The following is a 115,343-nucleotide window of genomic DNA, read 5'->3' as shown; positions in this document are numbered from 1 at the left end:
AACAGGGTTAACCTGGGTATAAAAGTTATCAGATAAAAAACAAAAGAGAGGGGCTGAACAACCCCTCTCTTTTTATAACTGTTTCATTTTTAATTCAACTAAACCATCGGATACTTTTTAAATACATCTTCCGACTTCATCAAAATATCTACATACTGTCCGCGCTGGTATACAAACGGATCTTTCATACTCTTCCGCGAAAGCATACCCCTGAAGTCATTCAGCGATTTAAATTCATGCTCATCCATCCACTTGTTCAGATCAATCAATATATCAGAAATTACTTCCGGTTTATTTTTGTAAACGGTACTTACCACCTGAACGGCATCAGCCCCCGCCATAATCATTTTAATTACATCTTTGGCATTATAAATTCCGCGAGAAGCGCAGATACTTCCATCAAGGTTTCCATGGAGTAATCCTGCAAAACGGAGCGCCAGCAAATGATCTTTCCGGTTACTCAAATTCCATGGAAAATAAAATTCTTTGTCTTCCACATCAACATCGGGTTGGAAAAACCGGTTGAAAAGTACATATGCATCGGCACCTGCTTCATCTACTTGCTTGATAAAATTCAATGGGTTCGTATAAAACAATCCAATCTTCACACTCACAGGAATATTTACAGCCCGCTTAACCGCTTCCACTATCTGCACCTGCTTTTCTTCTATTGACTGGCCGGATACTTCAAAATAGCCCGGTACAGAATATAGATTGAGCTCCAGGCCGTCTACTCCTGTTTTTTCCAATTCCTTGGCATATTCAATCCAGGTAGGTTCATAAATAGCATTCAGGCTGGCAATAACCGGAACATTGACGCTCTTTTTAAGCTTCTCCAGATTAAAAAGATGCTCTTTTGGTCCGGCATGCTCGATACTGGGAAACAAATGTTCCATCTCCGCATTCCGGTATTCATACTCGGCTAAAAATTCCGACATTTCCAGATTCTCCAGTTGAATCTGTTCCTCAAACAACGATTTGTAAACAATGGCTCCTATTCCGGCCTCCTCCAGTTGCGCCGCCATTCCAGGCTTCATTACCAGATTACATGAACCAAGGATAAGAGGATTTTTTAATTTTATACCCATATAGGTAGTTGAAAGATCTGCCATAGTGTTGATTTTTTAGTTATTAATCTGAATTAAATAACTAAATATAAAAAGATTTTGTTCATGAACCAGTTTTAATGAGGTTGATTTTTATCAAAAAATAAAGCCACCTGCTAAATTAACAGATGGCTTTAAGTATTTTAGAAATAAAATCTTATAATAAACTCAAGGTAACGGTTAAACCTGCCATTACCACTGAAACCATTGTCATCAGTTTTATCAGGATATTCAGTGAAGGCCCGGAGGTATCCTTAAACGGGTCACCAACAGTATCTCCTACTACACTGGCTTTGTGCGCTTCACCGCCTTTTCCTCCGTAATTTCCTTTTTCGATGAACTTTTTAGCATTGTCCCAGGCACCACCGGCATTGTTCATAAAAACAGCCAGGGTAAAACCAGAAGTCAAACCGCCTGCAAGCAGTCCGACAACACCTGCAACTCCCATGGTTGCTCCAACAATTACAGGAACGGCAATCGCTACCAACGAAGGCAACAGCATTTCTTTCTGGGCTCCTTTGGTTGAAATCTCAACACATTTGGCATATTCAGGAACAGCTTTCCCTTCCAGGATTCCTTTAATTTCACGAAATTGCCGGCGTACTTCATCAACCATTGCACCAGCGGCACGCCCAACAGCTTTCATTGTCATTGCGCTAAATACAAATGCCATCATTGCTCCCAGGAAAATACCTCCCAGGAATAACGGGTTAAACAATGTTATATCGTAAGCTGCAGAAAAATCTTTCACAGAAGCAGTCGATATTTTGACCACTTTTACACCTTCTTCCACAGCGGGTACCACGTCATTATAAAAAACATAACCACCTTTTGTAACGAATCCTTCACCTGCCTTGGCAATTTTATCAAACCACAGGCGCACTTCTTCCATATAAGCGGAAATAAGGGCCATGGCAGTCAGCGCAGCCGAACCAATGGCAAAACCTTTACCTGTAGCAGCCGTAGTGTTACCCAGCATATCCAGCGCATCGGTACGTTCACGTACTTTAGGATCAAGCTCAGCCATTTCAGCATTACCTCCGGCGTTGTCAGCAATCGGTCCAAAAGCATCTGTAGCAAGCGTAATTCCTAAAGTGGAAAGCATCCCCACAGCGGCAAAACCGATACCATAAACTCCCATTGCAAAATGTTGTCCGCCTCCGGCAGCCCAGAAGGCACCCATGATACCCAACACAATGGTTACCACCGGAATCCAGGTAGAATACATTCCCACTGCAAGTCCGTCAATAATAGTAGTTGCGGGTCCTTGTTGTGCCTGCCCGGCAATACCTTTTGTTGGTTTGTATTCGTCCGAAGTAAAATATTCAGTAGCCTGGCCGATAATAACACCGGCAGCCAAACCGATAACTACAGCCCAGAACACACCCCAGGTTACCCAACCAAGGAAAACAAGTCCAATCATAGCAATCAGGATAAGCAGAGAACTACCGCCTGTTCCCAAGAGTAATGCATTGAGCAGGTTTTTCTGTGTAGCCGTTTCTTTGGTACGTACCATAAAAATACCGAGAATAGAAAGGATAATACCAATGGCAGCCACCATCATCGGGGCAAGTACAGCCTGGTATGCCGTCAGTCCGGCATCCTTCATCACCAGGGCAGGCAATGAAGCTCCCAAAGCGGCCGTTGCCAGAATAGAACCGGCGTACGATTCATAGAGGTCGGCACCCATACCGGCTACATCTCCCACATTATCACCTACGTTGTCAGCAATGGTTGCAGGGTTACGCGGGTCATCTTCCGGAATACCAGCTTCCACTTTTCCCACCAGGTCAGCTCCCACATCGGCAGCTTTGGTGTAAATACCACCCCCCACACGTGCAAATAATGCCTGAGTGGATGCTCCCATACCGAAAGTAAGCATAGTAACGGTAATTTCTACCAGTTTGGTTCGTGTACCAGCCTCGGTTAACTCACCATTCAATACATATTCCGGATGAGCATGAACAAAATCAAGCCCTAAAAAATGAAGGCCGTTTGCCATATTTTCCGGGGTGTAAACCAGGTTGTCCAAAGCGAGGAACCAGGCTGCAATGTCGAGCAGGGCAAAACCTACCACAACCAACCCCATTACCGCGCCGCTCCGGAAAGCAACCTGCAATCCTTTGTTAAGCGATTGAGAGGCACCGTGTGCGGTACGTGCAGAGGCAAAAGTAGCCGTTTTCATCCCCAGGAAACCACAAAGCCCGGAGAAAAATCCGCCGGTAAGGAATGCCACAGGAACAAACGGGTTCTGAACCTTAAAATAGGCCATAACAGTTAACAGTATGACCAAAACAATAAATACGAGTGCTACGACTTTGTACTGCCTGCGTAAATAAGCCATTGCACCTTCCCGAACGTACTGCGCAATTTCCTTCATGCGATCTGTACCTTCCGAATTCTTCATCATCGATTTGAAGAATATCCATGCAAAAACCAAAGCTAAAATGGAGGCTAATGGAACTAATAAGAAAATGTTACTCATACGACAAATTTTTTATGTAACACATTGTTACGGTTTAGATTACATACAATTATGCTATTACAAGAGATTTTTTTCTACTCAGCTTGATTTTGGTTCCTTGGAAAAACTTTTTTCCAGCAAGCAAAGATAATTTTAAAAATGAAATGATAAAGGTTTGGTGACCTGTTAAACAATAGGTTGAAAAAAAATTAACAATACTGACTAATAATGAATCAATGCCCGCCGTTCTTTTCCGTTCATCAAAACAGTCAGGGGTTTTTCGAATTCAACATGTTTAATAAACTCCGTTTCATTCACCAACTTCTGACTACTCAAAACTTCCATATTCAGTTTTGCACTGTTCGACTGATGGGGTACTGAAAAGTACCCTACATTCATTGAGGTAACGTTGTGAAAAAAGTGTGAACCAAGCGAGGCATCCAGCGGAAAGCCCGGCAGGCCCATTTCTACAATAACCCGCGCTTTTGAGATATGCGCCCACAAAACGGGAATTCCGGTAAATGGATCGCGCGACCCCCAGCGGCCCGGGCCAATCAGAATATATTCTTTCTGTTTCCGCTCAAAATACTGATTGAGCTTACCAATTTCGGCAGCCATTTGGCGGGTTTTCATTCTATCAAACTTTTCGGTATCTACATACACGACATCTTTAATGGTTTTAACCTTACCATTCCCCATTCCCCGCTCGGCATATAAAAAAACATTGGTATCGTCCTTTTGTCCCAAATCGATATTTACCTGCTGTTCAACCCTGATCAGGGGCTTTATTTGCAAAAGATAAAATGTAGGTAACCCATTTTCCGCCGGTTCAAGATCAAGAGCATACTCGATCTCTACAGGCGATCCCATGGCCTCTTTGAAAAGCTTCAGTAATAACTGAAGGGTTTCTGCCAGGGGCAGATAATTATACTTTAAAATATTGGCAAAATTGATCACTTTTGGCCCGTGTCCCTGGATACCAGGTACCAAATCATCGTTTTCCATTAAATACGAAGAAGCGGAATGCTCCAGGGTTCCATCCTTCTCAGCCTCCCGTATCCTGTACTTTTTAATGGCGGCATCTTCTCCACCGGTGACCAGGTCAATATCTGACATGGAAAGATCGATGGCATAAAAGCTTTTTTGGGAGTCACGCATTAAATCCCCTACAGTTGTATGGTTAATAGACGGATATTTGGGACAAAACCGGAAGGAATTCTCCCCACCTACCACATACATCCCCAACCCAACAGCAGCCACAGAAAAGCCATCTTCCGGCTGCATGTAAGAAATAGGATAATAGTTGTATGACTGTGCTACCCCTGATATGGTCGGGTAAAATTTGTTGTTATAATTTTGTCCGACTACCTCCTGAATTACAACGGCCATTTTTTCTTCTTCAATTTTATAATGAACGGCATCGAAATAAGCCTGGGCCGACTCAGTAAAAATACTGGAATAAACCAATTTAACGGCTGTCTCCAACTGATTGTAACGCACCTGGATATCCGGATGATTATTGGGAATAAGATACGTGGCATAAACCCCGGAAAAAGGCTGAAGAAGAGAATCCTCAAACAATCCGGAAGAGCGAACGGCAAGCGGTTTGTCAACACATTTCACATATTCCATTAGCCGCTCCCTGATTTTCTCATCCAATTCCGACTCCAAAATATGTTGCCGGATGGACTTATAGTCATTCAGGGAATAAATATCCTCGTATAAATTATTGCCTTCCACGAATCTATCAAACTCCAGGGCTCCAATTACCGCTGTGCCCGGAATACGAATGTTCATTTCCGGGATCAAAGTATGAAAATCGATGTTTTCCATAAAATTGCACATGAAGGCAATTCCACGTCCCTTCCCACCAAGCGAGCCTTTGGCCAAACGAACAATCAGCCGGTTGGAGTTAAGCAAAAAAGAGTCGAAGTTTACAATTGTCCCTTTCAGCCTTTCAAACCGTACTGTTTTAAAAACATCCAGGCAAAACCGGCGCAGCTCTTCAGTCGATTCAAAATCTTCTGTTTTTACAGAGCGTAACTGCTCTGCCATGTTTATTTCCCCCCGCGCCATCAGCCAGGTGGAGAAGGAATTCCGCCTGCCGTGATAGGACAATACTTCACCGGGCACATCTTTAAACTTATCCTGAAACTCCAGCAGGTTACGGGCTTCTGCAATGGGTTTTCCGTCCTTGCCTTTAAAAATAAAATTTCCAAACCCCAGTTTCCGGTACAAAAAGTTCAGGATATCCATCGAGAGGCTTTCCGAGTTCTTATTGATAAAATCGGCCTGAATGGCTTTTGCCCTGCTGGCATTGGCAATATCCTGTGACTGAAGTAACACCGGGATAGGATATTTTAATGTGTTTTTGGCATATTTTAAAAGCTCAATGCCTGCATCCCCATCTTCTTTTCCCTCTTTTTCGAATTTTACATCGGAAATAACGCAAAGCATATACCGGCGGTAACTGTTAATAATCCTAACAGCGTCTTCATAACTATCAACCAAAATTACTTTTGGCCGCGCCCTCATTTTTAATATTTTGTGCAGCTCATCTTTCGCATCTTCCTGAACCAAAATCTGGGTTTGGGTCATAATGGTTGTGTAAAGCATCGGCAGGTAACGCGAATAATACTGGATACTGTCTTCCACCAGCAAAATTACCCGCACATTTCCGTTTTGCGTGTCCCGCTCCACATTCTTCTTGTCTTCGATGTATTTTATCATGGCAAGAAAAACATTGGAGTTACCATTCCAGACAAAAATACGATCGATAAAATCCAGCTTTCGACCTTCCGCCTGAAAGTATCGCAAATCGGAATTATTATTCGCCAGCAACAACAGCGGGACCCGGGGACGCAGTTTTCCAATGGCACGGGCGGTTTTCACCGCCGTATTCTTGTCGAGACCGGCCATTACAATTATCAGGTCGAAATCGCGATGTTCGAGCGCCAGCAGAGCATCATCCGTAGAGTTTACACTGGTAAAACGCGGGGCAGCATACAGGTTAAGTTGCAGGTATTCTCCAAAAATTTTATCGCTGAACTGTCCTTCCCTTACAATAGTATAAGAGTCGTACAACGTAGCAACCAGCAATACCTCCTTTATTTTGGTAGGCATTAGCTCCTGGAAAATATCACGGTCGTTTTTGGTTCGTTTGTATATGCTGGCCAGCGTTATTTTATCAATGTCCATTTTATCCAAGCTTATGAATTAAGAGCCCGGAACGAAGTTTCGGTTCGAACCACGTAGTTTTAGGTGGCATGATATTTCCACTGTCGGCAATATTAATAAGTTGCTGCATCGAAACAGGGTACAACGCAAAGGCAGCTTTCATTTCACCGGAATCCACACGTTTTTTCAACTCGCCCAAGCCACGGATACCGCCCACAAAATCGATACGCTTTGAGGTACGCAAATCGGTAATATCCAAAAGGGGCCCCAATACCTGCTCCGACAAAATAGTAACATCGAGCACACCGATAGGATCCTCATCATTAAAAGTACCCTGGCGCGCAGTAAGTTTATACCAGCTTCCGGAAAGATAAAGGCTGAATTCATGCAATCGGCCCGGTTTGTAAATTTCAGTCCCCATATTCTCCACCTCAAAAGCTTTATTGAGTTCTGCCAGAAATGCATTATCTGAAAGGCCGTTCAGATCGGTAACCAACCGGTTGTAATCTATAATCTGCAACTGGTTGTCAGGGAAATGAACTGCCATAAAAAAGTTGTATTCTTCTTCCCCTGTATGATTTGGGTTCTGAGCTGTTTTTTCAATGCCTATTCTCGCAGCAGCGGCAGTCCGGTGATGCCCGTCAGCCACATATGTACAGGGTACTTTTTCTTCAAAAAGTGTTTCAATGGCCTTATTTTTATCCGCATCGTACACTACCCAAAAATGATGACCGAAGCCATCCTCCGCAGTAAAATCATAGTCGGGAGTATTATTGGTTACTACCTCCTCCACAATGGCATCGATTTCAGGTACTGCTTTGTAAGAAAAAAATACGGGTTCGATATTGGCATCCAGGTAACGTGTTAGCACCATCCGGTCTTCTTCTTTTTCAGGCCGGGTGAGTTCATGTTTTTTTATCAACCCTTCTTCATAATCGGAACATGCTGCTCCACCCACAATTCCATATTGTGTGCGCCCGTTCATGGTTTGGGCATAAATATAATAACGGGGGGTATCGTCCTGAACAAGCCATCCTTTTTCCTGAAACATTCTGAAATTCTCCAGCGCTTTATTGTACACTGCTTCAGAATGAATGTCATCCACACCGGGACATTCAATTTCCGCGCGTGTAATACGCAACAACGATGTTTCTTTACCCTTTGCCATTTGCGCTGCCTCTTCCGAATTCATTACATCGTAAGGAAGGCACGCCAGTTCTTTTGCTATTTCCTGCGGAGGTCTCAGCCCCCTGAATGGTTTTACTTTTGCCATATTATTATTTATTCACCTGGAACGTACGATCACCTTTTTCAAAAAAGGCTACAATCTGTTCGGCTGCTGCCACCCCGGCGTTAATGTTTGCCTCGGCAGTTTGAGCGCCGGCCTTTTTCGGCGTAAAAAAGTAACGTCCCTCAAATTTTTCTTTAAAAATGTTTTCACAGTCGGGTGTAATATCCGACATATACTTAAAATTCGGCTTTTCTTCCATAATCCGCACCAGGTCAGGTTCATTTACCACTTCCTTCCGGGCGGTATTAACCAGAACAGCTCCATCCTTCAGCTCATTTAATATTTCGTAGCTTACTGACTTAATATGCTCGCCACGGGCCGGCACATGAATGGAAACCACATCGCTTTTCGCGTAAAGCTGTTCAAGCGAATGGGTAACTTTCAGTCCGATAGCTGCTGCGGCGCCTTTACTGTAGCGGGTATAAACAATTACTTTCATCCCGAATGCGCGGGCAATGCGAAAAACATTCCGGGCTACATAACCAAACCCGTGCAGGCCGAGTGTACGGCCACGCAATTCGCCCCCTGGTTTTCCACTAAATAATTCGCGTAATCCGAAAATAGCCAGTCCAATCGCCAACTCTGCCACAGCATTGGAGTTTTGTCCGGGTGTATTCATCACCACCACTCCCCTAGCAGTTGCTGCTTCCAAATCCACATTATCATACCCGGCTCCTGCCCTGATCACAACCTGAAGGTTAGAAGCAGCCTCAAACACTTCTGCGTCCACTTTATCGCTTCTAACGATTAGTGCCTGCGCATCAGCAACAGCCTGAAGCAATTCTTTCCGCTCTTTATAACTTTCGAGCAAAACGAGTTGATAGTTTTTCCCTGCTTTGTCAAAAACCTTTTCTATTTTTTTCAGAGCAACAGGGGCAAATGGTTTTTCGGTTGCGATCAGTATTTTTTTCATTACCCGTTATTTTAAAAAAAATGCAGGGTCCCTGCCCTGCATTTTTTTCTATTTATTCTTTTCAAAATCCTGCATGGCCTCTACCAGCGCTTTTACACTCTCAGCGGGCATGGCATTATAAATGGATGCCCTGAATCCTCCGACCGATCGGTGTCCTTTAATCCCCACCATTCCTTTTGCAGTGGCAAAGTCGAGAAAATCTTTTTCAAGTTCTGTATATTCAGGTGCCATCACAAACGTAACATTCATGCGCGAACGGTCATTAGGATCAGTTACTGTTGGCACGAACAGTTTATTCCGGTCAAGTTCATTATAAAGCAGAGCTGCCTTTTCGATATTTGTTTTTTCCATGGCTTCCACCCCACCGTTTTCCTTCAGCCAACGCAATGTTTGCAGGCATGCAAATATGGGCAGAGTAGCCGGTGTATTGAACATGGATTCTTTGTCAATATGCGTTTTGTAGTTAAGCATTGTCGGAATGGGTCTGTCAACTTTACCCAGTGCCTCATCTTTAACAATAACTACCGTAGCGCCCGATGGCCCCAGATTTTTTTGCGCCCCGGCATAAATTAAATTGTATTTGGCAACATCAATGGGGCGGCTGAGAATGTCCGACGACATGTCGGCAACCAGCGGTATACCTACGTCAGGGTCGCTCAGCAATTCGGTTCCGTAAATCGTATTGTTGGAAGTGATATGAAAATAATCGGCATCGGCAGGAACTACATAATCTTTGGGAATATAATTAAAGTTTGCGTCTTTTGAAGAGGCTACCTCCACCACATCACCAAAAAGTTTAGCTTCTTTAATGGCCTTCGAAGCCCAGGATCCGGTATTCAGATAAGCTGATTTTTTACCCATCAAATTGTAAGGTACCATTAAAAACTGGGTACTGGCGCCTCCCTGCAGGAAAAGTACCGAATATCCGTCGGGAACCTGGAGCAATTCCTTAATCAAAGCCTGCGCTTCAGACATAACGGCAACAAACTCTTTGCTCCGGTGCGAAACTTCCATTACCGAAAGGCCGGTACCAGCAAAATTTGTAACAGCTTCGGCTGTCTTTCCTTTAGTAAATTCGGGCAAAATAGAAGGCCCTGCATAAAAATTGTGCTTTTTCATTCCTGTAACTTTTTAGGTGAACTTTATAAAATCAATTGGTCATCAGGGCTACAAATTTATTCGATTCTGAAAAAGAAAGCTATTTTTTGAAAAGAAAAAAATGAAACGACAGTTATTTAAAGAATATTTAAATAAAAGGCAGTTTTACAATCTCAGCCGGAATGGTTTTATTTCTGATTTTCACAAATATTCCTGTTCCGAAAGCGGAATATTCACGCGCTACATATCCCATTCCAATTCCTTTTCCAAGAACAGGCGACTGTGTTCCCGAAGTTACTTTTCCTATCACTAATCCACTGGAATCAACCAATTCATACCCTTGACGAGGAATCCCTCTTTCGAGCATTACAAACCCTCTAAGCCGGCGGGAAATCCCTTCGGTTTTTTGCATCATCAGAAAATCTCGATCAATAAACCGGCGGTCATTGTTAAACTTTGTTATCCAACCCAACCCGGCTTCAATGGGTGAAGTTGTATCGTCAATATCATTTCCGTAAAGACAATACCCCATTTCGAGGCGGAGGGTATCCCGGGCTCCCAGACCTACCGGCTTGATTCCAAATTCTTCTCCCGCATCAAAAACGGCAGTCCATAATTTGACTGTATCTTCATTTTTGCAATAAAGTTCAAATCCGCCGGCTCCGGTATAACCTGTGGCAGAAATTATAATATCGTCCAGACCGGCCATTTTTCCGACGACAAAACTGTAAAACCGAATCTCGTTCAAATTTACATCCGTAAGTTTTTGCAATGTACTGAGGGCATTGGGCCCCTGCACAGCCAACTGGCTTATACTGTCAGATACATTTTCCAGTTCGGCCCCACAATCGTTCTGACTGTTCACCCACTCCCAATCTTTTTCAATGTTAGCAGCATTCACTACCATTAAATATTTTTCGGGTTCGAAAAAATATACCAGAAAATCGTCTACAATACCTCCCTTGCCATTAGGAAAACAAGTGTATTGTGCCTGCCCGGGCCTGAGAATGGTAGGGTCATTTGACGAAATTTTTTTTACCAGTTCAAGCGCCTGGGGGCCTTTCACCCAAAATTCGCCCATATGGGAAACATCAAAAACCCCTACCTTATCGCGTACAGTAAAATGCTCGTCTTTTATTCCACTGTACTCAACGGGCATTTCATACCCGGCAAACTCAACCATTTTGGCACCTGCTTTTTTGTGTACCTCGTTTAATGCAGTTAATTTCATGTTTTATAATTGTTAGTTTTCAAAGGTAAATCATGCCTGGTTATGCAAGCCAGACAGATAACTCACCTATATGAAAATCCGGCAGTGTGTAAATATCATACTCACGGCTCGTTTCAAGTTCTATAATTGCTAAAAAATGACTAAAATATGCAAAACTATGGATTACGCTTTCCCTAAGACATGAATTTTATCATCGTTTTTATAAATTGAATGTTCAATTATTTCCTTAAATTGCAGCGCTATTTTTATGGAATGGAGGATGAATGAACAATTTGATTACGTTGACCTAAGCTATCTGGAGGAAATATCTGGCGGAGACGTCAGTTTTAAAAAGGAATTAATTGGAATTTTCCTTACCCAGATTCCGGAGTTTGTTACGAATATGCACCGGTTTTTAACTAAAAATGAAATTGGGGATCTGGCAAAGGAAGCCCACACGGCTAAATCTTCGGTGTTAATTTTTATGATGGAAAAGACGGGAAAAATGCTAAAACAAATCCAACTTTTGGCAGAAAAGAACAGCACAGAGCAAATTCCATCTTTGATTAACGAAGTGGAAACAGATTTGGCAAATGCTTCAAAGGAATTATCCGGTTACCTGAAAAAACTTTAGGATAGCTAATCTCTCGGCCAATCCCCGCGGTTAGTTTACAACCACAAATTCCGTTTTGAGTTACTTCGACTCGTGCAACCCACACTCTTTTCCTGTGTTTTGCTCCCACCACCAGCGTCCTGCACGAAAATCTTCGCCTGGCTTTATTGCACGCGTACAGGGCTCGCAGCCAATACTAACAAATCCTTTGTCGTGCAATATATTATACGGAACATGATTTTCTTTGACATACTGTTTAACTTCATCCAGGCTCCAGTCTAATAATGGGTTGTATTTTACAATATGGTTGCCCTCGTCCCATTCGAATTCGGCCAGGTTACTACGGTTGGCCGATTGGGCAGCACGAATCCCTGTAATCCAAACCTGGTTCCCTTCCAACGCCCGTTTCAACGGAATTACTTTTCGAATATAACAGCACTCTTTGCGATTTTCCACCGACTCATAAAAACTGAAAGTTCCCTTTTCCCGCAATAATTTCTCTACTTTATCGGTCGGCGGGAAATATGCATGAATGGGTTTGCCATACTTTTCAAGGGTAGTGCGGTACACCTTATAGGTTTCTTCAAACATTCGGCCCGTATCAAGCGTAATAACCCGGACAGGTATTTCGTTTTTGAAAATCAGGTCAGTTATTACCTGGTCTTCGTAACCAAAACTGGTAGTAAATATGACCTTCCCTTCGTACCTTTCAGCAAGGTATTTCAATTTTTCTACAATCGACTTCCCTTCTAAACTATCACTTATATTTTGAGCTGCTTTCAATCCTTCCATCCAAATTATCCTTGATTTTTAAACGTATTTTTCTCTATCTTTCTTCCAAAATCATATACTCAGCAAATATAAAAAATCAATTTCCTCAACGCCAAGTTTACTGAAAGATTATTCCACATACAAAACCAGTCCTTTCAGGTATTCTCCTTCAGGATGATAAATATTCACAGGATGATCTTCGGGCTGTGAAAGCTGGTGCAGGATGCGCACCGAGCGGCCGGCAATGGCCGCAGCCGAAAAAACGGTTTCGCGGAAACGGTCTTTTGAAACTACCTGCGAACAGGAAAAAGTAAACAAAATGCCGCCACTCCGGATCTGCTCAAAAGCACGGGTATTGATTCGTTTGTAGCCCTTTAAAGCCTGGGGCAGTGTGTTGCGGCGTTTGGCAAATGCAGGGGGGTCTAAAATAATCAGGTCGTATTTATCCTGAATGGTTTTCAGAAACTCAAATCCATCTGCAACAAATGCCTCGTGCCTTCCATCACCGGGAAAATTCAGATGAACATTTTCATTGGTCAGGTCAATGGCCCTTGCAGAAGCATCAACTGAATGCACCAACCGGGCGCCTCCTTGCAGGGCATAAACAGAAAACCCGCCAGTGTATCCAAACATATTAAGCACCTCGCAACCCGAGGCATATTTTTGAACCAGCAACCGGTTTTCCCGCTGATCGATAAAGAAGCCGGTTTTTTGGCCATTTTCCCAATCGATATTAAAACGGAGACCATGCTCCAGCACCTCATTACTTTCAGGTTCTCCAAAAATCAACTCATCAGTTGGCTGAATATCCGCTTTAAAAGGAAGTGTTTTTTCACTTTTATCATACACGGCTTTCAACTTGTCTCCGAGCACTTCCTGTAGCGCTTTTACCAGTTCATCCCGCATGAAGTACATTCCAATCGAATGCATTTGCATTACGGCCGTGCCATTGTAAAAATCCACAATCAGACCGGGCAAACCATCTCCTTCGGCATGAATGAGCCGGAATACATTGGTGGAAGCACTTTCGCCAAATCCCAACTTATTCCGGTAATCCCACGCTTTTTGAACTTTACTTTTCCAAAAGGCAAAATCAGGTTTTATCTCTTCAAAAGAGATAATGCGAATGGCGATGGAACCTATTTGATAATGGCCGATTCCCAGGAACTCATCTTTATTGGAGAAGACGGCCACCAAATCACCTTCGGCAACCTGTCCGTATATTTTTTTTATGGCGCCTGAAAACACCCAGGGATGAAACCGTTTCAGCGACTGATCTTTCCCTGATTTTAAAACAATTTTAATGTAGTCTTCTGCCATAATCAATTATCGGAAAAATTTTGATAAATATGCAGGGCTGTCCAGGCGTCGGTAGCCGCATATATTTGCTGGGCCTCTGTGAGATCGGGCGCCTCCCAATTGGAAAGCTGCTGCGATTTTGAAATACGAAATCCCAATACAATGGCCGCAAGTTTTTTTAGGCTGAAATTCTGAATACCAATCTCTTTTGCAGTATCCTGCAATTCAATAAACCCATGTGGGTTAAATGGGGAAATCTCCTGCAGGCCTTTAATATCGTCCCGAATAGCCACACCGGGCTTAATGATACCCGGATCAGACAATATATTTCGAATTTCCTGGGGAAGCCCCAGTTTGTTGACCCTGATTAAAAAAGCTTCGTTGGGTGTGGAGAGCTGTAAAAGCGCCACTTTATTAATAACTCCTTTTTTAAAAGACGGCCTTGTTTCGGTGTCAAAACCAATCAATGATTGCGTTGAAAGGAATTCGGCCACATCGTTCACCTGCTCTGGCTTGTCAATCACATAAATTTCCCCTTCGAACCACCGCAACGGCAAATCGGTCAATTCTTCTTTGGATATACTTTCTTTAAACATCTTTTCACTCTTCATCGGACTGGGTTCCCCAAAACTTATCAAGCCATTCCGGATTGCCCGTTCCCGGTTTTATTTCATCATCTTCTCTCCCAGTCCCGCCATCGCCCGGAAATTCAACGGCATCCGTTATCAGCTTATGGACAGCTCTCAGCACATTGACCAGCCTCTGACCCCAAAAATCTTCAAAATGAAAAACGCTGTCATACAAAGCATCATTCATTATTTCTTCATTTCCAAGGCTGTAAGCTGTTATAAAGTCCTTTAAGTCCTGGTAAATATCCATCAGGCTTTCCGAAATGCTGGCTGTCACCATCTCTTCCCCAAACTGAATGTCGGGATCAAATACTTCGTAGTAGCTGTCGTATTCTCCCAACGCTTCAAGCCAACGTTGCTGCCACACATTGTAATCCAACTCGGATACATATTTTTCCAACTCCTCCTCCAACATCTTTTCCGTTTTGGGGAGTAAGGCGGCCTTCAGATAAAGCAACGGCAATACCTTTTGCAGGCTCTTTAGATTCTGCTCAACCGGAATACGGTGAACTTTTTCAATCAACCCGCAAAACTCACTGGCTACCGTAACAAACTCAACCACATTTTTGGAGTAAACCAACGGATGTAAATTCGCTTCACTCATTATTTACTGAAACTGAGAAACGCTGCAAAAGTAATAAAGATTTTTTAGGGAGCCATCTTTTTAAAACATACCAGAGGGTGCTACTTTTTCTACAAAAGGATCTCTCTACTCTTACTCTTTCCACTCCAGCTTCCTGTCAACCCGAGAAACAATATTTTTATTGTCGATAAGCCATTTGGCTACTTCCATCATTTTTTCACGATCTCCTTTCAATTTAAGCAGAAGGTTTTCATAGGTACAGGGTGTTGCAAGAATTTTTTTTACCTGCTTGCTGATTTCATTGAATTCAAAAGTACTCAATCCCATTGTTCTGAAGGACTGGCATACATCACAAACGCCACACTCAGACGAGTCAGTCTCTCCAAAATACTGCAAAAGTAACTGGCTGCGGCAAACGGAAGTATCGGTCGCATAATGAATGACGGCCTGTACCCGTTCCAGAAAATCTTTTTTCCTGAAATCGTAATTTTCCTTTGAAATTTTTAACCTGTCCAAACCAATTCTCTCTTTGCTGAAATAGATGAATGGGGTATTATTTTGAGGAATATAATCGATTACTTTCGACTTTCGCAGGTGTTTCAGAAAATTATAGACCGCCTCCTGATCGATGCCTGCCCGCCTTGCCAACAGCGCTTCGTCAATGTTTACATACCCGTTAAAAAGCCCGGTATAGGAACGCAGGATAAGTTTAATAAAAGCATCAAATGCAGCATTGGCTACCTGAAACTTGTACAAATCATCGCGCGAAACAACAAAAAATAAACGCGAAGGGCTATCCACTTCTTCAGTAAATTCGAGATAACCTTCAATCTGTAAAATTTTCAGGCTGTTGTATACCATCGCCTGCTGAAATTTAAACGCCTGTGCAAACTGCTGAAGACTGAACTCATAAACCTGTCCTTTTCCAAACCCTTCGGCCACCTGCAGGTAATTGCACAATGCCTGGTAAATACGTTTAATATTTTCAACTTCGGGAAAAGCGACAGTTACGTGCTTTTTCAGTTTTGTTTTATCGGCATTGCTGAACAAAAGCACAGCGGCCGCCTTTTTCCCGTCGCGGCCTCCCCTTCCGGCTTCCTGAAAATAAGCTTCCAGCGAGTCGGGCGGGTCAACATGCACCACAAACCGCACATCGGGCTTATCAATCCCCATTCCAAAGGCATTGGTCGCCACAATCACCCTGGTTTTTCCCGAAATCCATTCGTCCTGTTTTTCATGGCGCACGCCCGTACTTAACCCGGCATGGTAAAAATCAGCGGAAATCCCGTTCTTACGCAACTCCGAAGCAATCTCCCGGGTGCCTTTCCGGCTACGCACATAAACAATTCCGGAGCCTTTTACCCGCCGCAATGTTTCCAGCAGGTAACCCATTTTTTCTTCGCGGTGCCGAACAAGGTAAGCCAGGTTTTCGCGTTGAAATGACATTTGCAAAACATGCGGCGTTTCAAATCCCAGTTTATCCTGAATATCTTCGGCAACTTTTGGGGTAGCGGTGGCTGTAAGGGCAAGAAACCGGACTCCGGGCAACAGTTCCCGCAACTGGACAATATTCATATAGCTGGGCCGAAAATCGTATCCCCACTGTGAAATACAATGTGCTTCGTCCACTGTCACCAGGTTCACCTTCATTTTAGCCAGCCGTTCTTTAAAATATTGTGAATTCAGGCGTTCCGGTGAAATGTAAAGAAATTTATAATCGCCCCATACCGCATTGTCCAGCGTTATTTTTATCTCGTTTTGCGACATGCCGCTGTGTATTTTTAAGGCTTTCACTCCTTTGCGGTGCAGGTTTTCCACCTGGTCTTTCATCAGGGCAATCAACGGCGTAATAACAATACAAATCCCTTCCCGCGAAAGCGAATAAACCTGGAAAGTGACAGATTTTCCTCCACCGGTAGGCATCAGTCCCAGCGTATCTTTTCCCGAGGCTACTGACTCGATAATCTCCAGTTGTAGCGGGCGAAATTCGGAAAATCCCCAGTAGCGGTTAAGTATTTGACTAAAATCTTCCATTATACCCTAATTAAACTTATCTCAATGGCTTCGCATTTCCCGGTAAAAATAATATTATCTCCTGATTTGCAGGTTTAACAATTTTTATCAGACCGAATGCGGGCAATAACTGTTTTAGATAATGAGCAATAACCTATTTTTTTGTAGTTTTGCGCCATAATTTAAATAAAAAAACAGAAGCCCATGTCATTTCTCTCCGACAAAGTCATTTTTGAAGGATTAACATTCGACGATGTTCTTTTAGTTCCTTCATACTCAGAAGTTTTACCACGAGAAGTAGATCTAACCTCCCGTTTCTCACGTTCTATCACCATCAATGCCCCCGTTGTTTCGGCGGCGATGGATACGGTAACAGAACACAAAATGGCCATTGCCATCGCCCGTGAAGGGGGCATCGGGGTCATTCATAAAAACATGGATATTGAAGAGCAGGCCCACCAGGTAACCACTGTAAAAAGGGCTGAAAACGGAATGATCTATGATCCGATAACCATTACGCAGAATAAAAACGTGGCCGATGCACTTGCCATTATGGCCAAATATAAAATAGGCGGTATTCCGGTGGTGGATAAGGAAGGGCATTTGCTTGGAATCGTTACAAACCGCGATTTACGGTTCGAAAAAGATATGGGACGACCGATACGCGAGGTAATGACAAGTGAAAACCTGGTTTCAACAACGGAATCCACCGATTTGGAAAAGGCTGCGGAAATATTACAGCGATATAAAATTGAAAAACTTCCGGTAGTTGATAAAAACAACAAATTAATCGGGCTGGTTACATACAAAGACATTACAAAAGCCAAAGACAAACCCCTGGCCTGTAAAGATGAAAAAGGCCGTTTGCGGGTTGCTGCCGGTATCGGTATTGCAGAAAACACGATGGATCGCGTGGATGAGTTAATTAAAGCGCAGATTGATGCCCTTGTGATTGACACCGCACACGGACACTCCATTGCGGTGATAGAGATGCTAAAAAAAATCAAGGCCAAATACCCGGAGAAAGATATTGTTGCGGGAAATATTGGTACTGCGGAGGCAGCCGTTGCACTGGTAAAAGCAGGGGCAGATGCCGTAAAAGTAGGAATTGGTCCGGGTTCTATCTGTACAACTAGGGTTATTGCCGGCGTGGGTATTCCGCAACTTTCAGCGATATACAGTGTGGCAAAAGCGATTAAGGGCAGTGGAGTGCCGGTAATTGCCGACGGCGGCATACGCTATTCCGGAGACATTGTAAAAGCCATTGCAGCCGGAGCCAACTCAGTGATGGCAGGTGGATTGTTTGCCGGAGTGGAAGAATCGCCCGGTGAGACCATCCTCTACCAGGGACGCAAATTCAAATCGTACCGGGGAATGGGATCCATTGAGGCCATGCAGAAAGGCTCTAAAGACCGCTACTTCCAGGATATGGAAGAGGACATAAAAAAACTGGTACCCGAAGGAATTGCCGCGCGTGTCCCGTATAAAGGAACATTATATGAGGTGCTTTACCAGCTTATCGGAGGGCTGCGGGCCGGAATGGGCTATTGTGGTTCAAAAGACATTGAGATGCTGCAACAGGCCCAGTTCACCAAAATAACCAATGCCGGGGTATTGGAAAGCCATCCGCACGATGTTTCCATTACACGTGAAGCGCCAAATTACAGCAGCCGTTAAAAAGGGAAACCGGTATGGGAAAAATAATTCCGTTATTTATTCTGTTTTTAATTTGTGTTGGTTCTCTTTCGGCCCAAAAAAATGAAGTGCTTCTTACAATTGACGACGCCGAAATTTCCAAAGCGGAGTTTGAAAGGATTTACCGGAAAAATAACCAAAACCTGTCAGAAGAAGCGGATATCAAATCGCCCGAAGAATACCTCGAATTATTTATCAATTTCAAACTAAAGGTGATGGAAGCCATGAACCAAAAAATGGACACGGTAAGTACCTTTAGAAATGAATTGGCCGGTTACAGAAAGGAGTTGGCTGCTCCCTACCTTACCGATATGAAATATGATGAGGCATTACTGCAGGAGATGTACCGGAGAATGAAAATGGAGGTAAATGCCAGCCATATTCTGTTCCTGATTGAAAAAAATGCCGACCGGGAACGGGAAAAAGCGGTTCTCGAAAAAATCAGTAAGGTGAAGGAAGAAATACTCGCCGGTATGGACTTTAATGCAGCAGCACTTCAATACAGTGAAGATCCTTCGGCAAAAACCAACAAAGGGAACCTGGGATATTTTACAGCGTTTCAAATGGTAACCCCTTTTGAAAATGCCGTATTCAATACCCGGGAAGGCGAAATATCGGAACCGGTGCGCACCTCATTTGGCTACCACCTGATCAAGGTGCATGGTGTGCGGGAAAACAGAGGGGAGATAAAAGTAGCCCACATCATGAAGATGTTTCCAAAGGGAGACGAAAATTTCGATAAATCCAAACTGAAAGCGGAAATAGATTCTGTTTACGAAAAACTTCTTAACGGGGCGGATTTTGCCGAAATGGCCCATAAATATTCTGAGGATAAACGTTCTGCCGCAAAGGGAGGCGAAATGCCGTGGTTTTCGGCAAGCCGCATGGTTCCTGAATTTTCGCAGGCTGCATTTGCATTAAAAAACAACGGAGATTTATCGCCGCCTGTTGAAACAGATTTCGGTTATCATATCATCAAAAAGATTGAGCACCGACCCGTACCATCATTTGAGGAAGCCCGTGCCAACATTGTGGAAAGGATAAAAAAAGATCCGCAGCGCAGCAGCAGCACAAGAAAAGCCCTGGTTGAAAAGCTAAAAAAGGAATACGGGTTTGAAGAAAACCGGGAGAATTTGGAAAAAATAGCCTCGCTGACAACAGATGTGAATTTTTCGGGAAACCCGGAACTTTTTTCCATCGACAACCGGCATTTTTCCCTGGAAGATTTCAAAAAACACATTGACGAAAAAAAAATTAACAGGGGTACACTTTCTTCCCTTTATGAAGACTGGACTACGGCTGAAATTATTGACCTGGAGGATTCTAAGCTTGAAAAGAAGTACCCTGAATTCAGGTATCTGATGCAGGAATACCATGACGGATTATTGCTATTCAATATCATGGAAAAGAAAATCTGGAATTTTGCTCCTGAAGACAGCCTGGGGCTTAATGAATTTTACAAAAAAAATAAAGGGCAATATTCCTGGGAAGAACGTTTTAAAGGGTTGGTAGTCGTTTGTAAAAATGAGAAAACCCGTACTGAAGCAGAAAAATATTTTGCGACAGAAATGCCCGCCAGTGAAGTGGAAGACCTTCTGAACAAGGAGGAGAAAATGATTGAGATAACGGAAGGTGCATGGGAAAAAGGAGCGAACCCCATTGTGGATTATTACGTTTGGAACAGTCAGGCGCCGGATGGATTCGATTCTGAGCTGACTTTCATTCGCGGGGAAAAAATTCAACCCCAATCCAAAACGCTGGAGGAAGCCCGTGGAATGTATATTTCTGACTATCAAAATTATTTGGAAAAACGCTGGATTAAGGATTTACGAAAAAAATACAAAATCAGGGTGAATAAAAAATTGCTGAAAACAATACCGCATGTTTCAAAAACTCTTTAAATACTGTCTGTTTATTTGGGCTGCCTTCGCTTTTGCAGGGTGTGAAAACACGACCCAAACCAACGGGAAAGTAGTGGCAGAGGTGGGGACACGAAAGTTATACCTCTCTGATGTTTCTGCCGTTATTCCCAATAACCTGGGACAAGCAGACAGTACTGTAATGGCTGACGATTATATACGAAAATGGGTGAGGCATGAGTTGGTGTTGCAAAAAGCAGAAGACAACCTTTCGGGTTCGTTAAAAGATGTATCGCGCGAATTGGAGGAATACCGGAATTCTCTCATCATCTTCAGGTATAAAAATGAACTGATGGCCCAGCGCATGGATACCACAGTAAGCGATGAAGAAATATTGCAGTATTATACGCAAAACACAGAAAACTTTAAATTGAACAAACCCATTGTAAAGGCTGCATTCATAAAAATTCCCGCCGACTTTGCCAATCCCGATCTGCTCAAGGAAATGACTTCCGACACATCGAGAGAGGGAATTAACGGGCTCCGTGACTATTGCCTGCAATATGCCAAAGGTTTTGATATTTTTACCGATCGCTGGACTGATTTAGACCTGGTACTAAAAAACGTACCCGTTTCCATCGAAAACCCGGAGTACTTTTTACGCAGAAACCAGTTTATCGAACATACCGATTCCACGGCCTATTACCTGGTTGCCATTCACGATTACAAGTTAAAAAATGAACAAGCCCCGGTAGAATATGTAAGTGATAACATTAAAAGTTTAATTTTGAACCGCAGGAAAATTGAGTTCCTCCGGGAATTGGAAAACAATATTTACAAAGAAGCAGAAAATAAAAAGAGTTTTAAAATTTATAACACAGATACGAATGAAACGGAATAAAGTATTACGAATAACTATTGTGGCCTTATTAACCATTTTTATATCAGCTGAATTAGTTGCTCAGGACAAGGTAGTGGATCAGATTGTGGCCATTGTAGGAGGTAATATTATACTGAAGTCAGACATCGAAAAAATGTACATGGACCAGCAGGCTCAGGGGGTCACTTCTGATGGAGACATGAAATGCGAAATACTTGAAAATCTTCTCATTGATAAGCTACTCATTGCGGAAGCGGAAATGGATACCCTGATTGAGGTTACCGACAGCCAGGTGAATCAACAAATGGATAGCCAGATTCAAATGTACCTGGCACATTTTGGTTCGGAGCAGGCTGTAGAAGGTTTTTTCAAAAAGCCGATTGCAGAAATCCGCGCCGAAATGCGACTGGCCATTAAAAACCAACTGCTGAGTTCGCAAATGCGAAACAAAATTATGCAGGACATTACCGTTACCCCTTCTGAAGTACGCCAGTTTTACCGCACCCTTCCGGAAGAGGAAATCCCGACCATTCCCACCCAGTACGAATATGCCCAGATTACCATGCAGCCTGAGATTTCGCTGGAAGAGGAAAACCGTGTGAAAGCAGAATTACGTAATCTGAAACGGCGGATCGAAGAAGGTTCCAGTTTTGCCGCCATGGCCATTATGTACTCGGAAGGACCATCTGCCGGCAATGGCGGTGAAATAGATTACCAGGGTAAGGCACAATTGGATCCGGAGTATGCCGCTGCGGCCTTTAACCTGAAAGGCGACAAAATTTCAAATGTGGTTAAGAGTGAATTCGGTTATCATATTATCCAACTTGTTGACCGGAGGGCAGATAAAGTGAAAACACGGCATATTCTAATGACAGCAAAGGTTTCTCCGGAAGCCAAAGAGACAGCCAAAAGCAGGTTAGACAGCCTAGCTAATTTGATACGCAAAGAGGAAATCCCCTTTGCCGCTGCGGCCGCCCGGTTTTCTTCGGATAAAGATACCCGTGCCAACGGAGGATTGGCCATTAATCCCAACACTCTTTCATCAAAATTTACGGCGGAAGAGCTGGAAGGAAACACAAGTAAAGTACTTTCAGAAATGAAAATTAATGAAATCTCAGATCCGTTTGAAACAATGGATCAAAAAAGCAGGCAAGCCGTTCTGAAAATAATTAAACTGGTAAGCAAAGTAGAAGCGCATAAAGCCAACCTTCAAAATGACTACCAGCATCTGTCCGATTTATTCCTCGCGGATAAAAGGGAAAAAACATTGGAGAAGTGGATTGCAGACAAGCAGGCACAGACCTATATTCGGATTGACGATACGTATGCCAATTGCAATTTTGAATTCGACAACTGGATAAAATAATACCAGATTGTATCCTTCAAAACAAAAAGAAATAACGTACAGAAATGACTTTTAAAAACGATGTGGAAGCGCTGGATGCACTGCGCGATAAATTCGGCGAATTAAAAAAGGAAATTACCCGGGCTATTTACGGACAGGACGAAGTCATTACACAGGTACTGGTTTCCCTTTTTAGCCGCGGACATGTACTTTTAATCGGGGTACCGGGACTGGCCAAAACCTTACTGGTAACTTCCATTGCCCAAATACTGGGACTAAAATACAACCGCATTCAGTTTACGCCCGATTTAATGCCATCCGACATAATAGGTACCGAAATTCTCGATAAAGAGCGCCAGTTTAAATTTGTACGCGGACCATTGTTTGCCAATATCATTCTGGCCGACGAAATTAACCGGACACCACCCAAAACCCAGTCTGCCTTACTTGAAGCCATGCAGGAACGTGCCATTACAGCCGCAGGACAACGGTTTGAGCTGGAAAGGCCTTTCTTTGTTTTGGCCACGCAAAACCCGATAGAACAGGAAGGGACCTATCCCCTCCCCGAGGCGCAGCTCGACCGTTTTATGTTTTCGGTTTGGCTCGACTATCCGAAGTATGAAGACGAGATTACCATTGTAAAAAACACCACCTCTACGCTTCAATTTGAATTAAAACCGGTGATTTCCAGTAAGGAAATTATCTATTTCCAGGATTTGATTCGAAAAATACCTATCAACGATAATGTATTGAATTATGCAGTGACACTGGCAGCAAAAACCAGGCCCGGAAACGGGATGGCCGCTGAAGTTGCAGACCAGTACCTGAAATGGGGAGCAGGCCCCAGGGCTTCGCAATACCTTGTGGTAGGCGCCAAAACACATGCCGTTCTTCACGGCAAATATTCGCCCGATATTGAGGATGTAAAAGCAGTTGCCCCATCCATCCTAAGACACCGGATCATCAAAAACTACAAAGCGGAAGCTGAAAGTATTTCCATTGAGCAAATAATTGAAAAGTTGCTGTAATTTTTGGAAACAAAAAGGGCTTTTATTTGATAAGAATAACATTCACAGGAAATTGCCATCAGGTAACAACAATAAAAAATTGAATTTCAAAAGAATAAATAAAAACGATTTTCACCTCTCTGCTTTTCTTTCAAATGTATTTAGAAAGACCGGACAGTTTATTTTTTCTTTCCGGTTCATGATGGTAACCATCCTGTTATTCAGCTCAATGCTTACCTTTTCTCAACAAAAAAAGCGGGTGGATATTGAACAGGCTGATTTTCTGGAAGCAGACGATAATATTGCCCCCAACGCCCAGCGCCTGGTAGGTAATGTACGGATTAGACACAAGGATGTACTGATGTGGTGCGACAGTGCATACAACTACACGGGTACCAACAGGGTAGATGCATTTGGAAACGTACATATTAACCAGGGCGACACACTGGATCTTTACGCCCGAAAAATATTATATAACGGAGATAATAACTTTGCCAGCGCTTACCAGGATGTGCGCCTGCTAAATAAAAACACCACACTTTATACAGACACACTCGATTTTGATATGTCAGCCAACGTAGGGTATTATGACAATTTCGGAAAGATAATAGACAGTACCAACACCCTTACAAGCATTGTTGGGAAATATTTTATCGATGAAGACCTTATCCATTTTTACAAGGATGTAGTTGCCTACAACGATAATTATACCCTTAAAAGTGACACCCTTGTGTACAACACAACAACAGGCCGGGTATTTATTGTGGGGCCCACTACCATACAGGATTCAGCCAACACACTATATGCCGAAGATGGATGGTACGATACCAAAACCGGCGAAGCAGAGTTACTGAAAAATCCGGCGGTTTCAAACGAAACCCAGCAATTAAAGGCCAAATACATAAAATACAATGAAGACGATGGCAAGGGACGGGCATTGGGAAATGTTCATATAGAAGATTTTGAAAACCAAATGATTGTAACAGGAAACACGGCCGAGTACAATGACGAAAAGGAAATTGCCACTGTTACCGATTCAGCCGTTTTTATTATGTACTCAGAAAAAGATACGCTGTTTCTTCATGCCGATACGCTGCGCACTGTTCCCGACACGGTTGAAGGAGAAAAGCTGGTGATGGCTTATTACGGAACCCGTTTCTTTCGTACCGATCTGCAAGGATTGTGCGATTCATTGATTTACTTCACCAAGGATTCAGTAGTACAGCTGTTTCATAACCCGGTTGTTTGGTCAGACAATCACCAGATGAGCGCCGACCTGATTGAAATGAAACAAAATACCGATGCTCCGGATGAAATGCACCTCAGAAACAATGGCTTTATTATTTCAAAACTCGATTCGGGAATGTTTGATCAAATTAAAGGGAAAGAGATGGTGGGGTATGTTGTTAACAACGAACTGAATAAAATAAATGTGGACGGGAACGGGCAAACGCTTTATTATGCCCGGCAGGACGAAGAAATTATCGGGTTGAACCGGGTGGAAAGCAGCAAAATTTCCATCCATTTCAATGAAGGAAAAATTCATATTATTTCTTTTTTAAAGGCTCCCGTGGGAGTACTTAAACCGCTTTTTAGCCTTACCAGGGAAGAAAAAACACTCAGCGGTTTTGACTGGAAAATAGATCAGCGCCCACTCTCAAAACAGGATATCTTCTGGCACAAAACTGTCCCCCCTGAGCCGGAATCCTCTGTAGAACCCGAAGCAGGTTCTGAATTACAAAATAAGTAAGACGAAAAGGTTATACTGAAAAGCTTCTTTCGTCTTTTTGGCTATTTGGGAGCAGGGAATTCCCAGTACTTCCAAACGGGCGATTCAGAAACCGTAACCCCGCACTGCAATCACGCCCGCCTAAATCCGTAACCCTTCCAGCAGTTTGATATACTGGTCAATTCCGGCAATAATTTCACTTTTAAAAATAAACTCATCGGCTGTATGAGAACGGGCTGAATCCCCGGGTCCCATTTTCACAGAAGGGAAAGGCATGATGGCCTGATCTGACGTAGTGGGCGAACCATAAATCCGTATTCCTTTTTCTTTCACCTTTCTTGCAAACGGATGATCGATGCTGACACCCGATGAATTCAACCGAAAAGAACGAGGCTTAACTTCCGATTCTATTAATCCTGCAATAATCAGGGCAGCTTCTTTATTGGAATAATGTTCATTCGTACGTACATCCACCACAAAATGGCAGATATCGGGAATAACATTGTGCTGAAAGCCAGCCTCAATCTGAGTTATTGTTACTTTAACATCTCCCAACAATTCCGACTGATTTTCAAACGTATAATTCCGTAATGTTTGAATATCTTCCAGCGCTTTGTAAAGAGCATTCTCGCCTTCATTCCGGGCAGCATGTCCCGACTTCCCGTGAGCATAACAATCAAGTACCAGCAACCCCTTTTCAGCAATAGCCAACTCCATGCGGGTGGGCTCTCCTACGATGGCAAAATCCACAGGTGCAATCTCCGGCAAAACGATTTCGAGCCCCTGCCGGCCAGAAATTTCTTCTTCTGCTGTGGCGGCATAAACAAGGTTGTATGATAAATCATCCCGCTCATAAAAATGCATAAACACTGCCAGCAACGCCACCAGGGGACCTCCGGCATCGTTACTTCCGAGCCCGTAAAGTTTATCACCTTCTTCCAGCGGCGAAAACGGATCATGCGTATAGCCTTTGGCCGGTTTCACTGTGTCGATATGCGAATTCAATAACAGGGTCGGTTTCTCTTTTACAAAATATTTGTTACATGCCCAGGTATTATTCCTTTTAACCCGATATGGAATATCTCCATTTGTTAAAAACTGCCGGATCACAGCAGCAGCATTCTCTTCTTCTTTACTAAGAGACGGGGTAGAAATCAGCTTCTTAAGCAATTTGATAAACTTTTCCATTTCTTCATATATTCCGAAGGCACAAAAGTGGCAAAAAAGCCGAACTTAACCAATCACAATTTACTATATTTGTGTGTTGTGTCTAAGAGATGAAAAAAGAAGTTTTTACAGACGATCAAAAACAGCTTGCCCGGATTGCAAGGGCCTTGGGGCATCCGGTAAGAGTTTACATTATGGAATTGCTATCGCAGCAATCATGTTGTTACAGTGGCGACCTTTCAGACGAACTGCCTATTGCCAAATCAACCCTTTCGCAACATCTGAAAGAATTGAAAACCGCCGGGTTAATTCAAGGAGAAATTGAAGTTCCGAAAATAAAATATTGCATCAACCAAAAAAACTGGGAACTGGCGCAGGATCTTTTTAAAAATTTATTGAAAAAGTAGTTTTTTTACTACAATGTTCGTATTTTTGCGAACAACGAACAATTAATCTTTAGAACGATGGATATTAAAGTTTTAGGAACCGGGTGTCCCAAATGCAAGGCACTTGAAAAAGCAGTTCACAGCTCTCTTACAGAATTAAAAATCGATGCTAATGTAAGTAAAGTGGAAGACATCATGCAAATTATGCAATATGGTGTAATGCGTACACCGGCATTGGTAATTGATGGCAAAGTGGTTTTAAGCGGCAGGTTGCCTAACGACGAGGAACTCAAAACTCTATTAACCCAATAATTTAAATTCCGTTGTTATGAAAACAAAAATCAATGCCACATTCTTCGTCCTGATTTTTTCCCTGCTGGCAGGGTTAAGTATATCTGCCCAACCGGCTAAACAGAATCAGGAAAAAGGAAAAGCCAAAGTGAATGTTTACTACTTTCATTTCAATACCCGCTGTGCCACCTGCCGTACCGTTGAATCGGAAGCCAGGCAGAATGTGGAAGACCTCTTTGGCAAAGAGGCCCGTTTTGCTTCTTACAACCTCGACAACCCGGCTGGTGAAGCGAAGGGCAAAGAATTAGGGGTTAACAGTCAATGCTTGATTGTGGTAAAAGAGGATACAATAATCAATATCACGAAAGAAGGATTTATGTATGCCCGCACCGCCCCTGAAAAATTTAAAAAAGTAATAGAAGAAAAAATCAATTCCCTTCTGTAATATGGAAGGTTTGTTAAACAGATTGCTCGAGAACAGTTCTCTACCGATTGTAACTGCTTTAATTTTAGGATTGATGACTACCATCAGTCCCTGCACTTTGGCCACAAACATTACGGCTATTGGTTTTATCGGGAAAAATCTGGAAAACCGGAACCGGGTATTTTACAACGGATTGATTTATACCCTTGGTCGGGTAATTGCTTATACCTTGCTGGCTTTTATCATTTTCCTGGGCGCCGACCAATTTACCCTTTCCGGAGTATTCCAGAGGTATGGAGAGAAAATTATTGGGCCGTTGTTATTCATCATTGGATTGTTTATGCTTGACATTCTGAAAATCAAATTTCCCGGTCTGAGTAAGCTCTCTCAACGGTTTGAAAAAAAAGACACCAAAAATTACTGGGATGTGCTGTTGCTCGGAATCTTATTTGCCCTGGCATTTTGCCCGTACAGCGGGGTGCTCTATTTCGGAATTCTGATTCCTATGACGATCGGTAGCGCATCTGGGTTGTATCTGCCGGTAGTTTTTGCCATTGCTACGGGGATTCCAGTCATAATTTTTGCCTGGTTAATAGCCTATACTGTTTCAGGAGTAGGCACTGTTTACAACCGGATAAAAGTTTTTGAAATCTGGTTTCGCAGAATGATTTCTGTACTTTTCATTGGAGTTGGTATCTATTACATAGTTACAGTGTTCTTCTAAAAAGATTACAACCATTATTCAGTTTTTTACGACTATACAATACTAATTATGAGTTGGAAAAAAGAGATTAAGATACTGCTTTGGATGATTTCAGTATTTGTTATCTTCTTCTTTGTACCGCTTGAATCGGAACGGTTCAGCGAAGCCCTCTTTGCCATGTTCGACCTCACCAAATGGTATGCGCGCGAACATGTAATTTTGTGCCTGCTTCCTGCATTTTTTATAGCCGGTGTTATTTCCGTATTTATAAGCCAGGGAGCGGTGGTGAAATATTTTGGTGCCAAAGCGAAAAAATGGCTGGCCTATTCAGTAGCTTCGGTTTCCGGAACCATCCTGGCGGTATGCAGCTGCACCATTCTTCCATTATTTTCCAGCATCCACAAACGGGGCGCCGGATTAGGCCCGGCTATTGCATTCCTGTATTCCGGACCTGCAATCAACATTCTGGCCATTATCCTTACCGCACGTATTTTAGGATTGGAAATGGGTGTGGCCCGCATTGTAGGGGCGGTCGTTTTTGCCATTGTTATTGGCTCTGTTATGTCGCTCATATACCGCAAAGAAGAAAAAGCAAAACGGGAAGAACAAGTAAATTTTCCGGAGATGCCCGAAAAGCGTCCGGTGTGGCAAACGGGAATTCACTTTCTTACACTGGTGCTTATCCTGGTTTTTGCCAACTGGGGCAAACCGGGAGACGATGTTACCAGCGGCACCTGGTTTTGGATTTGGACCCATAAATGGCACCTTACTTCGGCCTTTGGAATCCTCCTGGTTTATTCGTTGATATTCATTTTGAAAATAAAATGGCAGCATGTTATTCTTGCCGTTTTAGCTACTACCGTTTCAGGATTTTTAAGTCCCTCACCACTTGTTCCAATGGTAGTCGGGATTGCAGGCTTAAGCCTGGTCACCCTTCTCGATAAAAAAGACCCTGAAAACCGGGAATGGACACTTTCCTCATGGGATTTTGCCAAGCAGATTATACCTTTGCTGGCTGTTGGTGTTTTAATCGCAGGTTTCCTGTTGGGCTCCACACACGGGGATACCCAACTTGCCGGAATTATTCCCAACAAATGGGTGGCCGGACTGGTCGGCGGAAATTCTATATTCGCGAACTTTTTTGCTTCTGTTGCAGGCGCTTTTATGTATTTTGCCACACTCACAGAAGTACCCATATTGCAGGGGCTTATTGCTGCCGGAATGGGAAAAGGTCCGGCATTAGCGCTCTTGCTGGCAGGTCCTTCATTGTCGTTGCCCAATATGCTGGTCATCCGCGATGTAATTGGCACTCAAAAAACAATTGTTTACGTCGTATTAGTGGTGGTCCTGGCAACCATCTCAGGCCTGATTTACGGAATGTTCTTTTAAGAATAATGAATAAATAATATATAAAATGGATAGAAGAAAAGCAATGAAAGTAGCAGCAGGCGCCATCGCAGCAGGCGGAGCCGGCTTTTTTACCTTAACAACCGCATTCAAACCAAAAAAACAACCACTTGTAGAACCTTCCAAACTGGAATATACTCCCCCGGAGAGTAAATGGGAATACATTCAGTTAGATCCTGAAGTATCGGCACAGGTAGCCTACGATAAATACAGCGAGGGAAGCTGTATGTATGCCACGGTATCAAGTATTATTTCCCAACTGGCAGAAAAGATTGGTGAGCCTTTTACTTCATTTCCCGTTCACCTGTTTAAATACGGACACGGCGGTGTGGGAGGTTATGGATCGATATGCGGAACATTAAACGGTGCAGCAGCTCTTATCGGATTACTCATTACCGATAAAAATGTGCAAAATAAAATGATAACCGACCTTTTTCAATGGTATGAGAAAGCATCCCTGCCGGTTTTTAGCCCCCAAAAACCTGTATTTGAATTTTCGCCCCCGACAAGTACTTCCAACTCCGTTTTATGTCATGCATCCAATACGAACTGGTGCAAGGCGTCCGGATTTAAAGTGAACAGTAATGAAAGAAAAGAAAGGTGCCGCCGTTTAACCGGCGATGTGGCCCAAAAAGTAACCACTGCATTAAACGACATTTTTACACAAACGTATGTTGCCAATGTCCATGCCAATGAAGATGTAAACTCCTGTTTGGCATGTCACGGGGGAGAAGGGAAAGTTAAAAATACTTCCGTAAAAATGAGCTGCGAGCCGTGCCACACGGAATCTGTTGCACACAAAGCATTTGCAGATATTCACTATAAATTTATGAAGGAGTAATAAACCATAGAGTTACATTGAAAAAATAATAAATGATTCTTATTCTTTTTTAAGGAATTGAACCGGCAAAGAATTTTATATACCAAATGCTAAAGTGGGTGAATGATTAATGGAACAATATTCTATACCTAACAGGATACGAACCATTTAACAATTATCCGGTTTAGCATTTTTAACCACAAGTAATTATGAAAATACTCATTTTATGTACCGGCAACAGTTGCCGAAGCCAGATGGCACACGGTTTCCTGAAGTCGTTTGACAACAGGATGGAAGTGGCTTCGGCAGGCACAAATCCAACGTTACAGGTAAATCAAAAAGCGGTTGAGGTTATGAGTGAGGCAGGTATTGACATTAGTCATCACAAACCTCAGATGGTAGATAAATATTTGACTGAAGTATGGGATTATGTAATCACCGTTTGCGACCATGCCAATGAAACCTGTCCTACTTTTTCGGGGAAGGTAAAAAAACGCTTACACATTGCATTTGAAGATCCGTCCCAGGCTACCGGAACACCGGAATTTATCCAAAATGAATATTACCGGGTGCGGGATGAAATAAAAGAAGCTTTTTTCAACCTGTACGAGGAAGAAATAAAATCCCAATTGCCATGAAAGCGGAAAACCTAAAGCGAATTGTAAAAGAGAAATACGGCATGGTTGCCAGGCAGAAAAGCCTGTTAGTGCAGCAAAAGGGATGCTGCGGAGAACTGCAGGTCAGCATGATCAACGATGAATACCTCAATGTGACCGGTTACAACCCGGATGCGGATTTTGGATTAGGTTGCGGGATTCCTACGGAATTTGCCGGAATCAAAACCGGCGACAGCGTACTCGATTTAGGTAGTGGTGCGGGAAACGACTGTTTTATAGCCCGGGCCCTTGTTGGTAAAAACGGAAAAGTAACTGGTCTTGATTTTACGGAAGAGATGGTACAAAAGGCACAGATGAACCTTGAAAAAACAGGGTTCAAAAATATTCAATTTGTGCAGGGAGATATTGAAAATATGCCACTCCCCGATTCAAATTTCGATGTAATTATCAGCAATTGTGTTTTAAACCTGGTACCTGACAAGCATAAAGCATTTTCAGAAATTTTCCGCGTGCTGAAACCGGGTGGCCATTTTTGTATTTCAGACGTTGTATTAAACTACGAACTTCCTGCAGCATTGAAAAAGGCTGCCGAAATGTATGCCGGATGCGTGGCAGGAGCTCTTCTAAAAGAAAAATACCTGGCAATTATTCAAGAGCAGGGATTTTCAGGCATCGAAATTAAAAAGGAAAAATCCATTAACATTCCGGATTCTGTTCTATCAAACTACTTAACTGAAAGTAAAATGGAAATGTATAAACAATCCGGCACCGCAATTCTCAGTATCACTGTATCCGGAAATAAATAAGCAACATGGAAAAAAGAAAAAAGAGGATTGGTTTTTTTGAAAAATATTTAACCATATGGGTGGCTCTTTGCATACTGGCTGGTATTGGCCTGGGGTTTCTTTTCGGTGATGGAATGGAACATATTAGCAACCTGGAAATTGCCCGGGTAAATATTCCGGTTGCCATTCTGATTTGGCTGATGATCTATCCTATGATGCTACAGGTAGATTTTACCAGTGTAAAGCAAGTAGGTAAAAAGCCCCGGGGAATTATATGGACCGTTATTATTAACTGGGCCATTAAACCTTTTACCATGGCCTTTTTTGCATGGATTTTTTTCTCCAAATTATATTCTGCCTGGATTGACCCTGCCTTGGCAGGCGAATACATTGCCGGCGCCATTATTTTGGGGGCCGCGCCCTGTACAGCCATGGTTTTTGTGTGGAGCTACTTAACGGATGGGGATCCCAGTTATACGCTGGTACAGGTTTCAATAAATGATCTGATTATCTTAATTGCGTTTGTACCAATTGTAGGGTTGCTACTTGGAATAACAAATATTACGATTCCGTATGACACACTCATAGCCAGTGTTATAATCTTTGTTGTTATTCCGCTTGTTGCGGGTGTAATTACCCAGCGGGTACTGATAAAAAGACATGGAAAAGTTTGGTTTAGAAATAACTTTATCCCCAGACTAAAACCGTGGAGTATTGTTGCACTACTTGTAACCTTAGTGCTTTTATTTGCTTTTCAGGGCCAAAATATTCTGAATAATCCGCTGATTATTCTTCTCACGGCCATACCGCTTGTTATTCAAACCTATTTTATCTTTTTCCTGGCCTGGTTTGGAGGTAAAAAGTTAAAGCTTCCTCATCAAACCTGTGCACCAGCTGCCATGATTGGTGCAAGTAATTTTTTCGAACTGGCTGTGGCAGTGGCCATTGCTCTATTCGGGTTACAATCGCCGGCTGCACTGGTTACCGTAGTTGGTGTATTGGTAGAAGTACCGGTAATGCTTTCTCTGGTGGCGCTGGCAAACCGGTGGAGATACAAAATGTAGAATTATTTACCGATTCAGTAATTGCATAAATAACAGTTTTTCAACCATTAGCCTCCCAAATTAAGCGCGGAGACAAAAAGTTATCAACAGGCTATTAAACAAAAAAAAATCATCGGTTTCCCGATGATTTTTTTGCGGAGAGAGAGGGATTCGAACCCCCGGAACCTCTCGGTTCAACGGTTTTCAAGACCGCCGCAATCGACCACTCTGCCATCTCTCCAGGCGCGACAAAAGTAGAACTTTTTTTTAATCTCCAAAAACCTTGCGGTTAAAAAAAATTAGAAAATGCTGAAAAAAAAGGGTGTTCAGGGTTGTTTTTTTAAAAGTTATTTCAGAATTTAGCTAAAACAAAAAATGAGGTTCTCTGAAACTACTGATTTTACAGGCATTCCGGAAGGAATTGCCCGGTAGTAACGAGAAGTAAGACAAAAGAGAAGTGACGCAACTTGCTTATTTACAATAATTTAGTTTTTCATTTAAATTTTTAAATTTATGAACAAAGCACAATTAATTGATGCAATGGCCGCCGGAGCCGGCCTGACGAAAGCTGATGCAAAAAAAGCGCTCGACGCTTTTATCGGAGCAACTACTGACGCCTTAAAGGGTGGAGACAGGGTAGCACTGATCGGATTTGGTACTTTTTCAGTAAGTGAACGTGGCGCTCGTACGGGCAGAAACCCGCAAACAGGGAAAGAAATTAAAATCCCTGCTAAAAAAGTGGTAAAATTCAAAGCAGGTGCCGACCTGTCTGACGCAGTATCCTAACTGAAGGGTGGATACAAAGAAATTGAAGGGGAGCAGAAACTCCCCTTTTTTATTGTTGCTATTCAACAAAATAAAAAAATGCAAAAAAAACTGATTGAACATTTATCCGGATTTATTACCCCCGAAAGACTTCTGTTGTTTGAAAAAGTACTGGAACAACGTACGGCTTACATTACCGTCGTGTTGGAAGATATTTTCCAACCCCAGAATGCCAGCGCCGTTTTACGCACTTGCGACTGCTTTGGCATTCAACATGTTCATATCATCGAAAACCGGAATAAATTTACAGTGGACCGTGAAGTAGCCTTGGGAGCCTCCAAATGGCTGAGCCTTCATAAATACAACGAAAAAAAACAAAATAGCCTGAAGGCAATAAAATCATTAAAAGAATCGGGGTACCGGATTGTTGCCACTACACCACATAAAAACGATCAGTTGTTACCTGAATTCGATCTTACCAAAGGAAAAACGGCTATTGTTTTTGGTTCTGAACTCCCCGGAATTTCTGAAACGATACAGAACGAAGCAGATGAATTTCTTAAAATACCCATGTCAGGATTTACTGAAAGCTTCAACATATCGGTTTCTGCGGCTATTGTATTATACCAGTTGTCTGAAAAAATCAAAAAACAAAATGAAATTTTCTGGCAGCTTACCGAACAGGAAAAAGATACTATAAAATTACAGTGGCTGCGCAACTCGATCAAGAGAAGCAACTTACTGGAACAACGTTTTCTAAAGGAACAGGGCTCAACCGGAACAGCAACAAAAACAATCCGCTAATTTTTACTGAGCATTTTTTTCAACTCTTTTAGCGTAATCATCTCTACGCCTTTTTTCTCCCAGTTTTCAAAAGGCAATGGAATATTGGGAAGTTCTTTAATGGCATCTTTAATCACATACACATTTTTCACTTTTTTACTGAGCCCTTTCACGGCAGCATCCACACACACATTGGTCGTTACACCATAAACAACAACGGTTGTGGGTTTTAACTGTTTCAGAATAGTATCAGTCAAAGGGTTTCCGGAAAAAACATCGAATGCATCTTTACGGATAACAAAATTCCGGTGTTTTCCTTCCTCAAATAATTCGGGGGTAATAAGGTATTCCTTGTCCCAATCAAAAACAACCGGGTCTTCCGGCTCAGTCTCTCTGATGTAATCGGCTCCACGGGAATGGGCCATACAGTGTTCCGGAAATGTATTGATAAAATCAGGAGAGGCATCTAATTCAGCTGAATTAGCATAATGATAATCGGCTGTATTAATTACCCGAATCACCTTCTCTTTGGCCAGCATGGTCAATTCTTTCCATTGTGGACGTAACTCTTCAGCTCCCTGAACATACAATTTCCCCCGGGGATAGACGAAATCAATCTGCGTATCGACATTCCAGAATAACCAATCTTTTAAATCCATTTTTTCTCCCATTAAAAATCATTTGAAAGATCAATATTAGCCATTGTTAAAAGACACATTTTAGGTGCAATAATAAAACATATACCTTCCGTCTGTTCATTACAACCTCTAAATATATTCAATATGAACGGGGTCTAATAAGTTATAATGTTAAAAAATAATAACACAACATATCCACGGCACATGCATCCTTTAAAAGGGAATTAAAAACCGGCTTCGTTTTAATTCTATTAATATATATGACAATCAATTAAAAATGAATAGTGTTTCATTTGACTTGTAAAAAAAAGTATTATTTTTGCGCCGGCTTTAAGCAATCTCTTTTCCACCGGATGGTGGAATATATTGCCAACATTAATTAAATAATATCAGAGATGGATTTAATAAAATTTGTAGAAAACGAGTTTAAGGTAGAAAAAGAGCACCCTAAATTTTCTGCGGGAGATACCATAACCGTTAGTTATTTGATTCGGGAAGGAAACAAGGAGCGTGTTCAGAATTTCCGTGGGGTAGTCCTCCAGATTAAAGGAAGAGAAAGTACCAAAACCTTCACAGTTCGTAAAATGTCAGGGGGTATTGGTGTTGAACGTATATTCCCGCTTTCCTCGCCTTTCATTGAAAATATTGAGGTGAATAAAAAAGGAAAAGTACGTCGCAAAAGGTTGTTTTACCTGCGTGGCCTTACCGGGAAAAAAGCCCGTATCAAAGAAAAAAGATTCTAATGCTACAGTTCATTTATACAAAAGGTCTTCTCGCGAAGGCCTTTTTTGTTTCCTGACCTTTCCTCTAAAATCTCAAAGCACTCCAATGAAACACTCTTTCAACAATAACTTATATATTGTAAATGCTCCCTCATTCGTCAGAATATTTAACGGGGAATAAAAAATGCAAGTTGTCCTAAAGTTTATTTTCAGTTGAAGGCTGTTATAGCTGGGCCAAAATCAGCAAGGTCAAAAAATGCTTTACTTCCGTACGCAAAAAAAACAGTGCCTTTCGCATTTGCATATCGACTGTGTTTTCAGAAATATTAAGTTCTGCAGCAACCTCTTTATACGTCAATCCGTTTATTCTGTTAAGTTTGAAAATAATTTGCCGCTGCTCGGGTAATTGCTCAATCAAATAAAAAATCTGCCGTTCCAGTTCGGAGTATTCCACGTTGGCCAGCGTATCCATACTGTTATTACTCCCTTCTTTCAGCTGATTGTATAAATTCTCAAGATACTTTTGTTTATGAAACCTTTTTCGCATGACGTCCACCACCATATTCCGCGCTATAGCAAAAAGATAGGTTTCAAAGTTTTTATCTGCTTTTACCGATTTTCTGTTCGACCAAAGTTTGAGATAAATTTCCTGTAAAATACTTTCCGCATCTTCTCCTGCGGGTAAAACCTTTGTAAGAAAGCCTTTTACTTTTCCTTTCGTTTTATGAAAAATCAACTCGAAGGCCATTTCATTGCCTTGACGGAATTGCTCAACCAGCTTTCTCTCTATATCTAAAGAATTTACTATCAACAGATTAAGTTCAATTCGTTTTACATAGTTTATTTAGGCGCAAATGTCGAAAATATTCATTAAAAATCAAAATACTGACTACTCCTCACAAGCCATTTGCTGCAACAACCCGCGCACTTCTTCAAAGTTCTCCACTTTGTATCCGGCAACGGTATGGGCCATCCCCACTTTTATGGTAATGGCTTCATTGGGCAGATCAGAAAACAGGAACTCGTCGGTCCAGTCGTCTCCAATAGCCATAATTTTATCGGCAGGTCTGGAATGCAATACTTTCAGGGCAGCACGTCCTTTGTTGATACCCCTGTTTTTAATCTCCAGAACCTTGTTCCCTTCCATAATCTCGAGGTTCAAATTCGACACCAAACTGGTCATTTCATCTTTTAGCTCAATAGCCCGGTTCAGCCCCAATTCAGGGTCAGATTTCCGGTAGTGCCATACTAAACTGTAGTTTTTTTCTTCAATAAATGAACCCGGGGTACGATCCACATAAAACTCAAGGGAAGAACGAATGCTCTCCTTCCATGAATCGTCCAGCGGTTCAATCATTTCCCATTGGCCTCCAGCCTCCCTGTACCATACACCGTGTTCAACAATCAGCGTATAGGGCTTGTCACCAAACCATTCCTCAAAAGTATTTTTGTCGCGGCCACTAATAAGTACTACCCTGTTCTTCGGATTATTGGCGAGGTTATCCAGCAATTCATACAACTCTTTGTCGGGCCTTGCATGTTTAGGATTGTCCTTAAACCCGGTAAGGGTACCATCATAGTCGAGAAAAAAAATACGGTTGTCCGATTGGCAAAGTTCTTTAATTATCTTATTTCTGGTTGAATTTGTCAACTTCTTGGCCAGGTATTGTTGCTCATTTTGCAGCACTTTGTCCAGACTGTTCAGAAAATCGGTAGCCCACTTTTCGATATTGTATCGTTTAAGCCGCTTTTGAAGTACTGTATTTCGTTCAATCTGTTCATCCAACGGCATTTCAATGGCTCGTTTTATGGCCTCCGCAATCTGTGCTCTATCGTTGGGATTAATAATCAGCGCCTCACTCATCTCTTTGGAAGCTCCGGCCATTTCGCTCAGAATCAGCACTCCCCGGCCATCAGTTTTGGAGGCAATAAATTCTTTGGCTACCAAGTTCATTCCGTCGCGAATGGGTGTAATCAGGGCAATTTCGCAGTAATTGTATAAATCCACCAGGTTTTCAAAAGGAAGGGAACGGTAAAAATACCAAATAGGGTTGCGGTTTATGGAAGAATACGTCCCATTAATCCGGCCCACAATCTCATCCACTTCACTTTTCATTTGTTGATATTGATCCACTCCAATACGTGACGGGACTGCCAGTAGCACCAATGTTATCTTATTCCGGTATTCCGGATAATTTTCAAGAAAATACTCAAAAGCTTCCAACCTGTTAATCAACCCCTTTGTATAATCCAGGCGATCAATTGAAAGGACAAATTTCGTTTCAGGATAGAGCAGGTAGTAACGTTCCAGCTCTTTCCGTATTTCCGATTTATCGCGTACCGATCTTTTTTGAGAATCAAGGGCCGCATCTTGAAATTTATCGTAATCGATGCCCATGGGAAAATTGTCTACCTTAACAATCCGTTTGGGCAAATGAATTTCATTTATATTGATATCGTAACCCAACAGCCGGCGTACGGCACTCATAAAATGGCGTTCGTAATCGAATGTGTGAAACCCGAGTAAATCGGCACCCAGCATTCCCTGGATAATCTCATTACGCCAGGGCAGAATGCGAAAAAGTTCGTAAGAAGGAAAGGGAATGTGCAGGAAAAATCCGATGGTAACATCCGGAAACTTTTCTTTTATCATTTGGGGCAACAAAAGCAGGTGGTAGTCATGTATCCATATTTTATCCACCCCCTCCATATTTTCAGCAATTACATCGGCAAATTTTTGATTTACCCTTTTATAAGCCTGCCATTGTTCATCTTCGTATTCCACAAACTGGTTAAAATAATGGAACAAGGGCCAGATGGTCTTGTTACTAAATCCTTCGTAGTAAAGTTCGACTTCTTCCTGCGTCAGGTTTACGCTCACACATTTTTCTTTTTTTAATGCAGAGTTAACCTTTTTTACCTGACTGTTTGTCAATTCGTTAAAGTCGACTCCAGACCAGCCTATCCATAAACTGTTAAAAGATTTACTCACTGACATCATCCCGGTGGCAAGCCCTCCGACACTTGGTTCAACACCAATATCATTTTCAGAGATACTTATCTGCACCGGTAATCGGTTTGAAATAATTAGAAATCGACTCATAGTTTTTCTATATTTGTTCGTCATTATTATACGTAAAATATGCCAATTCTCAAAATTAAAAAAAACTGTACTAATAATGGCAAATTTGGATTATGGGATTATAGGAAACTGCAAGAGTGCAGCACTGATATCGAAAAAGGGTGCATTGGAATGGCTTTGCCTTCCGGTATTTGATTCTGCCTCGGTTTTCGCTAAAATACTGGACAGGAAAAAAGGGGGAAGTTTTGAATTTATTACCGGTGACGACTATCACTCAACTCAGCGCTACTTACCCAAAACAAATATATTATCAACAAAATATTCCAACGGAACTGACAGTTTCGAGGTTATCGATTTTATGCCCCGCTACCACTATCATAATGGCAGGGAACAAGTTTATTCCCCTCCTGATGTTATTCGCTATATCAAGCTAAAATCAGGCAGGCCTCGTTTCAGAATTCATTACGACCCCCGGCTGGAATATGCAGAAAGAAAAACCATTACCGAAGTGCGCAAAGAGTTTGTAAAAAGTTTTACGCGTACCGGCGCTTACGATTCACTCTATCTTTACACCGATATTGAAATGGGGAAAGTGATAAGTGGAGAGGAGGTTGAATTGGAAAAGGATACTTTTTTCCTGATTAGCTATAACCAGAAACTCTTAAAACAAACTATCGAACGTGCTTACCTTAAACTTCAGCGCACCAAGGTTTACTGGCTCAACTGGTCAGAAGAAACCCACCGGTTCAGAAGCTACAACGAAGAAATAATCCGCAGCGCCCTGGTCCTTAAACTGCTGAGTTTTGATAAAACAGGCGCGGTACTGGCAGCTGTTACCACCTCACTACCGGAAACCATTGGTGAAATCAGAAATTGGGATTACCGGTTCTGCTGGCTACGCGATGCTTCAATGGTTATTAAAATAATGACCCAGATAGGACACTGGAAAAGCGCCGAGCGTTTTTTGAATTTTATCATTGATGTTGTTTCTGACAAGGATGAAAAAATTCAGATTATGTACGGCATTAACCGGGAAAAGAACCTCAGGGAACGCATTCTTACCCATCTTTCCGGTTATGAGGACAGCGCGCCGGTCCGTATCGGTAATGCTGCCTACAAACAGAAACAGCACGATATTTACGGCATATTGATGGATGTTATCTATCAACAATTCAGCCTTTTCGAAGTATCCTTACAAAACAGTGAAGAGCTCTGGACCATCACCAGAAGTATCGTTCGTATTGTGCGTAAAAACTGGAAAAAGCCTGATCGTGGAATCTGGGAAATCCGTACAGAACACCGGCATTTTGTTTTTTCCAAACTGCTCTGCTGGGTGGCTATTGACAGGGCTATAAAAGTAGCGGAGTTGATAAAACGGGATGAGTATCTCCAAAAATGGGGAAAACTCAGGGAAACCATTTCAAAAGATATTTTAGAAAAAGGATGGAACGAAGAAGTGCAGGCATTTACCCAGGCTTACGGATTGAAAGACCTTGACGCCTCGAACCTGTTGATGGAGGCTTATGGTTTTATCGATGCAACCGACTACCGGTTTGTCAGTACGGTAAAAGCTATACAACGTGAACTGGGACGCAATGGGCTGATGTATCGCTACAAAAACCGCGACGATTTTGGACTGCCTACCTCCTCGTTCACTATCTGTACATTCTGGTTGATACAGGCGCTGGACAAAATCGGGGAACGAGAACAGGCTCAGAAACTTTTTGACCAGTTGCTTACTTACAGTAACCACCTGGGACTGTTCAGCGAAGACATCGACTTTGAAACCAAACGGCTTTTGGGTAATTTTCCACAGGCATATTCGCATCTGGCACTCATTGAAACGGCGATGCTGTTTTCAAAGGATATTGAGCTGAAAAGTAAATTCTAAATTCCTATTTCTTAAAAATAAAATAGACCGCCAGAATCAAAAAAATGAAACCAATAAAGTGATTTATACGGAACGTTTCGTTTTTAAAGAATAAGAGTGTAAACAGCATAAAGATGACCAACGTTGTCACCTCCTGGATTACTTTTAATTCAACCAGTGTAAAAGGTCCGCCATTTTCTTTAAACCCAATACGATTGGCCGGTACCTGGAAAAAGTATTCGAACAAAGCCATTCCCCAACTTATCAATACAACTGTTACCAGTGGCAATGCTCCAAACCACTTGAATTCCTTAAACTTTAAATGCCCGTACCAGGCAAACGTCATAAAAATATTAGACATTACAAGCAGGAGAATAGTATAAACCGATTTCATATATATGCGATGATAATTACAAAAAAATTGCGCAATATTAATGCATTTTCGGATACATTGGCTTCTCCCAAATCCAATTATTTTCCCAAAATCAGACAGATATTATAAAACCATTCTCCTCATTTTTTTTTATCTTTATAGTAGAACCAATAAAATCAAATCCGATGCCTAGAATCAGTCGATTAGATGCATTAAAGTATCATGAAAAAAACCGCCCCGGAAAAATTGAAGTAGTCCCAACCAAACCGCATAACACACAATACGACTTATCGCTGGCTTATACACCGGGCGTAGCACAGCCGTGTATCGAAATTGAAAAAGAGCCGGACAATGTTTACAAATACACGGCCAAAGGAAATCTGGTAGCAGTTATTTCCAACGGCACGGCAGTTCTTGGTTTGGGTGATATTGGCCCTGAAGCCGGGAAACCGGTGATGGAAGGCAAGGGGTTGCTTTTCAAAATTTTTGCTGATGTAGATGTATTTGATATCGAAGTAAATGAAAAAAAACCTCAAAAATTTATCGAAGTGGTGAAAGCCATCTCTCCTACTTTTGGAGGCATTAACCTGGAAGATATCAAAGCGCCGGAGTGTTTTGAAATTGAAGCGGCCCTGAAAAAGGAGCTAAAGATTCCGGTTTTTCACGACGATCAACATGGAACAGCTATTATTTCTGCTGCAGGATTACTGAATGCGCTGGAACTGAACGGCAAATCGATTGAAGATATCAAAGTGGTAATTTGCGGAGCCGGGGCTGCAGCCATTTCCTGCACCCGGTTATACGTCAGCCTGGGAGTAAACTCCGAAAATGTTGTGATGTGCGACAGCAAAGGCGTACTGAATGAAGGGCGCACAGACCTGAACCCTTACAAGCAGGAATTTGTGACAAAACGGAAAGTGAATACCCTGGAGGAAGCGATGAAAGGAGCGGACGTTTTTCTGGGTCTTTCAGTAGGCGGTCTGGTTTCCAAAAAAATGATTAAATCAATGGCGAAGGATCCCATCGTATTTGCCATGGCCAATCCCAATCCTGAAATTTCATTCGAAAATGCAACCGCGGCCCGTAGCGATGTCATTATGGCTACCGGACGCAGTGATTATCCCAACCAAATAAACAATGTACTGGGCTTTCCATTCATCTTCCGGGGGGCTCTTGATGTAAGGGCTACTCAAATCAATGAAGAAATGAAAATTGCGGCTGCCAAAGCGCTGGCTGGCCTTGCAAAAGAGTATGTTCCCGAAATAGTTGCCCGCGCATACAACAAACAAAATATTGTTTTCGGTCGTGATTATATTATTCCGAAGCCCTTAGACCCCAGGCTTATCATAACTGTTTCAACCGCCGTTGCCAAAGCTGCAATGGATACCGGAGTAGCACAAAATCCGATAAAAAACTGGACAGCATACAAACAGGAGCTTAGCAACCGGATGGGAATAAGTGGTAAACAGGTCATGAGTATTCGCAACAAAGCACGCCAGAATCCCAAAAGGGTTGTTTTTGCTGAAGGAAACGATTTTAAAATTCTCAAAGCAGTCCAATACGTCACCCGCGAAAAAATTGCCCATCCCATACTTCTCGGCAACGAAGAAAAAATAAGGATGCTAATTAAAGAGAATCAACTTGAACTTGGCAATGTAGAGATTATTGACATATTCAGGACGGTTACTGAAGACAAAAGGCACAAGCTGGCCAAAACGCTTTACGAAAAAAGGAAACGGAAAGGAATGACGTATGACGAAGCATTGGAAAATACATATAACCGCGATTACTTTGGTGCGCTGATGGTGGAAACCGGCGAGGCCGATGCATTTATTTCCGGTTTCTCCCGAAAATATGCCGATACTATCCGTCCGGCATTGCAGGTGATTGGCGTGAAAGAAGACTGCAATCATATTGCTGGCATGTACATGATGATTACAAAGCAAGGTCCCATTTTCCTGGCCGATACAACTGTAAACATGAATCCTTCTTCTCAAACGCTTGTAGACACAACGCTTCTGACTGCCCGGGAGGTTAAGCGTTTCAATATTGAGCCTAAAATTGCCCTCCTCTCCTACTCTAACTTCGGCGCATTTAAAGGACTGGGAAGCCCGGTAAGGGTAAAAGAGGCTGTACAGATATTGCATGAAAAACATCCCGATTTAATGGTAGATGGCGAAATGCAGGCCAACTATGCACTGAACGGAAAACTTCGTTACAAACGGTACCCTTTCAATAAATTAGGGGATCACGATGCCAATACCCTGATATTTCCCAACCTGAGTTCAGGAAACATCACGTATAAAGTGTTACAGTCTATTGGTACGGCGGAAGCCATTGGGCCTATTCTGATGGGTATGAAAAAACCTATCCATATTTTGCAGCGCGACAGTTCGGTTCGTGAAATTATCAATATGGTGGCCATAGCCGTGGTGGATGCACAGTCGGTACCGGAAGAATAAAATGGGAGGTGCATAAACAACAAAACCTATTAACTTAATTGTCAATAGGTTTTGTTACTCTTTCAAAAAAAACCGAAGGAAACTTTCAGTACCGTTTCGGGCAACTAATATTTACAAACTCCAGCCATTCTTATAGGTATGTTTTACCCATTCTTCACACATCTCCTGAGCGTTCCACTTTACACTCTGTTTCGATTCCCCTTCCACTTTCCGGGTAACTATATCGGAAGAGAAAGGCAGCAGTTTGGTTGTCACCAGTGTTTCATCAGGAGAAATATTGGTAACTTTCATATTTTCGCTATCCCACAATAAAGTTTTCTGAAGCGACTGCATCCTCACCGCCAGATTACCCATAACAACCATTTCATTAAATGGACCGGAATATTCAAAACTGGAAGCTGGTTTTCCTCCGTTTTTACAGCAATTCACAAAATGCATTTCATGACGGCCTCCGCCCATTGGATCGTCCGGAATTCTGTCGATGTTCACCCGGGTCTCTGGAACTACTTCCTGCCCGTTTTTGTAGACTTTCCATTTGCCCCCATAAGCTTCTGCAATAAGTGTTGCCTTTGAGCCAATGAACATAAATCCGCCTCCCGGATTCATAGGGGCATCAACTGGTAAATCAAACGAACGCGCAGGCATCAACCCTCCGTCATACCAGGTTAATTCCAACTCAGGAAATGCGCAATAATCCAGGTTTTTGCGGGCCGGAAACAAGTAAGTAACCTGCGCCGAAACCGGAGCGCTTTCTGTATTCACCAAAGAAGAACTTGCCTGAAAAGCCTTGGGTGCTCCAAGGTGCAATGCATAATTAGGAACATCCAATAAATGGCATCCCATATCGCCAAGGGCCCCTGTTCCAAAGTCCCACCAGCCTCTCCAAATCCACGGATGATATTCCGGGTTGTAAGGCCGCATTTCAGCCGGGCCAATAAATAAATCCCAGTCCAGGGTATTTGGCACCTTCACTTCTTTCAGCGGCTTAGGCATCCCCTGCCGCCATATTGGCCGGTTTGTCCATACATGGACTTCTTTTATATCGCCAAGGCAGCCACTATGCACTACTTCGGCTACTTCATACACCGTATCGTTTGAGTGCCCTTCGTTCCCCATTTGTGTAACGACCCCTGTTTTTTGGGCCAGTTCCGTTAAATACCTCGATTCCCAAACCGAATGAGTGAGCGGCTTTTGCAGGTAAACGTGCTTGCCCAATTCCATGGCAGCCGCAGCAGGCAGAGTATGCGTATGATCGGGAGTGGCAATAACCACGGCCTCAATATCTTTCTGATTTTCCAGCATTTCACGGAAATCTTTCCACTTCTTCGCCTTTGGGTAAGCTTTAAATACCCTATCGGCATAATTCCAATCCACATCACACAGCGCCACAATATTTTGTCCGGGCATATTGTCGAGGTTAACTTTTCCTTTTCCACCAATACCAATACCGGCAATATTTAATTTATCACTGGGAGGAGTGTGCCCGAGTCCCGCCACAGCATGGCTTGGAATCACACTGAAACCTGCAACGGCCGCTGCAGTAGTTCCGATAAAACTGCGCCGGGAAGATTTTAGGTTCGATTTTAAATCCATGATTTATTGTTTAAACTGGTTATAAAAAAATAAAATTATTGTTCAGTACAAATCCTGAATGTGTAAATTTATTTATTTATTACGAAACAACCTGCTAAAATCCAAGTATTTTAAACTCAACCCGGCGATTCACCAGGTGTTCGGCTTCGGAACAATTAACCCCATTGGCACAACGGTTTAGCAACCGGGTTTCGCCGTAACCTTTTGCCGTCAAACGTTCTTTTTCAATTCCGTTTTCAACAAGATACTCCACAATGGAGTCTGCGCGTTTCTGGCTCAGCCACAGGTTGAACTCATCTTCTCTTCTGCTGTCGGTATGCGTTTCTAATTCCACTTTCAAAGAAGGATTATCTTTCATCAGCTTTATCAGCTTTTGCAATTCAGGCTCCGATTCAGGCATAATTCTCCATCTGTCGAAATAATAATTGATATTTTTAAGCAGAAAGTTTTTATTCCTCTCTTTTTTGAAAAGCTGAATTGTATCGACCACATTTGCCCCCATCGTAAAATAGGTCGAATCTACATTCTTCGAATAATCGAAATACCCCTCTTTAATCACGTGGACATTGTACACCATCAAACTGTCAAACTGAATACGCACCAAACCCGATGTGTCCGTTTCCCATTTTTCTTCAAGACATAACACATCTGCCTCAGGCAATGATTTTCCATCGCCAAAATCCAACACCTGGATCTGGTATTTCAAAATTTGTTTTAACTGTAATTCCACAATATTCCGACCTGCGAGGTTTTCCAAATCGGATTGGAAACCTTCCTTCTCAGCCATTAACCGGTAGCAAAGCCCCTTTTGTATTTCGAATTCGAAATTGCCCAGAATACCGGATTGTTTGGTTTCAATCACATTGCCATTACAATCCTGCAAATAAACGATAGCATCCGAAACAGGTTCCCCATTGTAACGGGTTGAAACTTTCCCGTTAAGCGTTTCAGTAACAGGAATAAATTCTATGTGATAAATATCGTCATTCCCCCGGCCAGGCCGGTTGGAAGAAAAATAGCCATATTCTTTCGACGGGTGAACAACCAAGCCAAAATCGTCAAAAGCCGTATTTAGCTTTCTTCCCGCATTCACCGGAGAAATATGGTGAGGAAAGTTTGTATAATAGATATCCATCTGCCCGTAATTTTCTTCATGCCCGTCAGATGAAAACAGCAGAAGGCCGTCCGGGCCAAACGTCGGAAACATTTCGTTCCCGGGAGTGTTGATCATTTCTCCCAAATTCTGAGGCCTGCTCCACTTTCCATCCTCTCTCACAGACATGTAGAGGTCAGATTTTCCGTATCCCCTTCTCATGTCACTGGAAAAAATCAGCGTATCGCCGGTGACGCTAACCGCTGGATGGGCAAAATGGTAGTTATCCCGGTTAAACGGTAGTTCTTCTGTTACTGTCCATTTCCCGTCTGTCTCCTTCATAATAACAAGACGTAACCGGACATGTTCCTCATTTATCATTCCGTGATGAATGGTGTCGCCATCTATTACGTTGCTCAGGGTAACAAACAGTTCGCCGGTAGCCTCACACCACGATACCGGTCCTTCGTGGTACAAGTTACCAAATCCCGGAACCAGCTTTCTCAATGAGACCGGATTCCCGACGCTATCGATCTCCGTACTGTACACATCATAAAAAGACATATTCCGCTGCTGAAGCCTTTCGTTCCCAAAATATTCTTCCCGGATGGAAGAAAAATACAATTCACCTTTTACAAAGGCGGGTGAGATATCGCTTTCAACAGTATTTACCGACGGCAAAAGCCTGACCTTGTAATCCACCAGGTCAAAAAAATTGTATTGCTGTCCATTCACCGTGCTTGCCAGCGTTATAAATAACAAAAGTATGGTCGTCGTTTTTCGTTTCATATTACCTCTTCTTTATTTCACAGCATTAAAACATTCTGGGCGTACTCCACCTGCGCCTTACGCCAAGCTCATACGACACCATTATTTCATGCGAACCGCTGTGAAACGATTGCAGGCGGGACGTGGAATAGTCCACCCCGTATCCTATCCGTAGCTGATGGTCAAATATCCATTGAGCTATAAACCCGAAAGAATCACCTGTGCGGTAATTCCCTCCCAGCCACACCTTTTCTCCCAGTAAAAAATTGGCAGAAAAGTCAATCACGGTTGAAGAGCCCCAAATGGATCTTGCCAAAAATGTAGGCTTAAATTGCAGGCTCCGGGAGAGATTGAATACATACCCTCCAATCAGGAAAAAATGCCGGAATTCAGCCCACGACGAATAATTATTGTAGTTATTCAGAAATTTCGTTTTTAAAATCTTCGGCGACGATAACCCGATATAATATCTCTCATGATATAGAAATGCACCGATTCCAAAATTAGGGATCACCTTCGAATCGGTATCACTCATAAACATCGGGTCGGCCGGATCGCCGGGATACCCTGTGTAATCAGCCAGGTTATTTGTGTAATGATTAATACCTCCCTTCAGGCCCAGGCGAAGGGAAGTTTCCCTGTTTAGTTTCAGCTGGTAAGAATAATCGAAATTTGCCATCAAACGTTTTTCAAAACCTGCCCTGTCCGAAATTACATTGAATCCGACGGCTACATTCCTAAACTTTGTGGGAGTTTGCATGGAAAAAGTGTACGTTTGGGGAGCTCCTTCCATTCCCATCCACTGGTGACGCCCCAGCACCAAAAAACCGATATTATCCCATGTACCGGCGTAAGCGGGATTAATGGTTTGCGTGTTAAAATTGTATTGTGTGAACATGGGATCCTGTTGTGCCCGGCCTTCGCTAAAAATCAGCAAAAACAGAAATAAAACTCCCAATCCCTTTACACTATTCAATTCAAATCTCATAATTTCTCTCTTTCTCATTTTGTGTATCGATTTTACCTGTTCAGAAATATGAATCCGGTCAGGGGTTCGTTGCCGTCTTTCAAATCAAGAATGTAATAATAAGTACCTGTTGGAAGTTTTTCATTGCCGAAACTCCACTTGTGAGTAGAATGCCCGTCCCACCAGGCATCGGTAGTTCCATGAATATCGATATTCCCGAAATTCTGCTTTTCGAATACCCGATTTCCCCAACGGTTGTATATTTCAATTTCAGCATCCGGGTATTTCTCCAAACACTTAATTCTCCAAAAATCCTGGATGCCATCATTATTGGGCGAGAACCCGGTGGGCAGAATCAGATCGCACTGTTCAACCGGAACCGTCACAGTGCTGCTGCTTTCCACCCTGACACCATCCGGCGAGGTGCCTGTTACTGTGGCTTTATTCTTAAATTGCCCGTTTATTTCATCCGAACTCTGAACAGTGTAGCTTGTGGAATAATTCATGGTCCCTCCCGGATGTAGTTCTTCTACTTCCTGTTCAAAACCTGTCAGAGAGTCCTTCACCACAACATTGTTCAGGGTAACATTTCCGTTATTGGTAACTACCAACGTAAAATCGACCACTTCGTCCAACGAAACCGTTGACGTAAAAAGAACAGCCTCTTTTTCTATTAAAATGGACGGCGTTTGAACCAACATTGTCACAGTTGGCTCATCATTTCCCACATTACTCCCCGACTGATCACTAACAGGCCGGTTCAGTACATCGAATCCACTTACGCTGGCTGAATTGGTAATAACCCCGGCATCCGAATCTGCCAGTGTTACGGTGTAAATAGCTGTTGCAGTTCCGGTTTCACCCCGTTGCAAAGCACCGGGAGTTACCGCAAGGTTGTCCACGCCAATCCGCTCATCATCAATGGTTAAATCCTCAATTTTTAATTCCCCTGTATTTGTCACCTCGAAAGTGTACGCAACAACTCCGTTTTCAGGAGAATACAATGCTGTCTTTACCAGGGCAACAGAAGATAGTAGCACGGATTGATCCACACTTATCGTCACCACTGCTTCATCGCAGAACGAAAAATTAACACCCTGGCATAATCTGTAATTCAGAGGAGTTGGATCAGAGATAAAACCAGACTCGGGAGTAAATGTAAGCGAACCTGTATTTGTATTATAATTCCACGTTCCTTCATTTTCAACTGTCAGTTCATTCTGCACCCCCTGATTCTGCAAATCAATATCGAGTTCTACCAATTCCGGCAATGCCGGTGAACCATCACTTAAAATGTCATTGGTCAGAATGTCGATAACCACCACTTCACCCGGCGTGACGTCATTCCGACTGTCGTCTGCAGCAACAGGCGACCCTTCGTCGTAATTCATGGTAACGGAGGCATTGTCGCTGAGGCCGGTCAGTTTTTCTGTTAAAATATAGTTCAACGGTGCCGGATCGGAAGTAAACCCCTGCAGCGGATTAAAAGTTACCTCCCGGGTTGCCTGATTGAAACTCCAGGTTCCTTCCCCCGACACAACAAGTTCATCCTGTATCCCCGCCATTTGTGAATCGAGGTCCACGGTTACCAGGTTTATTTGAATCGAGGTTCCGTCGCTTAACCTGTCATTAACCAGAATGTCAATGGTTCCGTTTTCTCCGGGTTCAATACCCGACATACTGTCATCATTCGCCTCGGGGGGAACTTCATCGTACTCAATTGTGATGGTGGCATCATCATTCCGGCCTGTCAGAATTTCCCGAAGGATGTAAGTTATTGGCGCAGGATCGGTGGTAAAACCGGGTTCGGGAGTAAACGTCACGTTTCCGTTTAATGTATTAAAACTCCACTTTCCTTCTCCGGCAGCAATAAATTCATTCTGGTTTCCACCGGCTTGCGGATTGAGATCAATTGTTACCAACACAGACAATGCCGGCAATGCAAGCGACCCGTCACTTAACCTGTCGTTGGAAAGGATGTTAATTGTTACAGCATTACCGGGAACATTTCCCGTACTGATATCATTTACTGCATACGGATCGCCTTCATTGTAATCAACACTGATATCAGCAATATCTTTGAGGCCTGTCAGATTTTCTGTCAATTCATAAGTGATTGCTCCAGGATCGGTGGTAAACCCCTGTTCCGGAGTGAATGTCACCTTTCCCGTAGCAGGATTGTAAACCCAGGCACCTTCGCCAGCAACAGTCCATACATGCTGAATACCATTTGCGGGCAGGTTGAGGTCAACATCCACCAGTTCAGGCAACACTTGCGAACTATCGCTTAACAAGTCATTGGAAAGAATTGCAATAACTACAGCTTCGCCAGGCACGTTGTCGTTACTAATATCATCCACAGCATAAGGTTCCCTTTCATCATAATCCACGCTGATGGTGGCATTGCTGCTGAGCCCTGTCAGGCTTTCTGTCAATTGATAGTCAACCGGGCCCGGATCGGTGGTGAACCCCTGTTCCGGAGTAAATGTCACCTCTCCTGTTGCCAGATTATAAGTCCAGGTACCTTCTCCAGCTACAATCCATTCAGACTGAATACCATCCTCCTGCAGGTTGAGATCAACATCCACCAGAGCCGGCAATACCTGGGAATTGTCACTTAACACGTCATTGGAAAGAATATCAACGACCACAATCTTTCCGGGCACGTTTTGGGTACTATTGTCGTTAGCAGTCACCGGTGGTTTTTCAGTATAGCCCATTGTAACGGTGGCACTGTCGCTCAGGCCTGTCAGGTTTTCAGTTAAAGAATAATTCATCGGCTCGGGCGCAATAGTAAAACCCGGTTCAGGGGTAAATGTTACCTCTCCGGTTGCCGGATTATAAGTCCAGGCTCCCTCTCCTGTAACAATAAATTCAGCCTGTGTTCCTGCCGTCAGTGAATCAATATCCACCGTAACCAGATCCTGTTGAACAGAAGTTCCGTCACTTAATAAGTCATTCGTCAGGATGTTGACTGTTCCGCTTTCGCCGGGTTCAATACCCAACATGCTGTCATCATTTGCTTTCGGCGGCACTTCATCGTATTCAATTGTAATAGTAGCATTATCGCTAAGGCCTGTCAGCACTTCACGGAGTACGTAGGTTATTGGCGTCGGATCAGTGGTAAATCCCGGTTCGGGAGTGTAAGTTACATTCCCGGTCAAAAAGTTTAAGCTCCAAACACCTTCACCGGATACAATAAATTCATTCTGAAGTCCGTCCGTTTCCGGATCGAGATCGAGCGTTACCAACAATGGCAAAGCCGGCAATGCCAGGGAGCCATCACTTAATTTGTCGTTGTCGATTATATTCACTATCGCAACATCACCCGGTGAATTGCCTGTACTGATATCATCGATGGCATAAGGATTCCCTTCATTATAGTCAACACTGATATTTGCGTTGTCGCTGCGACCGGTCAGGTTTTCTGTCAATTCGTAGGTTATCACTCCCGGGTCGGTTGTGAAACCCGCCTGAGGCGTGAATGTTACTTCACCTGTTGCTGAATTATAAGTCCATGTACCTTCATTTTCCGCAATCAACTCCGTTTGAATACCTCCTTCCAGAAGATTCAAATCAACTGTCACCAACCCCGGTAAAGCAGGCGAGCCGTCATGTAAGAGGTCATTTGCCAGGATGTTAATTATTACGGACTCTCCTGCCTGATTATCAGCGTTTGCGTCGTCGGTGGCCGTTGGAGGATCCAATGCAATAACCGTTTCGGTATCTTCTGCTTGCACCGCACTTGCATCAGGCGCATTTCCTGTAACCGAAACCACATTCACAACATTTCCCTGCTCCAAATCGGATAGAATAATGGTATAGTTTTCATTGAAGGTATCCGAAGCTCCCGGCACAAGGCTGGGAATATTGGCATTTAGCCCTGTAAGGGGATCTGTCACCAAAATATCTGTGATACTTACGTTGCCTGTGTTTTCAACCACAATGGTATAGGCAATCTCTTCCCCAACGGAAGAATATGTTTGCGGAGCAGCCGATTTGGTTACAACCAAGGAAGCATCCTGCACCGCGTTAACTGTTTCGCTGTCATTGCCCGAAACAGGAGTGTCGCCAACGGAATCGCCGTCGGTGTCAGCCGAGCCACTTCCCTCTGCTATGTTGGTGAACGATCCGTTATTCAGGTCGGCCTGTGTGATTTCATATCCTGCAGAATAAACCCACGCTTCGCCCACATCCAGAATTCCGTTGGTGTTAGTATCGCCGCTCTGGTAAGCCGGGCCGCTGGTAGCGTCATTGTCTGTCACCGCCGGGGAGTAAACTGTTACGTTCCCGGTATTGCTCAAGGTAATCTCATAGGTAATAATATCCCCAATGGCATCGTAAGTCTGACCGGCCGGGGAAAGTGTTTTCGACACTGCAATGGAAGCATCCTGCACCGCGTTCACTGTTTCGCTATCGTTGCCCGAAACAGGAGTGTCGCCAACGGAATCGCCGTCGGTGTCGGCTGAACCGCTTCCCTCTGCTGTGTTGGTAAACGAACCGTTATTCAGGTCGGCCTGTGTGATTTCATATCCTGCAGAATAAACCCACGCTTCGCCCACATCCAGAATTCCGTTGGTGTTTGTATCACCACTTTGGTAAGTCGGGCCGCTGGTGGCGTCATTGTCTGTCACTGCCGGGGAGTAAACCGTTACGTTCCCGGTATTGCTCAAGGTAATTTCATAGGTGATAATATCGCCAACAGCATCGTAAGTCTGACCGGCAGGAGAAAGTGTTTTCGACACTGCAATGGAAGCATCCTGAACCGCGGTTACCGTTTCGCTGTCGTTACCCGAAACAGGGGTGTCGCCCACAGAATCGCCGTCGGTGTCGGCGGAACCACTTCCCTCTGCTGTGTTGGTAAACGAACCGTTATTCAGGTCGGTTTGTGTGATTTCATAGCTAGCCGAGTAAACCCACACTTCCCCCACATCCAGAATTCCGTTGGTGTTGGTATCGCCGCTTTGGTAAGTGGGGCCGCTGGTAGCGTCATTGTCTGTCACTGACGGGGAGTAAACCGTTACGTTCCCCGTGTTGCTCAACGTAATTTCATAGGTGATAATATCGCCAACAGCATCGTAAGTCTGGCCGGCAGGGGAAAGTGTTTTCAACACTGCGATGGAAGCATCCTGCACCGCGGTTACCGTTTCACTGTCATTGCCCGAAACAGGAGTATCCCCCACAGAATTGCCATCTGTATCGGCTGAACCACTTCCCTCTGCTGTGTTGGTAAACGATCCGTTGTTCAGGTCTGTTTGTGTAATTTCATAACCGGCTGAGTAAACCCAGACTTCCCCCACATCCAGAATTCCGTTGGTGTTGGTATCGCCGCTTTGATAAGTGGGGCCGCTGGTAGCGTCATTATCTGTCACTGACGGGGAATAAACGGTTACGTTACCGGTATTGCTCAAGGTAATTTCATAGGTGATAATATCGCCCACGGCATCGTAAGTTTGACCGGCAGGGGAAAGTGTTTTCGAAACTGCGATGGAAGCATCCTGCACCGCGTTAACTGTTTCGCTGTCGTTGCCTGAAACAGGGGTGTCGCCCACAGAATCGCCATCTGTATCGGCTGAACCACTTCCCTCCGCTGTGTTGGTAAAGGAACCGTTGTTCAGGTCTGTTTGTGTAATTTCATATCCGGCCGAGTAAACCCAGACTTCCCCCACATTCAGAATTCCGTTGGTGTTGGTATCGCCACTCTGGTAAGTGGGGCCACTGGTAGCGTCATTGTCTGTCACTGCCGGGGAGTACACCGTTACGTTCCCGGTGTTACTCAACGTAATTTCATAGGTAATAATATCGCCAACAGCATCGTAAGTCTGACCGGCAGGGGAAAGTGTTTTCGACACTGCAATGGAAGCATCCTGCACCGCATTAACTGTTTCACTGTCATTGCCCGAAACAGGAGTATCCCCCACGGAATCGCCATCTGTATCGGCGGAACCACTCCCCTCTGCTGTGTTGGTAAACGATCCGTTATTCAGGTCGGCCTGTGTTATTTCATAGCTGGCCGAATAAACCCACGCTTCACCCACATCCAGGATTCCGTTGGTGTTGGTGTCGCCACTCTGGTAAGTCGGGCCGCTGGTAACGTCATTGTCTGTCACTGCCGGGGAGTACACCGTTACGTTCCCGGTATTGCTCAACGTAATTTCATAGGTGATAATATCGCCAACAGCATCGTAAGTCTGACCAGCCGGGGAAAGCGTTTTCGACACTGCAATGGAAGCATCCTGCACCGCGTTAACTGTTTCGCTGTCGTTACCCGAAACAGGAGTGTCGCCTGCGAAATCGCCGTCGGTGTCGGCTGAGCCACTTCCCTCTGCCGTGTTAGTGAAGGAACCGTTGTCAAGATCGGCCTGTGCGATTTCATAACCGGCCGAGTAAACCCATACTTCCCCCACATCCAGAATTCCGTTTGTGTTGGTATCGCCGCTCTGGTAAGTGGGGCCGCTGGTAGCGTCATTATCTGTCACTGCCGGGGAGTAAACAGGGAAAGTTCCTGTATTTTCCATCTCGATGGTATAACCAATAATCTCTCCAACGGAATTATAAGTTTGTGGCGATGCAGTCTTCACAAGGGTCAATTCTCCAGCCTGGGCACTACCGGCAACAGGTTCCGGTGCAGTAACAGCCCGAACCAATTCAACCTGACCTGCCAAAAACAGGATTAGCAATATGAAAACTTTTATATTCTTGGCCATAGTTTCAGGGCCCCTCCAAAAAGTGGCTGCATGTGTTTTATCCTTTCCAAAATAATAGGTTCCCGCTGCGTCCCTGACAGCCGGGAGGGCATTCCTGCGTGCAGTTTCCCCACCGGGGACGTAAGGATGCGGGGAAGATTTGCATAAAATCGTGCATGACACGAAATTCAGACAAAAACCCTTCAAAAAAAATTCACGAAATTTTGTGGTAACTGAATGGAGTAAATATGATCTCATTTCATTGACATTTGTACATACAAACTAAATATACCAATGATATGCCCTATTTGTTCAATAAGAAATCACAGTAATTTTAAGGAGAATAAAATTCCGTCTTGTTTTTGCCGCCGATAACAACGGCTCAGGCAATCACACGGTAAAAATTACCGGCTAAAAATCTCTTCATGTACTATCTTCCCATCCACATCGCAATGCTGAAGAATAAGTGTTGGTTTTCCGTTTTGCCGGGAAACCTTTCCGTACAAAAATCCACCTTTTACGCGTAGAAAAAGATGCTCAGGCCTAAAATCATCCTGGTTCCATCCACCGGCGTGTTCATCGGCTCCGGCACCGCACCCGAATTCCCAAAGATTAGTACCTTCAAAATGGGTTACATATTGCCAGTGTCGATCGCCGTTACAAAGAAACACATTGTCAAAACGGTTCAAAAAATCCCGTATTTCATCGCTTTCGTATTTAAAACCGGAATTGGAATAGTTGTCCTTTTTATTGACGCGATCCGGTCCCAGAACAGGATTTGCATTAATAACCAACTTAAATGTGGCATCCGATTCTTCCAACGTTTTGAAAAGCCACTCTTTTTGCTCCTTTCCGAAAATGGTTTTTTCAGGTCCGTCAGGATCGGTATTTCTGCTTCGATAAACACGCCCTTCCGTCAGCCAGATTTGCAAATCTTTTCCCCATCTGACCGTTTTGTAAGGTTTATCACAGGCAGGAAGCTGTTCATCAAAAATACCAAGGCCACGCTCCCACGAAACCGTTCCATAAGTCATTCCGGGGAAAGCATCATCCCGAAGTACATCGTGATCGTCTTTCATAAAATAGCTGGTTACCTGTGCCCAGAATTTCCGCTGCAGTGGAAGGGCGAACAAGCGATCCCATTTAAACTGCATCAACTCTTCGGTCAATGCGTATGGTTCAGGTTTGTCATAATATTCAATGTCGCCTGTATGCACATAAAAATCAGGAAAGAGCTTCAGCATGGAGTCATAAATTTTATGTCCGCCGACAGTATCACGCCGCCAATAATCATGACAGGTTACAATACAAAAACCAATTTCCTCCTCTTTCCCTCCCCTGGGAGGAGTACGGAATGAACCTTCCAAACGGTCGGAGACTTTTGACCGGTCGTTATGCCTGGCCTCCAGTTCCACAACATATTTTGTTCCGGCTTCCAAATTCTCCAGTTTCCATTGGTACGTATAATTCTTTTCCACATCCACTGCTACCCAGCGGGTAATCATTTTGTTATCGGGATTGCTAAGCGAATAGTAAGTAAGCTTTACCTCTCCCGGCATCCCCGGACAGGCCCCCTCCATCTGTTCCAGGATAAGTCCCTCCGGTATTTGTGCTTTCCATATCTTCTCCGGATCAGCCTCGCGGTCAAGTTGACGGTGTTCTTCGGCATCAGGCACCAAAAATTTCTCCCCCGAAATATTCCCTTCGCGTGTTTTGGTAAGCCGGGTCCAAATAACAACAGAGCTTTGATCGGCACACCCGTTATGAAATCCGTTTCCGAAATAGGGACCGTCTGTTTCTTTTTTCGAATCGCAGGACATAAACAGAAGGACAATAAAGGTTGTACTACCGGCCAGTAATAGTTTCAAGGTTGATTGCATGGCTACTGATTTATGTTTATACTTTTCAATTCAGAGAAGTCATTCATCTCCCGCCTTAAATTTTTCAAGTAACTCTAACAGGGATTTCACTTTTTCAGGATATGATTCAGCGAGGTCCCGCGTTTCCCTGAAATCATTTTCAAGGTTAAACAACCCGGTCTGACCCGAATTCCGGTCAACCAGTAATTTCCAGTTTCCCTCCCTTACGGCATAGGTTTGTCCGGTTTTCCAGTAAATTGATCGTTCCTGAGCCAAATCCTGAACGCCGGTTAAAAAGGGCCAAATATTTTTCCCGTCCGGGTTCCAGTCCTTCAATACCTTTTCAGCCCCAATCAAATGGCAAAGCGTGGGCAGCCAGTCAGACATATGAATGGGGAAATTTGCCTCCCCAGGCTGTAGTTTCCCGGGCCAGCTGGCAATGGCAGGCACCCGGATTCCTCCTTCATACAAATCGCCTTTCCATCCGCGCAACGGGTAATTATTTCCAAGGACCGAATGAGGGTTGTCGGCATACTTTCCGCGGTATTCGGTGTTGCTGTGCCAGCTATGCTGTCCCCCGTTATCGCTCAGAAACAATATCAATGTGTTTTCACGTTTGCCGGTCCGTTCCAGCGCCTCCATAATTTTTCCAATGCCCGCGTCCATGTGGGAAACGCTGGCAGCAAATAATTTACGCGAAGGATGCAGGGATAAACCGTCGTACAACGACATCCATTCATCGGGTTCATCCAAAGGGTAATGCGGAACGTGATGGGCTAAATAAAGAAAAAAAGGTTTATCATTTTCTGCCTCAATTATCCGGAGCGCCTCATCGGTTAAAAGATCTGTTACATGGCCTTCTTCGTCCAGATACTCATCGTTGCGGTGCCATGATCTCCTTTCGGTCAGCTTCGTTTCTGTTTTGTATTCGTGGGTATAAGGATCAATCTGTCCATCGAAGTAACCGTAGGACGATTGAAACCCGTATTTTAAAGGGGTGTATGGTGGAGATCCCATGTGCCATTTTCCGGCAATCGCAGTAAAATATCCATTCTCTTTTAAAACCGAAGCCAGGGTTGGGTCGCCCAGGTCGATCACTTCGCCGTAATCGGGAGCTACAATTCCATACCGGCTGGGATACTTTCCCGTCATAAGACTTACGCGGGTTGGGGTGCAGGTAGGCATTACATAATGCTGCTCCAGCCGAATGCCCGTTGCAGCCAGTTTGTCAATATGGGGTGTTTTCACTACGGAGCCATGATATCCTACATCAGACCAACCCAAATCGTCGGGGATGATAATCAGAATATTCGGCTGTAAAGGTAATTTCTGTTGGCGGGAGTCCTTAACGTTTCCGGCGGCAGAAAAAGTCAATAAACCAACGATTGAAAGGCTCAGCAAGTTTCGATGAAGAATTTTCATTCTTTATATTTTTGAATTTTAAATTCTGTATCATTCTGGTCAAAAGGTATTTCCATTTCTTTTTCCCGTATCATGATTTCAAATCTCTCCTTTATTTTTTCTTCGTTTTTCGAAAGGCCCGTCATTGGGTTTTCTTCGGCCGGATCGGCAGAGGTATTGTAGAATCTGCCATCGCGGTATAATTTATACTTCCCGTTCATCACCCAGCGATTATGTTTAAACTTTCCCCACCGGGGCGAATAATGTATAAAAACCTGCTCTTTTCCCAATCTGTTTTTTTCACCGTTTAAAACATTATAAAAGCTTTCTCCATCTGTAAAATATGCCGAACGCCGGATTCCAGCCACATCGGCCAGGGTGGGCAGAATATCTGAAAAATCGACCATTCCTTCAAAGGTTCTTCCCTCTTTTATTTTTTCAGGCCACGATACAATCATTGGCACGTGATTTCCCGTATTGATGGATTGCCCTTTTGCACCTGTAACATCGCCAGCTTGGGTAGTTGAAATGACCGAACGATGGGTTCCGTTATCGGCTGTAAAAATAAAAAGCGTATTCTCCCAGATGTTCTTTTCCCTAAGTTTTGATTCCAGTTGGCCAATAATTTTATCCACGTAGGCAATCATGTCTGCAAAATAAACGGTGTCGTGTTCATAACGCCTTTCCGGACTGGCCCATTCAGGAGAATCGGGTGTGGGAACAAACGGCTCGTGCGGCAACACCATCGGGTAATACATAAAAAAGGGCTTTCCGGCGTTTCGTTCAATGTATCCGGTTAAAAAGTCAGCAATTACATCCGGGCCGTACGCATTTTCGTCCCGGGCAAGATCGGTTCCGTTTTGGGTAAGCAAGGGATTGGCATATCTTTCTCCTTCTGCACGGGTATGGTTCAACTGCCACAAGCAATACGCATCAAACCCAAAATGATTTGGCCGGCTTACATCCTGGTTTCCCGGATAGTTGTGATTCAGGCCATTTAACTGCCACTTCCCGGCAATGCAGGTGGAGTATCCGGCCTCTTTCAGCAAGTTTCCAAAAGTCTTTTCTTCCGGGGATAAATATTCAAAATTCACATAATTCCGTGCGTTTGTTTTTCCCGTCATAATTTTTACCCGTGAAGGAGTACACAGCGGCTGGGAATAGCAATTTTCAAAACGAATTCCCGAGCTTGCCAGCCGGTCAAGATTAGGTGTTTTGTATTCAATATTTCCATTGGCACCCACACATTCATACCCCATATCATCGGCCATAACCAGTACAATATTGGGCATGTTCTGCACTGCCTCCGGACTATTACAACCTGCGAACAAGAATACAAAAGGACCTAATGCACTTAAAAAGGTATTCAGCCTGATTCTCATTTTGTTCCTTTTTTATCAAGCCTAATTTAATCAATTATTATAACACTGAATAATCTGTTTTGATGAGGGTACGGTTTTAGGGTAAAATCGTTGCGTATTGCAAAGTACTTATTTTTCTACCCGCCTGTAAGCTGAACCAATTGCCGGCACAACGCTACCTATTTCTGTAACGAACCCTGCAATAAAAAGCCGGCTAATCTTTTTTACATTTTATAGCATTCACTTTCTACTTTTTTGCTACCATGTAATGTTGATTGGATGTCATTTTCAATAATTCATTCTGAAGCAATTGAAAGTTTGCATCTTTCAGTAATTGCTCCAAATCAAAATGTTTAAAGGACTTTATTCCCGGAACAATCCCGACTTTGCTAAAAGCCGAAAACAAAAGACTCAAAAAAGGTTTTTCCCCCATGCAAGGAGTTACGGATAGTATTAAGCCGCCAGGCTTTAACAGTTCTTTCATTCTCCGCATAACGATTTGCGTATCTTCGGTTAAGTGTAAAATATAAAAAGCCAGGATTACATCGTATGTCCCTGGTTTCAGCCTTTCATCAAAAATTGTTGCCTGAAAATACTCCACATTATGAATTCCTCCTGTTTCTGCCTTGCTTTTTGCCTTCTCAATCATTTTTGAGGATATGTCAATACCATGAACACTTTTAACAAATTTTGCTATTTCGGTTGAAAACAGACCTGTTCCACAACCAAAATCTAAAACGATATTATTGGATTCTAAATGTCCTTTTAATTTTTCAATAAGTTGAAGATAAATTTTTTCATCTTTCTTCTCTTCTCTATCATAGCTTCCGGAAACCCTGTCCCAGAACTTCTCCGCTTTATGCTGACGACTTGTTTTCTTCATACTATCGAAATTACCGTTCTCTGCCATTGGTGACTAAAATAAGGCACAACCGCAATTTATCTTAAAGGTAAAACAAAGCCATTAAAATGTCCCTATTTTATTCTTTCAAGTCTGCTCTGCCCCCTTCTTTTCTTTTAAGTTTTTTATACCTGCCGGCCCATTATATCGTGTCATCAATTCTCAAATCGTATTTATCTAAAAGTCCCGGGATTCCACGAATAGAGAATTTTGCTTTCCTAATCCGGTTATTTTCGGGGTCTATTGAATAGTTATACGAAGTGCGAAAGTCTGCTTTCTCAATAACGGTATTGTCAAAAGTTGCGTTTAATAAATCGCAGTTATCAAACAGGGACCCGGTTAAATCACATGCAGAAAAATCGACTTCCTGCAACCGGCCATTTCTGAAAGTTGTTTTTCTGATTCTTGTCTCATAAAACGAAGAATGGTCCAGGATACAATTATCAAAGTTAAAAGAAAGTCCAAATTCATTACAATCGTCAAAATGCAATCCCAACATTTTGCACCCTTTAAATTTTACATCCCGAAAAGCTGTCTTCATCAGTTTAGCCAGGCTTAAATTACAACCTGAAAACTCACAGTCGGTAAACCGGTAATCAGATAAGTCACTCTCTGAAAAATCACAATTGAGAAAAAGACAATTCTCATATTCTCCTTTTTTCAGAGGATTTTCTTTGAAGTTAATTTTGTCAAACGTCTTTTCTTCGATGCAAACGTGTTCCATATTCTGTTCTGTTTATATGGCATTTTAGGTGGTCTAATGTCCTTTTCCTGCCGAACGGCACAGGTATTAAATCATCAACCAACTCTCTTAGGTTCGGAAGATCAGGTTCAAATACCCAACAAACTGTCTTTGCTGAATTTTTAATGTTTCTAACATAGTCGTTAAGAATTCTCCCGCAACTTTACCTTCAGATTTATCCGGAATTAAATAATCTTCCATTTTGTATTTGATAGTTACTAAATCTATTCAGCGGGGAGAAGGTCAGCCGTAAAAAAGCGTTCACCCTGTGCCTTAAAGTTTTGGTTTTTAGAGCACAGGGCAAACCTGTCTGTGGTATTAAATATCCAAAAACTTTTTGATAAACTCATCGCCCTTCAGTAACCCGAACGAACCATTTATAACGCTGAACTCGTCGTAAACCTCCACTTCGTCGGGTTCAACGCCAGGCTTGTAAACCAGGAACGGCACCGGTTCACGTGTATGGGTTTTTAGGGCGCAAGGAGTTGGGTGGTCGGGCAAAATGGCAATAGCTACCGGCTCGTCCATTTTTTTAGTTTCATCCAAAATATACTTTACCACTCTCTCATCCAGGTACTCGATAGTTTTGGTTTTCAACTCCACATCCCCCTCGTGACCGGCCTCATCGCTGGCTTCGATGTGCAGGTAAACAAAATCGTTTTCACGCAGCGCATCCACCGTAGCCTGTGCTTTGCCTTCATAGTTGGTGTTGTACAGTCCGGTGGCGCCTTCTACACGAATCACCTTCATACCGGCATAAACGCCGATTCCCTGTACCAGATCTACCGCAGAAATAACAGCAGACTTTTCCACACCATACATTTCTTTTAATGTGGGCATTTTGGGTTTATAACCGGGAGACCAGGGCCAGATACTATTGGCCACAGCTTTTCCGGCATTTTTTCGCTTCACATTCACCGGGTGATTTCCCAGCAGCTCCTGCGATCTTATAATCAGTTCGTTAAGCAAATCAGACGTTTCCAGCGCAGCCTTCGATTTGGCATTTATCAGGACATCGCGGAACGGAGCCCCCGGCACATCATGCGGAGGGGTACACCCCAGTTCTTTATTGCCGTTTTTTATGACCAGCAGGTGGCGGTAAGAAACCCCCGGATAAAACTTCACCCGGTCATTTCCCAGTTTCTCATTCAATAAATGGATCAGCTCCGCCGCCTCTTCACTTGAAATATGGCCTGCAGAATGATTTTTCAGAATGCCATTTTCAATGGTGAGCAGGTTGCACCTCAGTCCGAGATCGCCTGGTTGCAGTTCCACTCCCATACTGGCTGCTTCGAGCACGCCCCGCCCGTCGTAAACCTTTTCCACATCGTAGCCTAAAACGGCCATGTTGGCAATCTCACTTCCCGGATGCATGGTTTCGGGAACCGTAATCAGACGCCCGGTTTGCCCGTTTTTGGCCAACCAGTCGATATGAGGTTTCCGCGCCATTTGCAGCGGTGTTTTTCCGCCATAATTCGCCAGCGGTTCATCCGACATTCCATCGCCAAGTATTATAAGGTGTTTCATTCTCTATTTTAAAATTAAATATTCGATACTTTAATCAAATCGGCAAAAACCCCGGCAGCGGTCACCGAAGCGCCGGCTCCGTAACCTTTTATAAGCATGGGGAACTCGTTGTACCGCTCGGTAGTGTACATCACCAGATTGTTACTGCCTTCCAAATCATAAAACGGATGACGGGAATCTACTTCCTGCAAGCCTACCTGTGCCTTCTCCTCTTCGAAGCGCGCCACAAACCGCCACTTTTTATTTTCGGCCTCCAGCCTCTTGCGGTTTTCTTCAAACTCATTGTCGAGCGCTTTAACATTTTCCCAAAAATCATCCAGCGAACCGTCAAAAAGGGCATCGGGAATAAACCGCTTAACAGAAATATCATCCATTTCCAGCGGATAGCCTGACTCCCGTGCCAGGATCAAAATTTTACGCGCTACATCCAATCCACTTAAATCCACGCGCGGATCAGGTTCGGAGTACCCCTGCTCCTTCGCCATCAATATGGTTTTACTTAATGGAACCTTTGCTGAAATGGTATTGAATATAAAGTTTAATGTACCTGACAATACGGCTTCAATTTTCAAAATACGGTCGCCCGAATTCACCAGATCATTCAGTGTGTTGATAATTGGCAAACCGGCACCCACATTGGTCTCGAACAGAAACTTAACCCCTTTTTGTTTGGCAACATCTTTTAAATCGAGGTAATTTTTGTAATCCGAAGATGCCGCCACCTTGTTGGCAGTAACCACCGAAATATTGGCATTCAGTACCTCTTTGTAGTATCCGGAAACTTCATCAGATGCAGTGCAGTCCACAAATACAGAATTGTAAATATTCATTTCCTTCATCTCGTGAATAAAACCGGGCAAACCCGACTTTTGTTCTGAATTTTCAAGCTTTTCACGAAACGTTGTCATATCAATCCCCTCGCGGAGAAAAGCCATTTTTCGGGAGTTGGCCACCCCTGTAAGTTTTATTTTCAGATGTTTTTCATCAAGCAGTTTTTTCTGCTGTTTCTGCATTTGCTGCAGCAGGTTGCTTCCCACCGTGCCAATTCCCATCAGGAACACATTCAGTTCCACATTTTCAGAAAGGAAAAATGACTCGTGTACCACATTCAGTGTTTTGCGTAATTCCGAAGTTTTCACCACCCACGAAATGTTCAGCTCCGAGGCGCCCTGGGCAATTGCAATAACATTTATTCCGTTTTTTCCGATAGTAGAAAACAGTTTCCCTGCAATACCGGTGGTATGTTTCATATTCTCGCCCACAATGGCCACGACAGACAATCCGCTTTCAATGTCAATTTTACTAACCTGGCCCATTTCAATTTCCTTTTCAAACTCCTCGCGGATAGCGCTCTCAGCCACCTCCACGGCATGTTCATCAATGGCTACGCTGATGGAGTTTTCCGAAGATGCCTGCGAAATAAGAATTACGTTAACATTCACCCGGGCAAGGGCTGTAAACAATCGCATGGATATTCCTGTAACCCCGACCATACCGATTCCCTGTAAAGTAAGCAGCGTAATTCCCGAAATGGATGAAATCCCTTTAATGGGCCGGTCTTTGGGAGTTTGTGCACTGCTCAAAATAAGCGTTCCTTCATTTTCCGGTTTGAATGTGTTTTTAATACGGATAGGAATTCCCTCCTGGTAAACAGGTAAAATAGTGGGCGGATAAATCACTTTTGCCCCAAAATGTGACAACTCCATTGCTTCGGAGTAGGTAAGCTCCGGAATAGTGTAGGCTTTGCTGATGACCCGTGGATCTGCCGTCATAAAACCGTCGACATCGGTCCATATTTCCAACGCTTCCACATTGAGGGCAGCGGCCATAATGGCTGCCGTATAATCTGAACCGCCCCTGCCGAGGGTGGTAAATTCCCCCTTGACATTTTTGGCAATGAAACCCGGAATTACTGCAATTCCGGAAAAAGAGGCAAAAGCATCCCTGATTTTTTGATTGGTTACTTCAAAATCGACACGTGCTTTTCCAAAATAACTGTCTGTTTGAATCAGTTCTGCAGAATCTTTTCGCACCGCACCAGGAATGAACTGGGCTACCAGGTGGGAAGAAACCCGTTCGCCGATACCGGCAATGCGGTCGAGGGTTTTGGGAGTCAGTTCTCCTACCAGGGTAATCCCGGTAAGAATTTGCTCCAGTTCATCCAGCAACTCTTCGGCAATGTAAACAACGGGGCCTGCACCGTTAAAAAGTTCAGCTACTGCCTGTGCATGCCGGTTTTTAATCTCAGACAGAACCGGATGAAAATCGCCCGTACCGGAGGCAGCCACACGGGCTGCCTGCAAAATAAGATCGGTTACGCCACCTAGGGCCGAAACCACTACAATGACATCTTCATTTTGTTTCTGTACAATTTCCTTCACCCGCCTGATATTTTCGGCTGAGGCGACCGAAGTTCCGCCAAACTTTAAAACCTTCATTCAAGTTACTTTTGTTGTTAAAAAAAAACTGGATGAAACGACAGATGCGGTTCATCCAGTAATATCTGTCAATTTCGGTTGTTATTAAGCTGTTGTCGTTGTTTTTCCTGAAATAGCCTCCAGGATTTTGGTTTCCAGTTCCTGAGCCAGTTCCGGGTTGTCCATGATCAGGTTGCGCACAGCTTCACGCCCCTGTCCCAGCTTCGTATCTCCGTAGCTGAACCATGATCCGCTTTTTTTGACAATGCCGTACTGCACGCCCAGATCAATGATTTCACCTGATTTGGAAATTCCCTCTCCGTAAAGAATATCGAATTCCGCCTTGCGAAAAGGCGGAGCTACCTTATTTTTCACCACTTTCACCCGCACGTTAATGCCGTTCACCTCGTCGCCGTCTTTAATCTGGCCAATCCGGCGAATATCAAGCCGTACCGAAGCGTAAAATTTCAGGGCATTCCCGCCGGTAGTTGTTTCCGGGTTTCCAAACATTACCCCGATTTTTTCACGCAACTGATTGATAAAAATACAGCAGGTTTTGGTTTTGCTGATGTTAGCTGTCAGTTTTCTCAGTGCCTGCGACATGAGACGCGCCTGGAGACCCATTTTTGAGTCGCCCATTTCACCTTCCAGCTCAGCTTTGGGAGTAAGTGCGGCCACCGAGTCTATTACGATGATGTCAATAGCTCCCGAACGTACCAGGTTGTCTACAATTTCCAACGCCTGTTCGCCATTGTCAGGTTGCGAGATCAAAAGTTCTTCCGTATCTACCCCCAGCTTTTTGGCATAATAAGGGTCAAAGGCGTGTTCGGCATCCACAATGGCGGCAATGCCACCCGCTTTCTGGGCCTCAGCTATGGCGTGAATAGCCAGGGTAGTTTTTCCGGACGATTCGGGCCCGTAAATTTCAACGACCCTGCCTTTGGGGTACCCGCCAACGCCCAGTGCAATATCCAGCGCAACAGACCCCGACGAAATAGCCGGAATATTCTCTATAGCCTGGTCGCCCATCCGCATGATGGAACCCTTACCGTAACTCTTTTCAATTTTGTCCATGGTAAGCTGAAGGGCTTTCAGCTTCTCTTTATTTACTTGTGCTTTTTCCTCTTTTGTCATGTTCAGAACAGGTTAAAGGTTCATTTTCTTAAAAATCTGATCCGTATGATCTTTTGTTTTCACTTTGTCAAAAATTTCCCGGATAATTCCATTTTCATCCACTACGAAAGTAGTACGTAAAATACCCATGTACTTTTTACCGAACATACTTTTTTCTGCCCAAACGCCGTATGCCTGAGCAATGTTTTTATCGGTGTCAGCAATCAGGTCGAATTTCAATCCATATTTGTCCCTGAACTTCTGATGCGATTTTACACTATCGGGGCTAACCCCCAAAACTTCAAACCCCTTTTCGAGCCACACGTCGTAATTTTCGTTTAAATTACACGACTCTGCTGTGCAACCCGGAGTGTTGTCTTTTGGATAAAAATAAAGTACCAGTTTCTTCCCGGAAAAATCGCTAAGCCCGACTTTTTCTCCTTCCTGGTTTACTCCTGAAAAATCCGGTGCTTTGCTTCCTACTTTCAATTTTGTCATGTTTGTATCCCTTTTCAAAGATTTACAAATATACGTTATTTAATGAAAAATATCAGGTAACTTTTTAACAGATTCCCAAAGTTTGAATTTGAGTAACAGCAACGCATTGCACAATTTTTGTAATTTTACGTGGAATAAAAAGATACAACGTTGAACCATGGATAACAAAAAAAATATTATCGGTTTTTTCTTCTTCTTATTCCTTTTTTTGGTTGAAGGCAAAGAAACAATCCTGGCAGTCAGTCAGGATGTATCCGCCGTAAAAGCCATGCAGCTTTTCGACGCGGGCAAATACGTTGAAGCGGAAAAGATGTTTCAGCTATTACTTGAGAAGGATGGGGGCAACCCGATGTTAAATTATTATTATGGCGCCTCGCGTACCGAAAACGGCCATTTTGACGATCGCGATTTGAAATACCTGCAGGATGCCGGGAAAAATGTTACTCCCGATCGCCTTCACTATTATCTGGGCATACAATACCATGCCCGGAATAAATGGGAGCAGGCGTTAAAATTTTACAACCAGTTCAGGCAAAGCATCCCCGTAGAGGAGCAAAAAACGCTGAACATGGCCGAAAAAATCCAGCAATGTTTTGATAAAATAAATCCTTTTGCAACGGGGCCGGTTACCTTTGCCACTGAAAAAAATGAACCAGAGACTGAATCCGGGGAGGTACCGTTGAGGGAAATGCGGGAAGAACCGGCCCATACAGAACCGGAAATGCCTGATGCCCCAAAAAAACCAGAGGCGGATTCTGTGGTTGAAATGCCACTCACGAAAACCCCGGAAGAAGGAACAACACCCCCCTCCCCTGAAACGCAGGATGCTGCCCATCTTTCCTTTGCCCGTGAAGCCCTGCCCGATTTGCCCGGCGTAAAAGCCACCCATTCCCTCCCCGAAGGAGATCCTATTGAATTCCAGGTAAACAACACTATTACCTACTTGTACAGTTCCCAATTTCAGACAGAAGAAGGAAGGGAACTGTTTAAAAAAGGCCGTTCCCTTCAAAAAGAATTGGAAAACAGCCTGAAGGAAGCAGAGAGTTTGCGTGAAACGTACCGGAATACAAACACCCCTGAAGAAAAAGCAGCTATCGGAGAGAAAATCCTCGCGTTTGAAACAAATTCTTATGGCCGGCAGGAAGAAATAAACCAGTACTTTTCTTCTTCCAGAAACCTGGAAAATGAATACTGGAATAATGCCGGAGCCACGGCTATTCATAATTTTTTAGTTGAACAGGAAAAAATAAAGGCCGTTCTCCGGGGAGAAGTTACCGATACCGAGCCATCTGCAGCGCCGGCAGATTCAGCCATTGTCCTGCTCCCCGGCGCCTTGTCCGACTTTTACGATACAAACCAGACAGCTTCCAAACAACAAAAAAGCGAAGGGCTGGTTTACAAAGTACAGATAGGAGCTTACAGTCGCGGGGTCCCCTCCTACAGGCAGCGGCTATATAAAAAACTCTCTTTAATTCGAAAAATTGAAAACTATACCGACGAAAATGGCGTAGTGGTTTATACTACCGGGAATCTGACCAACCTGGACGATGGAGAAAAAATGAAGGAACAGGTAAGACAGGAAGGAATAGAAGATGCTGTTGTTGTGCCGTATTTTAACGGAAAAAGAATAACTTTGGAGCAGGCAAAAAAAATTGAAGCAGAAGATGACTTCTAGAGAAACTAAAAAAAAGCCGTTAAAGGAGAAACAAAAAGAGGTATGTGGCAATTATGCGCTGATACTTCACAATGATGATGTGCATAGTTTCGACTATGTAATTGATGCTTTGATTGATATTTGCGACCACGATTACGAACAGGCGGTGCAGTGTACCTTAATAACACACCACAAAGGTTCCTGCGATATCCGCAAGGGAAAATTTGAAATACTAAAACAAATGAAGGATGCTTTGTTCCAAAGGGAACTCAGCACCACAATCGACTTACAACCATGACCGTATTTGCCATTATCTTGCTCATTTTACTGGGCCTGCTACTGCTGCTTATTGAGTTTGCAGTAATTCCCGGAGTAACCATTGCCGGAATCGGAGGTTTTGTATTGCTGGGAATAAGTGTTTACATTGCTTTTGCCGAATATGGCACGGGCATTGGTTTTCTCACGCTCACTTTTGTTCTGATAGCCTCTCCCCTGCTTATCTTTTATTTTTTCAAATCGAAAACCGGAAAAAAAATGGTGCTCGACTCACTGATTGACGGGAAGGTAGAAACCGTGGATGCACAAAAAATCCAGGTGGGCGACACCGGAAAAACGATTGGCCGACTGGCTCCCTCCGGGAAGGTCAAAGTGAGTGGTGAAGTAGTAGAGGCACAGTCGACCGGCGCTTTTATCGACCACAATACCGAAATAAAAGTGTTGAAAATACTTACGAATAAAATTATTGTTGAACCTGTAAATAAATAAAAAAATGATTGAATCAGTCGGTATCTGGGGATTAGTGATTGGAGTCATCGTACTGCTTTTCATTATCCTCTATTTTATCCCAATCGGGCTGTGGTTTTCAGCCCTTGTTTCCGGAGTAAGAATTTCACTGTTACAACTTTTCCTGATGCGTTTTCGTAAAGTTCCACCCGGAGTTATCGTACGCGCTTTAATTGAAGGAACGAAAGCCGATGTCCAGCTGGGCCGGGATGCGCTGGAGGCGCACTACCTTGCCGGAGGACATGTAGCAAGGGTGGTACATGCTCTTGTTTCGGCAGCAAAAGCAAATATTGATTTGCCTTTCAATATGGCCACTGCTATTGACCTCGCCGGTCGTGATGTTTTTGAGGCTGTACAAATGTCGGTAAACCCAAAAGTAATTAATACTCCACCGGTTACTGCCGTTTCAAAAGATGGTATTCAGCTTATCGCAAAAGCCAGGGTAACCGTTAGAGCTAATATTAAACAACTGGTAGGGGGTGCCGGAGAAGAAACCGTGCTTGCCCGGGTAGGTGAAGGTATTGTTTCGTCCATCGGGTCATCACACTCCCACAAGGCAGTACTCGAAAATCCCGATTTTATTTCGCGGGTAGTGCTTGAAAAAGGATTGGATGCCGGAACAGCGTTCGAAATCCTTTCCATTGACATTGCCGATATCGACATCGGTAAAAACATTGGAGCCGGGCTGCAAATGGATCAGGCCGAAGCCGATAAAAATATTGCTCAGGCAAAAGCGGAAGAACGCCGCGCTATGGCTATCGCCCTTGAACAGGAAATGAAAGCAAAGGCGCAGGAAGCCCGGGCCAAAGTAATTGAAGCCGAAGTAAAAGTTCCAATGGCCATTGCAGAAGCTTTCCGGCAGGGAAATCTTGGCATTATGGATTATATGAAATATAAAAATATCGGCGCCGACACAGCTATGCGTGACTCCATTGCAGGAGAAGAAAATAAAGAAAAAGAAGAATAAAACCCATTTGTTAAGAAATGTTTAACTGCATTTTTTTTAACATTCTCTTAACCCAAATGTCAAAAAGCGGGTTTATCTTTGCAGCATAGTTTTAGTTCATAGGTTTAGGTTTGATTAGTTTTATTGGTTTAGTTAGATGAAAAGGACGGGTGTTGACCTGTCCTTTTTTATTTTGTGCAAGTCTCCAAAAAAACACTTGGATTTGCACTTTTCAGAGATAACCTTGAAAAGTAGGTGGATTTAGTTTTTCAGGCAAAAATTTCAGCTCCCTTAAACAGGAAGAAAATGACATTTCTAACACTCCTTTTGATTCCTAAAGGCAGAGTACATTAAAAATGATAGTGGGATAAGAAAATGAAGGAATAATGCGAGTCAAAAGTTGACATTAGCTGATTATCAAAAATTCAACCCACTCCGGGGTTGCGTCTTTACCCCGCATTGCCTTCCCCGAGCTCCGCACGGGGCTATTTTTATTTATGTCCTTCGGACATTTCTTTATCCCGAAAGGGATTAAACAATAATAGCAACGGGTAAGCCATGGTAATGAATTGGGCATGAATGGTAGCGGATATTGTGTTAAACGAATGAAAACCGGAATCTCTGCAAAAAAAAGAGCCGGATAGTTTCGGAAAACTACCCGGCTCTTTTTCTTTAAAAGAAAATAGAATTAAAGTACGGCGTTGCAGGCATCCAATAATTTTTGTGCATTCTTATTCCCTGCATCCAAAGCTTTCGCTTTTTCCAGAATTTCAACAGCCGTTCTGAATTCAGCTTTTGCTTTTTCCACCTCAGCGGTGTAAACATCATCGGCAGTAGTAATAGAGCCGCTGTTTACTTTTTCATTAGCTGTGGTTAAAATAGCCACTCCTTTTTTATACAGGTCATTTCCTTCTGACACATATATGTTTGCCAACGCGGAAGTAATTTTGTCTTCAGCAGGAAATTTTTCTGCTCCTTCTTCCAGTGCGGCTTTATATTCATCATCTTTTCCCTGTTTCTTCAAAGTAACTGCCTTATAATATATTGCTGTTTCTCCGCGGTAACCATTTTCCACGCTTTTCCCAAACAACGCCACAGCTTTATCGAGTAAATTCCCGCGATAAGCTGCAATGGCAGCATTAAAAACCAGTGATTCTGTCTCTTCATCCGAAGTGGCAATAGCCTGTTCGTAACTGGCTACGGCATTGGCATAATCTTCATTTTCGTTATATACTAGCGCTTTATATTCGTGGCATTTTGATACATTAACGTCAGCTGCAATGGCTTTATCAAAATACTTGACAGCCCCCTCCTGATTGTTGGATTTATAAGCGGCATAACCAATGTTAAAATTAATTGCCGGTTCCACCTCCACATCGCCCAGATTGCTCATTGCTTCATCATAAAGGGTAAACGCCTTGGCATAATCTTCTGCTTTCATTGCTTCATTGGCCTGGTTAATTTTTTCGGCTGCATCCTGTGCAAAGGAAAAGACCGACAAAACAAGAGCCGCCACTACTAATAATACATTTTTCATCTTTTCGTTTTTTTAATTTTCAATATTAATATTTACAATTTCTTAATAATTTCTTCACGGAAAGTTCCAAAAATAATAATATTGACTAAAATCCTCCAACTAATTTTCACAGAACTTTCAATTATATTTTTTAAAGACGTATTAAAAGAAGGCAAATACCAACAGGGCAACAGGTTCCGGACTGTTTCCCGAAAATGAAGCAAAAACTTCCCAGTTTGATTTCCACAAAAAACTAACTACCAAACACTTTCAGACTAAACAGGGCCCTACAAAGTGCTTTTATACTTTTTATCTGTAAAAAGAATGAATCAGTCGGGCCAACTCCAAAGAGAAATCAAAAAGCATGGCACCAGCATTTTTCATGGATTCTTCAAGTGAGACGGGCCCGCGGGCAAAGCAAAAGATCCCGTCAAATGCAGAAGCAGCTTCCCGGTTTACGCTACCACCGATGGCTACCACGGGTTTTCCGGCCCTTCGCGCCACGTCGGCCACCGCTTTGGGCGCTTTGTCGTTCAGCGTCTGGCTGTCGATTTTACCTTCACCGGTAATTACAATATCGGCCCACTCTACCTGCTTTTCGAAATCGATAAGAGAAAGAATAAAACGGGCGCCGGGCACAATTTCGGCATTCAAAAAAGCCACAAGCGGCAAGGAAATACCTCCGGCGGCTCCGGCCCCTTCCAGATCAGACAGCTTTTTACCACTTTCTTTTTCCAAAATACTACACCAGTTTGTCAACCCGTTTTCAAGGGCATCCACCATAACAGGGGAAGCGCCTTTCTGCGGACCAAAAACTGCTGCAGCTCCCGTTGGTCCCAATAGCGGATTGTCAACATCGCAAATAATTTTAACAGAAATACCTTCAGGAAGGGATGCCTTCCTGACTTTCCTGACCAAATCAAGGCTTTCGCCATTCCCGGCAAGTATGTTCCCTTCATTATCCAGAAGCTCAAAACCGAGTGCACTTAACATCCCAGTTCCTCCATCAACCGTAGCGCTTCCTCCCACCCCCAATAAAATCTCAGTACACCCGTTGCTAATTGCATCTGCCATTAGCTGACCGGTTCCAAACGAAGAAGCCCGCATGGGATTTAGTTCTGCCGTTTTTATCAATTTGATTCCTGAGGCATCAGCCATTTCGATAATGGCCGTTTTTCCTGCAACGGCATATTTGGAAACCACCTGCCGCCCCAACGGATCTGTCACTGTCATCTCCACAATCCGGGCATCCAAAGCACGTTGCAAAACCTCTCCCGTTAAATCCCCGCCATCGGCTACCGGCACTTTTCTAATAGAAAAGTCTGGCGAAATTTGGCTGAATGCATCTTCGGCAATATCGGCAAAGTCAAAAGCGCTCAAACTGCTTTTCAAAGAATTAGGCGCAATCAATACGTTGATTTTATCTTTTTTCATGGTCATGTTTCCCCTCTTGTTACTGAAATAACACCTTTTATTTTTTTCATTCTGTGAAGAAGGAATTCCAGGTGGTTGGTATTGTAAACTGATATTTTCAGTACCCCTTCAAATTTTCCTTTTCTGGAATCGATATTAATAGACCGCAAACGGGCCCCGGTATCTTTGGCAATAATGTGGGAAACCTCACTAACGATTCCGGCCTCATCGGTTCCGGAAATATGTATTGTGGTTAAGAACGCCCCGGTACTTGTGGTTTCCTGCCATTTGGCTTTAATAATACGATACGGAAACCGCTCTTTCATTTGCGGAGCGTTGGGACAACTTTGACGGTGAATTTTTATGCCATCCCTGATGGTTACAAAGCCGAATATGGGATCTCCAAAAACAGGATTACAGCAGCGGGCCAGTTTATAATTTATATTTTTCAGGTGGTTGGCAATAATCAGGTAATCATCGCCTCCGTCGAAAGTGAAATCCCGCAATTCACCGGGAGGAAGAAGTTCTTCCATTTTCCGGCGCGTGCTCTCCTCCTCAGCCTTTTCCGTAAACAGGGATTTGACCTCCAACGGTTCAATTTTCCCGTTGGCCAGTTCGCAATAAAAGTCCATGGCCAGTTTCAATTCATATTTTTTCAGAATTTTGCGAATGGCCTCATCGTTTAGTTCCAGCTTCCAGTTTTTAAATTTCCGTATCAGGATTTCACGCCCCTGGGCAGCAAGTTTCTTTTTCTCTTCACTCAAACTGGCTCTAACCCGGTTTTTGGCTTTGGAAGTAATCAGAAAATCGAGCCAGTCAATTTTTGGTTTTTGGTTATTGGAGGTTTCGATGGTTACCTGGTCGCCATTTTTCAGCTTGTACCTCAGCGTAACCTTCCTTCCGTTCACCATCCCTCCCACACATTTATCGCCTAAATCGGAATGAATTTCGTAAGCGAAATCGAGCAACGTTGCACCGGAAGGCATTTTTCTCAAATCGCCTCTCGGGGTAAATACAAATGTTTCGTCTTTGTATATATCCAGACTGAACTGATCGATAAAGTCCACCACATTCACATCCGGATTTTCCAGAACCTCCCGGATTCCGGCCAGCCATTTGTCAAACTCAGAACCTCCTTTCCCGTCTTTGTATTTCCAGTGGGCAGCCAGTCCTTTTTCCGCCACTTCGTCCATTCGCCTGGTGCGGATCTGTACTTCTACCCATCTTCCCTGTGGCCCCATTACCGTTGCATGAAGCGATTCGTAGCCATTCGATTTGGGAATGGTAATCCAGTCGCGCATCCGTTCGGGATTGGCCTGATACTGCTCCGTTACAATGGAATAGACCGTCCAGCAGTCGGTTTTTTCATTTTCCGGTTTCGAATCGAGAATAATCCGAATGGCAAATAAATCCATCACCTCATCGAACGACACCTTCTTTTTCTGCATTTTATTCCAAATGGAAAAAATCGACTTGGTCCGTGCTTTCATGGAAAATTGAAAACCACGTTCCTTTAACGTCTTTTCCACCGGTTTTACAAATTCGGCCACAAAGTTTTCCCGTTCGTTTTTTGTTTCTTTCAACCGGTCCACCACATACTGGTACCCTTTGAAATTTTGATATTTCAGACAGAGATCCTGAAATTCGGAATTAATAACATAAAGTCCTAACCGGTGTGCCAGTGGAGCATACAAATGCGATGTTTCATTCACCAGCCGTTGCTGTGTCGATTCTTCGTAAATATCCAGATTGCGCATAACCTGGAGACGGTCGGCTGTTTTCACCAATATTACGCGTACGTCGCCGGCGAGCGCCATCAGGAGTTTTCGGTAATTTTCAGGATGCAACTCAACAGTATCGGTTCCGAGGGCATTAATTTTGGCCATTCCCTCTAAAATGGAATAAACCGGTTGTCCAAAATGGCTTTCAAATTCTTCACGGGTTACCTTCCTCTCTAACCCGGCATACATAATATTGTGCAACATACCAGTTATTACCGAGTCAGGCCCCAGGCCTATCTCTATTGCAATAATGGTAGCAACATCAAGGGAATGATTAAAAATGTACTCCCCTGTTTTAAACTGTTTTGAACCAATAACCGAACTGGCAAAGCGAAAAGCTTCATCTAATTTCCGGATGGTAGGTTCGTCCCAACTTGTCCGGCAAAATTCCCTTAAATGTTCGTACCGGGTGTATGCCTGTTCTTTATAGTCCATAATTTATCATAAAAAAGGCTGCTCCCGGCAGCCTTTCATTCTTTTCTTATTTTAACTGAAAATTATTCTGCCTGTGTAGTATCTACGAAAGTACGCTGACGAAGTTCACGATCGAGCATAAACAAACCATTTCCTTTGCCTTCAATCAGTTTCAGGCTGTCGAGAATTTCCGACACATTGGCTTCCTCTTCCACCTGCTCATCGACAAACCATTTCAAAAAACTTTCGGTAGCACGATCACGTTCTTCCACGGCAACATCTACCAGTTTATCAATCAGGGAAGTCACATATTGCTCATGTTCCAATGTTTTTTCCACTACTTCAACTACATTGTCAAACTCGGTTGGCATTTGTTCAATTCCCTTGAGCCCGACCTCACCATTACGGTCAATCACATATTTAAAAAACTTGTTGGCATGAGTCAACTCTTCCTGGTACTGCACATACATCCAGTTGGCAAAACCGGGCAAACCTTTGCTTTCAAACCAGGCTGACATCGACAGGTAAAGCAGCGCTGAATATTGCTCAGCATTGATTTGTTCGTTCAACGCTTTCTCAACTTTTTCCTTTAACATGATATGTAGTTTTTAATTATGCGTTAAAAATATAAAAATCTGGACATACAATAAAATAAGAAATGGTCAAGATTCAATTTGATTTTTTTGCCTTCAGGGAGACGCGCCACTCCAACAAACAAATAAAAACATGATAATCAAAACAATAAATACAAAACCCCAATTATTTTAACTGTTTTACGGGAAAACTGCTACAATTTGTTTTGAAAAGCTAAATCCCAAGCAAGGCTCCCCGCGGGAAACAATTTACTTATTTAATGGAATCTTAACATGGTATGAATGTTTAAGCCGAAAAAGAAACGCAATAATAAAAATAGCACCGTTTTTGATTTGTGACGACAAAACCACCAGTATCAGGCTAAAATTGAGAATCACATTTATTTCCCGACAAAAAAGTATGTTTTTAACAAATATTTTACAAACCTTTTTGAATAACCAATAATGATATTCGAAAGTTTTTATGGCCTATAGTTTTTATATATTTGCGGCCTTTAATTGAATACCCGATTTTTTTACCGGAAACCATGAAGAATATCAAGTTTATCAGTGCTAAAGAAGCAGTTAAAATCGTTAAATCGAATGATCGTGTTCATCTCCACAGTGTGGCAGTAACACCCCACCCGTTAATTGAAGCCTTATGTGAACGTGGCCGAAATAAAGAGTTCCGCAATGTACGGATTCAACACATCCACACAGAAGGACCGGCTCCTTATGCCGATCCGGAGTTGGAAGGTATCTTTCAGTTGGAATCGTTTTTTGTCGGCGCCAACGTAAGGAAACAAACGCAGTCAGGTTACGCCGATTACATCCCGGTGTTTTTGCAGGAAACCCAACGCCTCATCCGTGAAGGGTACCTGAAAGTGAACGTGGCCATGATTCAGGTGTCAGTGCCTGACAAGTTCGGATATGCCTCACTGGGCACCTCGGTAGATGCCACTCTGGCAGCAGTAGAAAAAGCCGATACCGTGATTGCCATTGTAAACCCCAATGTGCCGCGTGCTTTTGGCGATGCCATGATCCACATCAATGAAATCGATTTGTTTGTGGAAGATGATTGTGAACTGGTTACTGCCGAACCCGGTCCTATCAGCGAAACCGACCGTAAAATTGGCCGTTACGTGGCCGAGTTGGTAGAAGACGGCGCCACCCTGCAAATGGGTATCGGAGCCATACCAAACGCAGTGCTTTCCATGCTGGGCAACCACAAAGACCTTGGCGTACACTCCGAAATGTTTGCCGACGGCATTTTGCCATTGGTAGATAAAGGAGTAGTAAACGGGAAGAACAAAAAAACCGATAAGGGTAAAATGGTAGCGACCTTTTTGATGGGTTCGAAAAAGCTGTATGATTTTATCGGCGACAATCCCGGTGTAGCCATGCAGGATGTTAAATACACCAACCGTGTGAACGTAATCGCCAAAAACCCGAAGGTTACTGCCATCAACTCTGCTTTGCAAATTGACATTACCGGACAGGTTTGTGCGGACTCCATTGGCACAAGATTTTATTCGGGCGTGGGTGGCCAAATCGACTTCCTGCGCGGCGCTTCCCTCAGTAAAGGCGGAAAACCCATTATTGCCATGCCATCTGTAACCAACAAAGGGATCAGCAAAATTGCCCCGATTCTCACTCCCGGAGCGGGTGTGGTAAGTACACGCGCCAATATTCACTGGCTGGTAACAGAATACGGTGCGGTAAATCTTTACGGAAGAACCCTGCAGGACAGAGCCAAACTGATTATTTCCATTTCCCACCCAGACCATCAGGAAGAACTTGACAAAGCCGCTTTTGAACGGTTTGGGCCTCACTTCCATTTTGTGTGGGACGAAAACGACGATTAATACAAAATAATAATACAATGAATATTTCACATATCGAGCACATCGGTATTGCAGTGAACAGTCTTGACGAAGCCATTCCTTTTTATGAGAATATGCTGGGGCTGAAATGTTATGCCGTGGAAGAAGTAAAAGATCAAAAGGTTAAAACCGCCTTTTTTATGGTGGGACAAACCAAAATTGAGCTACTGGAATCGACTGACCCGGAAGGGCCTATCGGAAAATTTATCGAAAAGAAAGGGCAAGGCATTCACCATCTTGCCTATGCGGTTGACAATGTAGATCAAGCGCTGAATGAACTGGAAGGACAAGGTGTTCGACTCATCGACCAAAAAAGCAGAAAAGGCGCCGAAGGGCTGAACATCGGTTTTTTACACCCTAAATCAACGATGGGTGTGTTAACCGAAATTTGCGGCAAAGAATAGCCAAATCAATAAAAATCGCTTTTAGAAATGAGTACCCAGGATAAAGTAAAAAAACTGATTGAATTGCGGGCCGAAGCCAAATTAGGTGGAGGAGTAAACCGCATTGAAGCCCAACACAACAAAGGAAAATTCACTGCCCGCGAACGCATTGAGCTGCTGCTCGATGAAGGCAGTTTCGAAGAATTTGACATGTTTGTAACCCACCGCTGCACCAACTTTGGGATGGAGAAAAAGAAATTCCTTGGCGACGGTGTAGTAACCGGACACGGAACCATCGACGGACGCGTGGTGTACGTATTCTCACAGGATTTTACCGTTTTTGGCGGTTCCCTATCAGAAACGTTTGCACAAAAAATCTGCAAAGTGATGGACATGGCCATGAAAGCCGGTGCGCCACTGATTGGCATTAACGATTCGGGCGGCGCCCGCATCCAGGAAGGAGTTACTTCCCTGGCCGGATACGCCGAAATTTTTGAACGGAACATTCTGGCATCCGGAGTTATTCCACAAATTTCGGCCATTTTTGGCCCGTGTGCCGGCGGCGCAGTTTACTCACCCGCCCTCACCGATTTTATTATGATGACCGAACAGAACTCTTACATGTTCGTTACCGGACCGAAAGTGGTTAAAACCGTAACCGGTGAAGATATTTCGGTAGAGGATCTTGGAGGCGGAAAAGTTCACGCAGCCAAATCAGGGGTATCTCATTTTCTGGTAGAAGATGAAAAAGAAGGGTTGATGCTCATCCGTAAACTGTTGACCTTCCTGCCACAAAACAACCTGGAAGATCCTATCGTAACGGAAAGTTCGGATCCGATTGACAGGATGGATGATTTTCTGAATGAAATTATCCCGGAAAATCCCAATCAGCCTTACGATGTTACAGATGTTATTTCATCTATTGTTGATTATTCGGAGTTCCTGGAAATACACCGGAACTATGCCAAAAATATTGTCGTTGGATTTGCCAAATTCGATGGTCAACCGGTGGGGATTGTAGCCAACCAGCCCAATTACCTGGCCGGGGTACTCGACATCGAGGCTTCGCGCAAAGCAGCAAGATTTGTTCGCTTCTGCGACAGTTTCAATATTCCTATAATCACGTTGGTGGATGTACCCGGATTCCTGCCCGGCAGTAAACAGGAATACGGCGGAATTATCACCCACGGGGCCAAACTAATGTTTGCTTACGGAGAGGCTACGGTACCAAAAATTACCGTCACCCTGCGTAAATCCTACGGAGGCGCCCACGATGTAATGTCGTGTAAACAATTACGCGGCGACCTTAACTATGCCTGGCCAACCGCCGAGATTGCCGTAATGGGTGCATCGGGTGCGGTAGAAGTATTACACGGTCGAAAACTGGCCGAAATAGAGGATCCGGAAGAGCGGGCCAAATATATTGCAACACATGAGGAAGAGTACAAAGAAAAGTTTGCGAATCCTTATCAGGCTGCTGCGCTAGGTTATATCGATGACATCATCGAACCGAGAAACACCCGGTTCCGTATTATCCGTGGATTACAAAGTCTTGCCACCAAAAAGCTGGTAAATCCGCCAAAGAAACATTCAAACATTCCACTTTAAAACAGAAATGTTATGGAACTTCTTTTTTTATTACTGGCTAAAGCTCTTGACTTTGGGTTTACAGTGGCCATCGTCGGTTTTGGAATAGTACTTACTGCCCTGACCCTTTTGTTTATTGTTTTTTCCAGATTACCTAAAATCATTAACCTGAAATTCAAAAAGAAAAAAGGGATAACAGAAGCAGATAAAAACGTCAAGGAAGCCGATGCACACATTGAAGGAAACGTGACGGCAGCCGTTAGCCTGGCAATGCATCTTTATTTTAATGAATTGCATGATGAAGAAAGCAATATTCTTACCATTAAACAGGTTCGGAAAGCCTATTCGCCGTGGAGTTCAAAAATTTACAGTGTAACCCAGAACTGGCCCAAAAACTAAAAAAGTAAGCAATGAAAAAATATAAATTTACCATCAGCGGACACGACTACGACGTCCATATAAAAGATATTGAAGACAATATTGCAGAAGTAGATGTAAACGGAACCCATTACGAGGTGGTCGTTCACAACGAAATTAAAACTTCGAAAACACCTCGTTTGGTGCGTAAACCATTGGAGAAACTTCCCGGCGAAGGACAAATCAAAAAGAAAGAGACTTCCGGAAAATTTGAAGTAACCGCACCACTTCCCGGTACTATTTTGAAATTGAATGTAGCCGTTGGTGATGTAGTGGCAGAGGGCCAAAATGTGTTGGTAATGGAGGCTATGAAAATGGAGAACCAGGTGCAAACCACCAAAGGCGGTGAGGTTTTGTCGGTAAAAGTGAATGTGGGCGATGCTGTACAGCAGGATGATGTCCTCCTGGAAATTGGTTAGGCTGTAGCATTTATTCGAAATGAAATGACCATGAATAAAATATATTCATACTAAATCATGATTATAATTCGCATGGAAGTTTCTTCGAATACCTTTAAAAATTAGCAATTATAATGAGATGAAAAAAATATTTCAACTAATCTTTCTTGCTGCAGCGCTGTTTTCAACCATGCTGGCTCACGGGCAGGAGAAAGATATTTCGACAAAAATCACCGGAGGAAAGTGGATCACCCGGCACGATGGCTATGTTCCGATGGCCACTTACAACCCGAAAGAAATAAAAACAGGAGAAGAGCCTGAAACTGTTAAGAGGTACAAAACCCTCGGATTCAGTTCGAACAACACGTTTGTGCTTGACTCGGCAAAACAACGTTACACCGGACACTACCAAATAGTGGATAATAAAATTATTCTCGATTTCAATCCGGTAGTAATTTCCCACCTGCGAAAAAACATGGATCCGAATACCTCTTCGTCCGATTACCAAACCGAGAAAGAAACGGTAAAGTTATCGCAGCGCACCCTTTCCCTTTCGGAAGATGGTAAATTAAAAGGCGACGGGTACGTTTATAAAAATTACAGCGGCGCTGTTTCCGGACTGCTCAACTTTTATGAATTTTCAGGATTTGCCAATATTTCCTGGAAACACATGATTATGATGCTGGTAGGCTTCTTTTTTATTTTTCTGGCTATCCGATATGAATTTGAGCCGCTACTGCTCATTCCCATCGGATTTGGTATTCTAATCGGAAACATTCCGATGTTCCAGGCAGTCGATTTCAACCTGAAGCTGGGGATTTATGAGCCGGGGTCTGTAATGAATATTCTTTACCAGGGGGTGGTACAAGGATGGTACCCGCCACTTATTTTCCTGGGAATTGGCGCGATGACTGACTTCTCGTCACTGATATCAAATCCCAAACTGATGTTGCTGGGAGCCGCCGCGCAAATCGGTATCTTTCTCACATTCCTTGGCGCCCTTTGGCTGGGTTTTGCCCCACCCGAAGCAGGAGCTATCGGAATTATTGGAGGCGCCGACGGGCCTACTGCTATTTTTATCTCTTCGAAACTGGCAAACGGAATGAACATGATGGCCAACGGGGAGGTAGTGAAAAACCTTATTGGCCCCATTGCCATTGCAGCATATTCGTACATGGCCCTGGTACCGGTTATTCAGCCGCCTGTTATAAAACTGCTTACTTCCAAAAAGGAACGGAGAATAAAAATGAAACCTCCGAGAGCTGTTTCTAAAATCGAAAAAATTCTGTTTCCCATCGTCGGCCTCATTCTTACAGCATATATTGCACCTTCTGCATTACCCTTGCTGGGGATGTTGTTCTTCGGAAATTTGCTGAAAGAATCGGGCGTAACAAAACGCCTGGCCAACACTGCCAGCAATGCGCTCATCGACACCATTACCATTCTGCTTGGGATTACCGTGGGAGCCTCCACGCAAGCCGACGTGTTTTTAACCCCTTCGTCCATAAAAATATTTGGACTGGGAGCAGCGTCGTTTGTTATTGCCACGGCAGGAGGTGTTGCCGGAGCCAAACTCATGAACCTGTTCATGAAAAAAGAGAACAAAATTAACCCGATGATTGGAGCATCAGGTGTTTCGGCCGTGCCAGACAGCGCCCGCGTGGTACAACACATGGGATTAAAAGAAGACCCGACCAACCACTTGCTCATGCACGCCATGGCGCCCAACGTAGCCGGAGTTATCGGCTCGGCAGTGGCAGCAGGTATTTTGCTCAGCTTCTTAATGTAAAAAAATAACCACTACTTTATAAAAAACCTGCTCTGGCACCAGAGCAGGTTTTTTATTGCAAAAAAAGATAGGTCTGCAACAAGTATTCTGAAGATCATTTTAATATTTTTGGATTATTAATGTGTGTATCCATGAAGATAAAAAAAACGGTTTGCCCCTTTGTACTATTGTTTTTCACCCTATTTACAACTTTTGCAGGGCAATCTGACCTAAAAAAGAATGAATTAAAAGAATCTAGTTCACAAACCCTTCGTCTTAAACAGGACATAAATTTCCGCTATTCTTTTCACAATGATTCTATTCACCGGCTTAATTTCAGATACCCTGACGGAAAAAAAGGCATCAAACCCTGGATTGCCCCTACCCTTCTTATTTCCGGCGGGACTGCTCTCCATTTTATGGATGGGGCCAGGAAAAATGTCCGCGACTTTATGCGGGAGAATTTTGCATACCACGGCCAAATTGACGATTATGCGCAATATGCCCCGCTGGCAGCTGTATACGCACTAAATGCGCTGGGTATTGACGGAAAAAACAACTTTGGAAACCGGACTGCGCTTGTTGTAAAAAGCTTTTTACTGAATGGCCTGATTACCGACCGGCTGAAATATTGGGTCAATGAAAAACGGCCCAACGGAGGCATACACTCTTTTCCGTCGGGGCACACCTCCAAGGCTTTTACGCTTGCCCACTTTATGCACAAAGAATACGGGGAACTAAGTCCCTGGTACAGTGTAGGAGCATATGCCTGTGCCACTACAGTTGGAATAATGCGCGTAGCCAAAAATGCCCACTGGGTTTCGGATGTATTTATGGGAGCAGGCATTGGCATTCTTTCTACCGAGTTGGTTTACCTCACCCATCAGTATAAATGGGACAACGAACACCTGAAACGATTTGACATTTTCCCTTTTCAGTTCGGGAATCAAAAAGGCGTAACGCTGGTTTATAATTTTTAGTCGCTGCCAACAGCAACAGAAGCGAATACATCACCCCAGAAAATCTTCCCTCAGTGGCGTAAAACTGTCAATTAACCGTACGTTTTTAGTCAACAACTTTACGGTATGTTTTTTATTGGGAGGAACGGCATACATATCTCCGGCTTTAAGATGCTGCTCCGGCTCGTCTTCACAATAAAAAATAATTTCGCCTGCTGCCACATACGAAGCCTGTTCATGCGGATGCGAATGAGGGGGTTCCGGTTCTTCCCAGGGGCCGTTGCTAAAATCAATAAGAACACACATCAGGTTATCGGTATGAATAATTTTTCGCTGAAGTCCTTCTTTTACTTTTTCGTAGGGAACTTCATCAAATTTTAGAACTGCCATAATTGCCTTTTTTAATTTTCACGAATATAAAATGAATTGGCAGGTTTACGAAATGATTGATTACTTTCGTCCCGGAAAAACGGGAAATAATGAAAAAACTGCTGTTAATACTTTGTGCGTCATTTCCATTTTGGGTATTGGCGCAACAATTTGAATACAAAGTAACGTTTGAAGGTATTGGTGACAACCGTGAATTTTTCAGTGGCAAAGCATTGTCGCAAACGATATTGGGCAGCCGGGGCGCTTTTGAAATTGGACTGGAACTGGATAACCACCGGCTTCGTGGCGGACTAAGCCAGTTGCTTGAGTTTGGCAGCGACCTCGACTACCATAAACCCAACCTGACTTTATATTACCAGTTCAGCGACGAAACTAAAAATTTTAAATTTGGCGCATTTCCCCGGAGAGGAACCATTGACTTTCCGCTGGCCATGCTCACCGATACGCTGCTTTACTACCGTCCCAACATTGAAGGGCTTTTTGGCGAAGTACGCTGGGACTGGGGACACCAAAACGGTTTTGTTGACTGGGTGAGCCGTCAAACCGAAATAAAACGCGAGAACTTTATGGCTGGTTTTTCGGGCCAACTATTTCATAAAAATATCTTCCTGCAAAATTATGTATTGCTGTTCCACGATGCAGGGCCGGCAACAGACATTCCAGGCGATCACATTAAGGATTATCTTGGTTACGCCATTCAGGCAGGAATCCGGACAGCAGAAAACAGTGTCATAAAAGGCCATCTGAAAGCCGGAATACTGGGTTCTTCCTTTCGCGAACGAAGTGTAACCAACGGATTTATCCATTCTACCAGCCTGTTTGCCGAAGCAAAAGGGCGCTACAAAAATTACGGCATTCAATCGGTTCTGAGTTCAGGGGCAGGTCACCGCTTTGCCTACGGCGATTTGTTTTACCGGCTAAAAAATTACTGGCGCACCGACGTCATTTGGTATTTTATTAATCATGAAAAGGTAAAAGGCCGGTTTAACCTGTCGTTTCATGTTCTTGACTGGAACGATCTGGATCAGCAACAGCAAATGTCTATTGTATATATTTTTGGGAAGTAAGGACCACCTCGCCCATCAAATCATAATCTTCGGCGCCGGTAATTTTCACCTGGTAAAATTCGCCTGTTTTCAGTTCTTCCGAAGATGAAATGAGTACTTCGCCATCCACTTCCGGGGAATCGTATTCTGTCCTTCCCACAAAGTAATCCTCCTCTTTCCGGTCGATGATAACCTTAAACGTTTGTCCTGTTTTTTGTTGGTTAAGTTCGGCCGAAACCTGTTGCTGAATATCCATAATTTCATCGGCACGGGCCTGTTTCACCTCTTCCGGAACATCATCTGTAAATTTTTTGCCGGCATAGGTTCCTTCTTCATGCGAATAAGTAAAAACGCCCAGCCGCTCAAACCGGGTTTCCCTGACAAACTGTTTCAGTTCTTCAAAATCGGCCTCTGTTTCTCCCGGAAACCCAACTAGCATGGTTGTCCGCAAAATTACCCCGGGAACTTCTTCCTTTATCCTTTTTATAAGCGCCTCTGTTTCTTCGCGGGATACATGGCGTAACATTCGTTTCAGTACCGGGTTGGCAATGTGTTGCAAAGGCATATCAAGGTATTTGCACACTTTGGGATTTTCGCGCATCACCGGCAAAATCTCATACGGAAATTTCGTAGGATACAAATAATGCAGGCGAATCCATTCAATACCTTCAATTTCTGAAATTTGATGAATCAGGTCGGGAAGACAATTTTTCCCGTATAAATCAAAACCGTAATACGACAATTCCTGGGCGATAAGAAGAATTTCCCTCACTCCTTTTTTGGCAAGGTAACGCGCCTCTTTCACAAGGCTTTCCATCGAGCGCGACTTGTGCCTGCCCGTCATCATAGGAATGGCACAAAATGCACAGGAACGATTGCATCCCTCGGCAATTTTCAGATAGGCAAAATGCGATGGCGTGGTAATTTTCCGCTCATAAATGTATTCGGGCTGGTAGGTGACTTTCAGCTCGTCAACCATGGCTTTCAGGTCGAACTTGCCGAAGTAGCGGTCTACTTCCGGGATTTCCTTCTCCAAATCTTTTTGATACCTTTCTGACAGGCACCCCATTACATAAAGTTTGCCAATATCCCCACGCTTTTTGGCCTCTACGTAATCAAGAATCATATCGACTGACTCCTGTTTGGCATCGTGAATAAAACCACAGGTATTCACAAAAACCGCATCGAAACCAGTGTCATTGGAATCATGCATCACTTCAAACTTTCCCTGTTCCAGTTGGTTCAGCAAAACCTCTGAGTCTACCAGGTTTTTTGAACACCCCATCGTCACCACATTCACGCGCTTCTTCTCCATCTTCGTCAGTTTACAGAAATTTCCAAATTTACCCATATCCCTGTCCGAAAATAAAACATTCCTTATTTATAATTCAAGGATATTGGCAGTACAAAGAAAAGATTTTTTTGTCTGAAATTAGTTCTGCTTCGACAGATTTAATAATAATCCAGTATCAAGTCAATGATAAATTGTCTCGTACTGTCATTTCGAATCTGAGGCACGAAGATGAGAAATCTCAATGTTGTAGCAGATTTCTCCCTGGGGTCGAAATGACATTCTGAAGTTGACATGACACTAGTTTTCGATTATAAAAAATGTAGTAGAATGACATTCAATCCAAACAATATTTGACTGGCTTAAAATTCGATAAAACAACACGTCATTAAAATATAAGAAACTGTTTAAAAATCGTAAGAATGAAATACTATATAGAATGGGGTTATGTTATATTGCACAAATTATAATATTGAAAATCAATTTATTTTACCCCAACCCTAAAGGGAGTAAATTCCTGCCAGATGTCAGACTAGGATTTTAGCAAGTAGTATATTCACCATTTCAACTCAGGTTATACTAAAATTGAATTCTTTTTCTTGCTTTTATGTTTTGCATTTTATAATTTGGAACCCTGAAAAACCAGGTCACACATAATGACTTTCAAACCAGAAATAATACTCAATACCGCAATTCATCGTGAACAACCGGTAGTTAAAGTCGGATTTACCTATAATCACGAGATAATAGACAGATTAAAAACCTGTACAAATGCCCGCTGGAGCCAGACAATGAGGTGCTGGTACATTCCTGAAAACGATTTTAACCTTGGGAGTTTCTTTACAGCGATGAACCCCATGGCATTTATCAATTATTCGGCTGTAATACAAAACACTCACCTTCAGCCAAAAAACGATCGACCAAAGCCCCCCAAAAAAATAACAAACGCAAATATTGTACTCCCCAAAGGTTATTTGGAACAGCTCCAACAAAAGCGGTACAGTGAAAATACCGTCAAAACATACATCCATTATTTTAAAAATTTTATCGCTAATTTTTCAGACAGAGAATTGTCCCATATTACCAAAGAAGAAATCAATGAGTATATTTTACGCTTAATTAATGAGCGAAATATTTCTCCGTCGCAACAAAATCAGCGCATTAATGCCATTAAGTTTTATTTTGAAAAGGTATTGGGAAGAGATAAAGAATATTATGACATTGGCAGGCCCCGGAAAAAGCGAAGTTTACCTGAGGTTTTAAGCAAAACAGAGGTTGGCGCGATGATAAAAAACACTGAAAACCGGAAGCACAAGTGTTTAATTGCTCTAATTTATTCGTGTGGACTCAGGCGGAGCGAAGCCATTAATCTCAGGCTAAAAGATATAGACTCGAAACGGATGCTGATTAAACTCAACGATGCCAAGGGAGGTAAAGACCGGTACATTAATTTGCCATTGCAACTCCTTACCTTTTTAAAGGAATATTACCGGGAATACAGGCCATTGATTTACCTATTTGAAGGGCAAATGAGGGGACAGTACAGTGCCGAGTCTGTTTGGAAAGTTATTCGGGAGGCGGCCAAACGGGCAGGTATAAAAAAACGGGTTTATCCGCACATATTACGACACAGTTTTGCAACGCATCATATTGAACAGGGAATTGATATACGTTACATACAAGAATGGATGGGACATGAAAGCATTAAAACCACACAACGGTACACTCATGTAGCGGGGAATAACTTTAATTTCAGAAATTTACTGGATGATATTCTATAATTTTTTTTAATACATTTACGCAAACGTTACAACGCATAAAAAAATAACTTTTAATAAACTAAAACAATAAAACAAAAAACTCTGCGCCAAAAGCGGGCAAGCAAACGAAAACAAGCCAAAAAGAGACACTACAGTTCTCAAGCAATTGACATTCAGAAAGAAACAAAACAGAAAACAATAATTCTCAAGGACATACTAGCTGTAATTGAGAAAGCGGAGCTTTGAAAAGAGTTAACAAAACAAAAAATATTCTGTTTCGGAATCGGCCCAGTTTGAAGACAAATTATTAACAAAAAATGACTGCAATAAAAGACAAGTTGACAATTCAAAAAACAGGCGATAATAGAGATATATATTTACTAGTACATATACACAGACGTTAACGGCAAGTTTGAGGAAAAAATGGGTGGTTATTTAAAACGTTCGTTCTTTGGTTTTTTGCTCGCCCCGTAAATCGCTGTCACAAAACTTGCAAATGTTTGGTTAGTGCAAGTCGCCAATTTTGGGGGTCTGATACTTTGCCAAACTGTTTTGCAACCTGACTGTGCGGCACAATTTTAAGAACAGCCTATGGTTATTCAGACAGTTTGATTTTTGGCCTTCTGGTATTTAGGCTGGTATTAAAAAAATTGGCAGGAATATTTTGCGCACGCAAGTTTTCCGCCAGCGGCATAAGTTAGGAATGGTAAAGCTCACGTTTCAACTTTGTAATCGGCAGTGGTTACCTACAGCCCACAAGCAACTTTGATTTTGGGGGTTAAAAAAAAATTTAGATACCAAGTGGTTACTTGGAAAATTGACGTATAAATTGATACTTTTATACTGTTAACAACTTGACCATGAATAAAAAACCAGCCGTTAACAATTTGTATATGGCAGGCGGGGGTTTTAGCGGTCTGACAAGTCAGACCACTCGCCCACTTTCCTGCGGGTCTGACACGATTTCTTCCAGAAATCCCGCCCGACCACATACAAGTGACCGTTACCGGCAAGGCTGAAAAAGATGATGTGAACTTTGAAATAGAGTAAAAAAACTATAAGAAAATCAAAACTTCAGTATGATAAATAAGTTTGAACGACTTGTGTCCATAGGTAAATTTCGCGACTATCAAGCTGCGGGTCAAGTCAATTTCCGTAAAATGACTTTAATCTATGGCGACAACGGAGGAGGTAAAACAACGTTAACCTCCGTTCTGCGTTCATTGACAACAAATAATCCAGACATCATACGAAGTAGAATTTCAACAAATTATACTGCACCACAAGCAGCCCAAATTACACAAATTGGGACACCAAATATATATCACACTTTTGGCTCAACAGGTTGGTCAATAACTTTTCCAGACATTGAAATTTTTGATATTCACTTTGTGAATGAAAACATTTATTCGGGTTTTGACTTTAATGACGAACATAAAAAACAACTTCATCAATTTGTAATTGGAGCACAAGGAATTGCCATACAAAACCAGATTGAGCAAAATAAAGCGGATAAAGCGGCATCCAGACAAAATCAAGCAACAATTGAACTTCAATTGATTCAGCAAGTCAGGAACAATTTGACGAGAGATTTGATTGCATCCTTTCTTACTATTCCAGTTGCACAAGCTAACAACATTGCCCAACTTATTGTAAATGCAGAAGCTGCGTTAGCCAGTGCAAACGCAAATTCGATTATTCAGACATTACAAACTCTTTCACTTCTTACTAATATAGATTCAGGAATTGATTTTGAAACTTTAGTTACTGATTTGCAAACGACTTCACAATCAATTCAGAACGAAGCATTGCAATCAATATTTGAGGAACACTGCCACGATTTAGAAACTAATACAATTGATGGTGCAGAAGGTTGGTTACAGAAAGGTTTTGGATATATTGAAAGCAAACAAAATGCTAATGAAACGGAGATTTTCTGTCCTTTCTGCAAACAAGCAATTAACGATACGATAGAAATCATTAATGCCTATACAATTAAGTTCAATGCTGAATTTAATTCATTAATTGAGCGTCTTCAAAATCATCTGACTTCTCTTCAAAACTTTAATTTGGATGCAATAATTCAAGCAATTAATAACATCAATCAATTAAATATTGAAAGAATTGCATCATGGACAGCGCATTTACCCAATACAGTACAAACTCCAACTTTTAATATAATTGCTAACGAAGCTACATTAAGAACAGAATTACATAATATAATAACTTCGGTTCAACAAAAGATTCAAAATCCTTCATTAGCAGTGGCTACCGCCACTGCTAATGATTTTTGTTTGTCATTGCAAACAATTAATTCAAATATTGATATTTACAATCAAAGTGTAGCATCGTACAATTTAGCAGCTTTAAATTTTCGCGCTAACATTTTGACTGTTCCCAATGCGCAACTTGAAGTTGACAGATTGAAACGAATTCAAAAAAGATTTGAAGCCCCAATAGCAGCACTTTGTAATCAATTAATAACAGAAAGACAAAATCTAAGAACACTCGAATTAGCTTATCCCCCACTTGTTCAGCAGCAACAAGCTGCAGCAACAGCTTTTTTTACTAACTATCAAGCACGAATCAATCACTATTTAGGCACCGTTTTCAAAACACTTTTTAGAATAGATAACGTTGTCCATATTCCGCCGCAAGGAAGAGCGACTCAAAGCAAAATTGGCTATAAACTTACCATTGACGGCAAAGATATTTCATTTGTTCCAAACCAACCTTTTAGTGCTAAGGAATGCTTAAGTGAAGGAGATAAAAGCACAATTGCTTTAGCTTTCTTTTTATCAAAACTCGACATTGACCCAAATCGCCAAAACAAAATTTTAGTTTTTGACGACCCATTGTCTAGTTTAGATACTAACCGAAGAACTTACACAATTGGAATCATCAAAACTTTGTTTCAGCAAATGAAACAAGTAGTTATTTTAAGTCACAACGAATATTTTCTTCACGAAATAGGAAAAGATATTACAGCTTACGAAAAGTCGTCATTAAGAATTACTGAGAATTTTGCAGCTAAAGCTTCGATAATTGAACCTTGCGATTTAGATGAATTAGTTAAAAATGATTACTTCAAACACATAGAAGCACTTGAAGCCTTTAGAATCAATCCTGACCATTCAAAAAAAGATACTGTAATAGGATGGTTAAGAAATGTACTTGAATCCCATTTGAGATTTAAGTTTTATAAAGAAATAAGGGCTATGACAGGGCAAAAAACTTTTGGAAGATTAATCACTTTTCTTGACACTTCAGGTGTGGTTTTTAGAGATAATGCAAACAGGGCAACAATAATTTCAAATCTTAACTTAATAAATAGTGTTTCGTGGAAGCCGCATCATGGAATTCCAATGCCTAACTATACAACAATTGGGATTAATCCGAATACATTGACAGCACCTGAATTAGATAATTTGATACAAGACACCCTCAATTTGATAGATGTACAACTATGATAAAAAGAGAAATTAAAATAAGAAAAAAGCCCAGCCGGTAACAAATTGTATATGGCAGGCGGGGGTTTCAGCGGTCTGACAAGTCAGACCTTGCACCCACTTTCCTGCGGGTCTGACACGATTTCTTCCAGAAATCCCGCCCGACCACATACAAGTGACCGTTGGCGGTAATATTAAAAACAGACAGTAATGCTTGAAAATCAAGATGAAATAAGGACGATTGTTTACACAGTGACAGAAATTCTAAAAGCTGATAAGCTTGATGAATTGACTGAAATTTTGAATAGTGCCCAAATAACTTTGGAGCAGACTGGATATGATAATTGGAATGGAGGCACTTATTTCTATACACTACATTTACTAGTTGACATTGGCACATTCGTAAAAATTCGTGATAGAATTCAAAGTGTGGAATCCGCCTTACTTGAAAAATTTAGTGTCGCAACAAGACATTATGAAAACGAAGGAATATCAAATATTACGATTGTTCCAAAAGCAAAACCTAAAATTGATTGGGCTAGACTTGGGGGAACAATTAGTAAAGAACAACTTGTTCAAGATATTGAATTTCTTAAAAATACCATGATTTCTGTAGCTACTGGGGGACAAAGGATTCCAGATATAAACGACCAATTTAAACATAAATATACGACAACTGATAAAGCACTACAAAAACTGAATTTTAAAAATCCTAACCCACACAAAGACCTTTGGGAATGGTATGGTAAATGGAGTTCAACGTTTTCAAAATACAGCGAAAGAAGAACATACATTAATGAAATGTATAATTCTCTTATTCAAATGTTAGAGGAAAATGAAGAGCCAGATTTCATAAGTGTAACAGTTGACTTGACTGATTGGGAAAGGATTGAAAGGTCTGTAAACGAAATTAGATTAAGACAAAACGAAGCTAAAACAGAAGAACAATTTCAAGTGGTTGGATTATTAAGTCGTGAAACTATTATTACATTAGCTCAGGCAGTTTTTAATAAAGAGAAACACCCAATACTCGACGGGAAGGAGGTTAGTAAGACAGATGCTAAAAGAATGCTTGAAGCTTATATTGCAGTTGAATTATCAGGTTCAAGTAATGAGATTTTACGAAAGTATGCAAGGGCAACATTAGACTTAGCTAATGAATTGACACATAAAAGGACAGCGACAAAAAAAGAAGCTTCATTGTGTGCGACAGCAACGATTTCCTTGATAAATTTAATAGGGACAATTGAAGGAAGAATATAAAATACTACCGCCAACAATGTATATACAAAATAGGCGAAATGGCAGTAAATTCAAGGGTTGTAGCCCGCTTCAACTTCTCAACGGTTTGATAATTTTGAAGCCCGCAATCGCCTACTTTGCATATACTCACCGTTACCGCCAAGTGTAAAAAGACGACAATCCTAAGATTAAAAAGTAAACCATTTTGAAAGTACAGAAAAACGAAATATTGGTACAACAGGAAAGGCAATTGCCGACCCACATTGCACACATTGCCAAAGCCTCACAAGCCAACGCAAAAACCAAAGCTTTGTCAAAGAGTGCAATTTTTGCCTTCACTCAAATGAAATGTAATTATGTCAGATAAAGGGAGCGTATTTCAAAAAGGAGGAGGAGGAACAAATTTTGAACAACTCGTTCAAACTGCATTTCTCACAACACTTATTATTCGTGGTAATGTTCCTTGTATTGCTTCAGGAGAACTCTCAGAGGTTGCCTTACAAGTAACCAATAGAGGATATGAAACTGACGATTTCATGGCTACTGCAAAGTCAAAGATTGGCGAGCATCGTTTACTGATTCAAGTAAAACACGACATATCATTTACCGCTGGCAATGAAAAATTCAAAGAAGTAATAAGTGCTTTTTGGAAAGATTATAACAACACTTCAATTTTTGATAAAAAAAGAGATAAACTAATAGTTGTAAAAAATGGGTTAACGAAAGATGAACGAAATCATCTTAAATCACTTTTTAATTGGGCAAGAAGCCACGCAACGGAAACAGATTTTATTTCGGAAGTAAGTAGAATTAAAGGAAAGAAGGACAGGTTAGCTGTTTTTCGTGAAGTGTTAAAAGAAGCGAACAACAAAACCGTTTTAACCGACAAAGAGATTTGGGATTTTTTGAAATGCGTTGATGTTTTGGAATATGATTTCTTAAACGAAGGAAGCGTTGACAAAACATATTTTCTTAATTTGATTAAACTTTGCAAAAGCAAAGAATCAACAGCAAGCGACAACGAAATTTGGAATAGTATTTTTTCATACGTTGCAACGCTTAACCCAAATGGGGGAAGTGCAACTCTGGAAAGTATTAAAGAAGAAGATTTCTATAAGCATTTTGACAATGCACAATTAAGCCCATACTTAAAATCAGTTGAAAAGCTTAAATCAGATAGCAAAGAGATTTTAAGACCAATAAAAACGTCAATCGGTATAGGTGATAATAAATTTAAACTACCGAGAACCGAATCAAGAGAAAATATTTTAAACGCAATAAGCAATTATCAACTTACAATTGTTACCGGAAAACCCGGTGTCGGAAAATCGGCTGAAATCAAAGAAGTTCTTCAAAAAGATTTTCCAAATGCAAGTGTTTTTGTTTTTAGAGCAGACCAATTCAATGCACCTACTATTGCGAATGTTTTTTCAAGTCAAGGTGTAAATGAAACAATACAAGACATTTTCTCGTGCATTTCTCTGATTCCAGAAAAGATTATTTTCATTGACAGTTTGGAAAAATTATTGGAATCAGACCCTGAATGTGCTTTCAAACAAATATTAGCGTTACTTCAAGAACATCCAGAAATAAAAATCATTACTGCATCCCGAAAATATGCCGTTGACTTAATCACTTTAAAATTTGGAATTGATAAAAACGTCACAAACATAATTGACATTCCAACACTTGATGAAGCAGAGTTGAAACTTGTCGCAGAAAAATTTCCACAATTAAACAGCGTCCTAAAAAATAATAAAGTCAAAAAGTTGCTTCAAAGTCCTAAATATCTTGACTTTTCAATCCTAGCAATTAGTAAAACAAACGATGATTATTCCAATGTTTCACTAACTGAATTTAAAGATAAGCTATGGAATTCATTGGTTGTAGATTCAACTAATACAAAAAATGGGCTTCCTATTAAACGTGAAGAAGCGTTTAAAGAAATTGCTGTAAAGAGAGCGAAAGAAATGAAACTCTTTACAAAGCCCGATAAATCTGATGCTGAAGCAATCGCTTGTTTAGAAAACGATGAAATAGTATTTCAAGAAAACAACAATAGAAAATATTCCCCGACTCACGATATTTTGGAAGATTGGGCATTGGTGAAATATGTCTCTTCAAAATTTGAAGATTTTCCCAACCCAAAAGATTTATTCAGCAATTTGGGTAACGAACCGGCAATTAGACGTGCTTTTCGTCTTTGGGTAGAAGATTATCTAATTGACAACAGTAGCAAAATAAATGAGTTGATTAAAGCAACTATTTCTGACCAAACGATTGAAAAATATTGGGCTGATGAATTGTTAGTCGCCGCTTTTAAGTCAGAAAATAGCAGTTCGTTTTTTACCTTTTTTGAAAAAGAACTTCTTAATGAAGAGGCTTCCTTTTTCAACAGATGTCTTCATATCATTAAAACTTGTTGCAAAGAAAGTGACCAGAATGCCAGCAATAATAATTTGCTATTGCCTATAGGTTCAGGGTGGAAAGAAGTAATTTTATTTATTCAAAAACACATTACTCAATTAGATGTAATAAAACTTTCAATACTCAACTTTCTTTCGGATTGGTATTACCGATTGCTTTTTCAATATTATAAAATTGAAAATATAGAATTGGAAGCAGCAAAATCAATCGTCCTCACATATTTGAAAGAAGTTGAAGAAGAAAAGGAATTCTGGCAAGAAGAAAATATGAAAAGTAAGTCAAAAGATTTGATTACTATTTTATTTGACTTGTCGGATATTTCTAAAGTAGAGATTAAACAACTAATATCAAGAGCCTTTGCCTATAAAGAAAATCGAGATTTGTGGAGATTAAATTCATTTTATAAAAATGTAATTGAAAGTTGCCTTTCAGGCGTAGGGAATCAACGTTTGGTAAAAGAATTGCCAGAACTAATAGTTGAAACCGCTTGGAAGCATTGGAAATTTGTTCCGCCTAAAAAAGAAGATTTTCCTGAAGATAGATTTGGAATAATGGCAAGCCATTCTTTGAGAGATGAAGAATGTTGGGGAATTAAAGATAGACATTCTTTCTTCCCTTCGGGAATATATAAAACCCCAATTTATAATTTATTGATATTTCACCCAATAATTGGCTTAAAATTCATTATTGATTTCATTAACTATTCGGTTGATTTCTATGTAAATGCTACTTGTGAATACAAACACAAAATCTCTCAAATAGAAATTGAACTAAACGATGGAACAATTGTAAAACAATGGGCGGCTTGGGAATTGTGGGCTGCATATAGAGGTTCAAGCGTCACCAATTATGCATTGGAATCTTTACTTAAAAGTTTAGAAAAGTATATGCTTGAGACGGCAAGCTATAATACAGATGTCAGTAAAAAGAACTTACAATTTATGTTCAATTACTTGCTAAAGGAAAGTAATAATGTTGCCATTACTAGTGTATTGAATAGTGTTGCTATTGCTTACCCAAAAGTTGTTGAAGAAGAAATGATTCCAATATTAAGTATTAAGGAGTTCTATGAATGGGATTTAAGTAGAGCATCACAAGAACACGTTCCATTAGCCATATTTGATAATGACGTTCCATTTGCTCAAAAAGAAACGGCAAAATCAAATCAACTTCCTCATAGGAAGAAATATACAAGAGGATTAGTTGATTTTATCGTTGATTATCAGTTCAACGTACAAATTATTAATCAACAAATTCATCATCTTTTTGATAAACTTCAAGCAAAAGTCAAGGATGATGATGTGAGATGGAAAAAGCTACTTAATGAAATCGATATAAGAAAGTGGGAAGTTAAACCGTATGATGAAAAACTTGGCGGATTTATTATTCAACCCAAATATGAAAAAGATGTTGCTGAATATATAGATTCTAATAGTGCCTACATTGAAGCACAAAACAAAGCAGCCACATATTCAGGAATAATTTCGAAAGCATATACTAAAGAGGAAGCAATTAGTTATGAAAAATGGTTAGAGTGCCATAATTATTACTCTGATGCTAAAAATTTAGATATTTTATTCAGTAAACCGATAAGTCTTGCTATTCTCGGGTTAAGGGATTTTTCAAGTAATATTACATCAAAGCAAAAATCTTGGTGTATTAAAACAATTGTAGATGCGGTAGGCGCAATTCTACAAGATACATTTAGTCGGAACTATGGATTGAACAAAGGTTACAATATTATGGAAAAGGATATCGCTTTATCCTCTTTCCATTTGCTTATGCAAAATGCAGATAGCGATGAAGATAAAAACGGAATAATAGCAACGATGGTTTATATGTTGTTTGCTCCGTTTCACGACCATGAAGTTGACAAAATAACAAAATACGTTAGAGACACTTTTTTTAAAAAATATTTTGAAGAAGCTAAAAGAGTTTGGCTTGGTCTTATTAAATATTCCAATTTCAAAAAAGCTAATCCAAAATTCTATGGATACCAAGATGAGGATACTTTAAATGAGGTACTGAAAAAAGAAGAAGAATTCGTTCAACAAATTTCTTCTGACAAGCACCTAAAATTAGACCTTTCAGAAATAGATTTGGAAAAAAGTGAAGGATATTTATTAGCAAGGGCATTTGTAATTATACCATATGATACCATAGATAAAGATTTCGAATCATTCATTACACATTTTATTCCATTACTGACTGCTGATTTACAGCACGAAGAAAATTACTCTTACAATCGCAAGAAGGGAGAAAGGCAAATTCATCACCAATCTGTTCATGATATTGAATTTTATTTGGCAGAACTTTTTTTAAAAGCAAATAGCGAATTAGCGAAATCTGTTTTGGATTTAATCATAGACCCAATTTACAAACTTGAAGCTCAAAGTTTTAGAGGACGGAATGACTTATTTGATTTTACTTCAAAAATAACCGAATACGTTATTTACAAATTAGATGATATTATTGCCAATTCTAATGATGAAGATTTAACCAAAAAACTCATCGCAAACTTTTGGGCATTATGGCAAAAATTCTTTATCAAAATCAAAACAAGTGGCAAACATTATTTTCTAACTACACTATTCCTAGATATTAAATGGAAAGAAACAGCAAATCATTGGCAACCGCTTGAAAACAAAAAAGATTTTTATCAGTCAATGGTTAAAGATTTGGGAAAACATAAAACGACTTCAATCCTTAATGTTTTTTCAACTATTGGCGAAAAAACTTTTCTTCCTGAATCAATTAGTTGGTTAGTAGAAATATTTAAAACTGAACCAACCACTACACTTGCTTTAATGAATCCTTCCGCGGAAAGAATGATAAAACGACTTTTCTATAACCATATTTCAATTATCAAAAATGATAAAAACCTAGTTGACGAATATGTTTGGATTTTAAACCGAATGGTTGATTTAGGTTCGTCAGAAGCATATTTATTTAGAGAAAATGTAATTACGTATAAAAATGCTAATTAAGCCAACACAAATGGTGGCACATTTGCAATTCGCACCAGCCGACATTAAAACCAAAAATTGCAAAAGAGCCACCAAGCCTAACGCACGGCAGACAGAGAAACAGTAGCAAATTGAGTAAAAATGACTGAAAAAATAAACACCAGGCGGTAACACGCGGTATAGTTAATAAGGGTTTCAGTGGTTTTCGGGGCGCAGTAACCCGCTCCAAAATTAGCTGTAACTTGACAGGAAAGAAGCCCGCAATCCCTTACTAACCATACCGCCACCGTTAACGGCAAGTTTGAGGAAAAAATGGGTGGTTATTTAAAACGTTCGTTCTTTGGTTTTTTGCTCGCCCCGTAAATCGCTGTCACAAAACTTGCAAATGTTTGGTTAGTGCAAGTCGCCAATTTTGGGGGTCTGATACTTTGCCAAACTGTTTTGCAACCTGACTGTGCGGCACAATTTTAAGAACAGCCTATGGTTATTCAGACAGTTTGATTTTTGGCCTTCTGGTATTTAGGCTGGTATTAAAAAAATTGGCAGGAATATTTTGCGCACGCAAGTTTTCCGCCAGCGGCATAAGTTAGGAATGGTAAAGCTCACGTTTCAACTTTGTAATCGGCAGTGGTTACCTACAGCCCACAAGCAACTTTGATTTTGGGGGTTAAAAAAAAATTTAGATACCAAGTGGTTACTTGGAAAATTGACGTATAAATTGATACTTTTATACTGTTAACAACTTGACCATGAATAAAAAACCAGCCGTTAACAATTTGTATATGGCAGGCGGGGGTTTTAGCGGTCTGACAAGTCAGACCACTCGCCCACTTTCCTGCAGGTCTGACACGATTTCTTCCAGAAATCCCGCCCGACCACATACAAGTGACCGTTAGCGGCAAGCATAGAAGACAAGATAGTCACTTAATAAAAGGAATAAAAATGAAAACAGATGATTTTAATTTTTTGGTTGAATTTGCAATTAAAGCACCGTCAGGACATAACACACAACCATGGAAATTTGAAAATATTGATACTGGCATTATCATTCACCCTGACTTTAAAAGGGCTCTCCCGGTAGTTGATGCTGAAAACTATGAACTCTATATCAGTTTGGGTTGTGCGCTGGAAAATTTGCTCCTCGCAGCAAAACAAAAAGATTATAAGTGTAACGTGCAATATCCTGAAAACGCAGCAAGCAGTATAATTATTGACTTAACAAAAGATGATGCTGGTAAAGGCACACTCGATATTTTGTTTAATGAAATAGCTAAAAGACAGGTTACAAAAAGTAAATACAACGACAAACCTCTCTCTGATGATGTATTAGAACAACTTGGTTCATGTTTCAAATTTGAAGGCATTTCAATGCGCATTTTGGATAGTAAAAAGGACTTGGAAAATATAATTCCGCTCATTATTGAAGCAAACAACTTACAATTCAACAATAGTGATTTTTTGAACGAACTGGTTCATTGGATACGTTTTTCAAAAAATGAAGCAGAAAAAAAGAAAGACGGGATTTGGTCTGCTACTATGGGAATGCCTGGATTAGGGAGATTGTTAGGAAGTTTAGTGATGAAAAATTTTGTTACTGCAAAAAGCGAAGAGAAGCGTCTTATTGAATTACTTAAACACTCTCAAGGTTTGGCAATTTTCATTAGTGATACAAATAATGCCGAAGCTTGGGTAAAAACAGGGCAGGCTTTTCAACGATTTGGTCTTACAGCAACTCATCTTGGTGTATGTCACGCCCATTTTAATATGCCTTGTGAAGAAATAGTAGTGAGACAAAAACTTGCAAAAGAGTTAGGAATAGAAAACAAGCATCCATTACTTCTCATAAGGTATGGTTACGCCGAAAGAATGCCTTACTCTTACAGGAGAAATATTGAGAAAGTAATTATTAAAAGTTAGATAAAATGAAATATATTTTTATTGTAATTGTTCTCATACACGGGCTAATACACATTCTTGGTTTTTTAAAGGGTTTTGAATTAAAAGAAGTAAAGGAGCTTACACTTCCGATATCAAGACAAATGGGTGTTTTGTGGTTAACTTCTGCATTACTTTTTTTAACGTATTGCGTTCTTTTTCTCACAAATTCCAAATACTCTTGGTTTATCGGACTTGTGGCTGTAGCAATTTCCCAAATCCTTATCATTATGTTTTGGAAAGATGCTAAATTCGGAACAATACCCAATATGCTTATCTTGGTAGTATCAATTGTTTCATTAAGTTACTACAACTTCCAAAATCTTGTTCAGCGAGAGACAAATCATTTGCTTAGTCAAAATGTAAGCACAAAAGATAAAATCTTAAATGAAAGTGATATAAAAGAGTTACCCGAACCTGTAAAAAATTGGATTCGAAATTCTGGTGCTATTGGCAAACCTTTTATCAGTATAGGAAAGGTAACACAGAAAGCCGAAATGAAAATGAAAGCGGAACAAGAAAATTGGTTGACTGCAACAGCAATACAATATACTACCATTGACAATCCTGCATTTATTTGGTCAGTAGATGTAAAAATGAATAGTTTGCTCAATTTTCAAGGTCGAGACAAATTTGAAAACGGCAAGGGTGAAATGTTGATAAAAATGAATTCTTTAATCAATGTAGTAAATGAACATGGTGAAAAACTAAACGAAGGCACTTTGCAGAGATATTTGGGTGAAATGGTATGGTTTCCTTCATTAGCATTAAGTCCACACATTACTTGGGAACAAATAAATGATACTACTGCAAACGCAACAATGTCCTATGAAGGTAATAAAGGAAATGGTACATTTTATTTTAATAAAAACGGTGATATTATAAAATTTTCAGCTTTGCGATATAATGGCAACAATGCTGATGCCAAAAGACACGAATGGATAATGAATATTTCAGAATACAATACATTTGAAGGAATTGAAGTGCCATCTAAAATGACTGCAACTTGGAAACTTCCCGAAGGTGATTGGACATGGTTGAAATTAGAAATAACAGATATAAAATATAATGATAATGCCAGCCGCTAACAAAGTGTAAATGCCATAAGGGTTCCAGAGGTATGCGAAGGTCAGTAGTCCGCTTTAACTTTTCGTGTAACTTGATAGAAAATCACCCGCAATCCCTTACGGCACTTACACTCGACCGTTAGCAAACATTCCCCACATAAGCACTTCCGAAATAGATTTAAACGCAAATTATCTATTTCTCCAGAGCTTATTAAATACTGTTGCTAACGACAAAATTTTAGCACTTTTTTGAAAATTTTCAGATACAAATAAAGCTAAAAGCATTATGAACAAAGGGATACAAGATAAAAACAACAAAATTTGACGTTAGTCAGAATATTAAAAACCTTTTCGCATAATAGAACTCATTAATAAATTGATATGGAAACCATTTTTAAACAAAGACCATTTAAAATTCGAAATGCAGACGAATATAATCTTAGTGATATACTATCCCTTTTTGTTAATCCCCTTGAAGGATTACGCTCACCATTAGATTTTGAAAATTCCATAATCAAAGGTCGAATGGGGTCTGGAAAAACAATGTTTTTAAGAGCGAATTATGCATATTATCTTTTCAATATAGTCCCAAGACTAATTGAGGAAGCACCATTAATTTTGCCTGTATTTATTCGTTTAAGTGACTTTCAACATATAGATAGTCCAAGTGAAATTTACAGACAATTAATAATAAAAATTGTTGAAGAACTATCATCTGTTTATTTGAAATTGCAAGACTCGAAGCAAATGGCAAATATTCATCATGGTATGAAAAAAATTCCTGACGATGTATTTTTCGATGCAAAAATTAAATCAACTGCAAAACAATTGTTAAAACTTGGTTCAGAAGAGTACGTTGAAAGATTATCAAATGAGTTTGGATTTGATGGAAAATCCAAATATTCATTTTTTGAATTATCGGCAAATTACAAGAAATCACAGGTAATTGAGTTAAAGAAAAAGCAAAATCCTGGGATTGGCGATGTAGTTGCTATATACGATTTGCTACTCCGAGATAGTAATGGTAAAATATTGCTTTTAATAGATGAAGCAGGGTCTTTAGACAAGAACTTTTTCAAATCGACAGAAAATGATTCATTCTTTGAGATATTTATGAATCAACTTAGAACAGCGGATTTTATTAGAACAAAAATAGCTGTTTACCCAAATTCATATTCTGATATCTTAACAGAAACTAGATATGGTGATGCTGTTGCGCTTGAAGAAGAAATAAAAAATGTTGCTTCATACAAAAAATTTAGAGCTAAAGTTGAAGCAATTATTTTCAATTATCTTAATATCGAAACTAGTAATAACCATGAACCTTATATAAATCCAGAAGATGTTTTTGATATAAACAAAACAGGTATGGGGGACGCTATTGAACAAATAATTAATGGTTCTGGGGGTAACTATAGAAGATTGATTCAATTATTGGATTTATCCATGAATGAATCCTACATCAGAGCTGGTGGCAAAGGAAAAGTTACAATAGAAGATGCTATTCAAGCCTTAAATTCTCATTGTGGTAATTTGTTAACTTCATTTAATCAAATAGAAATAGAGTTTATCCAGAATATTGCAAAGGCTTGCAAAAATCGTAGTACTTATAGATTCAAATACCCTAATAATAGTCAGGCATTGTACAAGTATATGACAAAATCCCAAGAGTTTAATATTCTAAATGTGATTGAAGCAGGTTCAGGTCAGAGAGGAACAACCTATTCATTTGACTATTCATTTTGTGTCCATCAAGAAATTACAACTCATTTAATTAGCGGTACAGAGAAAATAGATAAAGATAGGTCATTTCTTACAGGTGATTGGGTAACTAGAAATGTTACTATTAATACAGAAATGATAAAACAGTCAGAGGTAATTGGAAAAATTGAAGGTGAGGTAGAGTTCATTAAAGAAGATAAAGGTTTGATTAAGAGTTTGAGTGATTCCCGATATTTCTTTTCACGAGAATATATAATTCAAAGTGATAGAAATAAATCATTGTATATAGGGAAAAAAGTAATTTTTTATCCTTCTAAGCTTGGCGATTCATTATTGGCAACTGAAATTGAAATAATCTAAAATACGTTTGCTAACACGTGGTATAAGGCATGGCTGGGTTTGTGCGGATTCGACAAGTCGAATCTCGTTTCAATCCCAGTTTCGGTCGGACACTCAGACTCTCGTCTGACAGCCACGACCTCATACCACCACCGTTGTGCGTAACTTAAGAAGACTGAACCTATGAAGGAAGAATTACAAAAATTGTATAAAAACGCGATTGCTCTTTTAGAAACTATGAAGTTTACATATACGAGTGATGACAACAAGATTTCTCAGTATGGTAGTTTTGATGTATTTATAAGAAAATATACTCAAATAGCCATGAGTGTTTCCAAATATGTGGACATATCACTGTTAGATATATATAACTTAGAAAAGATACCAAATGCTTTTAGTTTGACCTGGCCCCAACAAAAACAAATGTTTGATGGAGTATTAGCAAATCTAAGTTTATTAATTTCTTTATTAGAAAACCACCTTGATATTAAACAGAATAAGATACTTGAATTAAAAGACTTTTTGGCGAGCAACCTTCGAAAAACAATTATTGAAATACCAAGAAATGAGAAAGAAATTCAAGGAAAAGTTGAGACACTATTGATTGGTAAGGGCTTTAGTAAAGGAATTGATTATGACAGAGAAGTTGGTAGGGTGAAAGTATCAATGAAAGAGGTAATTCCAGACTTCATTTTTCAAAAACTTGGATTAGCACTTGAAATAAAATTTACAAAAGACAAGACAAAAACTAAATCAATAATTGATGAAATAAATGCAGATATTAGAGCCTATGGAAAAGAATACGCAAATCAGTTATTTCTTATTTATGACATTGGAACAATAACTGATGAAAATGAATTTAAAAATGACATTGATAACCAAGATAATATTCAAGTAATAATTGTGAAACATTAGAAAAAGCTACGCACAACATTTTGTATAAGTAATGGCAGGAAAAGTGCTAAATATCAAGGTTTGTAGCCCGCTCAAACTGCGTATCGGTTTGACAGGAAACTACCACGCAATCTGCCACTACTCATACAATTTACCGTTGTGCGTCATTATGAAAGAAAAAAATAACAAATGAGCTATTCTACAACAATCAATCCGTTGCACTTTGAAGACCTTGAACCTCATAGGTTTGAAGATTTAATAAGACAATTAATGTATGATTTTAAGGATTGGAAATCAATAGAGGCGACAGGTAGATTAGGTTCTGATGACGGTATTGATATTTTAGCAATAGAAAACTTTATTTCAGAAGAATTTACGGATGATAATCTAACTCAATATACAGTAAGAGAAAAAGAATGGATTATTCAGTGCAAACGAGAACAATCTTTAAGTCCAAAAAAGATTGACAAAATAATTTCTAATGACATTTCCAGACAATTAAATCTTCCTTATGGCTATATTTTAGCAGCCCCTTGTAACTTTTCAAAAAAATCAAGAGACGTTTTTAAACAAAGACTTAATGAATTTGGGGTAAACGAATTTTTCATTTTTGGCAAAGCAGAACTAGAAGATTTATTATTCCTTCCTAAATACGACCATTTACTATTTGCATATTTTGGAATTTCATTACAAAAAAGGAAAAGGACATTGAAATCAAACTTATCTTCAAGATTAACAACAAAAAAGAAACTTATAAAAGAATTAGATTTAAATAATATTGAAGATAGAATTTCAAAAGAAATACTTATTCGTCCATCCGAATCTGACGATTATCCACAACTAAAAAATGGAGAAATATTAAATTGGCGTTATTACGAGATAGATTCATTTTCCCCAATTGACTGCATATCTGTCATTCAAAAAAAGCACTACGCATACGTTAATTGGGAAACTGAGGAATGGGATATGATTGAAGATTGTGACATTAGTTTTCCACATTTTCCTGAACTATTTGGATTAAAAGAAAACTTCTATCATAAGCTCCTAGATAAATCAATGAAAGCAAAAGAAAGATGGAATAAACTTGACGATGATAATAAAGGATTTTATATAGAATTACGTCCTGTCCATTTCGACAGGATATTATTAATTGATGAGATTGGAGATATTTATAATGAAGGTCCCCATATCATTGTTGATTATATTAATAATTCTCCATTTGAGAATAAAACTTATAGATATCTGGAAAGTAATTATGATTTCACCGACACGCATATTAAAGACCCAAAAATGAAAAATAGAATAAAAAAATTTAAATAACGAACGCACAACAAATTGTATATGGCAGGCGGGGGTTTCAGCGGTCTGACAAGTCAGACCTTGCGCCCACTTTCCTGCGGGTCTGACACGATTTCTTCCAGAAATCCCGCCCGACCACATACAAGTGACCGTTAACGGCAAGTTTCAAGAAAAAATGGGTAGTTATCTGATAAGTTCGTTCTTTGGTTTTTTGCTCGCTTGTACAATTGCTGTCATAAAACTTGCAAAGCAAAGTTGGGCGCAGCCAGCCAATTTTTTGGAGTTTGACAATTTGCCTAAACTATTTTTCGGCCTGACTGTCCAGCGCCTTTTCAGGAATAGCTGGTAATTACCTGACAGTTTGAATTTTGGCCGCTTTGTACATGGCAGGAAATAAAATTGGCAGGAATAGCTGGTGCAGGCAAGTTTTCAGCCAGCAGCTTAAATCAAGGCTGGCAAGGCTCACGTCCCGGCGAAGTAACCGGCAGCGGTTACCTGCAACCCACAAGCTGTTTTGACTGAGGACAAAAAAAAATTAAACGCGACGTGGTTATTTGAAACTTTCGGTCGGAAAATGATACTTTTATACTGTTTACAACCTGACGATGAATAAATAAAAAAACCTGCCGTTAACAAATTGTATATGCCAGGCGGGGGCCTTTTCGGTCTGACAAGTCAGACCATTCGCCCACTTTCCTGCGGGTCGGACACGATTTCTTCCAGAAATCCCGCCCGACCACATACAAGTGGACGTTATAGCCAATGTTAAAAAGAAGAATTCCTAAAGATAAACTCTTGCTAAAAAGTAAATTATTATTTACCTTTGATAGTGATTTAGAAAAATTATTTTAAATGAAATGTTCAGAATTATTCCGACTCTTGAAAAAAGATGGCTGGTATCCAATCTCGCAAAAAGGCTCGCATGTTAAAATGAAACACGACCAAAAAGATGGAATAATAATTTTTCCAAATCATGGAAGCCAGGAAGTTGGAAAAGGGCTTGAGAAAAAAATTATGAAAGATGCAGGAATAATACTTTAAAAACAGGAATTATGAAAATTTATAAGAAAAAAATCAAAATAACAGTTGAAAAAACAAAAACTGGATTTTCAGCATATTCAGAAGAATATCCAATATTTACAACTGGAAGAACTATTCCTGAATTAATAAATAATTCGCTTGAAGCCACCCAATTACACTTTGAAGAAGAATTTGAAATTACACATGAGAATTTGAAATTTGAAATTGACTTTGCTCAATTCTTCCAATATTATAAAGTACTCAATGCAAAATTTCTTGCAGAAAAAATTGGCATGAACCCTACTCTATTGTCTCAATATGTGCAAGGGCATAAAAAACCATCTGAAAACCAAACTGAAAAAATATTAACTGGAATTCATCAAATAGGACAGGAATTATCTGAAATGAATCTGATTTATAGAAGTTGAAATTCAGACAATTTAAATTTCTGTAACCAGCATAGAAATATAGAGAACAATGGGAATTCGTGAAGTAAAAACCAATCTAAAAAATTTGGATAAAAAACAACTCATTGACTTGATTGGTGAATTATACAAAAAAAATAAATCAGTTAAAGAGTACTTTGATTTTTATGTAAATCCTAACGAAAAAGAGCTATTATCAAAATATCGTGAGAAAGTATTCCAAACATTCTTTCCCAAAAGAGGATTTGGCTATAATTTGAAAAAGGGGAAAAAGGCTATAAGCGATTTTAAAAAACTCGGAGTATCCAATGATAACCTTGCTGACTTAACACTATTCTATGTAGAAACAGGAGTCGAATTTACCAATGATTTTGGAGATATTAATGAAAGTTTTTATTCAAGTCTGGAAAACACATATAAACAAGCTTTGACTTTAATGTATAAAAATGGATTACTTGAAAAATATGCAGATAGAGCTGAAAAAATAATGTCAAATACAAGTGATATCGGATGGGGATTTCATGATTATATTGCTCAGGTTTACTTTGACTTTTATGCTGATTACTTGGAAGATAATTAAATAAAAAATAAAACACAGGCTATAACACAGTGCAAATGTAATGCGGGCAGGCGTGGTATTCCAGCGTTTTCTCCCTGTTCAATCACCGCCAATCCGTCTTTGACGGATGACGGTTTTAAAAATAATATTTAGTAGTAAGCCGGTTTGGCTCCGTGCAGGTTTGAAAGGAAACCGTTTCAAAATCCCGCACTCCACTTGCACCAACCGTTAGGCATAATGTTAAATCGAACCTATAACTAATAAATAATTAAAAACTTGACTTATGAATCTAGGTGAAAAATCAGACGGAAGAAAGTATAGTAGAGTTCTTCGTAGAAGTGTAGCGATTCTTGACTATCTCAATAAAGATAGAGTTTTTAGTTTTAAAGAAATTGCTACTGAAATAAACGCGAGTAAAAATGACAAATTTATCGAGTTCTACAATTCTAGAACTGACGAACAAATGTCGGTATATCGAATCATGGATTACATAAGATATCTGGAACATTTAAAATCTTTTGTAAAAATTGAGAATGATAAATACAAATTAAATTTTAATAAACCGAATAATGATAGTCAGTGGATTATTAAATTATCTGACCAAGCTTTAGAACATATTTCTAGTACATTAAATTTAGACGCTGCAAAAGCAATTGAGAAACTAAAAAAAATTATTACAGAAAATTTTCAAAATAATGAAATACCGACTATTGATTCAATTATTGAGGAACTCAATATTGACACAAATAAATCAAAGGAATTAATTAGGTGGTCACTATATGTATTTTTAGATTCTCCTATCTGCCCATTCGAATTAAAACGAAATCCATTTATAATTATAAAAAATCACAACCATGATTAATTTTGGACCAAAAGCTGCTCAAGATGATAATGATATCCTAAAGTACTTTCATAAAACTCGCCAAATTGAAAATGTATTTGAAAAGAAGAGTGAAATAAAAGGTTTCATTTTTGTAACCCGTTCAGGTTGTGGAAAAACTGCTCTAGTGAAATGGCTTAATAGTGAGAAACTTAAAAGAGAAAAAGTATATTTGAGTTCATCACAATTTTCTCTTATATGCGACGATGAATCTCTTAGCCTCGAAAATTATAAAAATATCATTGCTGCAGAATTGTTCCTCGGACTTATAGATGAATTCAAAGATAAATTATCAGAACCGTTAAAGAAGAAGTGCAATGAGTTGGTTAAGAAGAAATGGTATGAATCAATGGGCGCCTTCTTTAAAACGAAATTTGCTGGTATTTCTGTTCTTGGCAACGGATTTAATCTTAATCCCCAAGAACGAAAAGAATACTTAAAGTCGATAAAAAAAACTAATAAAATTGAAGAGTCCGGGAAATTGTTAGAGGAAATCTCAAAAGAATTAAATTTAATTGTAATCGTAGATAACCCTGAATCTCTTGTAACAAAAGGATTAGATGAAGTTAATTCAGATAATAGTAAAAGAATAGGAGCTTTTTTATCTGTCCTCGGAAACTTAGAAGGCAAAGATATTCAGGTCGCAGCCTTTACAAAAGAGTACATTATTCAATCTGTCAAAAAAAATTATATCGACTACAACCATTTTTCAGATAGAATCTGTGGGCTTGAGTGGGAAAAATCTGATTTGACTAATATGATTGACAATAGAGTTACTCAAAAATTAAACAAAACGTGGGACGATATTTTTAAAATATCGAAAAAAAGTTTTGAGGATAATATATTACCAAACTTAGTTAGTGGGCCAAGAGATTTAATCGATATATGTAACACTGTTGGACGAGATAATGATATCATTTCAAAGAAATTGATGGTAGAAGAGTTTGAAAGGCTGAAAAATGATAAATGGAATGAAATCGATGTTCAATACAAAAGTCAGTGGAAAAATATTACGGTCTTTTCCAAACAAATTATCGAGACATTAAATAATAATAGTCTTATCGAATTTAATACCCATCAGTTCCAGGACATTATAAAAAATGAATTTCAGAATACAGAAAGTGAACTGTATAACTTAAGGTCAAAAGCTGATTGGATATTCTCAGCGCATTGGAATCTGGTAGAATACCTTGAATTATTTTTCTTAATAGGATTACTTGGATATAAAAAAGGGAATACCAAATATTTCACTTGGCAAGGCAGGTTTATTGATGAATTTAAAAAATCAAATAGCTATTTTATAACACCACTTTTTCTAATATAAAACACTATGCCTAACACGTGGTATAATGCATGGCTGGGTTTGAGCGGATTCGACAAGTCGAATCTCGTCTCAACCTCAGTTTCGGTCGGACAGTTCAGACTCTCGTCTGACCGCCACGACCTCATACCACCACCGTTAACGCCAATTATGAAAAAAGACGCATCATGGGAACAACAGTAATAATTATAGCAATTGTCACTATTTTAATTCTTGTAATTGCAAAATCGAGTAAAAAGACAGAAGAAAGCAATTATGACAAATCTGACAATCGACAGATAAAACTTAATGTTTCGTTTCCTGACCCAGAAAAAGCAAATGATTTTAAATTTTATAAATACGTTCAATATGAACCTGTTTATAAGCTTGAACCGACTTATCAAGAAATGATAAGACGAGGAATGAAAATCAAACCCGAGTTTGAAAAAGCAATTCAGACTAAAATAAAAAATGGTGAATTCAAAAATCCTTTAGACTTTAAAGAATATTTCGGAACCAAGTTCGACATGATAGGAATTCATTTTTTGAAAGGAACAGACAATTTATTGAGTGCCTTTAATATTGGACTTTGCTTTATTCAAAATGAAAAAATAGCCGATACTGAAACTTATGATTTTCGTCCGCCAGAAAAAATTGTAGAAACAAAAAGATTTCAAAAAACTTTAGAACTGTTGGATTACGAACAAGAGTGGATTGAAGACATTAGTTTTAAAGATGTTTGGGAAATATTTGAAATACGTGATTTCTTAAATCACAATTTAATAGTTGTTTGGGATGAAGAAGCTGAGACTTTAGAGAAAGTTTTAGAGCATAACAGGATTAATGATTACAATTTATCGATTTTAAAAATTAAGGATATTGCACAAGCAAATAATCTTCCCGACTTGATTGATTCTTTATTGAAGCATTTTAATTCAGATTTGACATTAAATGATGACTTATCACTTATTGTCTGTGATTTAGCGATAGAACTAAAAGATAGTGGAATTGACATCGAATCTTTTGCATATTCTATTAAACCAATTAGTAGTCAGAGTAAATCAACAAAAATTTCAAAACCAAAGACAATGAACAATGATTTTATTGCTTTGGATGTTGAAACTGCAATTGGAAAAAGATGGAGCATTTGTCAAATAGGTATAGCAATTGTTGAAAATGGAGAATTAAAACAAACTATCACAGAATTAATTCAACCTCCAAATAACGAGTATTCCAGACACAACACAAATATTCATGGAATAACATCTGAAATGACTGCAGATAAACCAAAGTTCCCTGAAATTTGGGAAAAAATTTATCCAATAATTGAGAACAAAAAATTAGTTGCCCACAATGCCGAATTTGATATTAATTGTTTGCACCAGACCTTAGACTACTACGATTTAGATATTCCAAATTTTGATTGTGATTGCACATTAAATTTGACTGGACAATCATTAAATGAAGCTTGCGCTTCATTTAATGTTAGTTTGGAGAATCATCATAATGCGGGTTGTGATGCAGAAGCATGTGCAAATTTATATATCAAGGTTCTTAACGGAGAAAGCCCAACCTTTTCGAATGTGAAACCAAAACGGAAATCGAATTCAAAATCAAAGCAATTTCTGGATTTAGAAGGTCATGACAGGATTCAAGGAAATTTATTAAAACCCGACCTTGAAAATGCAGATATCAATAGTCCTTTTTACAACAAAAAAGTTGTTTTTACCGGCGTACTGGAAAATATTAATAGACAAGAAGCTGCCGAAATTGTAAAAAATATGGGAGCAGATATTGATACATCAATTACTAAGCGGACAAATTTTGTGATAACTGGTATTGACCCAGGTCCTTCGAAAATGAATAAAATCATTAAATACAATAATGAAGGTTGTAACATCAAGATTTTATATGAAAAAGACTTTCTAAAAATGATTGAGAATAAATAACTGGCGTTAACAAATTGTATATGGCAGGCGGGGGTTTTAGCGGTCTGACAAGTCAGACCTTGCGCCCACTTTCCTGCGGGTCTGACACGATTTCTTCCAGAAATCCCGCCCGACCACATACAAGTGACCGTTAGGCGGCAGGTTAAAAATCATTAAGAATTGACAGAATAATGCAATAAGATGTGATATTTTCACTATATTTGCACAATAAATACAACATATCATGCTAATAAGATTCACAATTGAGAATTTTCTGTCATTCAAAGAAAGGCAGACTTTTTCTTTACTCCCTGGCAAAGGAACATTGAAATCCAATCATAAAACGAAATCTGTAAAAGGAATTTCTGTCCTAAAGACAGCACTTGTTTATGGTGCAAATGCTTCTGGAAAATCAAATTTAATTAAAGCAATAGAATTTGGTAGAAAAACTGTTCTTAAAGGAACAAAAGCGGAACAGCCTATTAATTTTAAAGGATTTAAACTAGATAGTAAATACATAAAAGGTAACTCATATATTGAATATGAAATTCAACATAAAGGGAAGAATTATGCGTATGGATTTGTATTTAATTCAAAAGAAATTATTGATGAGTGGTTGTTTGAAATAAACAAAAAAACAGAATTAAAAATCTTTGAAAGAAGCAAAACAATTGATTTTGATTTGTCTTACATACTTAAAAAAAATAACAAAAAAGAAGAAAAACAATTTATTGAATTTACAGCTAAAGGAACCCCTCGGAACCAATTATTCCTCACCCAGATTCGAAATACAAATGTCACAGACAATGTTAGCGACATCTCTGACTTACTAAATATAATTGATTGGTTCCAAAATGTTTTAACAGTTATTTATCCTAGTTCAAAGAATATAGGGAAGAAGTTTGAATTACTAGAAAACACAAATTTACAACAACTTTTTACTGAAATGCTTGATTATTTCGATACTGGAATTGAAGGAATAGATTTCAAAAACGTTGATTTTGACAAAATTCAAATACCAGAAGAAATAAGAGAAGAAATTAAAAATGATTTACTAAATGAGAAATCAGAAAAAAATAATGTCTTTTTATCAAATCCACAAGACGACAAATATTACGTGATTTCAAGAACAACCGACAATGAACTTGAAGCTAAACTTCTCAAGACTAGACACAAGGTTGAAGGTGGAACATTTGAACTTTTTGACTTAGTCGATGAATCAGATGGAACAAGGCGAATTATGGATTTGATTCCATTAATAATTGATTTTTTCAAAGGCAGTAACGTTTTTGTTATTGATGAAATAGAAAGAAGTTTACATCCAAATTTAATAAAGGATTTATTTGAGTTTATTTTAAACAAGTGTGAACATGGCAACAGTCAATTAATTGTGGCTAGCCATGAAGCTACTTTATTAACGCAAAAACTTTTAAGAAAGGATGAAATCTGGTTTACTGTTAAAAACAAAGTTGGTGCAACAAAATTGCACTCTCTTGAAGATTATAATGTTCGATTTGATAAAGAAATAATGAAAGATTATTTATTAGGCAGATTCAAAGGCGTTCCAAAACTTGGCAACCGAAATAATCTTACTATACTCCCATTAATTGAATAAAAGATATGCCAAGAGAACCAATTCCGTTAATAAGACAAGGTGGTTTTTTAGAAGCCGAAAAATTGTTTATACTTTCATATGAAGGTAAAGTAAGCGAAAAGAAATACTTTGAAGACTTTAGAAAATCTGAGTTTTTCAATGATAGTGGTTTAATTGAAGTAATTTCTCTAAAAAGACCGTCTGACAAAGGTTCTGACCCAATAAATGTTAAAAAATTGCTGCAAAAAGCAAAAAGAGAATATCGTTTTAAAAAGACTGATGAATTTTGGTTAATCATTGACCGCGATGATTGGGAAACTATTCACAACCACGATTTTAGTAGTCTTGTTGAAGATTGTAATGCAGAAAAAAATTTCTTTTTAGCAATGAGCAATCCATGTTTTGAGATTTGGCTAATACTACACTTAAAGGATATAAATGACTTTACTGATGAAGAAAAACAAAATATTATAGAAAATAAAAAAATTAATGCTTCCAAAAATTATATAGATAAAGTTCTTGGCGATTTACTTGGCAGAGGTTATAACAAAAGACCAAATCCAAAAATATTTTTACCAAAAATAAAAATTGCGATAGAAAGGGCGAAAGCATTGAATAGTGATGATGAGGATTATCCAAAATATATTGGGAGTCATATTTATAAACTAGCCGAAAAATTAATAAAAGAAGAAAACCCGACCGCCTAACAATCTGTATATGTCATAGCCGGTTTTGTGGGTAATTGTAAGCTCATCACCCGCATCCATTTCATCTCGGCTTGACAGGAAAGTAGCCCGCAGCCGGCTACGCCACATACAGGTGACCGTTAGGCATAATTTTAAAAACTACACACACTGATTATGAAAATAGACTGGAACTCAAACCTTGTTAATACACTTCTTGGTGTTATAATTGGCTCATTATTAGCTATTGGTATTAGCTACCTTAATGAGAACAGAGCAAATAATGTTAAAAAAAATAGAGCTTTAAAAATACTTTTAGTGGAGTTTGATAAAATCAAATCTGCAACACCAGGATTATTAAATAGTTTCAATAACAGTTTTGATATTATTATTAAAGCACAAATGACCCAACTACCTTTTACTTCTGGTTCATTTCAGACTTTGAATAAGGATTTGCTACTTGTAAAATTCGAGGATTATAAGAAGATATATGAATTCTATTCGAAAGTTGAGTCATTTCAAATTGAATATGAAAAAATGTTAGCTGCACAAACAAATCCAGAAAAATCAGTTTATGGTCTGATGATTAAAGATTCTCTTGAAAAAATCAGCAGCCAACTATCAGAAATTGAAACTATTTTAAAGAACTAATTATACACTTTGCTAAAACTTAAAATATGGAAACAAAAATTACTACAGAGAATATTGTAAACAAACAAAAAATACAAAAAGGATTATCTGTGGTACTATTTCTCATTGGATTATACTTGTTGTTTACTGAAGACTTCTCACCTGAGAAATCAACTAATATCTTATCTATTATTCAGACAATTCTATTTTTCGTAATGGGTATTAGCATGTTTATAACAAGTTCAATCACCTTAAAAAGAACGAGTGGCATTTATATACGATTTTATACAAATGACCAAGCTACTGTTCTACTGGATTACAAGACTAGAATAAATGATGCAAATACCATCTCAATTGAAAATGTGGATAGTATAGATATAAAAATTAACTCTGTTGAATTTACTGACTCACAAAATAACAAACACAATATTGACTTGGGTGATTTTGGTTCATTCAAAGAAAGGAAGAAAATTAAAGATGTATTTAATCAAATAAAAGAAAAAAACTATGCCTAACACAGTACATATTGCAGGGCGGGGTTCGGTGGTACGCCAACTGCGGATTCTCGCATCGCAGTTCCGTGTCCTTCGGACAGGAACGCTCTCCGAAATCCACCCCGACAACATGTACCAACCGTTATGGCGCAGTTTGACCCGTCCTAAAAAAAGGCTACACAAAATGTAGCAAATATGTATAAAAATGATGGTATCTTAAGAAGATACAGCGAGGGTTTCAAACTCAAAATTTTAGCCGAACTTAGTACAGGAAAATATTCCAAGAGAGAACTAGGGGACATTTATGGCGTTAACCGGACTACCATAAATGAATGGGTAAAAAAGTACAACCGGAAAGATTTAATGAACACAAGAATACTAGTGGAAACAGAAGGAGAAACATCGCGCCTGAAAGCCTTGCAAAAGGAGATTAAGCAACTAAAAGAGTTGCTGATAAAAAAAGACCTTGACAAGTTGGCCTTGGATTCATATCTGGAAGTGGCAGCAGAAAAACTGGGGTACAAGAACGTGGATGAGTTAAAAAAAAATTTAAACATCAAGCCCTGATGAAGGCTGCTGCGAT

At 40.8% G+C, this 115,343-nt stretch carries 91 protein-coding genes and 1 tRNA gene; 55 read left to right on the top strand and 37 right to left on the bottom strand.

Translation table 11 applies throughout. The annotated features are described in order from the left end of the window. Positions 1–98: 98 nt before the first annotated feature. From D1164_RS15015 to gcvT, 7 genes are all read right to left on the bottom strand, one after another. Positions 99–1,112, bottom strand: a complete 1,014-nt coding sequence (locus D1164_RS15015; protein ID WP_119350825.1) for a dihydroorotate dehydrogenase-like protein — start codon at positions 1,110–1,112, stop codon at positions 99–101. A 151-nt stretch (positions 1,113–1,263) separates the two neighbouring features. Further along, complete coding sequence (locus tag D1164_RS15010) at positions 1,264–3,591, bottom strand: sodium-translocating pyrophosphatase (protein ID WP_119350824.1); 2,328 nt, start codon at positions 3,589–3,591, stop codon at positions 1,264–1,266. Positions 3,592–3,792: 201 nt separating this feature from the next. Continuing rightward, positions 3,793–6,768 (bottom strand): PEP/pyruvate-binding domain-containing protein, encoded by a 2,976-nt coding sequence (locus D1164_RS15005; protein WP_119350823.1) that lies wholly within the window; start codon positions 6,766–6,768, stop codon positions 3,793–3,795. Position 6,769: 1 nt separating this feature from the next. Next, positions 6,770–8,020 (bottom strand): DUF1015 domain-containing protein, encoded by a 1,251-nt coding sequence (locus tag D1164_RS15000; RefSeq protein WP_119350822.1) that lies wholly within the window; start codon positions 8,018–8,020, stop codon positions 6,770–6,772. 4 nt (positions 8,021–8,024) lie between these two features. Beyond that, complete coding sequence (locus D1164_RS14995; RefSeq protein WP_119350821.1) at positions 8,025–8,951, bottom strand: NAD(P)-dependent oxidoreductase; 927 nt, start codon at positions 8,949–8,951, stop codon at positions 8,025–8,027. A gap of 48 nt (positions 8,952–8,999) precedes the next feature. Beyond that, a complete protein-coding gene (gene serC, locus D1164_RS14990) occupies positions 9,000–10,070 on the bottom strand; it encodes a 3-phosphoserine/phosphohydroxythreonine transaminase (protein ID WP_119350820.1) in 1,071 nt (356 codons plus the stop codon). A 127-nt stretch (positions 10,071–10,197) separates the two neighbouring features. Then, positions 10,198–11,280 (bottom strand): glycine cleavage system aminomethyltransferase GcvT, encoded by a 1,083-nt coding sequence (gene gcvT / locus D1164_RS14985; protein ID WP_119350819.1) that lies wholly within the window; start codon positions 11,278–11,280, stop codon positions 10,198–10,200. Positions 11,281–11,539: 259 nt separating this feature from the next. On the opposite strand from gcvT, the gene D1164_RS14980 reads away from it, so the two are divergent. Beyond that, positions 11,540–11,893 (top strand): Hpt domain-containing protein, encoded by a 354-nt coding sequence (locus D1164_RS14980; RefSeq protein WP_119350818.1) that lies wholly within the window; start codon positions 11,540–11,542, stop codon positions 11,891–11,893. A gap of 60 nt (positions 11,894–11,953) precedes the next feature. Here D1164_RS14980 and D1164_RS14975 read toward each other — a convergent pair whose 3' ends face one another. The 5 genes from D1164_RS14975 to D1164_RS14955 all read right to left on the bottom strand — a co-directional run bounded on the left by D1164_RS14975 (position 11,954) and on the right by D1164_RS14955 (position 17,188). Next, the gene (locus tag D1164_RS14975; protein ID WP_119350817.1) at positions 11,954–12,664 is read right to left on the bottom strand and encodes a phosphoadenylyl-sulfate reductase; all 711 of its coding nucleotides are present in this window, start codon (positions 12,662–12,664) and stop codon (positions 11,954–11,956) included. A gap of 108 nt (positions 12,665–12,772) precedes the next feature. Then, on the bottom strand, positions 12,773–13,963 hold the full coding sequence (locus D1164_RS14970) for a class I SAM-dependent rRNA methyltransferase (protein WP_119350816.1): 1,191 nt from the start codon (positions 13,961–13,963) through the stop codon (positions 12,773–12,775). 2 nt (positions 13,964–13,965) lie between these two features. Next, positions 13,966–14,538: a 3'-5' exonuclease gene (locus D1164_RS14965; protein ID WP_119350873.1), complete on the bottom strand. Its 573-nt coding sequence runs from the start codon at positions 14,536–14,538 to the stop codon at positions 13,966–13,968. A gap of 4 nt (positions 14,539–14,542) precedes the next feature. Next, the gene (locus tag D1164_RS14960) at positions 14,543–15,175 is read right to left on the bottom strand and encodes a DUF5063 domain-containing protein (RefSeq protein ID WP_119350815.1); all 633 of its coding nucleotides are present in this window, start codon (positions 15,173–15,175) and stop codon (positions 14,543–14,545) included. A gap of 111 nt (positions 15,176–15,286) precedes the next feature. Continuing rightward, positions 15,287–17,188: a RecQ family ATP-dependent DNA helicase gene (locus D1164_RS14955; protein WP_119350814.1), complete on the bottom strand. Its 1,902-nt coding sequence runs from the start codon at positions 17,186–17,188 to the stop codon at positions 15,287–15,289. A gap of 183 nt (positions 17,189–17,371) precedes the next feature. Here D1164_RS14955 and guaB point away from each other — a divergent pair, with 183 nt between their 5' ends. The 6 genes from guaB to D1164_RS14925 all read left to right on the top strand — a co-directional run bounded on the left by guaB (position 17,372) and on the right by D1164_RS14925 (position 25,703). Continuing rightward, positions 17,372–18,844, top strand: a complete 1,473-nt coding sequence (gene guaB / locus D1164_RS14950) for an IMP dehydrogenase (RefSeq protein WP_119350813.1) — start codon at positions 17,372–17,374, stop codon at positions 18,842–18,844. Between the two features lie 14 nt (positions 18,845–18,858). After that, positions 18,859–20,763, top strand: coding sequence for a peptidylprolyl isomerase (locus D1164_RS14945; protein ID WP_119350812.1), 1,905 nt, complete (start codon positions 18,859–18,861; stop codon positions 20,761–20,763). Next, on the top strand, positions 20,744–21,622 hold the full coding sequence (locus D1164_RS14940; protein WP_119350811.1) for a hypothetical protein: 879 nt from the start codon (positions 20,744–20,746) through the stop codon (positions 21,620–21,622). The genes D1164_RS14945 and D1164_RS14940 overlap by 20 nt, the downstream gene beginning before the upstream one ends. Then, the gene (locus D1164_RS14935) at positions 21,609–22,967 is read left to right on the top strand and encodes a peptidylprolyl isomerase (protein ID WP_119350810.1); all 1,359 of its coding nucleotides are present in this window, start codon (positions 21,609–21,611) and stop codon (positions 22,965–22,967) included. The genes D1164_RS14940 and D1164_RS14935 overlap by 14 nt, the downstream gene beginning before the upstream one ends. Positions 22,968–23,011: 44 nt before the next feature. Next, the gene (locus D1164_RS14930; RefSeq protein ID WP_119350809.1) at positions 23,012–23,974 is read left to right on the top strand and encodes an AAA family ATPase; all 963 of its coding nucleotides are present in this window, start codon (positions 23,012–23,014) and stop codon (positions 23,972–23,974) included. 79 nt (positions 23,975–24,053) lie between these two features. Beyond that, positions 24,054–25,703 (top strand): OstA-like protein, encoded by a 1,650-nt coding sequence (locus D1164_RS14925; RefSeq protein ID WP_147372199.1) that lies wholly within the window; start codon positions 24,054–24,056, stop codon positions 25,701–25,703. Positions 25,704–25,823: 120 nt separating this feature from the next. Here the strand turns inward: D1164_RS14925 and D1164_RS14920 are convergent, their stop codons facing one another. Then, positions 25,824–26,870 (bottom strand): M20 family metallo-hydrolase, encoded by a 1,047-nt coding sequence (locus D1164_RS14920; protein WP_119350807.1) that lies wholly within the window; start codon positions 26,868–26,870, stop codon positions 25,824–25,826. 89 nt (positions 26,871–26,959) lie between these two features. On the opposite strand from D1164_RS14920, the gene D1164_RS14915 reads away from it, so the two are divergent. The 9 genes from D1164_RS14915 to arsB all read left to right on the top strand — a co-directional run bounded on the left by D1164_RS14915 (position 26,960) and on the right by arsB (position 33,346). Then, the gene (locus tag D1164_RS14915) at positions 26,960–27,256 is read left to right on the top strand and encodes an ArsR/SmtB family transcription factor (RefSeq protein WP_119350806.1); all 297 of its coding nucleotides are present in this window, start codon (positions 26,960–26,962) and stop codon (positions 27,254–27,256) included. A 57-nt stretch (positions 27,257–27,313) separates the two neighbouring features. Then, a complete protein-coding gene (locus D1164_RS14910; RefSeq protein ID WP_119350805.1) occupies positions 27,314–27,547 on the top strand; it encodes a thioredoxin family protein in 234 nt (77 codons plus the stop codon). Between the two features lie 16 nt (positions 27,548–27,563). After that, complete coding sequence (locus tag D1164_RS14905) at positions 27,564–27,971, top strand: nitrophenyl compound nitroreductase subunit ArsF family protein (RefSeq protein WP_119350804.1); 408 nt, start codon at positions 27,564–27,566, stop codon at positions 27,969–27,971. 1 nt (position 27,972) lies between these two features. Then, positions 27,973–28,674, top strand: a complete 702-nt coding sequence (locus D1164_RS14900; RefSeq protein WP_119350803.1) for an aromatic aminobenezylarsenical efflux permease ArsG family transporter — start codon at positions 27,973–27,975, stop codon at positions 28,672–28,674. Between the two features lie 48 nt (positions 28,675–28,722). Continuing rightward, a complete protein-coding gene (locus D1164_RS14895; protein ID WP_119350802.1) occupies positions 28,723–30,042 on the top strand; it encodes a permease in 1,320 nt (439 codons plus the stop codon). Positions 30,043–30,067: 25 nt separating this feature from the next. Next, a complete protein-coding gene (locus tag D1164_RS14890) occupies positions 30,068–30,901 on the top strand; it encodes a C-GCAxxG-C-C family protein (protein WP_119350801.1) in 834 nt (277 codons plus the stop codon). A 188-nt stretch (positions 30,902–31,089) separates the two neighbouring features. Beyond that, on the top strand, positions 31,090–31,518 hold the full coding sequence (locus D1164_RS14885) for an arsenate reductase ArsC (RefSeq protein WP_119350800.1): 429 nt from the start codon (positions 31,090–31,092) through the stop codon (positions 31,516–31,518). Continuing rightward, positions 31,515–32,303, top strand: coding sequence for an arsenite methyltransferase (gene arsM, locus D1164_RS14880; protein WP_119350799.1), 789 nt, complete (start codon positions 31,515–31,517; stop codon positions 32,301–32,303). The genes D1164_RS14885 and arsM overlap by 4 nt, the downstream gene beginning before the upstream one ends. Positions 32,304–32,308: 5 nt before the next feature. Next, complete coding sequence (arsB, locus tag D1164_RS14875; protein ID WP_119350798.1) at positions 32,309–33,346, top strand: ACR3 family arsenite efflux transporter; 1,038 nt, start codon at positions 32,309–32,311, stop codon at positions 33,344–33,346. A 135-nt stretch (positions 33,347–33,481) separates the two neighbouring features. Here arsB and D1164_RS14870 read toward each other — a convergent pair. Then, positions 33,482–33,566, bottom strand: a tRNA-Ser gene (locus D1164_RS14870). Positions 33,567–33,838: 272 nt separating this feature from the next. Here D1164_RS14870 and D1164_RS14865 point away from each other — a divergent pair. Together D1164_RS14865 and D1164_RS14860 are read left to right on the top strand one after the other, a co-directional pair. Further along, the gene (locus D1164_RS14865; protein WP_119350797.1) at positions 33,839–34,111 is read left to right on the top strand and encodes an HU family DNA-binding protein; all 273 of its coding nucleotides are present in this window, start codon (positions 33,839–33,841) and stop codon (positions 34,109–34,111) included. Positions 34,112–34,189: 78 nt separating this feature from the next. Continuing rightward, positions 34,190–34,894, top strand: coding sequence for a TrmH family RNA methyltransferase (locus D1164_RS14860; RefSeq protein WP_119350796.1), 705 nt, complete (start codon positions 34,190–34,192; stop codon positions 34,892–34,894). Here the strand turns inward: D1164_RS14860 and D1164_RS14855 are convergent. Then, entirely contained in the window at positions 34,891–35,532 is a 642-nt protein-coding gene (locus D1164_RS14855; protein WP_172594481.1) for an isochorismatase family protein, read from the bottom strand. The genes D1164_RS14860 and D1164_RS14855 overlap by 4 nt on opposite strands. Positions 35,533–35,906: 374 nt before the next feature. On the opposite strand from D1164_RS14855, the gene rplS reads away from it, so the two are divergent. Next, complete coding sequence (rplS, locus tag D1164_RS14850) at positions 35,907–36,254, top strand: 50S ribosomal protein L19 (RefSeq protein ID WP_119350794.1); 348 nt, start codon at positions 35,907–35,909, stop codon at positions 36,252–36,254. A gap of 202 nt (positions 36,255–36,456) precedes the next feature. Here rplS and D1164_RS14845 read toward each other — a convergent pair whose 3' ends face one another. Beyond that, positions 36,457–37,044: an RNA polymerase sigma factor gene (locus D1164_RS14845; RefSeq protein ID WP_119350793.1), complete on the bottom strand. Its 588-nt coding sequence runs from the start codon at positions 37,042–37,044 to the stop codon at positions 36,457–36,459. A gap of 78 nt (positions 37,045–37,122) precedes the next feature. Then, positions 37,123–39,336, bottom strand: coding sequence for a bifunctional alpha,alpha-trehalose-phosphate synthase (UDP-forming)/trehalose-phosphatase (locus tag D1164_RS14840; RefSeq protein WP_119350792.1), 2,214 nt, complete (start codon positions 39,334–39,336; stop codon positions 37,123–37,125). 76 nt (positions 39,337–39,412) lie between these two features. Between D1164_RS14840 and D1164_RS14835 the strand changes: the two genes are divergently transcribed. Next, positions 39,413–41,206 (top strand): glycoside hydrolase family 15 protein, encoded by a 1,794-nt coding sequence (locus tag D1164_RS14835; protein WP_119350791.1) that lies wholly within the window; start codon positions 39,413–39,415, stop codon positions 41,204–41,206. A gap of 4 nt (positions 41,207–41,210) precedes the next feature. On the opposite strand, the gene D1164_RS14830 is transcribed toward D1164_RS14835, so the two are convergent. Continuing rightward, positions 41,211–41,579 (bottom strand): DMT family protein, encoded by a 369-nt coding sequence (locus D1164_RS14830; RefSeq protein ID WP_119350790.1) that lies wholly within the window; start codon positions 41,577–41,579, stop codon positions 41,211–41,213. Positions 41,580–41,743: 164 nt separating this feature from the next. On the opposite strand from D1164_RS14830, the gene D1164_RS24285 reads away from it, so the two are divergent. Beyond that, the gene (locus D1164_RS24285; protein ID WP_119350789.1) at positions 41,744–44,020 is read left to right on the top strand and encodes an NADP-dependent malic enzyme; all 2,277 of its coding nucleotides are present in this window, start codon (positions 41,744–41,746) and stop codon (positions 44,018–44,020) included. 111 nt (positions 44,021–44,131) lie between these two features. On the opposite strand, the gene D1164_RS14820 is transcribed toward D1164_RS24285, so the two are convergent. From D1164_RS14820 to bcp, 13 genes are all read right to left on the bottom strand, one after another. Continuing rightward, the gene (locus D1164_RS14820; RefSeq protein ID WP_119350788.1) at positions 44,132–45,613 is read right to left on the bottom strand and encodes a Gfo/Idh/MocA family protein; all 1,482 of its coding nucleotides are present in this window, start codon (positions 45,611–45,613) and stop codon (positions 44,132–44,134) included. Between the two features lie 94 nt (positions 45,614–45,707). Next, positions 45,708–47,495 carry an OmpA family protein gene (locus D1164_RS14815; RefSeq protein ID WP_119350787.1) on the bottom strand — a complete coding sequence of 596 codons (1,788 nt, stop codon included), beginning with the start codon at positions 47,493–47,495 and terminating at the stop codon, positions 45,708–45,710. 25 nt (positions 47,496–47,520) lie between these two features. After that, positions 47,521–48,480: a PorP/SprF family type IX secretion system membrane protein gene (locus D1164_RS14810; RefSeq protein ID WP_119350786.1), complete on the bottom strand. Its 960-nt coding sequence runs from the start codon at positions 48,478–48,480 to the stop codon at positions 47,521–47,523. Positions 48,481–48,494: 14 nt separating this feature from the next. After that, positions 48,495–55,148 carry a DUF7507 domain-containing protein gene (locus D1164_RS14805; protein ID WP_172594480.1) on the bottom strand — a complete coding sequence of 2,218 codons (6,654 nt, stop codon included), beginning with the start codon at positions 55,146–55,148 and terminating at the stop codon, positions 48,495–48,497. Positions 55,149–55,531: 383 nt separating this feature from the next. After that, positions 55,532–57,007: an alkaline phosphatase D family protein gene (locus D1164_RS14800; RefSeq protein WP_119350784.1), complete on the bottom strand. Its 1,476-nt coding sequence runs from the start codon at positions 57,005–57,007 to the stop codon at positions 55,532–55,534. A 39-nt stretch (positions 57,008–57,046) separates the two neighbouring features. After that, positions 57,047–58,408, bottom strand: a complete 1,362-nt coding sequence (locus D1164_RS14795) for a sulfatase-like hydrolase/transferase (protein WP_119350783.1) — start codon at positions 58,406–58,408, stop codon at positions 57,047–57,049. Continuing rightward, positions 58,405–59,769 (bottom strand): sulfatase-like hydrolase/transferase, encoded by a 1,365-nt coding sequence (locus D1164_RS14790; RefSeq protein WP_119350782.1) that lies wholly within the window; start codon positions 59,767–59,769, stop codon positions 58,405–58,407. Before D1164_RS14790 ends, D1164_RS14795 begins: the two co-directional genes overlap by 4 nt. A 226-nt stretch (positions 59,770–59,995) precedes the next feature. Beyond that, a complete protein-coding gene (locus D1164_RS14785; RefSeq protein ID WP_172594479.1) occupies positions 59,996–60,631 on the bottom strand; it encodes a class I SAM-dependent methyltransferase in 636 nt (211 codons plus the stop codon). A 160-nt stretch (positions 60,632–60,791) separates the two neighbouring features. Further along, entirely contained in the window at positions 60,792–61,373 is a 582-nt protein-coding gene (locus D1164_RS14780) for a pentapeptide repeat-containing protein (protein WP_119350780.1), read from the bottom strand. A 336-nt stretch (positions 61,374–61,709) separates the two neighbouring features. Next, positions 61,710–62,918, bottom strand: a complete 1,209-nt coding sequence (locus tag D1164_RS14775; RefSeq protein ID WP_119350779.1) for a cofactor-independent phosphoglycerate mutase — start codon at positions 62,916–62,918, stop codon at positions 61,710–61,712. 14 nt (positions 62,919–62,932) lie between these two features. Beyond that, the gene (thrA, locus tag D1164_RS14770; RefSeq protein WP_119350778.1) at positions 62,933–65,356 is read right to left on the bottom strand and encodes a bifunctional aspartate kinase/homoserine dehydrogenase I; all 2,424 of its coding nucleotides are present in this window, start codon (positions 65,354–65,356) and stop codon (positions 62,933–62,935) included. An 84-nt stretch (positions 65,357–65,440) separates the two neighbouring features. Then, on the bottom strand, positions 65,441–66,469 hold the full coding sequence (recA, locus tag D1164_RS14765) for a recombinase RecA (RefSeq protein ID WP_119350777.1): 1,029 nt from the start codon (positions 66,467–66,469) through the stop codon (positions 65,441–65,443). 12 nt (positions 66,470–66,481) lie between these two features. Next, complete coding sequence (gene bcp / locus D1164_RS14760; RefSeq protein WP_119350776.1) at positions 66,482–66,946, bottom strand: thioredoxin-dependent thiol peroxidase; 465 nt, start codon at positions 66,944–66,946, stop codon at positions 66,482–66,484. 157 nt (positions 66,947–67,103) lie between these two features. On the opposite strand from bcp, the gene D1164_RS14755 reads away from it, so the two are divergent. The 4 genes from D1164_RS14755 to floA are packed head-to-tail and all read left to right on the top strand — an operon-like array spanning position 67,104 to position 70,350. Further along, entirely contained in the window at positions 67,104–68,621 is a 1,518-nt protein-coding gene (locus tag D1164_RS14755) for a tetratricopeptide repeat protein (RefSeq protein WP_119350775.1), read from the top strand. Continuing rightward, a complete protein-coding gene (locus D1164_RS14750) occupies positions 68,611–68,898 on the top strand; it encodes an ATP-dependent Clp protease adaptor ClpS (protein ID WP_119350774.1) in 288 nt (95 codons plus the stop codon). The genes D1164_RS14755 and D1164_RS14750 overlap by 11 nt, the downstream gene beginning before the upstream one ends. Then, positions 68,895–69,365, top strand: a complete 471-nt coding sequence (locus tag D1164_RS14745; RefSeq protein WP_119350773.1) for an NfeD family protein — start codon at positions 68,895–68,897, stop codon at positions 69,363–69,365. The genes D1164_RS14750 and D1164_RS14745 overlap by 4 nt, the downstream gene beginning before the upstream one ends. A 4-nt stretch (positions 69,366–69,369) precedes the next feature. Continuing rightward, positions 69,370–70,350, top strand: a complete 981-nt coding sequence (gene floA, locus D1164_RS14740) for a flotillin-like protein FloA (RefSeq protein WP_119350772.1) — start codon at positions 69,370–69,372, stop codon at positions 70,348–70,350. Positions 70,351–71,017: 667 nt separating this feature from the next. Here the strand turns inward: floA and D1164_RS14735 are convergent. From D1164_RS14735 to D1164_RS14720, 4 genes are all read right to left on the bottom strand, one after another. Continuing rightward, entirely contained in the window at positions 71,018–71,866 is an 849-nt protein-coding gene (locus D1164_RS14735) for a tetratricopeptide repeat protein (RefSeq protein ID WP_119350771.1), read from the bottom strand. 288 nt (positions 71,867–72,154) lie between these two features. Next, complete coding sequence (locus tag D1164_RS14730) at positions 72,155–73,279, bottom strand: glycerate kinase (RefSeq protein ID WP_172594478.1); 1,125 nt, start codon at positions 73,277–73,279, stop codon at positions 72,155–72,157. Positions 73,280–73,281: 2 nt separating this feature from the next. Then, the gene (locus tag D1164_RS14725) at positions 73,282–75,474 is read right to left on the bottom strand and encodes a RelA/SpoT family protein (protein ID WP_119350769.1); all 2,193 of its coding nucleotides are present in this window, start codon (positions 75,472–75,474) and stop codon (positions 73,282–73,284) included. A gap of 62 nt (positions 75,475–75,536) precedes the next feature. Then, a complete protein-coding gene (locus D1164_RS14720; protein ID WP_119350768.1) occupies positions 75,537–76,049 on the bottom strand; it encodes a ferritin in 513 nt (170 codons plus the stop codon). 524 nt (positions 76,050–76,573) lie between these two features. On the opposite strand from D1164_RS14720, the gene D1164_RS14715 reads away from it, so the two are divergent. The 7 genes from D1164_RS14715 (at position 76,574) to D1164_RS14685 (ending at position 83,441) form a co-directional block, all read left to right on the top strand. Further along, the gene (locus D1164_RS14715; protein WP_119350872.1) at positions 76,574–77,890 is read left to right on the top strand and encodes an acetyl-CoA hydrolase/transferase family protein; all 1,317 of its coding nucleotides are present in this window, start codon (positions 76,574–76,576) and stop codon (positions 77,888–77,890) included. 17 nt (positions 77,891–77,907) lie between these two features. Further along, positions 77,908–78,312, top strand: coding sequence for a methylmalonyl-CoA epimerase (gene mce, locus D1164_RS14710; protein WP_119350767.1), 405 nt, complete (start codon positions 77,908–77,910; stop codon positions 78,310–78,312). 27 nt (positions 78,313–78,339) lie between these two features. Beyond that, a complete protein-coding gene (locus tag D1164_RS14705) occupies positions 78,340–79,899 on the top strand; it encodes an acyl-CoA carboxylase subunit beta (protein WP_119350766.1) in 1,560 nt (519 codons plus the stop codon). Between the two features lie 12 nt (positions 79,900–79,911). After that, positions 79,912–80,277 (top strand): OadG family protein, encoded by a 366-nt coding sequence (locus D1164_RS14700; RefSeq protein ID WP_119350765.1) that lies wholly within the window; start codon positions 79,912–79,914, stop codon positions 80,275–80,277. A gap of 11 nt (positions 80,278–80,288) precedes the next feature. Then, entirely contained in the window at positions 80,289–80,714 is a 426-nt protein-coding gene (locus D1164_RS14695; protein WP_119350764.1) for a biotin/lipoyl-containing protein, read from the top strand. 118 nt (positions 80,715–80,832) lie between these two features. Beyond that, positions 80,833–82,482: a sodium ion-translocating decarboxylase subunit beta gene (locus D1164_RS14690; protein ID WP_241558291.1), complete on the top strand. Its 1,650-nt coding sequence runs from the start codon at positions 80,833–80,835 to the stop codon at positions 82,480–82,482. 131 nt (positions 82,483–82,613) lie between these two features. Next, entirely contained in the window at positions 82,614–83,441 is an 828-nt protein-coding gene (locus tag D1164_RS14685; protein WP_172594477.1) for a phosphatase PAP2 family protein, read from the top strand. Positions 83,442–83,471: 30 nt separating this feature from the next. Here D1164_RS14685 and D1164_RS14680 read toward each other — a convergent pair whose 3' ends face one another. After that, on the bottom strand, positions 83,472–83,810 hold the full coding sequence (locus D1164_RS14680; RefSeq protein ID WP_119350762.1) for a cupin domain-containing protein: 339 nt from the start codon (positions 83,808–83,810) through the stop codon (positions 83,472–83,474). Between the two features lie 89 nt (positions 83,811–83,899). On the opposite strand from D1164_RS14680, the gene D1164_RS14675 reads away from it, so the two are divergent. Further along, positions 83,900–84,877 carry a hypothetical protein gene (locus tag D1164_RS14675; RefSeq protein ID WP_147372198.1) on the top strand — a complete coding sequence of 326 codons (978 nt, stop codon included), beginning with the start codon at positions 83,900–83,902 and terminating at the stop codon, positions 84,875–84,877. On the opposite strand, the gene rimO is transcribed toward D1164_RS14675, so the two are convergent. Further along, the gene (gene rimO, locus D1164_RS14670; RefSeq protein WP_119350870.1) at positions 84,852–86,171 is read right to left on the bottom strand and encodes a 30S ribosomal protein S12 methylthiotransferase RimO; all 1,320 of its coding nucleotides are present in this window, start codon (positions 86,169–86,171) and stop codon (positions 84,852–84,854) included. The two genes, D1164_RS14675 and rimO, sit on opposite strands and share 26 nt — an antisense overlap. Positions 86,172–86,803: 632 nt before the next feature. On the opposite strand from rimO, the gene xerA reads away from it, so the two are divergent. From xerA to D1164_RS14565, 22 genes are all read left to right on the top strand, one after another. Beyond that, positions 86,804–87,928 carry a site-specific tyrosine recombinase/integron integrase gene (xerA, locus tag D1164_RS14665; RefSeq protein WP_206611024.1) on the top strand — a complete coding sequence of 375 codons (1,125 nt, stop codon included), beginning with the start codon at positions 86,804–86,806 and terminating at the stop codon, positions 87,926–87,928. Between the two features lie 1,058 nt (positions 87,929–88,986). Continuing rightward, positions 88,987–91,377, top strand: a complete 2,391-nt coding sequence (locus tag D1164_RS14655; protein ID WP_119350759.1) for an AAA family ATPase — start codon at positions 88,987–88,989, stop codon at positions 91,375–91,377. A gap of 189 nt (positions 91,378–91,566) precedes the next feature. Then, positions 91,567–92,619 (top strand): hypothetical protein, encoded by a 1,053-nt coding sequence (locus tag D1164_RS14650; protein ID WP_119350758.1) that lies wholly within the window; start codon positions 91,567–91,569, stop codon positions 92,617–92,619. A gap of 335 nt (positions 92,620–92,954) precedes the next feature. Then, positions 92,955–98,012, top strand: coding sequence for a hypothetical protein (locus D1164_RS14645; RefSeq protein WP_119350757.1), 5,058 nt, complete (start codon positions 92,955–92,957; stop codon positions 98,010–98,012). 921 nt (positions 98,013–98,933) lie between these two features. Then, a complete protein-coding gene (locus D1164_RS14640) occupies positions 98,934–99,908 on the top strand; it encodes an Acg family FMN-binding oxidoreductase (protein ID WP_119350756.1) in 975 nt (324 codons plus the stop codon). 5 nt (positions 99,909–99,913) lie between these two features. Then, entirely contained in the window at positions 99,914–101,014 is a 1,101-nt protein-coding gene (locus tag D1164_RS14635) for a DUF6544 family protein (protein WP_119350755.1), read from the top strand. Between the two features lie 360 nt (positions 101,015–101,374). Beyond that, positions 101,375–103,075 (top strand): hypothetical protein, encoded by a 1,701-nt coding sequence (locus D1164_RS14630; RefSeq protein ID WP_119350754.1) that lies wholly within the window; start codon positions 101,375–101,377, stop codon positions 103,073–103,075. Between the two features lie 162 nt (positions 103,076–103,237). Then, positions 103,238–103,969, top strand: a complete 732-nt coding sequence (locus tag D1164_RS14625) for a PD-(D/E)XK nuclease domain-containing protein (protein WP_119350753.1) — start codon at positions 103,238–103,240, stop codon at positions 103,967–103,969. Positions 103,970–104,137: 168 nt separating this feature from the next. Then, entirely contained in the window at positions 104,138–105,268 is a 1,131-nt protein-coding gene (locus tag D1164_RS14620; protein WP_119350752.1) for a PDDEXK family nuclease, read from the top strand. Positions 105,269–105,646: 378 nt separating this feature from the next. Beyond that, positions 105,647–105,769 (top strand): hypothetical protein, encoded by a 123-nt coding sequence (locus D1164_RS24110; protein ID WP_262707167.1) that lies wholly within the window; start codon positions 105,647–105,649, stop codon positions 105,767–105,769. 330 nt (positions 105,770–106,099) lie between these two features. Beyond that, complete coding sequence (locus D1164_RS14615; RefSeq protein ID WP_119350751.1) at positions 106,100–106,288, top strand: type II toxin-antitoxin system HicA family toxin; 189 nt, start codon at positions 106,100–106,102, stop codon at positions 106,286–106,288. Between the two features lie 11 nt (positions 106,289–106,299). Then, positions 106,300–106,695, top strand: a complete 396-nt coding sequence (locus tag D1164_RS14610) for an XRE family transcriptional regulator (RefSeq protein WP_119350750.1) — start codon at positions 106,300–106,302, stop codon at positions 106,693–106,695. A gap of 49 nt (positions 106,696–106,744) precedes the next feature. After that, a complete protein-coding gene (locus D1164_RS14605; protein ID WP_119350749.1) occupies positions 106,745–107,272 on the top strand; it encodes a DUF6155 family protein in 528 nt (175 codons plus the stop codon). A 262-nt stretch (positions 107,273–107,534) separates the two neighbouring features. Next, on the top strand, positions 107,535–108,113 hold the full coding sequence (locus tag D1164_RS14600; RefSeq protein WP_119350748.1) for a hypothetical protein: 579 nt from the start codon (positions 107,535–107,537) through the stop codon (positions 108,111–108,113). Further along, positions 108,106–109,455: a P-loop ATPase, Sll1717 family gene (locus D1164_RS14595; protein WP_119350747.1), complete on the top strand. Its 1,350-nt coding sequence runs from the start codon at positions 108,106–108,108 to the stop codon at positions 109,453–109,455. The genes D1164_RS14600 and D1164_RS14595 overlap by 8 nt, the downstream gene beginning before the upstream one ends. A gap of 164 nt (positions 109,456–109,619) precedes the next feature. Beyond that, on the top strand, positions 109,620–111,380 hold the full coding sequence (locus D1164_RS14590) for an exonuclease domain-containing protein (RefSeq protein ID WP_119350746.1): 1,761 nt from the start codon (positions 109,620–109,622) through the stop codon (positions 111,378–111,380). A 223-nt stretch (positions 111,381–111,603) separates the two neighbouring features. Then, positions 111,604–112,974: an AAA family ATPase gene (locus D1164_RS14585; RefSeq protein ID WP_119350745.1), complete on the top strand. Its 1,371-nt coding sequence runs from the start codon at positions 111,604–111,606 to the stop codon at positions 112,972–112,974. Between the two features lie 5 nt (positions 112,975–112,979). Further along, positions 112,980–113,660 carry an RloB family protein gene (locus D1164_RS14580; RefSeq protein ID WP_119350744.1) on the top strand — a complete coding sequence of 227 codons (681 nt, stop codon included), beginning with the start codon at positions 112,980–112,982 and terminating at the stop codon, positions 113,658–113,660. Between the two features lie 153 nt (positions 113,661–113,813). Next, the gene (locus tag D1164_RS14575) at positions 113,814–114,287 is read left to right on the top strand and encodes a hypothetical protein (protein ID WP_119350743.1); all 474 of its coding nucleotides are present in this window, start codon (positions 113,814–113,816) and stop codon (positions 114,285–114,287) included. Positions 114,288–114,313: 26 nt separating this feature from the next. Continuing rightward, positions 114,314–114,781 carry a hypothetical protein gene (locus D1164_RS14570; RefSeq protein ID WP_119350742.1) on the top strand — a complete coding sequence of 156 codons (468 nt, stop codon included), beginning with the start codon at positions 114,314–114,316 and terminating at the stop codon, positions 114,779–114,781. After that, positions 114,774–114,950, top strand: a complete 177-nt coding sequence (locus D1164_RS23800; protein ID WP_172594476.1) for a hypothetical protein — start codon at positions 114,774–114,776, stop codon at positions 114,948–114,950. Before D1164_RS14570 ends, D1164_RS23800 begins: the two co-directional genes overlap by 8 nt. 5 nt (positions 114,951–114,955) lie before the next feature. Beyond that, positions 114,956–115,327, top strand: coding sequence for a transposase (locus D1164_RS14565; protein WP_119350741.1), 372 nt, complete (start codon positions 114,956–114,958; stop codon positions 115,325–115,327). Positions 115,328–115,343 lie beyond the last annotated feature (16 nt).

Origin of the sequence: Mariniphaga sediminis (assembly GCF_003573545.1) — a bacterium.
In the GTDB taxonomy this organism is placed as follows: domain Bacteria; phylum Bacteroidota; class Bacteroidia; order Bacteroidales; family Prolixibacteraceae; genus Mariniphaga; species Mariniphaga sediminis.
Note: the sequence above shows the minus strand (reverse complement) of the source record. Positions and strands in the feature narration are given on the sequence as shown.

Bases quoted from the DNA above. Each gene is read 5' to 3' on its own strand.
- D1164_RS14860 (WP_119350796.1), top strand. From the start codon at position 34,190: ATGCAAAAAAAACTGATTGAACATTTATCCGGATTTATTACCCCCGAA.
- D1164_RS14565 (WP_119350741.1), top strand. From the start codon at position 114,956: ATGTATAAAAATGATGGTATCTTAAGAAGATACAGCGAGGGTTTCAAA.
- D1164_RS14970 (WP_119350816.1), bottom strand. From the start codon at position 13,963: ATGGCAGAAGACTACATTAAAATTGTTTTAAAATCAGGGAAAGATCAG.
- arsB (WP_119350798.1), top strand. From the start codon at position 32,309: ATGGAAAAAAGAAAAAAGAGGATTGGTTTTTTTGAAAAATATTTAACC.
- D1164_RS14780 (WP_119350780.1), bottom strand. From the start codon at position 61,373: ATGGAACACGTTTGCATCGAAGAAAAGACGTTTGACAAAATTAACTTC.
- D1164_RS14735 (WP_119350771.1), bottom strand. From the start codon at position 71,866: ATGAAAAATGTATTATTAGTAGTGGCGGCTCTTGTTTTGTCGGTCTTT.
- D1164_RS15000 (WP_119350822.1), bottom strand. From the start codon at position 8,020: ATGGCAAAAGTAAAACCATTCAGGGGGCTGAGACCTCCGCAGGAAATA.
- D1164_RS14625 (WP_119350753.1), top strand. From the start codon at position 103,238: ATGAAGGAAGAATTACAAAAATTGTATAAAAACGCGATTGCTCTTTTA.
- D1164_RS14725 (WP_119350769.1), bottom strand. From the start codon at position 75,474: ATGGACTATAAAGAACAGGCATACACCCGGTACGAACATTTAAGGGAA.
- D1164_RS14895 (WP_119350802.1), top strand. From the start codon at position 28,723: ATGAGTTGGAAAAAAGAGATTAAGATACTGCTTTGGATGATTTCAGTA.
- D1164_RS14900 (WP_119350803.1), top strand. From the start codon at position 27,973: ATGGAAGGTTTGTTAAACAGATTGCTCGAGAACAGTTCTCTACCGATT.
- D1164_RS14785 (WP_172594479.1), bottom strand. From the start codon at position 60,631: ATGAAGAAAACAAGTCGTCAGCATAAAGCGGAGAAGTTCTGGGACAGG.
- D1164_RS14910 (WP_119350805.1), top strand. From the start codon at position 27,314: ATGGATATTAAAGTTTTAGGAACCGGGTGTCCCAAATGCAAGGCACTT.
- D1164_RS14675 (WP_147372198.1), top strand. From the start codon at position 83,900: ATGAAAAAACTGCTGTTAATACTTTGTGCGTCATTTCCATTTTGGGTA.
- D1164_RS15005 (WP_119350823.1), bottom strand. From the start codon at position 6,768: ATGGACATTGATAAAATAACGCTGGCCAGCATATACAAACGAACCAAA.
- mce (WP_119350767.1), top strand. From the start codon at position 77,908: ATGAATATTTCACATATCGAGCACATCGGTATTGCAGTGAACAGTCTT.
- D1164_RS14820 (WP_119350788.1), bottom strand. From the start codon at position 45,613: ATGGATTTAAAATCGAACCTAAAATCTTCCCGGCGCAGTTTTATCGGA.
- guaB (WP_119350813.1), top strand. From the start codon at position 17,372: ATGTCATTTCTCTCCGACAAAGTCATTTTTGAAGGATTAACATTCGAC.
- D1164_RS14890 (WP_119350801.1), top strand. From the start codon at position 30,068: ATGGATAGAAGAAAAGCAATGAAAGTAGCAGCAGGCGCCATCGCAGCA.
- D1164_RS14905 (WP_119350804.1), top strand. From the start codon at position 27,564: ATGAAAACAAAAATCAATGCCACATTCTTCGTCCTGATTTTTTCCCTG.
- D1164_RS14915 (WP_119350806.1), top strand. From the start codon at position 26,960: ATGAAAAAAGAAGTTTTTACAGACGATCAAAAACAGCTTGCCCGGATT.
- bcp (WP_119350776.1), bottom strand. From the start codon at position 66,946: ATGACAAAATTGAAAGTAGGAAGCAAAGCACCGGATTTTTCAGGAGTA.
- serC (WP_119350820.1), bottom strand. From the start codon at position 10,070: ATGAAAAAGCACAATTTTTATGCAGGGCCTTCTATTTTGCCCGAATTT.
- D1164_RS14630 (WP_119350754.1), top strand. From the start codon at position 101,375: ATGGAAACCATTTTTAAACAAAGACCATTTAAAATTCGAAATGCAGAC.
- D1164_RS14635 (WP_119350755.1), top strand. From the start codon at position 99,914: ATGAAATATATTTTTATTGTAATTGTTCTCATACACGGGCTAATACAC.
- D1164_RS14645 (WP_119350757.1), top strand. From the start codon at position 92,955: ATGTCAGATAAAGGGAGCGTATTTCAAAAAGGAGGAGGAGGAACAAAT.
- D1164_RS14610 (WP_119350750.1), top strand. From the start codon at position 106,300: ATGAAAATTTATAAGAAAAAAATCAAAATAACAGTTGAAAAAACAAAA.
- D1164_RS14835 (WP_119350791.1), top strand. From the start codon at position 39,413: ATGGCAAATTTGGATTATGGGATTATAGGAAACTGCAAGAGTGCAGCA.
- D1164_RS14935 (WP_119350810.1), top strand. From the start codon at position 21,609: ATGAAACGGAATAAAGTATTACGAATAACTATTGTGGCCTTATTAACC.
- D1164_RS14960 (WP_119350815.1), bottom strand. From the start codon at position 15,175: ATGAGTGAAGCGAATTTACATCCGTTGGTTTACTCCAAAAATGTGGTT.
- arsM (WP_119350799.1), top strand. From the start codon at position 31,515: ATGAAAGCGGAAAACCTAAAGCGAATTGTAAAAGAGAAATACGGCATG.
- D1164_RS14690 (WP_241558291.1), top strand. From the start codon at position 80,833: ATGAAAAAAATATTTCAACTAATCTTTCTTGCTGCAGCGCTGTTTTCA.
- D1164_RS14640 (WP_119350756.1), top strand. From the start codon at position 98,934: ATGAAAACAGATGATTTTAATTTTTTGGTTGAATTTGCAATTAAAGCA.
- D1164_RS14680 (WP_119350762.1), bottom strand. From the start codon at position 83,810: ATGGCAGTTCTAAAATTTGATGAAGTTCCCTACGAAAAAGTAAAAGAA.
- D1164_RS14810 (WP_119350786.1), bottom strand. From the start codon at position 48,480: ATGAGAAAGAGAGAAATTATGAGATTTGAATTGAATAGTGTAAAGGGA.
- rimO (WP_119350870.1), bottom strand. From the start codon at position 86,171: ATGGAGAAGAAGCGCGTGAATGTGGTGACGATGGGGTGTTCAAAAAAC.
- D1164_RS14580 (WP_119350744.1), top strand. From the start codon at position 112,980: ATGCCAAGAGAACCAATTCCGTTAATAAGACAAGGTGGTTTTTTAGAA.
- D1164_RS14965 (WP_119350873.1), bottom strand. From the start codon at position 14,538: ATGTTTAAAGAAAGTATATCCAAAGAAGAATTGACCGATTTGCCGTTG.
- D1164_RS24285 (WP_119350789.1), top strand. From the start codon at position 41,744: ATGCCTAGAATCAGTCGATTAGATGCATTAAAGTATCATGAAAAAAAC.
- D1164_RS14775 (WP_119350779.1), bottom strand. From the start codon at position 62,918: ATGAAACACCTTATAATACTTGGCGATGGAATGTCGGATGAACCGCTG.
- D1164_RS14750 (WP_119350774.1), top strand. From the start codon at position 68,611: ATGACTTCTAGAGAAACTAAAAAAAAGCCGTTAAAGGAGAAACAAAAA.
- D1164_RS14995 (WP_119350821.1), bottom strand. From the start codon at position 8,951: ATGAAAAAAATACTGATCGCAACCGAAAAACCATTTGCCCCTGTTGCT.
- thrA (WP_119350778.1), bottom strand. From the start codon at position 65,356: ATGAAGGTTTTAAAGTTTGGCGGAACTTCGGTCGCCTCAGCCGAAAAT.
- D1164_RS14815 (WP_119350787.1), bottom strand. From the start codon at position 47,495: ATGAAACGAAAAACGACGACCATACTTTTGTTATTTATAACGCTGGCA.
- D1164_RS14855 (WP_172594481.1), bottom strand. From the start codon at position 35,532: ATGGATTTAAAAGATTGGTTATTCTGGAATGTCGATACGCAGATTGAT.
- D1164_RS14865 (WP_119350797.1), top strand. From the start codon at position 33,839: ATGAACAAAGCACAATTAATTGATGCAATGGCCGCCGGAGCCGGCCTG.
- D1164_RS14805 (WP_172594480.1), bottom strand. From the start codon at position 55,148: ATGGCCAAGAATATAAAAGTTTTCATATTGCTAATCCTGTTTTTGGCA.
- D1164_RS14720 (WP_119350768.1), bottom strand. From the start codon at position 76,049: ATGTTAAAGGAAAAAGTTGAGAAAGCGTTGAACGAACAAATCAATGCT.
- D1164_RS14695 (WP_119350764.1), top strand. From the start codon at position 80,289: ATGAAAAAATATAAATTTACCATCAGCGGACACGACTACGACGTCCAT.
- floA (WP_119350772.1), top strand. From the start codon at position 69,370: ATGATTGAATCAGTCGGTATCTGGGGATTAGTGATTGGAGTCATCGTA.
- D1164_RS14830 (WP_119350790.1), bottom strand. From the start codon at position 41,579: ATGAAATCGGTTTATACTATTCTCCTGCTTGTAATGTCTAATATTTTT.
- rplS (WP_119350794.1), top strand. From the start codon at position 35,907: ATGGATTTAATAAAATTTGTAGAAAACGAGTTTAAGGTAGAAAAAGAG.
- D1164_RS14980 (WP_119350818.1), top strand. From the start codon at position 11,540: ATGAATGAACAATTTGATTACGTTGACCTAAGCTATCTGGAGGAAATA.
- D1164_RS14595 (WP_119350747.1), top strand. From the start codon at position 108,106: ATGATTAATTTTGGACCAAAAGCTGCTCAAGATGATAATGATATCCTA.
- D1164_RS14685 (WP_172594477.1), top strand. From the start codon at position 82,614: ATGAAGATAAAAAAAACGGTTTGCCCCTTTGTACTATTGTTTTTCACC.
- D1164_RS14945 (WP_119350812.1), top strand. From the start codon at position 18,859: ATGGGAAAAATAATTCCGTTATTTATTCTGTTTTTAATTTGTGTTGGT.
- D1164_RS14920 (WP_119350807.1), bottom strand. From the start codon at position 26,870: ATGGAAAAGTTTATCAAATTGCTTAAGAAGCTGATTTCTACCCCGTCT.
- D1164_RS14795 (WP_119350783.1), bottom strand. From the start codon at position 58,408: ATGAAAATTCTTCATCGAAACTTGCTGAGCCTTTCAATCGTTGGTTTA.
- D1164_RS14930 (WP_119350809.1), top strand. From the start codon at position 23,012: ATGACTTTTAAAAACGATGTGGAAGCGCTGGATGCACTGCGCGATAAA.
- D1164_RS14840 (WP_119350792.1), bottom strand. From the start codon at position 39,336: ATGAGTCGATTTCTAATTATTTCAAACCGATTACCGGTGCAGATAAGT.
- recA (WP_119350777.1), bottom strand. From the start codon at position 66,469: ATGACAAAAGAGGAAAAAGCACAAGTAAATAAAGAGAAGCTGAAAGCC.
- D1164_RS14575 (WP_119350743.1), top strand. From the start codon at position 113,814: ATGAAAATAGACTGGAACTCAAACCTTGTTAATACACTTCTTGGTGTT.
- xerA (WP_206611024.1), top strand. From the start codon at position 86,804: ATGACTTTCAAACCAGAAATAATACTCAATACCGCAATTCATCGTGAA.
- D1164_RS15015 (WP_119350825.1), bottom strand. From the start codon at position 1,112: ATGGCAGATCTTTCAACTACCTATATGGGTATAAAATTAAAAAATCCT.
- D1164_RS14745 (WP_119350773.1), top strand. From the start codon at position 68,895: ATGACCGTATTTGCCATTATCTTGCTCATTTTACTGGGCCTGCTACTG.
- D1164_RS14655 (WP_119350759.1), top strand. From the start codon at position 88,987: ATGATAAATAAGTTTGAACGACTTGTGTCCATAGGTAAATTTCGCGAC.
- D1164_RS14650 (WP_119350758.1), top strand. From the start codon at position 91,567: ATGCTTGAAAATCAAGATGAAATAAGGACGATTGTTTACACAGTGACA.
- D1164_RS14600 (WP_119350748.1), top strand. From the start codon at position 107,535: ATGAATCTAGGTGAAAAATCAGACGGAAGAAAGTATAGTAGAGTTCTT.
- D1164_RS14620 (WP_119350752.1), top strand. From the start codon at position 104,138: ATGAGCTATTCTACAACAATCAATCCGTTGCACTTTGAAGACCTTGAA.
- D1164_RS14975 (WP_119350817.1), bottom strand. From the start codon at position 12,664: ATGGAAGGATTGAAAGCAGCTCAAAATATAAGTGATAGTTTAGAAGGG.
- D1164_RS14715 (WP_119350872.1), top strand. From the start codon at position 76,574: ATGAAGAATATCAAGTTTATCAGTGCTAAAGAAGCAGTTAAAATCGTT.
- D1164_RS14615 (WP_119350751.1), top strand. From the start codon at position 106,100: ATGAAATGTTCAGAATTATTCCGACTCTTGAAAAAAGATGGCTGGTAT.
- D1164_RS14940 (WP_119350811.1), top strand. From the start codon at position 20,744: ATGTTTCAAAAACTCTTTAAATACTGTCTGTTTATTTGGGCTGCCTTC.
- D1164_RS14790 (WP_119350782.1), bottom strand. From the start codon at position 59,769: ATGAGAATCAGGCTGAATACCTTTTTAAGTGCATTAGGTCCTTTTGTA.
- D1164_RS14585 (WP_119350745.1), top strand. From the start codon at position 111,604: ATGCTAATAAGATTCACAATTGAGAATTTTCTGTCATTCAAAGAAAGG.
- D1164_RS14700 (WP_119350765.1), top strand. From the start codon at position 79,912: ATGGAACTTCTTTTTTTATTACTGGCTAAAGCTCTTGACTTTGGGTTT.
- D1164_RS14755 (WP_119350775.1), top strand. From the start codon at position 67,104: ATGGATAACAAAAAAAATATTATCGGTTTTTTCTTCTTCTTATTCCTT.
- D1164_RS14955 (WP_119350814.1), bottom strand. From the start codon at position 17,188: ATGGAAGATTTTAGTCAAATACTTAACCGCTACTGGGGATTTTCCGAA.
- D1164_RS14705 (WP_119350766.1), top strand. From the start codon at position 78,340: ATGAGTACCCAGGATAAAGTAAAAAAACTGATTGAATTGCGGGCCGAA.
- D1164_RS14730 (WP_172594478.1), bottom strand. From the start codon at position 73,279: ATGAAAAAAGATAAAATCAACGTATTGATTGCGCCTAATTCTTTGAAA.
- D1164_RS14605 (WP_119350749.1), top strand. From the start codon at position 106,745: ATGGGAATTCGTGAAGTAAAAACCAATCTAAAAAATTTGGATAAAAAA.
- D1164_RS15010 (WP_119350824.1), bottom strand. From the start codon at position 3,591: ATGAGTAACATTTTCTTATTAGTTCCATTAGCCTCCATTTTAGCTTTG.
- gcvT (WP_119350819.1), bottom strand. From the start codon at position 11,280: ATGAAATTAACTGCATTAAACGAGGTACACAAAAAAGCAGGTGCCAAA.
- D1164_RS23800 (WP_172594476.1), top strand. From the start codon at position 114,774: ATGCCTAACACAGTACATATTGCAGGGCGGGGTTCGGTGGTACGCCAA.
- D1164_RS14570 (WP_119350742.1), top strand. From the start codon at position 114,314: ATGGAAACAAAAATTACTACAGAGAATATTGTAAACAAACAAAAAATA.
- D1164_RS14800 (WP_119350784.1), bottom strand. From the start codon at position 57,007: ATGCAATCAACCTTGAAACTATTACTGGCCGGTAGTACAACCTTTATT.
- D1164_RS14590 (WP_119350746.1), top strand. From the start codon at position 109,620: ATGGGAACAACAGTAATAATTATAGCAATTGTCACTATTTTAATTCTT.
- D1164_RS14885 (WP_119350800.1), top strand. From the start codon at position 31,090: ATGAAAATACTCATTTTATGTACCGGCAACAGTTGCCGAAGCCAGATG.